This window comes from Streptomyces sp. CA-106110 (assembly GCF_050936285.1).
Taxonomy (GTDB): domain Bacteria; phylum Actinomycetota; class Actinomycetes; order Streptomycetales; family Streptomycetaceae; genus Streptomyces.
In genome coordinates this window covers 8,889,577-9,004,031 of record NZ_JBNJNB010000001.1, presented here as the reverse complement: position 1 = coordinate 9,004,031, position 114,455 = coordinate 8,889,577, and the positions used below count along the sequence as shown (strand labels likewise).

Below are 114,455 nucleotides of genomic sequence, written 5' to 3'. Positions count from 1 at the left end.
GGTCGTGCTGCTGGCGCCGTACTTCAGGCCGGGCTCCAGGAAGGCCGAGCCCTTGCCGCTGTTCGCCGCGGCCTTGCCGAGCAGGTCCGAGAGGTTGAAGTTGAACTTGAGGAGCACCAGGAAGGTCAGCAGCAGGGCGCCCACGATCAGCAGGACCGCCTTGACCATCTGCACCCAGGTGGTGCCCTTCATGCCGCCGATGGTCACGTACACGATCATCAGGACGCCGACGAGGGCGACGATGCCGATCTTGCCGCCGTCGCTGGTGATGCCGAGCAGCAGGGAGACCAGGACGCCCGCGCCCGCCATCTGCGCGAGCAGGTAGAAGATCGACACGACGATCGTGGAGGTGCCGGCCGCCGTGCGCACCGGGCGCTGACGCATGCGGTACGCCAGCACGTCGCCCATGGTGAAGCGGCCGGAGTTGCGCAGTGGCTCGGCGACCAGGAGAAGGGCCACCAGCCAGGCGACCAGGAAGCCGATGGAGTACAGGAAGCCGTCGTAGCCGGCGAGGGCGATCGCGCCCGCGATGCCGAGGAAGGACGCCGCGGACATGTAGTCGCCGGAGACGGCGAGACCGTTCTGGAAGGCGGTGAACTGGCGGCCGCCCGCGTAGAAGTCGACGGCGTTCCTGGTCTGGCGGCCCGCCCAGACGGTGATGACGAGGGTCGCGAGGACGAACACCGCGAACAGGGTGATGATCAGCGGCCGGTGCTCGCTCGCCTCACCGGCGGCCAGGACGAGTTGGGGGCTCATGCGTCGCCCTCCATCCGGGACTTGATGGCTTCGGCCTTGGGGTCGAGCTGCGCGGCCGCGTGCCGGGAGTACCACCACGCGATGAGAAACGTGGTGAGGAACTGGGCGAGGCCGAGCACCAGGGCGACGTTGACGTTGCCGAAGAGCTTGGTGCCCATGAAGCCGCCCGCGTAGTTCGACAGCAGGACGTAGACCAGGTACCAGGCGATGAACGCCACGGTCAGCGGGAAGGCGAACGACCGGTGGGAGCGGCGCAGTTCACCGAATTCGGCGCTCTCCTGGACCGTTGTGAACTCCTCGGTGGACGGCAGGCTGCGTGCTGCCCTCGAGGGGGGAGGTGCGTCGGTAGCCACGGAGTCTCCTCGCGTTGCGGGTGCGGTGACGGCGGTGGTCGGTCGGCGGCGAGTGTCGGTCGCCGATGGTCCGACAGGGGGCCTCGATGGTCCTCGTGCTCCCTGCACAAGGTCACGGCGCGGCGCGTGCACCGGTTCAACTCGCTTTAATTCTTTTTTACGTCGTCGTCCGAAGTCATTGCTGATCAGTCGGAGCGGCGGATAGCTTCGCCCTGCACCACCCGTCATGCACCTGCCGGACACCACCCGTGTTCCGGCTCGTTCAGTTTCCGGATGATGTGGAGATCCCATGGCTCATCTGCGTTCCAGACGCCGGCTCGCTCTCGCTGTGCCGGTCGTGCTGTCGCTCACCGCCTCCCTGGGCTTCCTGCCGGGTGCCGCGTCGGCGGCCCCGCGTGGTGCCACCACCGCTCAGAGCGCCGAGGGAACGGGACTCGCCTACGTCGTCAACACCCGGACGGACCGTCACACCATCTCCTCCGTGCAGCACGCGATAGCCGCGGCCGGCGGCTCGATCGTGGTGACGTACGACAAGATCGGTGTGATCGTCGTCCACTCCGCGAACCCCGACTTCGCCAAGACCCTGCGCACCGTTCGCGGGGTGCAGTCCGCGGGCGCGACCAGGACGGCGCCGCTGACGGCGGCCGGCACGACGGACGAGGGCGCCGCGCAGTACCTGACGAAGGCGCAGGCGGCGAAGCTCGGGAACGCCTCGGCCGCCGCCGGTGAGAGCGAGCCCCTCGAGGCCGACCAGTGGGACCTGCGCGTGATAAGCGCCGACAAGGCCGCGAAGATCAACCCCGGCAGCCGCAAGGTCACGGTCGCCGTCATCGACACGGGCGTCGACGACACCCACCCGGACCTCGCCCCGAACTTCTCCGCGTCGCAGTCCGCGAACTGCGTCGGCGGCAAGGCGGACACCTCGTACGGCGCCTGGCGCCCGGCGAACCCCGACCACTACCACGGCACGCACGTCGCCGGTGAGATCGCGGCCGCCCGCAACGGCATCGGCGTCGTCGGTGTCGCCCCGAACGTCAAGGTCGCCGGCATCAAGGTGGCCGACCCGGTCACCGAGCTCTTCTACCCCGAGAGCGTCGTCTGCGCGTTCGTGTTCGCCGCCGACCACGGCGTCGAGGTCACGAACAACAGCTACTACGTGGATCCGTGGCTCTACAACTGCATGGACGACCCCGACCAGCGGGCCATCGTCGACGCGGTCAACCGGGCCCAGCTGTACGCCCAGCGTAAGGGCACCCTCAATGTGGCCTCTGCGGGCAACTCCAACGACGACCTCGACTCGCACGCCCTCGTCGACGCGTCCAGCCCCGACGACTCGACCGCGGTGACCCGCACGGTCGACCCGCACGAGTGCTTCGACGTCCCGACCCAGCTCCCGGGCGTCGTCACGGTCAGCGCGACCGGGGTCACGAACGCCAAGTCGTACTACTCCAGTTACGGCGACGGCGTGATCGACGTCGCGGCCCCGGGCGGCGACAAGTTCAAGATCCCGGACACGCCGTCGAAGAACGGCCGCATCCTCTCCACGATGCCGAACAACCAGTACGGCTTCCTGCAGGGCACCTCGATGGCGTCACCGCATGTCGCGGGCGTGGCCGCCCTTCTGAAGTCCGCCCACCCGTGGGCGACCCCGGCCCAGCTCCAGGCGCTGCTCAAGGCGCAGGCGGACAACCCGGGCTGCCCGACCGACCCCTACGACGGCGACGGCAACGGCGTCGTGGACGCGACCTGCGTCGGCGGCAAGCGTGTGAACGGGTTCTACGGCTTCGGGATCGTCAACGCCCTGCGTGCCGTCAAGTAGCCCTTTACCAACACCGACCCCCCCGCACGGCTTGCGACAACCAGTACAGCGAACGAACTGGAGACTCCATGACAGCGCCGCGCAAGCGCTCCCGCCGCCTCGTCGCTCTTCCCCTCGGGATGGCGATGGCGACCGCCCTCGCCTTCCTGCCCAACGTCACCGCGTCCGCCGCGGAGACGGCCCCGAAGGCGTCGACGGCGGACGCCACCTCGCTCAGCTACGTCGTCAACGTCCGGCCGGGACACGGCACCTCGGCGCGTGTGAATCGGGCCATCGCCGACGCGGGCGGCACGGTCGTGGTCGCCTACGACGAGATCGGCGTGATCGTCGTCCACTCGTCGAACCCCGACTTCGCCAAGACCCTGCGCATGGTTCCCGGGGTGCAGTCGGCGGGCGCCACCCGCAACGCGCCCCTGCCCGCCCAGTCGACGACCGACGTGGGCACGCCCAAGGCGCTCACCGCCGAGGAGGTCGCGAGCGCGCAGGCGACCGACGGGCAGGACCCGCTGGAGCCCTTGCAGTGGGACCTGCCGGCCATCAAGGCGGACAAGGCGCACGAGAAGACGCTCGGCAGCCGCAAGGTCACGGTGGCCGTCATCGACACCGGCGTGGACGACACGCACCCTGACATCGCGCCGAACTTCGACCGTGACGCGTCCGTCAACTGCGTCACGGGCAAACCGGACACCACCGACGGGGCCTGGCGGCCGACCGCGGCGGAGAGCCCGCACGGCACGCATGTCGCGGGCGAGATCGCGGGCGCCAAGAACGGCGTCGGCATCACCGGTGTCGCGCCGGGGGTGAAGGTCGCCGGCATCAAGGTGGCGACGACGGCGGGCTACTTCTACACCGAGGCCGTCGTCTGCGGATTCGTCTGGGCGGCCGAGCACCACGTCGACGTCACCAACAACAGCTATTACACCGACCCCTGGTACTTCAACTGCGCCGACGACCCGGACCAGAAGGCGCTCATCGACGCCATCACCCGGGCCTCGCGGTACGCGGAGCACAAGGGCACGGTCAACGTCGCGGCCGCGGGCAACGAGAGCTACGACCTCGACGCGGACTCCATCACCGACCCGGTCTCCCCGAACGACGGCACGCCGAGCGACCGGGTGATCGACCCGCACAAGTGCTTCGACGTCCCGACCCAGCTGCCCGGTGTGGTGACGGTCGCCGCGACGGGCGCGAAGGGCATCAAGTCGTCCTTCTCCAACTACGGCCTCGGTGTCATAGACGTGACCGCTCCCGGCGGTGACTCCACCGCCTACCAGACCCCCGCCCCGCCAGCCACCAGCGGTCTGATCCTCGGCCCGCTGCCCGGCGGCAAATGGGGCTACATGGCGGGCACGTCCATGGCGACCCCGCATGTCGTCGGGGTGGCCGCCCTCATCAAGTCGACGCATCCGCACGCGTCCGCCGAGCTGGTGAAGGCCATGCTGTACGCCGAGGCCGACGCGACGCCGTGCACGGACCCGTACGACATCAACAAGGACGGCAAGATCGACGCGGTGTGCAAGGGCTCGAAGAACCACAACGGGTTCTACGGGTGGGGCACCGTGAACGCGCTGAAGGCCGTCACGAAGTAGCCGTGCCGGCATAGGACCGCACACGTCGGGAGGGCCCGCCAGGGCCGGGCCCTCCCGACGTGTTGATCCAATACACCCTGCATAGTGCCCTCATGACGGATATCGACGTGGCGTGGGCGGCACTGGGCGGGGATCCGGCTCTGGCGGCGAGGATCTCGACCGTCGTACGGGAGGGGGCCCTGCCCTCGCGGCTGCCCGTACGGGAGATGGCGCGGGCCTGCGTCGGGGTGTGCGCGCTGGCCGCCGCCGAGTGGGGCGCGCGGCGGGCCGGACTGTCGGCGGTACCTGGCGTCCAGGTCGACGACGCGGCCGTGGCCACGGCTTTCCACAGCGAGCGGCATCTGCGTCTGGACGGCCGGGAACCCGTCAACTTCGCCCCGCTGTCCCGTTTCTGGCGCACCGCGGACGGATGGGTGCGCACGCATGCGAACTATCCCCATCACCGGGAGCGGCTGCTGGCGACGCTCGGACTGGCGGCGGACGCGTCCGTGGAGACGGTGGCCGCGGCACTCTCCGAGCGGTCGGCCGTCGAGGTGGAGGAGAGTGTGTACGCGGCCGGCGGACTGGCGATCGCGCTGCGCACACCTCAGGAGTGGGCGGCGCACGAACAGGGGCACGCCGTCGCCGCACACCCGTTGGTGGGCCGTGAGCGGCTCGACGAGGCGCCCGTACGACCGCTCGTGCCGCTCTCCGGTGAGCCGCTGCTGCCGGCTGCGGGCCTCCGGGTGCTGGACCTCACCCGGGTCATCGCCGGACCGGTGGCCACCCGCACACTGGCGCTGCTCGGCGCGGACGTGCTGCGCATCGACAGCCCGCAGCTGCACGAACTCCCCGACCAGCACGCCGACATGGACATCGGCAAGCGGTCCGCCGTGCTCGACCTGGCGGCGCCCGCGGACCGCCGGAGCTTCGAGGAACTGCTCGCGCAGGCGGACGTGGTCGTCACGGGTTACCGGCCCGGCGCGCTCGAGCGGTTCGGGCTGGCCCCCGGGCACCTGGCCGAGCGGCGCCCGGGCCTGGTGGTGGCGCAGTTGTCGGCGTGGGGCGCGTACGGACCGTGGGGCGGGCGGCGCGGCTTCGACAGCCTGGTGCAGGTCGCCACCGGGATCGCGGTGACCGAGGTGTCCGCCGAACGTCCTGGCGCGCTGCCCGCGCAGGCCCTCGACCACGGCACGGGGTATCTGCTGGCCGCGGCGGTCCTGAGGTCCCTCACCGACCAGTCGGAGGAGGGCGGCAGCCGCGCCGTGCGGCTCGCGCTCGCACGGACGGCAGCCTGGCTGACGGACGAGACCACCGGGGACGCGGGGCACGCCGGGCACGGCGAAGCGGCGTACAAGGACGCCGGCCCCTGGCTCGCGGAGACCGGCAGCGTACTGGGCAGACTCCGGTACGCCCGCCCACCGGTCCGCTTCACGGACGGCCCCACGGACTGGACCCGCCCACCGGGCCGGTGGGGCCGGGATCCCGCACGGTGGAGTGCCTCTACCGCCTGAGTCGGGTGAGTCAGGAGGCCGTCTCCACGTCCTGCTTGCCGCCACGCTGCCGCAGGTGGGGCGGGCTGCCCCGGCGGGCGCCCTACCCGGCGGGGCGCGCCGACGCGCCACCGGGCCGCGACCGGTCTGCCCCACGTCTCGGGACACCGCGGCGCGGGCCCTGCGCGCCGGGGCGCGCCGTGCTGCGCGGGTGCCGTGGCCGCGGGCGGGCTGCCGCTGGGCTACTCCAGCGCGCGTCCTACGTGCCGGGGCGCCCCGCCGTGCGAAGTGCGGCAGCCACACGACCTGCCCGCCGCACCGCCGCCACTGGCCGCAGGCCGCTTGCCCCACGTCCCGGGCCACCGCAGCCTGGGCGCCCCGCCGTGCGAAATGCGGCAGCCGCACGACCTGCCCGCCGCACCGCCGCCACTGGCCGCAGTTCGGCCTGCCCCACGGCTCGGGACACCGCGGCACGGGCCCTGCGCGCCCGGGCGCCCCGCCCGTGCAGCGGCCGTTCTGCCTCTCACTGCGCTGGTGCCGTGCGCGCTCGCTCCGGCCGCACCGGTGCGGATTCGGCCTGCTGCCGACCCGGGGGCCTTGGTTCCGCCGCGCCGGGCCGGAGCCGCTACGGATCGTCGGCGCCGGCCCGGGGCGGCGTGATCAGGCGCCGGTGACGAGTACCTTGAGGGCGGTGCGCTCGTCCATCGCCTTGTAACCCTCCGGTACGCCCTCCAGGCCGACCGTCCGGTCGAAGACCGGCGAGGGGTCGATGGTGCCGTCGAGGACGTCGGGCAGCAGCTCGGGGATGTACGCGCGGACGGGGGCCACGCCCCCGCGCAGGGCTATGTTCCGGTCGAACATGACGCTCAGGTCCACGCCGGTGCCGCTGCCGTGCGGCACGCCCACGAAGCCGATGGCACCGCCGTCACGGGTGATGTTCACCGCGGTCCGCATGGACTGCTCGGTGCCGACGGCCTCGACGACGGCGTGCGCCCCCTGGCCGCGGGTGAGCTCGCGGACGGCCTCCACGGCCGCTTCCCCGCGCTCGGCGACGACGTCCGTGGCTCCGAAGCGGCGCGCGATGTCGGTCCGGACCTCGTGGCGGCCGAGCGCGATGATCCGCTCGGCGCCGAGGCGCTTGGCGGCCAGCACGGCGCACAGTCCGACGGCCCCGTCGCCGACCACGGCGACCGTGGTGCCCGGACGGACTCCCGCCCCGAGGGCGGCGTGGTGCCCGGTGCCCATGACGTCGGAGAGCGTCAGCAGCGCGGACAGCAGACGGTCGTCGGAGGCGGCCTCCTTGGGCAGCCGGACGAGGGTGGCGTCGGCGAAGGGCACACGCACCGCCTCGCCCTGTCCGCCGTCGGAGCCGACCGAGCCCCAGAAGCCACCGTGCTCGCAGGAGGTGGTGAGGCCCTCACGGCAGTAGTCGCAGGCGCCGTCGGACCACATGAAGGGCGCCACGACGAGGTCGCCACGCTGGATGCCGGTCACCTCGGAGCCGGTCTCCTCGACCGTGCCGAGGAACTCGTGACCGATGCGCTGCCCGGGCTTCCGGGACGCCTCACCGCGGTACGCCCACAGGTCGCTGCCGCAGATGCAGGCCCGCAGCACCCGGACGACCGCGTCGGTGGGCCGCTGCACCACGGCGTCGGGCACGTCCTCCACGCGCATGTCGTAGGGGGCGTGGATGGTGGTGGCGCGCATGTCGAGGGTCCTTCTCGTGCGATCGGTACTGTGCGGGTGCGCTCAGGGGGTGGTCGAGCGCACTTCACCGTACGTCGCCGTCGGCGCCCGTCGTCGTCGAGGGTGCCCACGGCGGTCTCACCCGGCGGGCTCCCCCGCGACCGGTACCGCCGTGCCGGCGGGCACCGCCGCCGGCTGCCAGCCCGGACCGCGGAAGACCCGCCCGGCTCGCTCGCGCCAGCTGCTCGCCGCCCTGATGTCCTGGGCGATGGCCACGTACTCGTGCGTGGCGACCTTCAGCGGGTTGTACGTGTCGATGTTCTTGGTCAGTCCGTAGACGGGCCGGTCGGTCTCCGGGACGAAGGAGTGGAACAGCCGGTCCCAGACGATGAGGATGCCGCCGAAGTTGCGGTCCAGGTAACCGCCTTGGGACGCGTGGTGGACCCGGTGGTGCGAGGGTGTGTTGAAGACGAACTCGTACCAGCGGGGCATCCTGTCGATGCGCTCGGTGTGGATCCAGAACTGGTAGACCAGGTTCACGGAGGAGCAGAACGCCAGCGCGGCCGGGTGGACGCCGGCGGCGACCAGGGGCACGTAGAAGGGCCACGCGGTGAGCGACGTCCAGGGCTGGCGCAGCGCGGTGGAGAGGTTGAACTTCCGGCTGGAGTGGTGGACGACATGGCACGCCCACAGGATCCGGATCACATGGTGCCCGCGGTGGGACCAGTAGTAGAAGAAGTCCTGCGCGAGCAGCATGAGCAGGACGGTCCACCACAGGACGGGGATGCGCAGGGGAGTCAGCTCGTAGACGGCGCTGTAGATCAGGACGATCGGGATCTTCCACAGAAGGTCGAAGAAGAGGCTGCCGAACCCCATGCCGATGCTGGTCGCGGCGTCCTTGGCGTCGTATCCCGCGGCGTCCTCGTCGGGATGGAACCGGTAGCTCACCATCTCGACCACGGTGAGCAGCACGAAGGCGGGTATCGACAACAGCACGGCATCGGGCAGATTCGGCATGGGTGCACGGTAGAGCCGCCGGTCGGCCGGGGCCAGAGGTCGTTACCGACAAGTATGGCCGGGCGTGTGCGCTCGCCCGCCGGTGAACCGGCCTACGAGCCGGCGTGACCGGACGACAGGCGGGTCGCTTCCCGGGGGAACGTCTCCGGTCCCCCGCTTCGTGGCCTCACGCCCCGACCGCCCCCAGCAACGTCCCGGCGGCATAGGTGACCCCCATCGCCAGCGCCCCGCCCGCCATGTTCCGCGCCACGGCCTGCCCCGGCCTCGCCGCTCCCAGCCGGGCGCTGGTCCAGCCGGTGACGAACAAGGCAGCCAGGACCGACACCACTGTCACCGGCACCCTCAAGGTCGCGGGCGGCAGGACGATCGCCAGCAGCGGCAGCAGCGCTCCCACCGTGAACGCCAGGAAGCTCGCCCACGCCGCGTGCCAGGGATTGGTGAGCTCGTCGGGGTCGATGCCGAGCTCCACGCGGGCGTGGGCGCGCAGCGCGTCCCGTGCCGTCAGCTGGACCGCCGCCTCGCGGGCGACCTCCCGGGACAGACCCCGGTCCTCCAGCAACTCGGTCAGCTCCTCGAGTTCGGCCTCCGGCTGTTCCCGCAGTTCCCGCCGCTCCAGTGCCAACGCGGCCTTCTCGGAGTCCCGCTGGGCCGACACCGACACGTACTCGCCCGCCGCCATGGACATCGACCCGGCCAGCAGCCCCGCCAGCCCTGCCGTCAGGAGGGTGGAGCGTGCGGTCGTCGCACCCGCCACGCCCACGACGAGGCCCGCGGTCGAGACGATTCCGTCGTTCGCACCGAGGACGGCGGCCCGCAGCCAGTTCAGCCGGGAGCCCAGCGCGCCTGCGTGGGCTTCGTCGTGCGTGGGTTCCATCACATCGGGAGGATGGCACCCCGAACGCCCCCGCCGCAGCACCGACTCGGCCGGCCGGTGCCCCACCGGCACCGAGATCGTCGCGTCCACCCGAGGTTCCGGTAGCGCGGCCCTCGCCGTCCGCTCCTCGTCGCGACGGTCCGCGAGCGCCGTCTGACGGGACGAATGTTCCTGCCTGCTCAACAGGTGCGTGGGACGACGGGCGGCTGTTCGTCACATCCGTACGGGCGTTGGTCCGGGACTCGGGCACCCCGTGCCCCACGCGAGGGGCGCCTGCGGTTTCCGACACCCCGGCAGATTCCCTTCCTGAAAGTCCCACAGGGGACAACCCGGACATCGGCGGGCGTCCCCGCCCTCGGGTGGGATGCGAACTCACGTGCAGGGCCGAGGGGTTGTGCTCCCCGCGCGCGAGCGGGGCGTGAACCGGCCGCCCGGGTGCGGGCGCGCGCGGGACTGTCGGCCGCGGCCCGTATCCTCAATGACCATGCTCGAAGACCCTACGACCGCAGCGTCTCCGGCCTCTTGGCCCGCCGCCTATCCGGAGGGGTACGCGGTCGTCGACGTGGAGACCACCGGCCTCGCCCGGGACGACCGGATCATTTCGGCGGCCGTCTACCGGCTGGACGCGCGCGGCGAGGTCGAGGACCACTGGTACACGCTGGTCAACCCGGAGCGCGATCCGGGCCCCGTATGGATCCACGGGCTGACGAGCGATCTACTCGAAGGTGCGCCGCTCTTCGGCGACATCGCCGAGGAGTTCGCGGGCCGGCTCGCGGGCCGGGTCCTCGTCGCGCACAACGCGGTCTTCGACTGGTCGATGATCGCCCGGGAGTACGCGCGCGCGGAGCGCGAGGCACCGGTCCGTCAGCGGCTGTGCACCATCGCGCTCTCCAAGGAGCTGGGCCTGCCGCTGGCCAACCACAAACTGCAGACGCTGGCGGCGCACTTCGGTGTCGTCCAGCAGCGGGCGCACCACGCGCTGGACGACGCCCGCGTACTGGCCGAGGCGTTCCGGCCCAGCCTGCACGCCGCCGCACGAGGGGGCGTGCGGCTGCCGCTGCTGGAGTGCCGCCCGCTGACCGAGTGGTCCGCCTCCACCACCATCGGCCGGCAGGCCTCCGGCGGCTACCGGCCGGTCAGCTGGCGGCCCTCCCGCAGGCGCCCCGCCTGCCCCTACCCCAACCCGGGCCGTTACGAAGAGGGCAAACCGCTCAAGCAGGGCATGCGGGTGGCGTTCTCCGGCGACACGTCCGTCGACCGCGAGCTGCTCGAGGACCGGGCCGTCGAGGCGGGGTTGCACGTGGCGACGAGTCTGTCCCGGCTCACCAGCCTGCTCGTGACCAACGACCCCGACTCGGGCACCTCCAAGACGGTCAAGGCGCTCCAGTACGGAACGCCCGTGGTGGACGAGGCAGCCTTCGGTCAGCTGCTGCGGGATGTCGAGCCCGCGGATACGCGGGCGAAGGCGGCCGCCGCCGCGTCGGAGGTCCGCTGACGGACGTACGGGTGATTGCCGTGCGACTCGCCCCGCGCCCGCTCGCCCGCGCGACGGCGAGAGCCCAACCTGTGGCGCATGGCGAGATGTGAAGTGTGCGGCAACGACTACGGAATGACCTTCGAGGTACATGCGCAGGGCGAGGTGCATGTCTTCGACTGCTTCTCCTGTGCCATCCACCGCATGGCACCGATCTGTGAACACTGTCGTGTCCAGATCATCGGTCAGGGGGTCGAAGCGGACGGCCACTGGTACTGCGGAGCCCACTGCGCCCGGGCGGAGGGGAGGGTGGGGATCGTCGACCGGGTCTGAGAGACCCCGGTGACGGCACCCCACGTTCCGAGATGTACGGTCGTGGGGTGTACCGCTTCCTGTTGTCCCGGCAATGGGTGATCCTCACCCTTGTCGCTCTCGCGCTCATCCCGACGATGATCGAGCTGGGCTTCTGGCAGCTGCACCGCCACGAGCACAAGGTGGCGCTGAACAAGGTGATCGCCGACTCGCTCGCGGCGATGCCGGTACCGGCCGAGTCGCTCACCTCTCCCGGGGCGACCGTCGCCCACAAGGACCTGTACCGCCGGGTCACGGCCAAGGGCACCTTCGACACCGCGCACGAGGTCGTCGTACGCCGTCGTACCAGCTCCTCCGGTGAGGTCGGTTACCACGTCCTGACCCCCTTCGTCCTGGACGACGGCAAGGTCCTGCTTGTCAACCGGGGCTGGATCCCGGCGGACGGGCCCCAGACCGCGTTCCCCAAGATCCCTGCGCCCGCTCCGGGTGAGGTCACCGTCACGGGCCGGCTGATGCCGGACGAGACGACCGCGGAGAGCGGGATCAAGAACGTGCGGGGTCTGCCCGACCGCCAGGTCATGCTGATCAACAACACCCAGCAGGCCCAGAGCCTCGGCAAGCAGGTCCTCGGCGGCTACATCGAAATGACCGCGCCCGCCCCCAAGGGCGGGAGCCCCGAGCTGATCCCCGCTCCCGAGCACAGTGACATCGGGCCGCACATGGCCTACGCCGTCCAGTGGTGGCTGTTCTCGGCGGGCGTGCCCTTCGGCTGGTTCGTCCTGGCCCGCCGGGAGGCCCGTGAACGCGCCGAGACGGCCGAGGAGCCGAGCGAGGAACCGGCGCCGGCCACGGTCTGACCGGCCACCTTTCGACGGCACTCGGACGCCGGGCGCACCGATCCGCCGTACGGGACGCACGGAACCGCTGCGGCGAGGAATGTGCGAGACCGGGAAAACCGGGCAGACGCAGAACGTGCGGGGCGGACGCAGGCGTCAGGGCTGGGCGGTGCGTCCGCCTCGCGGCCGAGTACACGGCGGGAACCTCCCCGGGCCTGCGGCGATCCTCGCATGGGGACCGCACTCGCCCTCGAAGAGGCGAGACGGCAGGATGGGGCCATGGATCTTGGACTGAAGGACCGTGTGTACGTCGTCACCGGCGGCACCCGCGGGCTGGGCAACGCCACCGCGCGGGAGCTCGTCTCCGACGGGGCGAAAGTGGTTCTCACGGGCCGCGACGAGAAGCGGGTCGCGGAAGCCGCGGCCGAACTGGGGGCCAACGCGGTGGGCGTGGCCGCCGACAACGCCGACTCCGGGGCGCCGGACCGCCTGATCGCCGCGGCCCGCGAGCACTTCGGCGGCTTCGACGGCATCCTGATCAGCGTCGGCGGACCGGCTGCCGGCTATGTCGCCGACAACACGGACGAGCAGTGGACGGCCGCCTTCGAGTCGGTGTTCCTGGGCGCGGTGCGACTGGCCCGTGCGGCCGCCGCGGAGCTGGCAGAGGGCGGCGTCATCGGTTTCGTGCTGTCGGGGTCCGTGTACGAGCCGATCCCGGGCCTGACCATCTCCAACGGTCTGCGTCCGGGGCTCGCGGGCTTCGCCAAGTCCATCTCCGACGAGCTGGGCCCTCACGGCATCCGCGTCGTCGGTCTGCTCCCGGCCCGCATCGACACGGACCGGGTGCGCGAACTGGACGCGCTCTCCGCCGATCCGGAGGCCACACGTGTGGCCAACGAGTCCCGCATCCCGCTGCGCCGCTACGGCACCGCGCAGGAGTTCGGCCGCACGGCCGCGTTCCTGCTGTCCCCCGCGGCGTCGTATCTGACGGGCATCATGGTTCCGGTGGACGGCGGGGCCCTGCACGGCTTCTGAACCACGGGCACACCCCGGCGGCCCCCGGCCGCCGGGGCGTCAGCTCACCCGCTGGGCCCGGCGCCTGACCCCGGACAGCCGCACCTCGGCGGGCAGCGCCGCGAGTCCGGCGGAGTCACGGGCGCGGGCCAGCGCACCGGTGGTCAGGCGGTGCAGCACATCCCCGGGGTCCGCGTGGGGCGCCAGCAGCAGTCGTACCCGCGCCTCGGGTGCGCTGCGCCGTCCGGTCAGCACCACGTGCGCCCGTTCGACGCCGTCCAACTGCCCTGCCTCACCGGCGAGTACGCTCTCCAGGGCCCGCCCGTGCAGCAGGGCGCCCTCGCCGTCGCCGGTGTCGACGAGCACCTCCATGAGCCGGTGCCGGCGCAGCACCGCCCACAGCCACACCAGGGCGAGCAGAACGGCCACGGCGAGCACGGCGATGACGGTCGGCCACCACCAGCCCTGGTCACGCCACCGGGTGCGCTCGGCGTCGCTCAGCAGGACGTCGTGCGGGCCCTGGTGGATCCACCAGGAGGGCGGCCGCACACCTAGGCCGACGGCGAGCACGGAACCACCGACGACGACCAGGACCAGGCCGACCACTCCGATCAGTACACGGTTGACCATCCGCAGCACCGCGCCTCACCCCTTCCGTCCGGCTCGCCGCACGTGCACCGACAGCGCCGGCGGTCTGCGGAGCCCGAGACTCCGGACCGTGTCGGTGAGCGTTCTGTCCAAGTCGGCGCGTACGTCGTCCAGTTCCCGGGAGCGGGCCACCGCCCGCACATCCGCCCTGTCGCGTCCCAGGCGGACGTGTACCGACTGCACTCCGGAGACCTCCATGGCCCGCTCGCGCAGCACCCGCGCGGCGGCGTGCCGGTGCAGTCCGGCCCTCACGTCGGTGTGCGCCGGGTCCATCGTCAGTACACCGCGCAGTCCGGGCGCCACGGCGAGCACCAGCAGCGCGACGCCGAGGGCCGCGACCACGCCTCCGCCGACCAGTACCCAGGTGCTGTCGAGGGGCTGCTCGGCCAGCCTGTGGGCGAGGGTCCGGCGCCAGGGCATGGCCGACCGGTGAGCCCTGACGGCCACCACGTCGTACAGGAACAGGCCCCCGCCGATCAGGAGGAGCAGCGCGACGACGCACGCGGGACCCCGGCGCACCGACCAGAAGCGGCTCCCTCCGCGGCCCGCGCCGTCCACCGGTTCGTACGCCGCAGCGGACGCGGACTGCCCGAGCCGGCTGTCCGCGGTCTTCTCCATGACCGGGAGCCTCTGGGTGCTCCCGGTGCCCTGGGACTCGCTCATTGCGTCCTCCCGTGTGCCGGGACGGGATGCGGCCGCTCCACCCGGACGGCGACCTCATGCACCTCCATCCCCCGCCAGAGCGCCTACCCGCTCGGAGCCCTGCCGACGCACCGCACGGCGCCGGCCGCCCCTGTCGTGGGCGTGGCCGAGTTCGACGCCGCCGCCGAAGCGGGCCGTGCGGGGTGGACGACGACGGTGGCGCGCGGCGGCACGGCGCCGGGCGACAGGGGCCGAGCGCCACCTGCCGCGCCCGCGCCGCCTGCGCGGCGATCTTCGCGGCGACGCGGTCCGCCGACCGGGGGCGCCGTGCTCGGCCGGAGCAACGACGCCGGGACGCCCGGGTCAACGGGCCCGCAGGCCGTCCCTAGTCGCCGATCCCGGCCAGGTCCCGCAGCCGGCGGGCCTGCGCGGCCCGCTCCGCGGCGCGCTGCTCCTCGTACGTCCGCTCGGGGGCGCCGCGCAGCAGCGTCTTGGTCTCGATCACCGCGTCCCGAGGCGCGGCGAGCAGTGCGGACGCCAGGTCCCGCACGGTGTCGTCGAGCTGCTCACGCGGCACGGCGAGGTTCGCGAGCCCGGTGTTCACGGCCTCCTCGGCCAGGACGAAGCGGCCCGTCACACAGATCTCCAGGGCGCGGGCGTAGCCGACGAGGCCCACCAGCGGACTGGTGCCGGTGAGGTCCGGTACGAGGCCGAGGCTCGTCTCGCGCATGGCGAACTGCACGTCGTCCGCGACGACGCGCAGGTCACAGGCAAGGGCGAGCTGGAATCCCGCGCCGATCGCGTGGCCCTGAACCGCGGCGATGGACACGATGTCGTTGCGCCGCCACCAGGTGAACCCTTCCTGGAACTCGGCGATGGCCGCGTCCAGCTCCGCGTCGCTGCCGCGCGCGAGATCCACGAAGGTCGGTTCGCCTTCGATCCCCTCGGGCGTGAACATCTGCCGGTCGAGCCCCGCCGAGAACGACTTGCCCTCGGCGCGCAGCACGACCACACGCACGGAACCGGGCAACGCACGCCCGGCCTCCGCCAACGCCCGCCACAGAGCGGGGCTCTGGGCATTGAGCTTGGCCGGGTTGACCAGCGTCACCGTGGCGATCGCCTCGTCGACGGCGAGCTGTACGCCGTCCTTGTCGAGTACCGGTTTGAGTGAAGCCATGGGGCGCCTCCGATGGGTACGGTCAGGAGCGGGTGCCGTCCCGCGGCATCCACAAGTGACTGCACAGTAACCACCCGGCCGATCACCTGACCGACCGGGTGGCCACCACCGAAGCCGATGGGCCGCCCGGCGTCAGGCCGACGTGGCCTTCTTGCCCCGCGTCGCCCCGCCACGCCCACGAAGCGTGACGCCCGACTCGCTGAGCATCCGGTGCACAAAGCCATACGAGCGGCCGGTCTCCTCGGCCAGCGCCCGGATGCTCGCACCGGAGTCGTACTTTTTCTTCAGGTCTGCCGCGAGCTTGTCGCGCGCGGCGCCGGTCACCCGGCTGCCCTTCTTCAGAGTCTCGGCCACCCGTGCCTCCTCATGGGAAGTGCGCTCTGGTCCCCTCATGATCACCCCTCGGGAGCGCGATGGCCACCCATTCGGCAAGGTCCGTGCGACACGGTTTTGACGACAGGAGCGCATCCCCACGAGTGGAATCCACGATTCCGCCCGGTGGTGTCCGTGCGCCCGAACGGGTTTTTCCGGGAACCGCCAGGTCAGCGGCACACACCGGTTGAACCCGTGCGGTGAAAGGGGTCGGCGGCAAAATCGGTGTAGGACACACCTCGGTACGAGGAGATCTCACACAGATGATGGATCACGGATCGGCCGAATGATCCATACGCCGTGGATCAACCATTCGATCAAGCGGCTCTGACCGCCCCGAGCACGGAAGGGTCAGGCCAGCGTGACGAGGTCCGCGTAGTCCGAGCCCCACAGGTCCTCGACGCCGTCGGGCAGCAGGATGATGCGCTCCGGCTGGAGCGCCTCGACCGCGCCCTCGTCGTGGGTAACGAGGACGACCGCGCCCTTGTAGGTGCGCAGCGCGCCGAGGATCTCCTCGCGGCTGGCCGGGTCGAGGTTGTTCGTCGGCTCGTCCAGGAGCAGCACGTTCGCCGAGGACACCACCAGGGTGGCGAGGGCGAGACGGGTCTTCTCGCCGCCGGAGAGGACACCGGCCGGCTTGTCGACGTCGTCGCCGGAGAACAGGAACGAGCCGAGCACCTTGCGGACCTCGACGAGGTCCATGTCGGGGGCGGCGGAGCGCATGTTCTCCAGGACCGTGCGGTCCGGGTCGAGGGTCTCGTGCTCCTGGGCGTAGTAGCCGAGCTTGAGGCCGTGACCGGGCACGACGGCACCGGTGTCCGGCTGCTCCACACCGCCGAGCAGACGCAGCAGGGTGGTCTTGCCGGCGCCGTTGAGGCCGAGGATGACGACCCGGGAGCCCTTGTCGATGGCCAGGTCGACGTCAGTGAAGATCTCCAGCGAGCCGTACGACTTCGACAGTCCCTCGGCCATCAGCGGGGTCTTGCCACAGGGCGCGGGCTCCGGGAAACGGAGCTTGGCGACCTTGTCGGACTGGCGGGCGGCCTCCAGTCCGGCCAGCAGCTTGTCCGCACGGCGGGCCATGTTCTGCGCGGCGACCGTCTTGGTGGCCTTGGCGCGCATCTTGTCCGCCTGCGCGTTCAGCGCGGCGGCCTTCTTCTCGGCGTTCTGCCGCTCGCGCTTGCGGCGCTTCTCGTCGGCCTCGCGCTGCTGCTGGTAGAGCTTCCAGCCCATGTTGTAGATGTCGATCGCGGCACGGTTGGCGTCCAGGTAGAACACCTTGTTGACGACCGTGTCGACCAGGTCCACGTCGTGCGAGATGACGATGAAGCCGCCGCGGTAGGTCTTGAGGTAGTCGCGCAGCCAGACGATCGAGTCGGCGTCCAGGTGGTTCGTCGGCTCGTCGAGCAGCAGCGTGTCCGCGTCGGAGAACAGGATGCGGGCCAGCTCGATACGCCGGCGCTGACCGCCGGAGAGCGTGTGCAGGGGCTGGCCCAGCACACGGTCGGGCAGGTTGAGCGCGGCGGCGATGGTGGCGGCCTCGGCCTCGGCGGCGTACCCGCCCTTGGTGAGGAACTCGGTCTCCTGGCGCTCGTACTGCTTGAGGGCCTTCTCGCGGGTCGAACCGTTGCCCGTGGCGATGCGCTGTTCGTTGTCGCGCATCTTGCGGATCAGCACGTCCAGGCCGCGCGCGGAGAGGATGCGGTCCCGGGCCAGCACGTCCAGGTCGCCCGTGCGCGGGTCCTGGGGGAGGTAGCCGACCTCGCCGGAGCGGGCGACGGTGCCCGCGGCGGGGATGCCCTCGCCCGCGAGGACCTTGGTGAGCGTGGTCTTGCCTGCTCCGTTGCGGCCGACGAGGCCGATGCGGTCGCCCTTGGCGACGCGGAAAGTGGCGTTCTCGATGAGGATGCGGGCACCGGCGCGCAGCTCGATACCGGAGGCGGAGATCACGGACAGACTCCAGAGCGGGTGAGGACGGGACGGACGGCTGAGGGCGTTCCCGCCGTCTAATGCGCGAGGAGAATGGCCATGGGCCCAGTCTAACGGGGTCGTGCAAGCGCTTTTCGGGTGTGCGGACGTTCGGGACTGTGATGCTCGTTGCCCTGTCCGCCGCGCTTCCGCGCACGCCCGGCGCGCACTGTAGGCGCGACGCCGCGCAGAAGGCTGCGACGCGCCCGGTGTGTCCCCCGTTCGTGCCATGGGCCCGGCGCAGTGCTCCTGGGAGGGTACGAGGATGGCGTCACGGGACGGCGTGCTGCGCCCGGCAGAGGGCCCGCCGGGCGTACCGGCCGGGTCCGGGGGCGTTGTCAGTGGCCGGTGCCAGACTGACCGGCAGGCCGTGGTTCCGGCCGACCGGACGAACCGAGGGAGTGATCGGGATGGCGGGTATGGACGGCAGGCGTCCGAGCATCTACCCGACGCTGCTGTATGCGGACGCCAAGGCGGCGATCAGGCAGCTGACGGAGGCCTTCGGCTTCACGGAGCTGTCGGTGTACGAGGGGGAGGACGGCTCGGTGCTGCATGCGGAGCTGGTCCAGGGCAACGGAGCGGTGATGCTCGGCTCGAAGGGCCGGGGCGGCACCTTCGACCAGGCGATGAAGGGCGCGGGCCCGGGCGGGGTCTACATCGTCGTGGACGACGTCGACGCGCACCACCAGCGGGCCGTGGAGCACGGCGCGGAGATCCTCATGCCGCCGACGGACCAGGACTACGGCTCGCGGGACTACATGGCGCGGGACGCCGAGGGCAACATCTGGAGCTTCGGCACCTACGCCCCCGAGATCCCGGCCTGACCTGCGGTCAGCTGCCTCCCGTGTGGACCTGGAACGCGGCCCGGCGCACGGCCTTGGCAAGCGCCGGGTCCGGGTGGGCGGCGGCGAGCGCGACCAGGACCTGCACGGTGCGGGGATGCCCGACGGCACGCACTTCGTCGAGCAGCGCGGGCACGGTGGGCTGCACGGCGGATTCCAAGTGACGGACGAGCAGGGGGGCTTCGCCGTGGTCGGCGACGGCCGCGGCGGTGTCGACCCAGAGCCAGGTGGACTCCTGGCGGGTGAGCACCTCGTGGGCTTCCTCGGGGTCGGCGCCCTCCTGCTCGGCGAGCCAGAGCAGGGCGTAGGGGCGCAGCGGGGTCTCGTCCGAGGCGGCGCGCACCTCGGGTTCGGCGGGCGCCCCGACCACGCGCAGCGCCTCGAAGGCCAGGCCGCGCAGCAGGGCGTCCTCGCCGCGGGCGGCGTCCAGGAGCTCGGTGACGGCGCTGCCGACCGTGCGCGCGGCGAGCCAGGCCCGGTACTCCGCGCGGGCCGCGTTCGGGCGCAGCTGTGCGCAGCCGCGGAGCATGTCCTCGGCGTTCTGCTCGATGTTCCCGGCCGGGCTCTGCGCGGCGACGCAGATCTGCTCCAGCTTCACCCAGACCGCCCAGCTGCCGAGCGGGGTGAGGGTGGCCTGCCCGTCGGCGCAGGTGAGGGCGCCGACGTAGGCGAGCGCGTCGAGGGCCCAGTCGAGCAGAGGCGCGAGCTCGGCGCCCTCCGCCGGGTCGTGGACCGGCGCCTCGACGGATGCGGACGCAGCAGACGCGGCGTGCAGCACCTGCGGATAGGGGTCGTGGGCGGCGGACGGGGCGTACGGCACCTCGCACCGTTCCGTGCGCAGTTCGGTGACCCGCTGGCGAAGCAGGTCGAGCAGCTGCTCGACGGGCACGGGGCCTGCGGACAGCTGCAGGAAGGAGAGCACCTGGGGCATGGCCGAGACGGCCTCGGCGACAGCGGCGTGCTCCCGGTCGGCGGGTTCGGGACAGGCGAGCGACCAGGCGTCGAAGAGGGCGACCCAGCCGCGCAGCACCGCGGAGTCGTCGCGGTTCCAGGCACGCAGCCGCCAGCCGGGCCGGGCGCTGTCGCCGTGCACCTCGACGAGTCCGGCCAGCCGGGCGGTGTCCCAATCTGCCCGTACCTGAGCGGCGCTCAGGCCGAGGTCGGCGGCGGCCCGTTGCGCGGTGGCGTCGGAGAGGGTGCCCGTGCCGTCGGGGGCGGCGCCGTCGCGGCCCGGGCCGAGCGCCGAGTCGGCCCAGCGGGCGACACGGGCCGAGTCGGCCAGCCGGGTACGGGCCATCCTGGCCAGTTCCGCAGGCGGGGGTGTCCCCTCGGGCGGACGGGGCGCGGGGCGCGAGCGGTGCGGGGTCACCGCTCGGGGAGCGACTGCAAGCGGCCGCGGGCGGACGAGTCGGAGCCTGGAGTCGCGCGGGGTACGGGACGTCACAGGTGCAGTCTTGCGGTTGACGGTCCGAAAACCCAAACGGAATGTCACAGCGGGCGACGAGGCAGGCCGACGCACAGGGCCCCGCGAGGGGGTGCATACGGAGAAAGCGCCTTCCAAAGGGACCAAGCGGAAGGCAGTGCGCCAGCTCGGTACGGCGGAGGGGGTTTCCGGGGTGCGCGGCAGCACGGCCCTCGGGGCGGCGTCACATGAGCGGGGTCAGAAAACGCCGCATGGCCTCCTCATAGGCTCCGGGGTCCACGTTCCACATGGCGCCGTGCGACGCGTTGCGCACGGTCTGCAGGGTGACCAGGTCGCCGCGGCGCTCGGCGAGACGGCGTGAGGGCCCCCATGGGGCGACCGTGTCGCCGGGGCCGTGGAAGATCAGAACGGGCACCTGCAGCTGGTCCGGGTCGGCGGGCTGGAGGCGGTCGCCGTGCAGACCGGTGCGGCCCTGTGCGGCACGGACGGCCAGCGGCAGCAGCGCTCCGGGGGTGCGGCGGGCGGCGGCGAGTGCGCGCAGCGTGGCCTCCCAGCTGAGCACCGGCGAGTCCAGGATGAGCCCGGATATCCGCTCGCGCAGCGGGCACTGCGCTGCGGCGCGCAGCGCCATCGTGGCCCCGGTGGACCAGCCGTGCAGAACGACGCGCTCGGCGCCGGAGCGCACGGCGTAGCGGATGGCGGCGTCCACGTCGCGCCACTCGCTCTCGCCGAGGTGGTTCAGGCCGTCCGGCGGGCGGGGTGCGCCGAGATCCCCGCGATAGGTGATGTCGAGGACGGGAAAGTGGTGACGGTTGAGGAAGCCCATGACGTTCATGGGGTGTTCCCGGGTGGCGCCGAGCCCGTGCACGGTGATCACCCAGGTCTCGCGGACACCGGGCACGAACCAGGCGGGAAGGGTCCCGAGTTCGCCGGGCACGTCCACGTCGGCGTGGTCGAGGCCGAGTGCGGTGCCCGGGTCGCCGATGTGCAGGTTCGGGGTGAGCCACGCCTTGTCGCCGGGTTCGAGCGTGCCGTGGGTGACGCGTTCCAGGCGGCGTACGACGGTGTCGGCCGAGCGGGGCGCGGTGTCGATGACCGGCCCGACGACCGCGTGCGAGCCGTTGCCGGCGAGGCCGTAGGTGCCGGGGCGCTGGGAGGCCAGATCGCGGGTGAGCGCGATCCGCCCGGCCGCCAGAGAGTGCACGGTGAGACGGGGTTCCGTGGGCAGTGGCCGGCCCGGAGGCGCCTTGAGGGCGGCGTCGCTGGCCAGGCGGCCCGCGGCGACGCCGGCCGCGCCGGCTGCTATGGCTACCGTGACGGCTGCGGCCGCCGCTTTGACAGTACGCACCCTTCCAGTCTCCCGGTGGAGGCCGCCCCCGGCCAGCGGGCGACACCACCGCGTTCGCCGAGGGCGCGCCCGATGCGGCGACCGCGCGAAGAAGGTTCCGGCCGGGTTCCTACTGCCCGCGCTGGCCGTAGCCCCGCAGCCGCTCCCCCACCTCGGCCACCTGCTCCCGGGTGAGCAGTGCCGGCGACAGACCCGGCACCGACGAGGCCGTCAGCCACACACGGCACATCCACTCCAGCTGGGCCGTGCGGTCGTGGGCCTCGGTCAGGGACGACCCGTAGGCGATCGTGCCGTGGTTCTGCAGGAGGCACGCACTGCGTTGCGCGAGGGCGCGGAGCATGTTCTCGGCCAGCTCCGGGGTGCCGTAGGTCGCGTAGGGGGCGACCCGGACCGGACCACCGAGGGCTGCGGCCATGTAGTGGATCAGCGGCAGTTCCCGTACCAGGGTGGAGACGGCCGTCGCGTGCACGGCGTGCGTGTGGACGACGGCGCGTGCGTCGGTCGTGCGGTAGACCGCCAGATGCATCGGCAGCTCGCTCGTCGGCCGCAGCGAGCCGAGCACCTGCCCGCCGTCGAGGCCGACGCCGACCACGTCATCGGGCGTCAGCCGCTCGTACGGCACTCCCGTCGGTGTGACCAGGACGACGTCGCCGACCCGCACGGAGACATTGCCGGACGTGCCGACGACCAGGTCCTCGGCCACGGTCCGGACGGCGGTCGCGACGAGTTCCTCCCAGGCCCGGGCCACCTCGTCCGCAGTGCCGGGAGCGCCCTGCCCAGGTCGTCCCGCCGCGTCCTCCCGTGCGTCCCGCGCGTCGCGTCCTTGCTCAGCCATGGCGCGATCCTGCCAGGCGGAGAACCGGGCCGCCTGTGACCTCGCGCACCGGGGCGCGCGACGGGCCGCCGTCCCGTGAACTGCACGAGAGCCCGATGTACCGCGCGCCCGAGGTGAACCGAGCAACGACACATCGGGCGATACACCCCCAAGACTCCTTCAGTTCATCTTCCATTCACCTAGGTTGCCTACGGTTCACGCGCCACTGACCTCCCACAGAAGCCTGGGTAAATGGAACACATCACGCTCCTCATTGGAATCGTGATCGTCACCGCTCTCGTGTTCGACTTCACGAACGGTTTCCACGACACAGCCAACGCGATGGCGACGACCATCTCGACCGGCGCCCTGAGGCCCAAGACGGCGGTGGCGATGTCCGCCGTGCTGAACCTCGTCGGTGCCTTCCTCTCCGTCGAGGTCGCCAAGACGATCTCCAGCGGCATCATCAACGAGCAGGGCATACGCGTCGAAGTGATCTTCGCGGCCCTGGTGGGCGCCATCCTCTGGAACCTGCTGACCTGGCTGCTGGGCCTGCCCTCCAGTTCCTCCCACGCCCTCTTCGGAGGTCTGATCGGCGCCGCCGTCTCCTCGGCCGGCTGGTCCGCCGTGAACGGCTCGACGATCGTCACCAAGGTCCTGATCCCCGCGGTCGCGGCACCGATCGTGGCGGGCCTCGCCGCCCTGCTCGCCACGCGCCTGTCGTACGTCATCGGCAGCCGCGCCGACGGCAGGGCGACCGCGAAGGGCTACCGCGCCGGATCGATCGCCTCGGCGGGCCTGGTCTCCCTGGCACACGGCACGAACGACGCCCAGAAGACGATGGGCATCATCACCCTGGCGCTCGTCACCGGCGGCGTCATCGCCCCCGGATCGAACCCTCCCACCTGGGTCATCGTCTCGGCCGGCCTGGCCATCGCGCTCGGCACCTACCTCGGCGGCTGGCGCATCATCCGCACCCTGGGCAAGGGACTGACCGACCTGGCGCCGCAGCAGGGCTTCGCCGCCCAGACCAGCGCGGCGACCGCGATCCTCGCCTCCTCGCACCTCGGCTTCTCCCTCTCCACCACCCAGGTCTGCTCCGGTGCCGTCATGGGTGCGGGCCTCGGCCGCAAGGGCGGCGTGGTCCGCTGGTCCACCGCGACCCGGATGTTCGTCGCCTGGTGTCTGACGCTCCCGGCCGCAGGACTCGTCGGCGCGGGTGCCGAGCTCCTCACCAAGCAGGGCACGTGGGGCACCGTCCTCACCGGTGTGCTGCTGGTCGCGGGCGCCGGCGTCATCTGGACCCTGTCCCGCCGCAAGCCGGTCACGATCGACAACGTCAACGACGTCGAGACGGAGCCCGCGGGCGTCGTCACCACGGCGATCGCCGCGGTGATCCCGCCGCCGGCCGGCCCGGTCGCCACGGCCGACGCAGGCACCGGCCTGACGGCCACCATCCCGGCCCAGAACTCCGACTCCGCGGCGGAGTCGACCCGCACCGCATCGGTATAAGACGGCATAAGGAAGCACCCTCATGAACATCGACTGGGCGGCTCTCGGCACCGTCTTCGGCGTCAGCCTCGTGGTCACCGTGGCCCTCGTGGGGCTGTTCACCCTCGGCGTGGTGAGCCTCACGAAGAAGGAATCGGCCCGGGGCGGCGCTGCCGCCGTGGCAGCCACCGGCGCGTACGCCTGCTTCGCCGCGTGTGTGGCCGCGGTGGGATACGGGATCTATCTGATCGTCTCCTGACTCCGCGCGACTCATCGGCCCTTCGGCCACCGGCGACGAGCCCTCGCAGTGATCGTCACTGCGAGGGCTCGAACTCGGTTGCGGACATACGCCGGTTCGCCACGTTCCGGGCCGCATCGCGACCACGCCGAAAAGACAGGCGCCGGACAGCGAGCGGTCTGGTCGCACACACCCAACTCACCTAATCTGATCGGGAGTTGGTGCCCGACTCAGGCCACCCGACCGGCCGCGGACGACATGTGGCAGAGAGCGGCACGGCAGGGGGCACGCGCCGGCCGCGGCAACACCTCGAGGCGATGTCCCGGCTTCCCGGAGCGACCCCGCGCCTACTGCCGTACACGGCCGGCGCGCACCGCGGCACGGGCCCGCGTCGCATCGGGGTGCAGAGCAGGCTGCCGCTGGGCCGGCACCGTGAGATGGCGCTTCACCCTGAGTCGCGATGACAACCGAAGCCCGGGAGGGGACGGCCCGGGCGGACAACGGGGAGGGAGACCGATGGGGGTCCTCGGGTTCCTTGAGTGGTACAGGCGGCTACGCGCGCTCCGCCTCGTGGCGGAGCCCGTCGAGGAGGCGGAGAACTCCGGGGGCGGGCAGCGGATGCGGTCGCCGGCGACCCGTCTGCTGCTGGGCACGGCCTACGGCAGCGTGCTGCTGTTCGGCATCGCCGTGTCGGCACGGGTGGCGGCCGGCCTCGGGTGGGGCACCCCGACACCCCTGGCCACGACGGTGCTGGGAACCCTCGGTGCGACGGCCGTCACCGCTCTTGCGGCAAGCGCGGGCCGTACCCTGCGCGGCCGCTCGGCAGTGCCCCGGCCCTCGGACGCCGACGGATCCGCCCCGGAGGTCAACGGGTCTGCGAGCCACGGGGACGAACCGCCGCCGCGGCCCGGTCGAGAACGCGGAGACGCTCCGTGACCGGGGTGATCCCCCACCACAGGCCTGCGCCGGCCGCCGCGACGATCGTCACCGCCACCCAGACCGGCGCCCGTGCCACGGATCCCGGCACAAGCAGTGCGGCGAGCGCGCCGGCGGCCACCGCGAACACCCCTGTGGTCATGGAGAAAAGCGCCAGCGGGACCGCCGCCGACAGGGTGGTCCGCGGAGCGCGGGGGCCTTCCGCGCGCGGCGGTTTTTCCTCGGCTCTGTCCCCCATGCGAGCCCCTCCCGTCCTCTGGACGGACCTTCAGAAACCGTCCGTTGCCGGGTCCTCGAATCCAGTCAGCAAACCACACCCCGTCATACGCCGAAAGGCGAGCACCGGGCCGGTGCGCCGTTTCGAGTCACGCGCCGGCGAGTGCGCCCCCTCGGCGGGGTCCTCCACACGGTCGTTGCTCCCGTCCGCCGCGTAGCCGCTCCCCTCTTGCGTCACAGGCGTAGGCGCCGCGCGGACAGCACCGAACCGAGCGGCTGACGGCATGTCAGCCGTGTGGGGCTCGGCACACCGCTGCTCCGCAGGTCAAGAGCCAGTTGACGGGCGTTCCGGGGCCGTGGTGGACTGCCGGGGCCAATACGGCGGCAAGAGAGGAAGCCGGTGCGAATCCGGCGCGGTCCCGCCACTGTCACCGGGGAACAACCCCCGGGAGCCAGGAACTCTCACCGCCGATCTCGTCGAACCAGGGCGTGGACACCCTGAGTGAGGACATATCGCCATGCGCGGCTGCCGTTTCAGGCTCGACAACCGGCCCCTGCCCGACCCCACGGCCGGCTGAACCGATGGGTGCCGATCGCGTCTTCGCGTACGGCGCCGCCGCCGGCCTCCTCGGTGACCACCTGATCGGCGATCCACGCCGCGGGCATCCGGTCGCCGCGTTCGGGCGGGCCGCGGGTGCCGTGGAGCGGTTGCTGTGGCGGGACCACCGCGGGTGGGGCGCCCTGCACACCGCTGTCTGCGTCGGCGGTGCGGTCTCCCTCGCCGCGCTCACCGCCTCCGCCGTCCGGCCCTCGCGCGCCGCCTCCGTCGCCCTGACCGCCGCGGCCACCTGGGCCGTCGTCGGGGGGACTTCGCTCGCCCGGGAGGCCCGGAGCGTCGGGCGTGCCCTGGAGGCGGGGGACGTGGAGGGCGCCCGCACTCGGCTGCCCCACCTGTGTGGGCGTGACCCGCAGGCGCTCGACCCCGACGGGATCGCGCGTGCCGTGGTCGAGTCCGTCGCCGAGAACACCTCGGACGCCGTGGTGGGCGCGCTGGTGTGGGGGGCCGTGGGCGGGGTGCCGGGGCTCGTGGGCTTCCGGGCCGTCAACACCCTCGACGCCATGGTCGGCCACAAATCGCCCCGTTACCGGCGCTACGGGTGGGCCTCGGCGCGCCTCGACGACCTCGTGGGGTGGCCCGGGGCACGCCTGACCGCCGCCCTCGCGGCCGCCTCGGGTCCCCGACCGCGGGCAGCCGTGCACGCCTGGCGCACGGACGCCGCCCAGCACCCGAGCCCCAACGCCGGGCCCGTTGAGGCCTCGTTCGCGGGGGCGCTCGGGGTGCGGCTGGGCGGGACCCTCTCGTACGGGGGACGCGTCGAGCACCGGCCGGTGCTGAACGGCGCGGGGCGCACGGTCCAGGTCGGCGACATCGAACGCGCCGTACGGCTCTCCCGGCGCGTGACCGTGCTCGCGCTCGGCGCCACTGTCGCCGGGCGGTTGCTCACCCGGACGATTCTCACGAAGGGACGTACGTCATGAACGGCGGTCTCCTCGTCGCCGGCACCACCTCCGACGCCGGCAAGAGCGTCGTCACCGCGGGGATCTGCCGCTGGCTGGCCCGGCAGGGCGTCAAGGTCGCGCCCTTCAAGGCACAGAACATGTCGCTCAACTCCTTCGTCACGCGCGAGGGCGCGGAGATCGGACGGGCGCAGGCGATGCAGGCGCAGGCGTGCCGCATCGAACCGAACGCGCTGATGAACCCGGTCCTGCTCAAGCCCGGGGGCGAGCAGAGCAGTCAGGTGGTGCTGCTGGGGAAGCCGGTCGGCGAGCTCAGCGCCCGCGGGTACCACGGCGGCCGGCAGCAGCGGCTCCTCGGCACCGTCCTCGACTGTCTCGCCCAGTTGCGGGGCACGTATGACGCGGTGATCTGTGAGGGAGCGGGCAGTCCGGCCGAGATCAATCTGCGGCGGACCGACATCGTGAACATGGGGATCGCGCGGGGCGCGCGGCTGCCCGTTCTGGTCGTGGGCGACATCGACCGCGGCGGTGTCTTCGCCTCCTTCTTCGGCACCGTGGCCCTGCTCTCGCGTGAGGACCAGCAACTGGTCGCCGGCTTCATGGTGAACAAGTTCCGGGGCGACGTCTCCCTGCTGGAGCCGGGCCTGGACATGCTGCACGGGCTCACCGGGCGGCGCACCTACGGCGTGCTGCCCTACCGGCACGGGCTCGGCATCGACGAGGAGGACGGCCTGCGGGTGTCGTTGCGCGGCACCGTCCGCGAGTCCACGGTCGCCCCGCCGCACGGCGAGGACGTGCTGCGGGTCGCCGTCTGCGCGATCCCGCTCATGTCCAACTTCACCGACGTGGACGCGCTGGCCGCCGAACCGGGCGTCGTCGTGCGGTTCGTGGACCGGCCGGAGGAACTGGCGGACGCGGACCTGGCGGTGGTCCCGGGCACGCGCGGGACCGTACGGGCACTGGAGTGGCTGCGCGAGCGGGGCCTCGCCGACGCGCTGGTCCGCAGGGCCGCCGAACGGCGCCCGATCCTGGGCATCTGCGGCGGCTTCCAGATCCTCGGCGAGCACATCGAGGACGACGTCGAGAGCCGCCTGGGGCAGGTGGACGGGCTCGGGGTGCTGCCCGTGCGGGTGCGGTTCGCCCGCGAGAAGACCCTGACCCGGCCGGCCGGCGAGGCGCTCGGTGAGCGCGTGGAGGGCTACGAGATCCACCACGGCGTCGCCGACGTGACGGGCGGTGAGCCCTTCCTTGACGGCTGCCGGGTCGGCCAGAACTGGGGCACTCACTGGCACGGCTCCCTGGAGTCGGACGGTTTCCGGCGGGCGTTCCTGCGCGAGGTGGCGGCCGCCGCGGGCCGCCGGTTCGTACCGGCCGCCGACACGTCGTTCGCCGCGCTGCGCGAGGAGCAGCTCGACCGGCTCGGCGACCTGATCGAACAGCACGCGGACACGGACGCGCTGTGGCGGCTCATCGAGTCGGGCGCGCCGCAAGGACTGCCTTTCATTCCACCGGGAGCGCCCGCATGAGCACAGTGTTGTTGTTGTCGACCGCCGACACCGATCTGCTGGCGGCCCGTGCCTCCGGCGCGCCCTACCGGATCGGCAACCCGGCCCGGGTGGATGTCACGGAGGAGCTTCCGGGTCTGATCGAGGGCGCGGACCTCGCCGTCGTACGGCTGCTGGGCGGCAAGCGCGGCTGGGAGGACGGGCTCGCCACGCTCAGGGCCTCGGGCATCCCGACCGTGCTGCTCGGCGGAGAGGCCGTGCCGGACGCGGAGTTGATGGCCGAGTCGTCCGTGCCCGCCGGCGTGGTCGCCGAGGCCCTGACGTACCTGGTCGAGGGCGGCCCCGCCAACCTCACGGAGCTGGCCCGCTTCCTGTCCGACACCGTGCTGCTGACCGGTGAGGGTTTCACCGAGCCGCAGAAGATGCCCGAATACGGCGTCCACGGGGAGCGCGTGTACGCCGAGGGCCGCCCCACGGTGGGCGTGCTCTTCTACCGCGCCCATGAACTCAGCGGGAACACCGCCTTCGTGGACACCCTGTGCGACGCGATCGAGGAGCGTGGCGCCAACGCCCTCCCGGTGTACTGCGGTTCGCTGCGCGGCGCCGACCCGGGGCTGTACGACCTGCTGTCGAAGGCGGACGCGCTCGTGGCCACCGTGCTCGCCGCGGGCGGTACGCACGCCTCTCAGGCGTCGGCGGGCGGCGACGAGGAGGCCTGGGACATCGGGGCACTGGCCGACCTGGACGTTCCCGTGCTGCAGGGCCTGTGCCTGACCTCCTCGCGCGCCGCGTGGGACGCGTCCGACGCCGCCCTCTCCCCCATGGACGCGGCGATGCAGGTGGCGATCCCGGAGTTCGACGGCCGCCTCGTCACGGTCCCCTTCTCCTTCAAGGAGAACGGTCCGGACGATGTGCCGGTGTATGCCGCCGACCCGGAGCGCGCCGCGCGCGTCGCCGGAATCGCCGTACGGCACGCCCGGCTGAAGCACAAGCCGAACGCCGAGAAGAAACTCGCGCTCGTCTTCACCGCCTACCCGACCAAGCACTCGCGGGTCGGCAACGCGGTCGGCCTGGACACGCCCGCGTCGGCCGTACGCGTCCTGGACGCGCTCCGGGACGCCGGATACGGCCTCACCGAGTACCCGGCGGGTGGCGACGAGCTGATCCACCGGCTCATCGAAGCCGGCGGACACGACGTGGAATGGCTGACCGAGGACCAGCTGGCCGCCGCCCCCGCTCGGGTGCCGCTCGCCGACTACCGGGCGTGGTTCGACCGGCTCGACCCCGGCTTGCGGAAGGCGATGCTCCAGGCGTGGGGCGAGCCGCCGGGTTCGCTGTACGTCGACGGCGACGACATCGTCCTCGCCTCCCTCCGGTTCGGGAACGTCACGGTGATGATCCAGCCGCCGCGCGGCTTCGGCGAGAACCCGATCGCGATCTACCACGACCCCGACATGCCGCCGTCGCACCACTACATGGCGGCGTACAGGTGGCTGGAGAACTCGTTCGGCGCCGACGCGATCATCCACATGGGCAAGCACGGCACCATGGAGTGGCTGCCGGGCAAGGGCCTGGGCCTGTCGCGCGGGTGCGCGCCGGACGCCGTCCTCGGCGAGCTGCCGCTGATCTACCCGTTCATCGTCAACGACCCCGGCGAGGGCACCCAGGCCAAGCGCCGCGGCCACGCCACGGTCGTCGACCACCTCGTACCGCCGATGGCCCGCGCCGACACCTACGGCGACCTGGCCAAGCTGGAGCAGCTGCTCGACGAGTACGCGCTCGTCTCCGACCTGGACCCGGCCAAGGCGCCCGTCGTACGCGCCCAGATCTGGACCCTGGTCAAGGCCGCTGAGCTGCACCACGACCTCCACGTGGACGAGCAGCCGGAGGACGGCGCCTTCGACGAGTTCGTCATGCACATCGACGGCTATCTCTGCGAGATCAAGGATGTGCAGATCCGCGACGGTCTGCACATCCTGGGCGGCGGCCCGGTCGGCGAGCCCCGCGTGAACCTCGTGCTCGCCGTGCTGCGCGCCTCGCAGGTGTGGGGCGGGCAGGCGAACGCCCTGCCGGGGCTGCGGGCCTCGCTCGCCGCTCATTTCGGCCTGGTGGAGAAGGAGTTGCTGGCCGAGCCCGGCGCGCCGATGAAGGTGCCGGTGGAGCTGACCGACCTGGTCGAGGGCCCCTCCCGTACCGCCGCCGACGCGATCGACCTGCTGGAGCAGCTGTGCCGGCGGATCGCGGAGGGCATGGAGGAGCGCGGCTGGGCGGCCGACGCGAGCGCGGCCCTGGTCCGGGAGGTGCTCGGCGGCGAACTCCCCGACGCCGTCGCCGTGCTGGACTTCGCCTGCACCGAGGTGGTGCCGCGGCTCGCCCGCACCACCGACGAGATCGGCCACATCCTCAGGGCGCTGAACGGCGGTTATGTGCCGGCCGGCCCGTCCGGCTCCCCCACCCGGGGGCTGGTCAACGTCCTGCCGACCGGTCGCAACTTCTACTCCGTCGATCCCAAGGCGATTCCCTCGCGACTGAGCTGGGAGGTCGGCCAGTCGCTCGCCGACTCCCTCGTCGACCGCTATCTGCAGGACACCGGCGAGTACCCGAAGTCCGTCGGGCTGACGGTCTGGGGCACATCCGCCATGCGGACCCAGGGCGACGACATCGCCGAGATCCTGGCCCTCCTCGGCTGCCGCCCGGTCTGGGACGACGCCTCGCGCCGGGTGACCGGTTTCGAGGTGGTCCCGCTCGAGGAGCTGGGCCGGCCGCGCATCGACGTCACGGTCCGTATCTCGGGCTTCTTCCGGGACGCGTTCCCGCACGTCGTCGGGCTCATCGACGACGCCGTACGGGCCGTCGCCGAACTGGACGAGCCCGCCGAGCGAAACTTCGTCCGGGCCCATGCCGACGAGGACACCGCCGTCCACGGCGACCGGCGGCGCGCGACCGCCCGTGTCTTCGGCTCCAAGCCGGGCGCGTACGGCGCCGGTCTGCTGCCGCTGATCGACGCGCGCAACTGGCGCTCGGACGCCGATCTCGCCGAGGTGTACGCGGTGTGGGGCGGCTACGCGTACGGCCGCGGGCTCGACGGGCGGGCGGCGCGCGGGGACATGGAGACGGCGTTCCGGCGGATCGCCGTCGCGGCCAAGAACGTCGACACCCGTGAGCACGACCTGGTGGACGCCGACGACTACTTCCAGTACCACGGCGGCATGGTCGCCATGGTGCGGCATCTGACGGGGCAGAGCCCCGAGGCGTACGTCGGCGACAGCGCCGTGCCGGACCAGGTCAAGACCCGCACCCTCGGCGAGGAGACACATCGGGTCTTCCGTGCCCGCGTGGTCAACCCGCGCTGGATGGCCGCCATGCGGCGGCACGGCTACAAGGGCGCCTTCGAGATGGCGGCGACCGTGGACTACCTGTTCGGCTACGACGCGACGGCCGGGGTCGTCGACGACTGGATGTACGAGAAGCTCAGCGCGGAGTACGTCTTCGACGCCGAGAACCGGGACTTCATGAAGAAGTCCAACCCCTGGGCGCTGCGGGGCATCACCGAGCGCCTGCTGGAGGCCGCCGACCGCGGCCTGTGGGCGGAGCCGGACGCGGACACGCTGGAGCGGCTGCGCGCCACCTACCTGGAGCTCGAGGGCGACCTGGAGGGCGACGAGAAGTGAGTACCCCGTTTCCGTTCACGGCCGTCGTCGGCCAGGACGATCTACGGCTCACACTGCTGCTGAACGCCGTGTCACCGGCGGTCGGCGGTGTGCTGGTACGCGGTGAGAAGGGCACCGCCAAGTCCACGGCCGTACGCGCCCTTTCGGTGCTGCTGCCGGCGGTGGACGTGGTCGCCGGGTGCCGTTTCTCCTGCGCTCCCGCGGCGCCGGACCCGGACTGCCCGGACGGTCCGCACGAGGCCGGCACCGGTACCCAGCGCCCCGCGCGCATGGTGGAGCTGCCGGTCGGCGCCTCCGAGGACCGGCTCGTGGGCGCCCTCGACATCGAGCGGGCGCTGGCCGAGGGCGTGAAGGCCTTCGAGCCGGGTCTGCTGGCCGACGCGCACCGCGGGATCCTGTACGTCGACGAGGTCAACCTCCTCCACGACCACCTGGTCGACCTGCTGCTCGACGCGGCCGCGATGGGTGCCTCGTACGTGGAGCGCGAGGGCGTCTCCGTCCGGCACGCCGCCCGCTTCCTGCTCGTCGGCACCATGAACCCGGAGGAGGGCGAGCTGCGGCCGCAGCTGCTCGACCGGTTCGGGCTGACCGTCGAGGTGGCGGCGTCGCGGGAGCCGGAACAGCGGGTGGAGGTCGTCCGGCGGCGCCTGGCGTACGACGACGACCCCGCGGGCTTCGCCGCCCGCTGGGCTCAAGAGGAGAGCGCCGTACGGGCACGGATCGTGGCGGCGCGTGAGCTGCTGCCGTCGGTGCGGCTCGGCGACGGGGCGCTCAGGCAGATCGCCGCGACGTGCGCCGCCTTCGAGGTGGACGGTATGCGGGCCGACATCGTGATGGCGCGTACCGCCACCGCGCTGGCCGCATGGGCCGGGCGGACCGACGTGCTCGCCGAGGACGTACGGCAGGCGGCTCTGCTCGCGCTGCCGCACCGGCGGCGGCGGAACCCGTTCGACGCGCCGGGGCTGGACGAGGACAAACTGGACGAGACCCTGGAGCAGTTCGGCGGCCCGGACGACGACGATCCGGATCCCGGCCCGGACGGGCAGGGCGGCGGCGGGCAGCCACCGCAGGCCGACGGCGGCCCGCAGGGCGGTGACACGGGCGCCCGGCCCGACACCGGGGACGGCGACGGCGACGCGCAGCCGCAGGCCTCCGGCGCCAGCGCCGGCGAGCAGGCTCCCGTGTCTGCCGCCGAGCCCTTCCGTACAAAGGTGCTGAGCGTGCCCGGCATCGGCGACGGTGCCGCCGGGCGGCGCTCGCGGGCGTGGACCGAACACGGGCGGACGACCGGGGCCCGTCGGCCCCGGGGAACCCTCACCAAGCTGCACCTGGCGGCGACCGTGCAGGCCGCAGCGCCCCATCAGCGGGCGCGCGGCCGGTCCGGGCCGGGCCTCGTGGTGCGCCGGGACGACCTGCGGCAGGCGACGCGCGAGGGCCGTGAGGGCAACCTCGTGCTGTTCGTGGTCGACGCCTCCGGGTCCATGGCCGCGCGGCAGCGGATGAGCGCCGTGAAGGGCGCCGTGGTGTCGCTGCTCCTGGATGCCTACCAGCGACGGGACAAGGTGGGGCTGGTGACCTTCCGGGGCAAGGACGCCGAGGTGGCGTTGCCGCCGACCTCATCGGTGGACACGGCGGCGGCGCGGCTCCAGTCGCTGCCGACGGGCGGGCGCACGCCCCTTGCGGCCGGACTGCTCAAGGCGCACGAGGTGCTGCGGGTGGAGCGGCTGCGGGATCCGGCGCGGCGGGCGCTCGTGGTGGTCGTGACCGACGGACGGGCCACCGGCGGTCCGGAGCCGGTCGCACTGGCGGGACGTGCGGCACGGCTGTTCGCGGCCGGGCAGGTGGCGTCCGTGGTCGTGGACTGCGAGTCGGGTCCGGTACGGCTCGGGCTGGCCGGGCAGCTCGCGGGTGAGCTGGGCGGTGCGGCCGTCACGCTGGACGAGCTGCGGGCCGACTCGATCGCCGGTCTGGTCAGGGACGTGCAGGGGACTTCTTCGAGGAGGGCCGCGTAATGCCGCAGGGACAGCCGAGTGTGGTACCGGACGACGGGCTGACGACCCGGCAGCGGCGCAACCGGCCGCTGGTCGTCGTCCACACGGGCATCGGCAAGGGCAAGTCGACCGCCGCGTTCGGTCTCGCGCTGCGCGCCTGGAACCAGGGGTGGCCGATCGGGGTGTTCCAGTTCGTCAAGTCGGCCAAGTGGAAGGTCGGCGAGGAGAACGCGCTGCGCGTGCTCGGCGCCTCCGGGCAGGGCGGGACCGTCGACTGGCACAAGATGGGCGAGGGCTGGTCGTGGGTCCAGCGGGATGCCCAGATGGACAACGAGGAGAAGGCCCGGGAGGGCTGGGAGCAGGTCAAGCGGGACCTGGCGGCCGAGACGTACACGCTCTACGTGCTGGACGAGTTCGCGTACCCGATGCACTGGGGGTGGGTGGACACGGACGAGGTCGTGGAGGTGCTGCGGAACCGGCCCGGAACCCAGCATGTGGTGATCACCGGGCGGAACGCGCCCGAGAATCTGGTGGACTTCGCGGATCTCGTGACCGACATGTCCAAGGTCAAGCACCCCATGGACGCGGGGCAGAAGGGCCAGAAGGGCATCGAGTGGTGAGGTCCGTCCCCCGGCTGGTCATTGCCGCGCCGGCGTCCGGCAGCGGCAAGACCACCGTCGCCACGGGGCTGATGGCCGCGTTCGCCGCGCGGGGGCTCGCCGTGTCCCCGCACAAGGTCGGGCCGGACTACATCGACCCCGGGTACCACACGCTCGCGACCGGGCAGGTGGGGCGCAATCTGGACGCGTACCTGTGCGGCCCGGAGCTGATCGCTCCGCTGTTTCTGCACGGGGCGCGCGGGTGCGATCTCGCTGTCGTCGAGGGCGTGATGGGGCTGTACGACGGGGCCGCGGGCGAGGGGGAACTGGCCTCCACGGCGCAGGTGGCCAAGCTGCTCGGCGCACCGGTCGTGCTGGTGGTCGACGCGTCGTCGCAGTCGCGGTCGGTGGCGGCCCTGGTGCACGGCTTCGCGTCCTGGGACCCGCAGGTGCGGATCGGGGGCGTGATCCTGAACAAGGTGGCCTCGGACCGACATGAGGAACTGCTGCGCGACGCCCTGGAGTCGGCCGGGGTGCCGGTGCTGGGAGTGCTGCGGCGGGTTCCCCAGGTGGACACGCCGTCGCGTCACCTGGGGCTGGTGCCGGTCGCCGAGCGCCGGGCGGAGGCGGTGGAGGCCGTCGCCGCCATGGCCGCGCAGGTGCGCGACGGGTGCGATCTTCAGGCGCTGCTGGAGCTGGCGCGGAGTGCGGCAGGGTTGCCCGGCGAGGTCTGGGAGCCCCCGGTCGCCCCGGCGGGTGCTCGCGAGGTGGTCGCCGTCGCCGGTGGCCCCGCCTTCACCTTCTCCTACGCCGAGAACGCCGAACTGCTGGCCGCCGCCGGAGCCGAAGTCGTCACCTTCGACCCCCTGCACGACGAGCAACTGCCCGACGGCACGAGCGGCTTGGTCATCGGCGGCGGATTCCCGGAGGTGTACGCGTCCGAGTTGTCGGCCAACGAACGACTCCGCAAGGCGGTCGCCGGACTCGCACTGAGCGGGGCTCCCGTCGCCGCCGAGTGTGCCGGGCTGCTGTACCTGTGCCGGGAGCTGGACGGGCAGCCGATGTGCGGGGTTCTCGACGCGAACGCCCGGATGAGCGAACGGCTCACTCTCGGCTACCGGGACGCCGTGGCGGTGAGCGACAGTGTCCTCGCCGCGGCCGGGACCCGGATACGGGGGCACGAGTTCCACCGGTCCGTGGTCGAGCCCGGCGCGGGGGCGGCTCCCGCGTGGGGGGTGCGCGCCCCTCGGCCGCGTGTCGAGGGTTTCGTACAACAAGGTGTGCACGCCAGTTATCTGCATACGCACTGGGCCGCCGAGCCCGGTGTCGCCCGTCGGTTCGTGGAGAGGTGCCGGACGTCATGAGCAGCAGGCTGATCGGAGTCGGGGTGGGCCCCGGCGACCCCGAGCTGGTGACCGTCAAGGGCGTCAACGCGCTGCGCGCCGCCGATGTCGTCGTCGTGCCCGTCATGGCCGGCCCCGACGGGAAGGACGGCGGGGAGCGGGGGCGCGCCGAGGCGACGGTGCTGCACTACGTGCCCGAGGAGAAGGTCGTGCGTGTGGTGTTCGCGCTCAACGAGCGCAGCGACCGCACCCGGCGCGAGGCGGCCTGGGACGCGGCAGGCGAACGGGTGGCCCGGCTCCTCGAGCGCTGCTCCGCCGTCGCCTTCGCCACCATCGGCGACCCCAACGTGTACTCGACGTTCACCTACCTCGCCCAGACGATCCAGGAGCTCCTGCCGGGCACCGTCGTCGAGACCGTTCCCGGCATCACCGCCATGCAGGACCTCGCGGCGCGGTCGGGGGCCGTGCTGACCGAGGGCACCGAGCCGCTCACGCTGGTGCCGGTGACCGCCGGGTCCACCGTGCTCAAGGACGCGCTCGGCGGGCCCGGCACGGTCGTCGCCTACAAGTTCGGGCGACAGGCGCACGAGGTCGCCGAGGCGCTGCGGGAGACCGGGCGGCTCGAGGGCGCGGTGTGGGGATCCGGGCTCGGGCTGCCCGAGGAGTCCATCCGGCCGGCCGCCGACCTCGACGGCGGTCCGCTGCCCTACCTGTCCACCCTCATCGCGCCGGCCCGGCGCGACGGGACCCGTGGCGGCAAGCTGTGACCGGCGACGGATCAGTGGGCGAGGCCCACCACCAGCCAGATGAACGCCGCGCCCGCGATCGTGCACAGCAGGGTCGAGCGGGCGGGGTGGACGTGGTGCGCCTCCGGGAGGATCTCGGCGGCGGCGAGGTAGAGCAGCGCTCCGCCGAAGAGACCGAGATAGCCGCCGAGGGCTCGCTCGGGAATCGTGAAGACCAGCGTGCAGGCGGCGCCGACGACGGGTGCAGCCGCGTCCGCGACGAGCATCGCGATGGCCTTGCGGCGCGCGTTCCCGTACAGGCTCGTGAGCGTGTACGTGTTGAAGCCGTCCGCGAAGTCGTGCGCGACGACCGCGACCGCGACCGCCGCTCCCATGCCGCTGCCCACCTGGAACGCGGCACCGATCGCCATGCCGTCCATGGCACTGTGCCCGACCATCGCCGCGGCCGCCGTCAGGCCCACCTCGGGCGCCCGGTCGTCGCGGCGCGGCGGGGGCGCGCCGGTGTCGAGCGGTGGGGCAGCCGGGGACCCGAAGGACTGAGCGTGGTCGGCCGCATGACACCGGCTGACGGGCTCCGGAGGCGGAGCCAGGGAAACCAGCTCGTCCGCACCGTGCGCGGCGCGGCGCGCGGCCAGCAGGCGCTCCACCAGGTGGGCCAGCAGGAAACCGGCCACGAAGAGCAGCAGGGCGGCGGGGACGCCGAACACCTCGCCGCCCGCGGCGCGCAGGGCCTCCGGCAGCAGATCCAGGCCGACCACGCCGAGCATCAGCCCGCCGGCCAGGCCGAGGACGAGATGGCGGCGGTCGGTCACACGCTGTGCCGTCCAGCCGCCTGCCAGCGTCATCAGGAACGCGCCGAGCGCGACGAAGACCGCCATATGACCTTGCTATCCGATCGATCCGGGTGCACACGGGACCGGCGGCCCTGTGCGCACCGGTGCCTCGTACTGCTCGAACTTTTCGCTGGAGGAAAGAATTCCATGGCCGATGCCATCACCGGAAAGGTGACCTTCGTCGGTGCCGGCCCCGGCGCCGCCGACCTGCTGACGTTCCGCGCCGCGCGCGCCATCGCCGAGGCCGACATCGTGATCTGGGCGGCCAGCCTGGTGCAGGCGGAGGTCCTCGAGCACGCCCGCGAAGGGGCCGAGATCCTCGACTCGGCGACCATGTCCCTGGAGGACGTCGTCGCGGTGTACGAGCGGGCCCATGCGCAGGGCCTGCGGGTCGCCCGCATCCACTCCGGCGACCCGGCCCTGTGGGGCGGCACCCAGGAACAGCTCGACCGGTGTGCGGGGATCGGGATCGAGACGGAAGTGGTGCCCGGAGTCTCGTCCTTCTCGGCCGTCGCAGCGCTCGCGCGGCGGGAGCTGACGATCCCCGAGGTCGCGCAGTCCGTCGTCCTGACCCGGCTCGGCGGCGGCAAGACGCCGATGCCGCCCGGTGAGGAGGTACGCGAGTTCGCCCGGCACGGCACCACCATGGCGATCTTCCTGTCGGCGGCGCGCAGCGGCCAGCTCGTGCGCGAGCTGCTGGAGGGCGGCTACCCGACCAGCACCCCGGTCGTGGTGGCCCACCAGGCGACCTGGCCCGAGGAGCTGGTCGTGAAGTGCACGATCGGCACGCTGGAGGAGACCGTCAAGGAGCACAAGCTCTGGAAGCACACGCTGTTCCTGGTCGGCCCGGCGCTCGACGCGCACGGCACCCGCTCGCACCTGTACCACCCCGGCCACTTCCACGGCTACCGCAAGGCGGACCCCGAGGCCCGCAGGGCCCTGCGCACGCGGGGTGCGAGCACGTGATCACCGTTGTCGGTACCGGCACGGGCGAGCCGCTTCCCGCCGGGGCGACGGCCGGCGCGGACCTCGTGGTCGGCGGACGGCGCCATCTGGAGGCCGCCCGGCTGCCGCAGGAGACCGAGCGGATCGTCCTCGGGCCGCTGGCTCCCGCGCTCAAGACGGTCGAGCGGTATCTGGACAAGGGGCGGCGGGTCGTGGTGCTCGCTTCGGGCGATCCGGGGTTCTTCGGGATCGTCAGGGTGCTCGCCGAACGGTTCGGGCCTGAGCGGCTCGACGTGCGGCCGGGCCTGTCCTCGGTGGCGGCCGCGTTCGCGCGGATCGGGTTGCCGTGGGACGACGCGGTGGTGGTGAGCGCGCACGGGCGCGAGCTGCGCACGGCGGTGAACGTGTGCCGGGCGCGTCCGAAGGTCGCCGTGCTGACCGGGCCCGGCGCCGGTCCCGCCGAACTGGGGGCCGCGCTGGCCCGTGCCCGCACCGAGCGCGTCCTCGTGGTGGCCGGCGCACTCGGTGACCCGCGGAGCGAGCAGGTGGAGCGGGTGACGCCGGAGCAGGCGGCGACGCGTGACTGGGGCACGGCGGTGAACGTGGTGCTGTGTCTTGACGCGTCGCGGGCGACGGGACCGGTGCGCACGGTCGCCGGGGCGCCGTCCGGCCCGTCCGGGTGGGCCCTGGAGGAGGACGCGTTCGCGCACCGCGACTCGATGATCACCAAGTTCGAGGTGCGCGCCCTGGCGCTGGCCCGGCTGGGGCCCCGGCTCGGCGATCTGGTCTGGGACGTCGGCGCGGGCTCCGGGTCGGTCGCCGTCGAGTGCGCCCGGCTCGGTGCGGCCGTGAGCGCCGTCGAGAAGACGCCCGACGGGGTGGAACGCATCCGCGCCAACGCCGCGGCGCACGGGGTCGACGTACACGTCGTGCACGGGGCGGCGCCGTCCGCACTGGACGCTCTCGCCGATCCCGACGCGGTGTTCGTGGGCGGCGGCGGACGAGAGCTGCCCGCCGTCGTGACCGCGTGCGCGGCCCGCGCCCGGCGGACCGTGGTGGTCGCCATGGCCGCCCTTGACCGCGTACCGGCGGCGCGCGGGGCGCTCGTCGCGGCCGGGTTCTCCTGCGACGGTGTGCTGCTGCAGTCGTCGCGGCTCGCGCCGCTGCCGGGCGAGGTGACCCGGCTCGCGGCGGCCAACCCCGTTTTTCTGCTGTGGGGCACGCGGCCTCCGGCGCGTAGCGAAGGAGTTGCTCTGTGATCGGCCTCATTTCCGCCACCGCGGCGGGCGCGGCTGCCCGGGACCGGCTGGCCACGGCGTGGCCGGACCGCACGAGGGTGTACGACGGGCCCGTCGGCGAGGCCGTGCGGGCCGCCTTCGCGGAGTGCGAGCAGCTCGTGTGCTTCCTGGCCACGGGCGCCGTCGTACGGCTTGTCGCCCCGCTGCTGGGTGACAAGAGGTCCGACCCGGGGGTGGTGTGCGTCGACGAGGGCGGGCGTTTCGCGGTGTCGCTCGTGGGCGGCCATGCCGGCGGGGCCAACGAACTGGCCGGTGAGGTCGCCTCGTTGCTGGACGCCCTGCCCGTGGTGACGACCGCTACGGACTCCGTGGGTATGCCGGGCCTGGACACGCTCGGCTTGCCTGTGGAGGGGGACGTCGCGGGGGTGTCGCGGGCGCTTCTGGACGGGGAGCCGGTCGCATTGGATGCGGAGGTGGCCTGGCCGCTGCCGCCGCTGCGCGTCGCCGCCGAGGGTCCGTACACGATCCGCGTCACGGACCGTACCGTCGAGCCGGCCGAGCGGGAGGTCGTCCTGCGGCCGCCCACCCTCGTCGTCGGCGTCGGCGCCTCCAAGGGCGCGCCCGCGGCCGAGGTCCTCGCGCTGATCGAGGGCACGCTCCTGGACGCGGGGCTCTGCGCGAAGTCGCTCGCCGAGCTCGCGACCGTCGACGCCAAAGCGGACGAGCCGGGGATCATCGAGGCCGCGGAGCGCCTCGGGGTGCCCGTGGTGACGTACTCCGCCGAGGAGTTGGCGAAGGTCGACGTGCCCAATCCCTCCGCCGCCCCGCTCGCCGCCGTCGGCACACCGTCCGTCGCGGAGGCCGCCGCGCTGGTACGGGGAGGCGAACTCCTCGTGCCCAAGCGGAAGTCGGCCGCGAGTCCGGCGATGGCGACCTGCGCCGTGGTACGCCGGCCGGCGCGCGGACGGCTCGCGGTCGTCGGGCTCGGGCCCGGCGCCCGGGACCTGCTGACGCCGCGCGCGAAGACGGAGTTGCGGCGCGCGTCGGTACTGGTCGGCCTCGACCAGTACGTCGACCAGATCCGTGATCTGCTGCCACCGGGCACCCGGATCCTGGAGTCGGGGCTCGGCGCGGAGGAGGAGCGGGCGCGCACCGCGGTCGCCGAGGCACGCAAAGGGCATGCCGTCGCGCTGATCGGCAGTGGGGACGCCGGTGTGTACGCGATGGCGTCGCCCGCGCTGGCCGAGGCGTCCGACGACATCGACGTGGTCGGGGTGCCCGGTGTGACGGCCGCCCTCGCGGCAGGCGCGATCCTCGGTGCACCGCTGGGCCACGACCATGTGTCGATCAGCCTCTCCGACCTGCACACCCCGTGGGAGGTGATCGAGCGGCGGGTGCGGGCCGCGGCCGAGGCGGACCTCGTCGTGACCTTCTACAACCCGCGCAGCCGGAGCCGGGACTGGCAGCTGCCGAAGGCGCTCGCGATCCTCTCCGGGCACCGGGCACCGACGGCACCGGTCGGTGTCGTACGGAACGCGTCGCGAAAGGACGAGTCCAGCCGTCTGACGACACTGGCCTCGCTGGACCCGGCGACCGTCGACATGATGACCGTCGTGACCGTGGGCAACACCGCGACCCGTGAGATCGCGGGGCGCATGGTGACGCCGCGCGGCTACCGCTGGCAGGACGACCGGCAGGAGGACGCCCAGTGAACCGTGTGGTCCACCCGATCGAGCAGGAGTCCTTCCGGCGGCTGCGCACCCGGCTGGACACCTCGCACTTCCCCCCGCTGACCCGGGCCGTGGTGGAACGGGTCATCCACTCCGCCGCCGACCTCGACTACGCGGACGATCTCGTCATGGCCGAAGGCGAGCTCGCGAGGGCGCACGCCGCGCTGCACGAGGGTGCGCCGGTGGTCGTGGACGTCGAGATGGTGGCCGCCGGCATCACCCGGTGCCCGACGGTCTGCCGCCTCAAGGACGCCAAGTCCGGTCCGGGCCTGACGCGTTCGGCGCACGCGATCCGCCTCGCGTACGAGGACGTCGGCGCCGGGGCGCTCTGGGTGATCGGCTGCGCCCCGACCGCCCTGGAGGAGCTGCTGAAGCTGGACGCCTCGCCCGCGCTGGTGATCGGCCTTCCCGTCGGTTTCGTCGGCGCGGCCGAGTCCAAGGCGGCGCTGCGCGAGAGCGGACTGCCCGCCGTGAGCAACGTGTCCGAGAAGGGCGGTTCGGCGGTCGCCGCCGCCGCGCTCAACGCCCTGCTGTACCACCCCACTTCGAAGGAGACCCCGTGACCACCCCGCCGCCCGCCCTGCTCATCGCCGGCCACGGCACCCGGGACGAGGCCGGAGCCGAGGCGTTCCGCGACTTCGTGCGGGAGCTGGGGCGCCGCCACCCCGGGCTGCCCGTCGCGGGCGGCTTCATCGAGCTGTCGGCGCCGCCGCTGGGCGAGGCGGTGACCGAGCTGGTGGAGCGGGGGGTCCGGCGTTTCGCCGCCGTGCCGCTGATGCTGGTGTCCGCCGGTCACGCCAAGGGGGACATCCCGGCGGCGCTGACCCGGGAGAAGGAGCGGCACCCGGGGATCTCCTACACGTACGGACGTCCGCTGGGCCCGCATCCGGCGCTGCTGTCGGTACTGGAGCGGCGCCTGGACGAAGCTCTCGGAGGCACCGGCCGCACGCCCGCCGACCGGGCCGATGTGACGGTGCTGCTGGTCGGCCGCGGCTCGACGGACCCGGACGCCAACGCCGAGGTGTACAAGGCGGCGCGGCTGCTGTGGGAGGGGCGCGGGTACGCGGGTGTCGAGACGGCGTTCGTCTCGCTGGCGGCGCCGGACGTGCCGAGCGGCCTGGACCGGTGCGCGAGGCTGGGCGCACGGCGGATCGTCGTCCTGCCCTACTTCCTGTTCACCGGCGTCCTGCCGGACCGGGTGCGGCAGCAGACCCAGGGCTGGGCCGCGGCGCACCCGGAGGTCGATGTGCGGTCGGCGGACGTCATCGGTCCGGAGCCGGAGCTGCTCGACCTGGTGATGGAGCGGTACGAGGAGGCCGTGAAGGGCGATCTGCGGATGAACTGCGACTCGTGCGTGTACCGGATCGCGCTTCCGGGCTTCGAGGACAAGGTGGGTCTGCCGCAGCAGCCCCACTTCCACCCGGACGACGACGGCCACCACGGGCATGGACATCACCACCACCACGGTGGGCACACACACTCACATGCGCACTGAACACGACGGGCGGCAGCACGACCTGCGGCACCACGGGGACGCCGAGGTGCGTGACGGCGGTGCGACGCTGACCGATCTCGCGGTGAACGTGCGCGCCGACACGCCCCCGGCATGGCTGCGCGAGGTGATCGCGGGGTCGCTGGGCGGGCTCGCGGCCTATCCCGACGGGCGGGCCGCACGGGCGGCGGTGGCGGCGCGGCACGGACTGCCGGCCGAGCACGTCCTGCTCACGGCGGGCGCGGCCGAGGCCTTCGTGCTGCTGGCACGCGCCCTGAAGGCACGTCACCCGGTCGTGGTGCACCCGCAGTTCACGGAGCCCGAGGCGGCGCTGCGGGATGCCGGGCACGCGGTGGACCGGGTCCTGCTGCGGCAACGGGACGGCTTCCGGCTGGATGCGGCGCTGGTTCCGCAGGACGCGGACCTGGTGGTGCTCGGCAACCCGACGAACCCGACGTCGGTGCTGCACCCGGCCTCCGCGATCACCGAACTCGCGCGGCCCGGGCGGACCTTGGTGGTCGACGAGGCGTTCGTGGACGCGGTGCCGGGGGAACGGGAGGCGCTGGCGGGCCGGACCGATGTGCCCGGGCTCGTGGTCCTGCGCAGCCTCACCAAGACCTGGGGACTGGCGGGCCTGCGCATCGGCTACGTCCTGGCGGCGCCGGAGACGATCGCCGAGTTGGAGCGGGCGCAACCCCTGTGGCCGGTGTCCACGCCCGCGCTCGTGGCGGCCGAGGCCTGTATGTCGCCGAGGGCAGTGGCGGAGGCCGCGCATGCGGCGCACCGGGGTGCGGCGGACCGGGCACATCTGGTGGCGGGGCTGCGGGAGTTCGCCCCGGACGGGCTGTATGTGGCCGAACCTGCCGAGGCACCTTTCGTGCTGATCCGTCTGGAGCGGGCGGCCACGGTGCGCCGGCATCTGCGCGATCTCGGTTTCGCGGTGCGCCGCGGGGACACGTTCCCGGGCCTCGACGAGGAGTGGCTGCGGCTCGCCGTACGGGACCGGGTCACGGTGAACCGCTTCCTGCAGGCACTGGACCGGGCGATGACGCTGGCCGGGCGATGAGCGTCCGCGGGCGCCGGACGGGCCGGTCGACCGGCCCGTCCGGCGCCCGCGAGCCAGGGGGCTAGCCGCGCCGCCGGCGCGCCAGTCCGATCGCTCCCGCGCCCACGACCAGCAGAACGACTGCGCCGCCCACGACATACGGCGTCGCCGCACTTCCGCCCGTCTCCGCGAGGTCGGCCTTCGCGTGCGTGCTCTGGGGCTTCACATCCTCGGCGGGCGCCGCCGTGGGCGTGGACGACGTCACCGGTGAGGGAGACGCGCTCGGGGCGGAGGCCGGGGTCTCGCAGGTGGCGCCTCCGAGTGTCACCGTGCCCTTCACCTCGGCCACGTTCAGGTGCAGGGGATTCACCGAGACCGTCAGCACCAGTGCGGCGGCCGCCGCCGTCCGGGACGTCGTCCGCGTCGGCGACACCTCGAGCCGGACCTCGCCGACACCCGGCACCTTCACCTGTGTCGGCCCGCCGGCCGTCGCCGTGACCTTCCGCCCGAGCACGGTCACCGCGCCGAGCACGTTCGCCGTGGCGACCGGCTTCTTCCCGACTTCGCACACCGCCTTCGACGTGACGCCGTCCACCTCGATCAGGGACAGCATGGGCAGCCCCGGCAGATGGATGCGCGCGTGCGCGAGGTTCGTGGAGGCCTCCGCGCCCGATGCCGAGACCGTCGCCTCGGCGGTGGCGGCGTCCGCCCGCACCACGTCGAAGGGACGGCCGCCGGCGACTCCGTCGAGCCGGGCCGACAGCGCGGTCTCGTTGGCGCTCCCCGGTGCCCGCACCTCGTCGAGCGAGACCGTCAGCGGGACGTTCAGGGTCTTGTTGAGCAGGGACACATCAAGCTCGGTGCGCAGCACGACGGCGGCGGCGCGGCCGCGGTCCTCATCGGCCTGCGCGGAGCCCGCGCAGGCCAGTGCGGCGGGCCCTGCGGCCAGGGCTGTGGCCAGCGCGACGTTGGTCAGGCGGCGTGCGGGCATGCGGAAGGTGGTGCCGTTCATGGTGGTGGGACCCCCAGATAAGACAAGCTCGGGACCCGGACAGAATTTCGTACCGGGAGTGAGCCGTCAGCGACACCGAGTCACTTCACTCCATCGTGGCTTCTCGCAAGGCCTTTCGAAAATCAGGGCACACCCGTTCCCGGATGTCACCCGCGTATCCCCCACAACGGGGAAGCGCCCGGCGCACGGGCGCGGCCCCTACCCGAACACGAGGCCGTTCAGCACCACCCGCTGCGGCGCCGCCAGCACCCGTACGTCCGCGCGCGGATCCGCCTCGTACACCACGAGGTCGGCGGGCGCCCCTTCCTCGAGCCCGGGCCGGCCGAGCCACCGGCGGGCGCTCCACGCGGTCGCCGCGAGCGCGTCGACGGCCGGGATCCCGGCGGTGACCAGTTCCGCCACCTCGCCCGCGACCAGTCCGTGGGCGAGCCCGCCGCCCGCGTCGGTGCCGACGTACACCGGTATGCCTGCGTCGTACGCGGCGCGCACGGTGTCGTACCGCCGCTTGTACAGCCGTCGCATGTGATCGGACCAGCGCGGGAACTTCGCCTGGCCACCGTCGGCGAGCTTCGGGAAGGTCGCGATGTTCACCAGCGTCGGGACGATGGCGACACCCCGCTCCGCGAACAGCGGGATCGTCTCCTCCGTCAGACCCGTGGCGTGTTCGATGCAGTCGATACCCGCCTCGACCAGATCCCGCAGCGAGTCCTCGTCGAAGCAGTGCGCGGTGACCCGCGCGCCCAGGCGGTGCGCCTCCGCGATGGCCGCCTCGACCGCCTCACGGGGCCAGCAGGCGGACAGGTCCCCGCTCTCCCGGTCGATCCAGTCGCCGACCAGCTTGACCCAGCCGTCGCCGCGCCGGGCCTCCTGGGCGACGTACGCGACCAGGTCCTCGGGCTCGATCTCCCAGGCGTAGTTGCGGATGTAGCGGCGGGTGCGCGCGATGTGCCGGCCGGCCCGGATGATCTTCGGCAGATCGTCGCGGTCGTCGATCCACCGCGTGTCGGACGGCGAGCCCGCGTCACGGATCAACAGGGTTCCCGCGTCGCGGTCGGTCAGCGCCTGCTTCTCGGAGACGTCGTCGGAGACCGGGCCGTGGGCGTCGAGGCCGACATGGCAGTGCGCGTCGACCAGGCCGGGCAGCGCCCAGCCCTCGACCGTACGGACGTCGCGGGCGCTGGCGGGGCGGTCGTACGAGATCCGGCCGCCGACCACCCACAGCTCGTCGCGGACCTCCTCCGGTCCGACGAGCACCCGACCCTTCACGTGCAGCACCGCGTGATCGCTCATGTACTGCACCTTAGTTCGCCCGCTACGCGGTCCCGGACACCCGGTCGGAGGTCTCCTCCTCCACCTCGGCCCTCGCGGGGTCGAGGAGCCGGGAGAGGAAGTGACGGGTGCGTTCATGACGAGGGTCGCCGATGACCTGGTCCGGTGTGCCGTCCTCGACGACCACCCCGCCGTCCATGAAGACGACCCGGTCGGCGACCTCGCGGGCGAAGCTCATCTCGTGGGTGACGACCATCATCGTCATGCCCTCGCTCGCGAGCATGCGCATGACGGCGAGGACATCGCCCACCAGCTCGGGGTCGAGCGCCGAGGTCGGCTCGTCGAAGAGCATCACTTCGGGGCCCATGGCCAGCGCCCGGGCGATGGCGACCCGCTGCTGCTGCCCGCCGGAGAGCGAGGACGGGTACGCCTGGGCCTTCTCGGACAGGCCCACGCGTTCCAGGTTCCCGGCCGCGATCCGTGCGGCCTCGGCCTTGTCCCGGCCGAGGACCCGGCGCTGCGGCAGGGTGAGGTTCTCGGTCACGGTGAGGTGCGGGAAGAGGTTGAACTGCTGGAAGACCATGCCGATACGGCGGCGCACCCGGTCGATGTCCACGTCCGGATCGGTCACCTCGGTGCCGCCGACGAAGACCTGCCCCCGGGTGGGCTCCTCCAGGAGGTTCACACAGCGCAGCAGGGTCGACTTGCCGGAGCCGGACGGGCCGATGACGCAGACCACCTCGCCCTGGCCGATCTCCAGGTCGATGCCGCGCAGCACCTGGTTGTCGCCGAAGGACTTGTGCAGGTCCCGGATCTGGATCTCTGCGGAACTGCTCACTTGACGGCCTCCTGGGCCCTCGCCTCCATGCGGCGCACGACGAAACCGAGCGGGATCGTCACGAGCAGGTAGCACAGCCCGGCGACGAGGATCGGCGTGGAGTTGGCGGTCGTACTGGCGAGGTCGCGGCCGAACTTCGACAGCTCGCGCTCCTCCAGGGTGACGCCGAGGACCAGCACCAGCGAGGAGTCCTTGAAGAGCTGGACGAACTCGTTGGTCAGCGGCGGGAGGATGATCCGGAAGGCCTGCGGGACGACGATGGACACCATGGCCCGGGCGGGCGAGAAGCCCAGCGAACGAGCCGCCTCCATCTGCCCCTTGGGCACCGCCTGGATGCCGGCCCGGAAGGTCTCGGCCATGTACGCGGCGCCCACCAGCCCGAGCGCGAGGGCGGCCTTGCCGTAGGTGCCGCCCACGATCTCCGTGCCCGGGAAGGCCAGCGGCACCGCCACGCCGATGAAGATGAAGATCAGCAGGGCGGGCAGCCCGCGGAAGATCTCGATGTAGACGCCGGCGACCCAGCGGTACGGGCCGACGGACGACAGCCGCATCAGGGCGAGGACGATGCCCAGCACCAGGCCGACGGCAAAGCCGGACAAGGTGTAGAGCACGGTGTTCCTCAGCGCCAGCGTGATGACGTCGGGGAACATCTGCCCGGCGATGTCCGCCTGCGCGAACTGGTTCTGCAGCCGCCCCCAGTCCGCCGTGACCGCGAACACGATCACAACGGCGACGAAGAGGACGTACTGGGCGCCGCGCGACAGTCTGCGTCGCTGACGCCGGGTCAGCCCCTTCTTCCGCGGCTGGACCCCGGCGTCGGCCGTACCGGTCGCCTTGCTCATGAGGCGGAGGGCGAGGCGGCGGTCGCGTCGTACGGGCCGATCCACTTCTCGTACAGCTTCTTGTACGTGCCGTCGGCCTTGGCGTCCTTGAGCGCCTTGTTGATCGCGGCGAGGAGCTTCGTGTTGCCCTTCTTCACCGTGAAGCCGTACTGCTCACCGGTGTTGAGGTTGCCGACCACGCTGAAGGCGTCGGCGTTGGCCTTGTCCTTGAGCCAGCCCTGGACGACCGGGTAGTCGATGACGACCGCCTGGACCTGACCGGTGCGCAGGCCGTTGACGACGGCGTCGGAGGACTCGAAGGAGATGGGGTCGAAGCCCTGCTTCTTCGCGTAGTCCTCGCCGGTGGTCTGCGCCTGGGTGCCCAGCTTCTTGCCCTTGGCCTTCACGTCGGCCAGCGAGGTGATGCCGCTCTTCTTGTCGACCAGGACGGCCTGCGTGGCGTCGAAGTACGGGTCGGAGAAGTCGACGTGCTTCTTGCGCTCGTCGGTGATGGTCATGCCGGCCGCGGCGAGGTCGCACTGGCCGGAGTTGAGGAAGGCGCCGGTCTTGAAGTTCTCGAAGGGCGTGTCGAGGATCTGCTGCTTCACCCCGAGGTCCTTGGCCACCAGGTCGACCAGCGAGACGTCGAAGCCCTGCACCTTGCCGTCGACCTCCGACTGGAAGGGCGGGTAGGGCAGATGGGTGCAGGTGGTGATCTCGCCCGCCTTGACGAGCTCGACGCCGCCGGCCGCCTTTCCTGCGCTGCCGCCGCTGCCGCTCGAGGTGCAGCCGGCCACGAGTACCACGCCGGCCATCGCGGTGGTGGCGGCCAGGACACGGGCCCGGCGCCCGAGGAGCGTGTTCACGGAGGACCTCTCTATGGGGGAAGGGTGAGCTTCGATTATAAGGACATGTTTGGGTGTCTCAAACCAATCCGATGGCCAGGAGGTTCTCTCGCCTCAGAAACCACGAGCGGCAGGGCGTGACGCACTCCGGTCACGCTCCGCCCGTCCAGGCGACCGGACGGGGCTGTCGCTCCGGACGGCCATCCGCAGCCCTCTGCACACGAGGCCGCGCGCAGCTACGCCGAAGGGGTTCCGGCAGAGTGACCGAAACCTGAATTCGACATTGCCTTCCAGGCCCTTTTCACGCAATTATGGAAATTCCTTCCAGGGCAGCTTCCCGTATTCTTCTGCCCGCTCTTTCCTGGCTCAAACGCAAAGATTCTACGAACGCCAACCGGAGTAATTCGGGCAGATCTCGTGTGGGTGGCGAGGATGTGACCGACCCCACACGGCACCCACTTTGACCCATATTTTCCGGGCATTCATACGCCAATTACCCCGCGCCCACGCGATCGCGCACACCCGCGTGATAACACATGGACTGAGGTTCCGTAACCCACGCCAGCGATGCATTTTCACATTTCCCTGGGTAAATTCGATCGACATGACCGCCGCACAAGCAGACCTGCAAGCGGAATTTCTGGAAATGCCGGAAGGACTGCGGATCGACCGTCCGGAGGTGGCGGACGGGGCCGCTCTCTGGCGCCTCGCCAGGGACTCCGGAACCCTCGATCTGAACTCCTCCTACAGCTATCTGCTGTGGTGCCGCGACTTCGCCGGCACCTCGGCGGTGGTGCGCGACGGGTCCGACGGTCGGCCCGTGGGGTTCGTCACCGCGTACCTGCGGCCCGACCGTCCGCGCACCCTCCTGGTGTGGCAGGTGGCCGTCGACTCCGCCCAGCGCGGGCGCGGGCTCGCGGCACGGCTGCTCGACGCGCTCACGGCACGGGTGGTCGAGGAGCACGGGGTGACCGGTCTCGAGACGACGATCACCCCCGGCAACACCGCCTCCGAGCGCCTGTTCACCTCGTTCGCCCGGCGGCACGGGGCGGCCCTGGAACGTGAGGTCCTCTTCGAGACTCCCCAGTTCCCCGACGGCCCGCACGATCCCGAAGTCCTGTACCGCATCGGCCCGCTGTCCGACTGAGTCCCACGCACGCACTCCCTCTCCCCCACCCCCGAGGAGCGTTTTCGCCGTGACCATCACCCAGCCCGACCTCAGCGTCTTCGAGACCCTGGAGTCCGAGGTGCGCAGCTACTGCCGCGGCTGGCCCACCGTCTTCGACCGCGCACAGGGCAGCCGCATGTACGACGAGGACGGGCACGAGTACCTCGACTTCTTCGCCGGCGCCGGATCCCTCAACTACGGCCACAACAACCCCGTACTGAAACGTGCGCTGATCGACTATCTGGAGCGGGACGGCGTCACCCACGGGCTCGACATGTCGACCACCGCGAAACGTTCCTTCCTCCAGACCTTCCAGGACCTCGTCCTGCGGCCGCGTGACCTGCCGTACAAGGTCATGTTCCCGGGGCCCACCGGCACCAACGCCGTCGAGTCGGCCCTCAAACTGGCCCGCAAGGTGAAGGGCCGCGAGGCCATCGTGTCCTTCACCAACGCCTTCCACGGCATGTCCCTGGGCTCGCTCGCCGTCACCGGCAACGCCTTCAAGCGCGCCGGCGCCGGGATCCCGCTCGTGCACGGGACGCCCATGCCCTTCGACCACTATCTGGACGGCAGGGTCCCGGACTTCCTGTGGTTCGAGCGGCTCCTGGAGGACCAGGGCTCCGGGCTCAACCAGCCCGCCGCCGTCATCGTCGAGACCGTGCAGGGCGAGGGCGGCATCAACATCGCCCGGGCCGAGTGGCTGCGCCGCCTCGCCGATCTGTGCGCGCGCCGCGACATGCTGCTGATCGTGGACGACATCCAGATGGGCTGCGGGCGTACCGGCGCCTTCTTCTCCTTCGAGGAGGCCGGGATCGTGCCGGACATCGTCACCGTGTCCAAGTCCATCAGCGGCTACGGACTGCCCATGTCGCTCTGCCTGTTCAAACCCGAGCTGGACATCTGGGAGCCGGGCGAGCACAACGGCACCTTCCGCGGCAACAACCCCGCGTTCGTGACCGCGACGGCCGCCCTGGAGAGCTACTGGAGGGACGGGTCCGCCATGGAGAAGCAGACCCGGGCCCGCGGCGAGCAGGTCGAGCAGGAGCTGATCTCGATCACCGAGGAGAACCTGACCGACGTCAAGGAGTACCGCGGACGCGGGCTGGTGTGGGGCCTGGAGTTCCACGACAAGGCCCGCGCCGGACGCGTCGCACGACGCGCCTTCGACCTGGGGCTGCTGGTCGAGACCTCGGGCCCCGAGAGCGAGGTCGTCAAACTGCTCCCCGCCCTCACCATCACCGCGGACGAACTCGACGAGGGCCTGAGCACCCTGGCCCGCGCCGTCCGCGAAACCGTCTGAACACCGCCGAGAAGGAGGCACGCACCACCGTGATCGTCCGTTCGTTCAAGGAGATCGAAGGCACCGACCGGCACATCAAGTCGGCGTCCGGCACCTGGGAGAGCAAGCGCATCGTCCTCGCGAAGGAGAAGGTCGGCTTCTCCGTCCACGAGACGATCCTGTACGCGGGCACGGAGACGTCGATGTGGTACGCGAACCACATCGAGGCCGTCGTGTGCGTGGAGGGCGAGGCGCACCTCACCGACCACGAGACCGGGAAGACCTACACGATCACGCCCGGGACCATGTACCTGCTCGACGGGCACGAGCGGCACACGCTCCGGGTCAAGGACGACTTCCGCTGCATCTGCGTGTTCAACCCACCCGTGACGGGCCGGGAGGACCACGACGAGAACGGCGTCTACCCGCTGCTGACCGAGGAGGTCTGACCGCACATGACCACCACCGTCACCGATCTGTACCCCAGTCGCGGCGCCACCGAGGTGTCCGTTCCCCGTCAGGACCCGGTCGTCTGGGGCGCGCCCGGCACACCCGGACCGATCTCCGTCGCCGACCTCCAGGGGTACGAGCGCGACGGCTTCCTCGCCGTCGACGAGCTGATCGGTCAGGACGAAGTCGCCGAGTACCAGCGGGAGTTGCAGCGAATCGTCACCGACCCGGAGATCCGCGCAGACGAGCGGTCGATCATCGAGCCGCAGTCCAAGGAGATCCGCTCCGTCTTCGAGGTCCACCGGATCAGCGAGGTGTTCGCGCGCCTCGTCCGCGACGAGCGCGTCGTCGGGAGGGCGCGGCAGATCCTCGGCTCGGACGTGTACGTCCACCAGTCGCGGATCAACGTCAAGCCCGGTTTCGGGGCCAGCGGCTTCTACTGGCACTCCGACTTCGAGACCTGGCACGCCGAGGACGGTCTGCCGAACATGCGGACGGTGTCCGTCTCGATCGCGCTGACCAAGAACTACGACACCAACGGCGGCCTGATGATCATGCCGGGGTCGCACCGGACGTTCCTCGGCTGCGCCGGGGCCACCCCGAAGGACAACTACAAGAAGTCGCTGCAGATGCAGGACGCCGGCACGCCGTCCGACGAGGCGCTGACCGCGATGGCGAGCCAGTACGGCATCCGGCTGTTCACCGGCAAGGCCGGTTCGGCGACTTGGTTCGACTGCAACTGCATGCACGGCTCGGGAGACAACATCACCCCGTTCCCGCGCAGCAACGTCTTCATCGTGTTCAACAGCGTGGAGAACGAGGCCGTCGAGCCGTTCGCGGCGCCGGTCCGGCGGCCCGAGTTCATCGGGGCGCGGGACTTCACGCCGGTGCACTGAGCGGATTCCCGCCGGCCCTTCGAGCCTGCCGCCCGTCACGGACGGGCGGCAGGCTCGTGTCCGCCGTGGTCAGCGCGACAGGACGTCCAGCAGGCGGTCGACGTCGGCGGGCGTGTTGTACAGATGGAAGGCGGCCCGCAGGTTGCCCGCCCGGTCGGAGACCTCGATCCCCGCACTGCTCAGCTCCTCCTGCCGGTGGCCGAGTCCGGGCACGGACACGATCGGCGAGCCCGGCGCGGGGACGGCCTCGTGGCCGAGGGCGTCGAGCCCCGCGCGGAAGCGGTCCGCGAGGGCGAGGTCGTGCGTGCGCACGGCGTCCACCCCGAGATGCTCCAGCAGTTCGAGGGAGCGGCGCGCGCCTGCGTACGAGAAGAGCGCGGGGCTCTCGTCGAACCGCCGTGCCGAATGGGCGAGTTCCGTGACGGGGCCGTAGCAGCTGTCCCAGGGCCGTTCCCCCGCGACCCAGCCGGCGAACAGCGGGGTGAGGCCGCCGAGGTCCTCAGGCACGGCCAGGAACGCCACGCCTCGCGGACAGAACAGCCACTTGAAGGCGACGGCGGAGACGTAGTCGTGGGCGTCCGCGTCGAGGTCCAGCCAGCCGGCGGCCTGGGACGCGTCGACGTACGTGCGTGCCCCGTGCTCGCGCGCCGCGGCCCGGATCGCGGGCAAATCGGCCACCCGTCCGTCGGCGGACTGCGCGGCGCTGACCGCGACGAGCGCAGTGCCGGGCCGCACCGACTCGGCGATGCCTTCCAGCGGCACGGCGCGCACCTTCAGGTCCTCGCGCATGTGGAAGGGGTTCACCACGGAACTGAAGTCGGCCTCGGCGGTGAGGACTTCGGCGCCCTCGGGCAGCGAGGCGGCGATCAGCCCGGTGTAGACGGCGACCGAGGCCCCGGCGGCCACCCGGCTGACGGGGATCCCGGCCAGCCGGGCGAACGAGGCGCGGGCGGCCTCCACGTCGGCGAACATGTCGGTCGGCCGGCCGGCGGCCGCCGACTCGACGGCCGTCCGCATGGCCTCCACGGTGCGCGCAGGCAGCAGCCCGCTGCTCGCCGTGTTGAGGTAGGTGCTCTTCGGGGCGAACTCAGCACGGACGAGGCTCTCGAAGGTCTCCATGGGACCACTCTGGGGCCCAGTGAAGTCGTAGTCCATTGCGAATTCTTACGTGGTTCCACTAAGGAACGCTTATATGTCCACCCCGGAGCGGGCCCTCGCTCAGTGGCCCGGCACCGCGCATCCGTCCGGACCGCACGCGTCCGCGCCACCGTCCTCGATCAGCCTCAGCTGCGGACGCTCGCCCCACGCCTGGGTCAGGGCCTGGGTGAAGACCTCCGCGGGCTGGGCGCCGGAGACACCGTACTTGCGGTCGAGGACGAAGAACGGCACGCCGTTGGCTCCGAGCTCGGCCGCCTCCCGCTCGTCGGAGCGCACCGCGTCGGCGTACGCGGTGGGGTCGGCGAGCACCCCGCGGACCTCCTCGGCGTCGAGCCCCGACTCCACGGCCAGTTCCACCAGCCGCTCGACGCCCTCGGTGAAGACGGACCGCTCCTCGGCGAAGTTCGCCCGGTAGAGGATCTGGATCAGCTCGTCCTGCCGGCCCCGCTCCTTGGCGAGGTGGAGCAGGCGGTGCATGTCGAAGGTGTTGCCGTGGTCGCGGCCCGAGGTGCGGTAGTCCAGGCCCTCGGCCGCGGCCTGCGCTGCCAGGTTGTTCTCGCCGGCCTGCGCCTGCGTCTTGCTCATCCCGTACTTCTTGGCGAGCATCGTGAGGACCGGCTGGACGTCGCCCTTGGCCCGGTGCGGGTCCAGTTCGAAGGAGCGGTGCACCACCTCGACCTCGTCCCGGTGCGGGAAGGCCCCGAGCGCCGTCTCGAAACGGGCCTTGCCCACGTAGCACCAGGGACAGGCGATGTCGCTCCAGATCTCCACGCGCATGTCTTCGGCTTCTCTCCAGTCGGTACAGGTGCGGAGCCTCCCTCCGCCAATGTGCGTGAACGTTCAAGCGGTTGCCTTCATTCCCCGGGGACCGTGTACCGGAGGAAGAGGTGGTGGTCTCCCGCCACGGGCGGGTTCTGCGGGTCGGGGACCCAGCCGAGGCGGGTGTAGAAGGCCTGGGCGCGGCGGTTGTCGACATGGACGTCGAGGACGGCGGTCCGCCTGCCGTCGGCCTGCCACTCCTCGACGCAGGCCGCGTGCAGTGCGGCCCCGATGCCCCCGCGCCAGTGCCCGGGGTCGACGTGGAACTGGAAGAGTTTCACCGTGTCGGGCGATGCACCGTCCGGCGTACGGAAGGAGGCGACGGCGACGATACGGCCGCGCTCGACGGCGCACAGCACATGGGCGTCGGGCCGCTCCAGGGCGGTCCGCCAGGCGGCGAGCCAGTCGGTGCCGTCCTGCGGCGGCCCGTCCGGGTAGTAGGTCGCCCGGGCCCGGGCGTGCAGTTCGGCGACGGTCCGCACCTCGGCGGGCAGAGCGGTACGAATCAGTCGGTTCCCGGTCATTCGGTCGTCGATCATGCAGGGAAGGACGTCGCCGCGGCCGCAGTGGTTCCGGGTGGCGCGCATGGACGCGCGCCGCCAGGTCAGCTGCCGTCTCTGAGGTCCTGCGGCCAGTGCGGGCGGTACTCGATCCCGTCGTACGTCACCACGCAGCCCTCCCCCATCGGCGACTGGGTCATGAAGCCCACCAGCGCCGCGTCCGTCTCCTTCTCACCGCCCAGGGTGAACAGACGGACGAACGTCCAGCGCTTGCCGTCGCGAGAGGCGTGGAAGGCGAAGGCCCGGCCCGTGCGGCTGACCCGAAGCCAGACCGAACTGCCCTCCACGGTGAAGGAGTTGGCGTCGTCGGAATGGCCGCGGGTGACCACCGTGCAGACGGTGGGCACATCGGGCGAGTACTCCAGGCAGAGCTTGGCCCAGGCCCGCTCGCCGACATGGACGTAGAGCACACCGGCGTCGAAGGACGCGTTGAAGCCGACGGTGACCCGGGCGATCAGCTGGAAGTCGCCCTCGGGCGCGCCGAGGAGCCGGGGCGCGTCGGAGGCCGGCTCCAGAGCCTCGCCGGTGGGCGGAACGAAACGATCCTGCCGGGCGCCCGCCCAGCCGGTGAGTACCCCGTCCTCGTACGACCAGTGGCCGCCCGGCCCGTACGTGCGCAGGGAGAACGGGAGTTCGGGAAGTTCAACGTCCATTGGGGAAGTCTCTCAGGCGCGCCCGCGACAGGCGCGGGGAACTACGCGGTCGACCACAAAAGCACCCGCGGACCGCGCCGCATCACGCTCCCACGGCGCGGCCCGCGCGGCAGTCACCTCTCCAGGCGCCCGTCGAAGCGCCGCGGCAACCCGAGCGGGTTGTCGTCGCGCAGCTCCGGCGGGAGGAGCGCCTCGGGGGCGCCCTGGTACACCACGGGCCGCAGCCAGCGTTCGATGGCCGTGCCGCCCACGGACGTGGACGTGGACGTCGTCGCCGGGTAGGGGCCGCCGTGGTGCTGGGCGGGCGCCACCGCCACACCCGTCGGCCAGCCGTTGACGAGGACGCGGCCCGCGAGCGGGGTCAGCTCCGTGAGGATCTCCGCGCCCCGGCCCTCGCCCGCCGTCTCCTCCGTGGACAGGTGCACCGTCGCCGTGAGGTTGCCGGGGAGCCGGCCGAGGACACGCTTGGCCTCGTCCTCGTCCTCGTAGCGCGCCACCACGGTGAGCGGGCCGAAGCACTCCTCCAGCAGGAGGTCGTACTCCCCGTCGCGGGTGAGCTTCTCGGCCGGGACGGTGAGGAATCCGGCGCTGACCGTGTGCTCGCTGCCCGCGCCGGCGGTGACCGGGGACTCCACTCCGGGCAGCGCGGCACGCTCGGCGACCCCCGCGACGAAGTTGTCGCGCATCCGGTGGTCGAGCAGAACGCCCGCCTCGGTGTCGCTGACGGCGTCCGTCAGGGACTTCACCAGGCGATCCCCGCCCGCACCCGTGGGAGCCAGGACCAGGCCCGGCTTCACACAGAACTGGCCGACGCCCAGGGTCATGGAGCCCGCGAGTCCGGCCCCGATGGCCTCGGCGCGCTCGGCGGCGGCGGCCTCCGTGACGAGCACCGGGTTGAGCGAGCCGAGCTCGCCGTGGAAGGGGATGGGCGTGGGACGGGCCGCCGCCGCGTCGAAGAGGGCACGGCCGCCGCGGATGGAGCCCGTGAACCCGGCGGCGGCGATCAGCGGATGCTCGATGAGTTCGATGCCCGCCTGGAAGCCGTGGACGAGCCCGATGACGCCCTTGGGGATGCCGTGCTGCTCGGCGGCCCGGCGGAGCGTCGCGGCGACCAGCTCGGAGAGCGCCGGATGGTCGGGATGGGCCTTGACGACGACGGGGCAGCCCGCGGCGAGCGTGCTCGCGGTGTCCCCGCCGGCCACCGAGAAGGCGAAGGGGAAGTTGGAGGCCGAGTAGACGGCGACGACGCCCAGCGGGACCTTGTAGCGGCGCAGGTCCGGGATCGGCGGGGTCGCGGTGTCGTCCGGGTGGTTGATCGCGACGTCGAGGAAGGCGCCCTCGTCGACGATCCCCGCGAAGGCACGCAGCTGGTAGCAGGTCCGGGCGAGTTCGCCCGTCAGCCGGACCGGGCCGAGCGCGGTCTCCGCGTCGGCCGCCTCGACGAGCTGGTCCTTCGCGGCCTCCAACCGGTCGGCGGCGGTGCGCAGAAAGGCCGAGCGGACCGCGCGGTCGGCGAGGGCTCCACGCGCGGCGTGGGCCGCGCGGACGGCGGCGTCCACCTCCTGGGCCGTGGCCTCCACCGCAACCTGTTCACGCGGCTTCCCGGTACGGGGGTCGACACTCCAGACTGGTGCTGCTGCCACCGCGGGTCCCTCCAGATGTCATGCCGCAGTTCGTCCGTCACTCACCAGAGTCGTTCGATATACTGAACGCCGTCTCTGATGATGAATGATCTGTTCGGAGACTATTTCCCGTCGAACGAAGGGGTCAAGGGCGATGTCGGCTGGCGAGACAGGCGGCGGGGCGCAGGTCAAGTCCGCGGTGCGGACCGTTGAGTTGCTCGAGTACTTCGCCGGCCGCCCCGGTATGCACTCCCTGGCCGCCGTCCAGGAGGCGGTGGGCTACCCCAAGTCGAGCCTGTACATGCTGCTGCGCACGCTCGTGGAACTGGGCTGGGTGGAGACCGACGCGACGGGCACCCGGTACGGCATCGGAGTGCGGGCGCTGCTGGTCGGCACCTCGTACATCGACGGCGACGAGGTGGTGGCCGCGGCCCGCCCCACCTTGGACCGGCTCTCGGACGACACGACGGAGACCATCCACCTGGCACGCCTGGACGGTACGAACGTCGTCTACCTGGCGACCCGCCAGTCCCAGCACTACCTGCGCCCGTTCACGCGCGTCGGCCGCCGGCTGCCCGCGCACTCCACCTCGCTGGGCAAGGCGCTGCTGAGCACGTACACCGACGAGCAGGTCCGCAAGATACTTCCCGAGACGCTGCCGGCGCTGACCGAGCACACCATCACCGACCGCGAGAGACTCATCGAGGAACTCCATCAGGTCCGCGAGCAGGGCTTCGCCGTCGACCGCGAGGAGAACACACTGGGCCTGCGCTGCTTCGGCGTGGCGATCCCCTACCGCACCCCGGCCCGCGACGCGATCAGCTGCTCGGTCCCGGTGGCCCGGCTGACCCCGGCCCACGAACAGATGATCAAGGACGCGCTGTTCGACGCGCGGGACCGTCTGACCCTGGCGACACGGAGGCTGTGACATGGAGGTCGCCCTGCGCGAGGTCCACGACAGCGACCTGGCGGTCTTCTTCCGGCAGCTGAACGACCCCGTCGCGCTCCACATGGCCGCGTTCACCCCCGAGAACCCCGCGGACCGGGCCGGCTTCGACGCCCACTGGGCCCGGCTGCGCACCTCGTCCGACGTCGACGTCCGCACCGTGCTGGTCGACGGCGACGTGGTGGGCAGCGCGGCGGTGTACGGCGAGCCGGGCGAGCGCGAGGTCACGTACTGGATCGACCGCCCGCACTGGGGCCGCGGCATTGCGACGGCCGCGCTGCGGCTCCTGCTGGAGGAGGTCCCCGAACGTCCGCTGTACGCCCGGGCCGCCGCCGACAACACGGGCTCGCGCCGGGTCCTGGAGAAGTGCGGCTTCGCGCAGACGGCCCGGGCCAGGGGCTTCGCGCACGCCCGCAGCGAGGAGATCGAGGAAGTCGTCCTCGTCCTGAAGGCCTGATCGCCCGGCCCGCCGCGCACATCGGCGGGCCGGCCCTTTCATGAGGCCTCGATGAGAAAACGAGGCGCAACGGAACGATCCGCCCGATCCCCTCGTCTTCGGGACGGGATGAACAAGACGATCAGACGCGCATCGGCCTTCGCTCTGCTCCTGGTGTTGGCTCTGCTGGTCAGGGCGACCTGGGTGCAGTTCTACGACGGCAAGGCGCTCGCGGACGACAAGGACAACCGGCGGAACGCGATCGAGACGTACTCGCGGCCGCTCGGGAACATCATCGTGGCCGGTGACTCGGTCACCGGCTCGGCGCGGACGAAGGGCGGCGACCTCGCGTACAAGCGCACCTACACGGACGGCAGGCTGTACGCCGCGGTGACGGGCTATGCCTCGCAGAGCTACGCGCCGACCCAGCTCGAGGGCATCTACCAGGACCTGCTCAACGGCACGGACACCCGCCTCAAGGGCGTGATGGACACGGTCACCGGCAAGCGGGCCGATCCGGGCGACGTGGTCACCACGATCGACCCGGGCGTGCAGAAGGCCGCGTACCAGGCACTCGGCGGCAAGAAGGGTGCGGCCGTCGCCATCGACCCGGCGACCGGCAGGATCCTGGCGGTCGTGTCGGCCCCTTCGTACGACCCGTCGTCGCTCACCGACGCGAACGCCGCGGGGACGGCCTGGAAGCAGCTGAACAGCGATCCCGACAAGCCCCTGACCAACCGCGCGCTGCGCCAGCCGCTGCCGCCCGGTTCGACGTTCAAGCTGGTGGTGGCGGCCGCCGCGCTGGAGGACGGGCTGTACCCGTCCGTGGACCAGAGGACCGACAGCCCCGACCCGTACCCGCTGCCCGGCACGACCCGGACGCTGTCGAACGAGAACCCGAACGCGCCGTGCGAGAACGCCTCGATCCGCGTCGCGCTGCGCTACTCCTGCAACAACGTCTTCGGGAAGATGGCCGTCGACCTCGGCCAGGACAAGGTCCGGGCGATGGCAGAGAAGTTCGGCTTCAACGACAGCCGGCAGGACGTGCCGGTGCGGGCGTACGCGAGTGTGTACCCGTCGGGCATGGACAAGGCGCAGACGGCGCTGTCCGGCATCGGCCAGTTCGACGTCACGGCGACCCCGCTGCAGATGGCCATGGTGTCGGCGGCCATAGCCAATGACGGCCGGCTGGTCTCGCCGCATATGGTCTCGCAGATCACCGACGGCGGCGGCGACGTGCTGAGCAACTACGACGACAGCACCAAGACCAAGCGGATCGTCAGCTCGTCCACGGCCCGGCAGTTGCAGTCCGCGATGCAGACGGTGGTCGAGCAGGGCACCGGCACCAACGCGCAGATCGCCGGAGCGACCGTGGGCGGCAAGACGGGTACGGCCCAGCACGGCGAGAACAACAGCAAGACGCCGTACGCATGGTTCACGTCGTACGCGAAGTCCGATTCCGGCGGCAAGGAGGTCGCCGTCGCGGTGATGGTCGAGCAGTCGGACGCGGCCCGCTCGGAGGTCAGCGGGAACGGGCTGGCGGCCCCGGTCGCCCGGGCGATGATGCGGGCGGCGCTCAAGGGCTAGGCGGTTCGGGGCCGTCCCGCGCGGGGACGAGCCCGCGCGGGACGGCCCCGCCGCTCACTTCACGCCCAGGATCTGCTCTACCGGGTCGATCGCGAAGTACACCAGGAACAGCGCCGACACGCCCCACAGCAGCCAGTGGACGTCCTTGGCCTTGCCGATGACCGCCTTGATGACGACGTACGCGAGGAAGCCCGCGCCGATGCCATCGGTGATCGAGTACGTGAACGGCATCGCGGCGATGGTGAGGAACGCCGGAATGGCGATCTCGTACCGGTCCCAGTCGATGTGCTTGACGTGGGTCATCATCAGGAAACCGACGGCGATCAGGGCGGGTGCCGCGGCCTGGAGCGGCACGATGGTCAGCAGCGGAGTGAGGAAGAGCGCGAGTCCGAACAGGCCGCCCGTGACCAGGTTGGCGAAGCCGGTGCGCGCGCCCTCGCCGACCCCGGCCGCGGACTCGATGTAGGCGGTGTTGGAGGAGGCGGAGCCCACACCGCCGGCGACCGCCGCGGCGCCGTCGATGAACAGGACGCGGCCGATGCCCGGCACCTGGCCCTTGTCGTCGAGCAGCCCCGCCTCGGCGCTGATGCCGACGATGGTGCCCATGGCGTCGAAGAAGTCCGACAGGACCAGGGTAAAGATCAGCAGGACAGCGGTGAGCACGCCGGCCTTGGCGAAGCCGCCGAACAGGCTGAAGTGACCGATGAGTCCGAAGTCCGGGTTCGCCACGATCTTGTCGGGCACCTTCGGGGTGGTCAGCCCCCAGCTCTTGATGTCCGCCGCGGCGTTGACGACGATCGCGACGATCGTCATGGTCACGATGCTGATCAGGATCGCGCCCTTCACCTTGCGTGCGAGCAGGGCGATGGTCAGCAGCACACCGAGGCAGAACACCAGCACGGGCCAGCCGGTCAGCCTGCCGACGGCGCCCAGTTGCACCGGCACGGTGGTGTTCGCGGCGTCCGGGATGCGGCTGACGAATCCGGCGTCGACGAAGCCGATGAACGCGATGAAGAGACCGATGCCGACGCCGATGGCCTGTTTCAGCGGCTGGGGGATGGCGTTCATGATCGCCTCCCGCAGTCCGGTGAGGACCAGGACACAGATCAGGATGCCCTCGAGGACGACGAGGCCCATCGCGTCGGGCCAGCTCATCAGCGGGGCGAGCTGGAAGGCGACGACGGCGTTGAGGCCGAGACCGGCGGCGATGGCGAGCGGCAGATTGCCGCCGACGCCCATGATGACGGTCATCACGCACGCCACCAAAGCGGTGGCGGTGACCAGTTGCCCGGTGTCGAGCTGGTGGCCGAACTTGTCCTTGGCGCTGCCCAGGATGATGGGATTCAGGACAAGGATGTAGGCCATGGTGAAGAACGTGGCGAAGCCGCCGCGTATCTCCCGGCCCAAGGTGGAGCCTCGTTCGGAGATCTTGAAGAACCTGTCGACGCCGTTCGCCGCGGGAGGTGGGGCACTTGACCGGTCGGCCACCTTCTGTGTGTCGGACATGCGGACGCTCCTCGTTGCCTGGTGAACCGGTGCGGGATGCTGGCTGGATTGTTCCCCCGGAGAGCCGGTTTCAGGTTTTCTCCGCGTTACGGAAATCGAGTTCGGCCCGGGGGCACGGGAACGCCCCCGCCGACGGGAGGCGGGGGCGTTCTCCTCCTGCTACTGGATCTCGATCGTCCCGGCGGCCGGGACTATCACGTCCACCGGGGGCGCCGACCGCATCCGGCTACGCGGCCGCCCCGGAGGCATGTCGGAGACGGAGCTCACCCCGCGTACGGGTCCGCGACCTTCCCCGGCCGGGACAGGAACTCGAAGTCGCAGCCGGTGTCCGCCTGGGTGATCTGTCCGTTGTAGAGCACGCCGTAGCCGCGCTCGCAGCGCGCCGGGGGCGGGATCCACTGTGTCCGGCGACGCTCCAGTTCGGCGTCGTCCACGTGGAGCCGGAGGCTGCGGGCCTCGACGTCGAGTGTGATGCTGTCCCCGGTCCGTACGAGCGCCAGCGGCCCGCCGATGTACGACTCCGGTGCCACGTGCAGCACGCACGCGCCGTAACTCGTGCCGCTCATCCGGGCGTCGGAGATCCGCACCATGTCCCGTACGCCCTGCTTCAGCAGGTGGTCGGGGATGGGCAGCATCCCGTACTCGGGCATGCCCGGTCCGCCCTTGGGGCCGGCGTTGCGCAGCACCAGCACACTGTCCGCCGTGATGCCGAGCGACGGGTCGTTGATGGTCCGCTGCATCGTCCTGTAGTCGTCGAACACCACCGCGGGCCCGGTGTGCCTGAGCAGGTGCGGCTCGGCGGCGATGTGCTTGATGACGGCACCGGCCGGGCACAGGTTGCCGCGCAGGACGGCGACCCCGCCCTCCGTCGCGACCGGGTTGTCGCGGGGCCGGATGACGTCGTCGTCGTGGACCCGGGCACCCGCGATCTGCTCGCGCAGGGTGTCGTACGAGACCGTCGGCCGGTCCAGGTGCAGCAGGTCCGTGATCCGGGACAGGAACCCGGGCAGGCCGCCTGCGAAGTGGAAGTCCTCCATGAGGTACCGCTCGCCGCCGGGGCGGACGTTGGCGAGCACCGGGGTCGTGCGGGCGATGCGGTCGAAGTCGTCCAGCGTGAGCCGCACCCCGGCCCGTCCGGCCATGGCGATCAGATGGATGACGGCGTTGGTGGAACCGCCGAGCCCCAGCACGGTCGTGACCGCGTCCTCGAAGGCCTCACGCGAGAGGATGTCGCTCAGTTTCCGGCCCTCGTGGACGAGTTCGACGATCCGGCGGCCGGACGCGGCGGCCATGCGCTCGTGCCCTGAGTCGACGGCCGGGATGCTCGACGCGCCTGGCACCGTGACGCCGAGGGCCTCGGCGGCCGCGGTGAGCGTGGAAGCCGTACCCATCGTCATGCAGTGCCCCGGCGAACGGGCGAGCCCGCTCTCCAGCTCCGACATCTCGCAGTCGCCGATGAGCCCGGCACGCTTGTCGTCCCAGTACCTCCACATGTCGGTGCCCGAGCCGAGGACCTCGCCGCGCCAGTGGCCCGGCAGCATGGGACCCGCGGGCACGAAGACGGTCGGCAGGTCGACGGAGGCGGCCCCCATGAGCAGCGCGGGCGTGGACTTGTCGCAGCCGCCCATCAGTACGGCCCCGTCGACCGGATAGGAGCGCAGGAGCTCCTCGGCCTCCATGGAGAGCAGATTTCGGTAGAGCATGGGGGTCGGCTTCTGGAAGGTCTCGCTGAGCGTGGAGACCGGGAACTCCAGCGGGAAGCCGCCGGCCTGCCACACGCCCCGCTTCACGGCCTGGGCGCGGTCTCTGAGGTGGACGTGGCAGGGGTTGATGTCCGACCAGGTGTTGAGGATCGCGATGACGGGCTTGCCCAGGTGCTCCTCGGGGAGATAGCCGAGCTGCCGGGTGCGCGCCCGGTGGCTGAAGGAGCGCAGCCCGTCGGTGCCGTACCACTGGTGGCTCCTGAGCTCGTCGGGCCGCTTCATATCGGCCACCTGCCGACGACGGCGGCGACCTCCGCGCGCTCCTCCTCGCCCAGCGCCCTGCTCGGCGGGCGCACATCGCGGCGGCACAGGCCCAGCGCGGCGAGGGCCTCCTTGACGACGGAGACGTTGTCCGCGGAGCCGTTCGCCGCGCGCAGTTCCTCGAAGCGGCGGATCTGTTCCCAGACCTTCATGGCGGCCGGGTAGTCCCCGGACCGAAGCGCCTCGATCATGTTCAGGGAGACGGCCGGAGCGACGTTCACAAGCCCTGAGGTGAATCCGGTGGCCCCCGCGGAGAAGTACGAGGGGGCGTACGGTTCGGCGAGCCCCGCCACCCAAACGAAGCGCTCGAGTCCCGCGTCCCGTGCGAAGGCGGCGAACCGGGCTGCGTCCGGGACGGCGTACTTCACCCCGATGACGTTCGGGCAGTGGTCGGCGAGTTCGGCGAGCCGGGCGCCCGGCAGCTGGGCGTTGCGAATGTAGGGGACCACCCCGAGTTCGGGCACGGCCTCGGCGACGGCCCGGTGGTAGTCGACCCAGCCGGCGGCCGAGACGTACGGATGCACGGGCTGGTGGACCATGACCATCCCGGCACCCTGCTCACGGGCGTGCCGGGCGGAGGCGACGGCGGTCGGCACATCGTGACCGACACCGGCGAGCACCGCGGCCCGCTCCCCCGCCTCCTCGATCGTCAGTTCCGTGACGAGGCGCCGCTCCTCGGCGGTGAGGGCATAGAACTCGCCGGTGTTGCCATTGGGCGTCAGGGTCCTGACGCCGCCGTCGAGCAGCCTGCGCAGCAGTGCCCGGTGGGCGTCCCGGTCGACGGTGCCGTCCTCGGCGAACGGCGTCACCGGGATCGCGACCACATCGGCCAGGGCGGCTCGTTGGATCTCGAACGCCGCGTCGCTCATTCCTGTCCCTCCTCCCCGTACCGGGGGAACGCTCGCCGGACGAACGAGGCGATGTGGGTGTGCAGGGCGCTCGCCGCGCCCTCGGCGTCGCCGTCCTGGGCGAGCCGCAGGATCTCCCGGTGCTCGGCGGCCTCGAGCTCCCAGGAGGGGTCGGCGGCCCAGGCGACGGCGGAGACGAGGGCGGCCTGGTCGCGGACCTCGTCGAGCATCCGGCCGAGCAGCGGGTTGCCGCAGGGCGTGTACAGGGCGCGATGGAACTCCCGATTGGCCAGGGAGCGTTCGGCGCTGTCGGCGGCCTCTTCGGCCCGGTTCAGCGCCTCGCGGGCGGCGTCCAGAGAGGCCCCGCGCCGTACCGAACGACGCAGCGCCTCGGGCTCCAGGAGCAGCCGGACGTCGTAGACCTCGCGTGCCATGTCCGCGTCCACCATCCGCACCGTGACGCCCTTGTACTGGTTCATCACGACGAGCCCGGTCCCGGCGAGGGTCTTGAGCGCCTCGCGCACGGGGGTCTTGGACACCCCGAACTGCGCGGCGAGTTCGGTCTCGATCAGGGACTGACCGGGCGTCAGCTGTCCGGTGAGGATGCGGTGCTTGATCCCCTCCAGCACGAACTGCGTGCGGGAGGGGATCGGTACCGGTACAGAGGTCATGGGCGCCTCCCGGATCTCGCGTCGCCTGATCGCATCAACTGAACGCGCGTATCAGAACTCGCGTATCGCGTCTCATATATGACGTACGAAGTACGACGCGACGAAGGTAGGAGCGCGCACGGGGTTGGTCAACGCTTCGGACAGAGGAAAGTCGAGGCTCCCGGTTCAGGGGCCGGAATGCCGGAAGCCGCGGCGACCTACGGCTTCCACGCGGGATCGCGCCCGCTGAGGCCGATCGCCCGGTCGAGCAGCGGAGTGTCGGCCGGGACGGGCACGACCGGGCCGAACAGGCCGTCGCCGCGGCGCGGGTCGTCGGCCGCGGCGGTCAGGAAGCCGTACGACGCGAGCAGTGCCGTCATGTCCGGCTCGTACTCCTGGCCGGTGGCCTGTGCCAGGTCCCAGCCGTGGATCACCAGCTCGTCGGCCGCGACAGCGCCCGCGACCGCGCCCGGCAGGGTCACTCCGCCCGCCCGGGTCGCCCCGGTCCAGGCCTCCGGATCGCGCCACACCTCGGCCAGTTCGTCGAGCACGGCGGGCAGTTCCTCGCGCCAGCCGGGCCCGATGTCCGGCAGCGAGGCGTCCGGGTTCGTGTCCGTGGTGGCTCCGAGGTCCTTGCGCCCGGCGTCCCGGAAGGCGGTGGCCAGCCCGAGGAGATGGCCCAGCAGGGTGCGCACCGCCCATCCGGGGCAGGGCGTGGTGTCCGCGAGCTGCTCCTCGCGCACCCCGGCCGCGAGCCGGGCCACGATCCGGGTCTGCGGACCCAGGTCGAACATCTTGTCGATCATCTCGTCCTCCTCATTCTTCTCCTTCGATGAGGTGGACCGGCGGCGGCCGCGAAACTCATCGGCCGCACACCTGGACCGGGACGCGTGTCAGGCTGCCGTCCGGTCCCGGACCGCGACCGGCCGCTCCCGGCGCACGAGCTGACGCAGCGAGGGCCCTCCCCGCAGGCACCACAGGGCGATCACCGGGTCGCAGATCGCGCATCCCAGGGACGAGTTGTGGGCGAAGGGCACGATGGGGTTGCCCTTGAGATGGTGCACGACGTCCCACGCGGTGTGCAGCAGCCATCCGATGCCGGTGAACGTCCATGACTCCAGACCGCGGTAGGCGACGTAGGTGGCGAGCGCGGTGAACGCGAACTCCCAGCCGCCCAGGCCGCCGCCGCTGAGGTAGGCGGCCCCCGCTCCGGCCACCATCACCGCGTTGACGCGCCGCCGGTGCGGTTCGCGCAGGAGGGACATGAGGAACACGTAGAGGACGCCGATGCCTACGGGCGCGAGGTACTGCATGGGGATGCCTTCCTGAGGTCGTACGGGCGACGCGACCGGCCGGCGCGGGAACGGCTCACCACGCTAGGACCACGTCCGCACACGCCCCAGAGGCATTACTGACACGTTCCGACGGATTTCCGTCCCGCCCTCCGCCGCGCCCGGTGACCGCCACGTCCTCGCTCAGAGCGCGGCGAGTGCCCCCCGTACGGCCGCCAGGTCCTCGTCGGAGGCCAGCCCGGCGTGATAGAGCCGCAGTTCCGTCGCGCCCGACTCCGCCGCCTCCCGCGCGTCCCGCTCCAGCGTCCCCGGGCTGCCGCCCATCGCGGAGACCACGGTGAAGTTGGCCGCGAGGACGGACCGCTCCCTGCCCTGCCCTGCGAACGGCCTCAGCAGACCTGTGCCGCCCGTGCAGGGCACCACCACGCCGTCGGCGACGGACAGGATGTGCGCGGGATCGACGCCCGCGTTCGCCCCGCAGTGGTACGACACCGGGTCGGCGTGCAGCAGCACCCGGAAGCCGTCGGGTGCGGCCGCGCGGACCGCGGCCACCGCCGCCTCCTGGAGCGTGCGGGCGGTCTCGTCGCGCCACGCGCGGGTGGCTGCCGCCTCGGTCTCGCCGAGGAGTCTCTCGACGCCCGCCCAGCCTCCGCCGGAGGGCGCGCCACGCCACACCGGCTCCAGCGCGGCCCGTACCGCGGCGGCCAGTTCCCCTGCGTCCAGGCCCTGCGCCCCGTACCCCGCCCGGCAGCTTGCGCAGAAGCACAGCGACATGAGGTACTGCCCGGCGTCCCCTAGCCCCACCCCTCCGGTCTTGTCGTGCGCGTGCAGATGGGCCAGGCCGTACCAGCCGAGCGACTCCAGTTCGGTGCCGTGCGCCCCCGGCCGCACGGCCGCCTCGGCCGCGAGGTCGACCAGGTAGGCGCGTGTGCCGGGCTGTGCGATGCACGGCGCCCACGGATAGCGGTCGCCATGGGCGTTGACCACCGAGGTCCCCGGATGCTCCTCGCCGAGGCGGGAGTTGTGCGCGAGCACGACCCAGGTGTGCACCTCGAGTCCGGCGGCGGCGAGCGCCTCGGCGGCCTCGCCGAACGCGTCGCCCGGGGCCCAGTCCCCGGCCGGGTAGGGCCGCAGGGCGCGGCCGGTCCAGCGTGCGTCCGTCGGGTAGAGCACGGCGGCATGGCGGGCCGTCACGATGCGGTGCCGCGGGTGCCGGGGCGTGAGCGCGCGCGTGGAGTGGTAGGCCGATGCGAGCGTGGCGTCGCGGACGCCCAGGGCGGCCATGCGGTCCCCCGCCCCGGGATCTCCGTTCACGTCCCAGGGGTAGAGGAAGGCCGAGGCCCTCACGCGCCCTCCCGCAGCAGCTCGTACCCGCGGTCGATCAGCGCGGCGAGCTGTTTGACGTGGTCCTCGGAGGGTTCGTGCAGCGGCGGCCGTACCTCGCCCACGTCGAGGCCGCGCAGCCTGACGCCCGCCTTGACGAGCGAGACGGCGTAACCGCGGCCCTGGGCGCGCAGTTCGACGAACGGGCGGTAGAAGCCGTCCAGGAGCCGGTGGACGGTGGCGTCGTCGCCGGCGCCCAGCGCCTTGTGGAAGGCCAGGGCGATCTCCGGAACGAAGCAGAAGACGGCGGACGAGTACAGCGTGATGCCGATGCCCCGGTAGGCGAGCTGGGTCTGCTCGGCGGTCGGCAGTCCGTTGAAGTACAGGAAGTCACCGGGGACCTCGGTCCGTACCGCGCTGACGACGCGCTGCATCAGATCGAGGTCGCCCAGCCCGTCCTTGAAACCGATGATCCCGTCCGTGCGCGCCAGTTCAACCACCGTCCCGGGGGTGAAGACGGCGTTGTCGCGCTGGTAGACGATGGTCGGCAGCGAGGTCGCCGCGGCCAGCTCCCGGTAGTGCCGCAGCAGCCCCTCCTGCCCGGCCACCACCAGGTAGGGCGGCATGGCGAGCAGTCCGTCAGCCCCGGCCTCTTCGGCGAGTCTCGCGTAGCGCACGGCGAGCGCGGTCCCGTATCCCGCACCCGCCAGGACCGGAACCTGTCCGTCCACCGCCTCGACGGCCGCGCGCACGCACGCCTCGAACTCCTCGGGCGTGAGCGCGTGGAACTCGCCCGTGCCGCAGCACGCGAAGACGGCGGCGGCGCCCGCCTCCACGCCCTTGCGCACATGCTCGCGGTAGACGTCGAGAGCGATCGAGCCGTCGGGCGCGTAGGCGGTCACGGGGAAGAACAGCGGCCCGCTGGGGATGCTGAGTCGAGCGGCAAGAGGGGCTGACGTCACGGGCTCTCCCTTGAAACAGGCGCGCACACGCGGACCAGGTGCCGCACAGTGCACGTTTCTGATCCATGTCCATATTTCTGAACGCGACCACGCTAAGCCGCCACCTCAAGGCCGGTCAAGCGCACAAACGGGCAACTCAGGCGCGGATTTCGCCCCGCGGCGTCACACTTGACGGGTCACGTGGACGCTCCGTAGCGTGTCCACGGATGTGAATGCTGTACACGAATGCAGCCGCCGACTCCACAAGGAGAGACGAGGATGCCCGCTCCCCGCACCGTTCTGCTCACCGGCGCCGCCGGCGGACTCGGCACCCTGATGCGGGGGCTGCTGCCCGGGTACGGCTACGAGCTGCGGCTCCTGGACATGAGGCCGGTCGAGGGGGCACCGGACGCGATCACCGCCGATCTCGCGGACCGGGAGGCCCTGCGCGAGGCCGTGCGCGGGGTCGACGCGATCATCCACCTCGCGGGCATCTCCCTGGAGTCCACGTTCGACAAGATCCTGAAGGCGAACATCGAAGGCACGTACAACCTGTACGAGGCGGCGCGCGAGGAGGGCGTGCGCCGGATCGTGTTCGCCTCCTCCAACCACGCGGTCGGCTTCACGCCGCGCCCCGAGGGCGACGACCCGCTGATCCCGATCGACACTCCGCGCCGGCCCGACACCTTCTACGGACTGTCCAAGTCCTTCGGCGAGGACCTCGCCCAGCTCTACTGGGACAAGCACGGCCTGGAGACGGTCTCCGTGCGCATCGGCTCCTGCTTCCCGGAGCCGACCAGCGTCCGCATGCTCTCCATCTGGATGAGCCCGCAGGACGGCGCCCGCCTCTTCCACGCCGCCCTGACCGCCGAAGGCGTCGGGCACACCGTCGTCTACGGCTCCTCCGCCAACACCCGCCTGTGGTGGGATCTGACGACCGCCAGGGCGCTCGGCTACGAGCCGCAGGACGACTCCGAGCCCTACGCCCACAAGCTCGTCGCCGAGCAGGGCGAGCCGGAGCCGGACAACCCGGCCCATGCATACCTGGGCGGTCACTTCGTCACGGACCCGCCGATCTGGCCCCACTGACGACACGCACCGAGGGCGGGCGGGCACCGAACGGGCCCGCCCGCTCCGCTTTTCGGGCACAGAGGCTGCCCGTTCCCACCGGACGCCCCGCTCCACCGCAGGTCCGAGACGGGCTTCCGCTTGGCCATACGGGCAGGATCGGGCACACTCGGGCCCGCAACAGGCCTGGTCACCGCCGCGCACCGGCTGTAGAACTTCCCCCATGGGCCCCACCGGGCCCGAACGGGCACCACCGGTTCGTGCACCCCGACGGGAACGAGCCAGAAACACGGCACGGAAGGCAGGTGACGGCGATGACGGTGAAGACCGCGGAGGAACGGCAGCGCGAGATCGTCAAGGCCGCCCGCCGCACGGGTTCGGTCGACGTCACCACGCTCGCCGCCGAACTGGGCGTGGCCAAGGAGACCGTACGACGCGATCTGCGCGCCCTGGAGGACCACGGGCTGGTGCGCAGGACGCACGGCGGCGCCTATCCCGTCGAGAGCGCGGGCTTCGAGACGACCCTCGCGTTCCGCGCCACCAGCCACGTGCCGGAGAAACGCCGGATCGCGGCCGCCGCGGCCGAGCTGCTCGGGGACGCCGAGACCGTCTTCGTGGACGAGGGGTTCACCCCGCAGCTCATAGCCGAGGCGCTGCCCCGGGACCGGCCGCTGACCGTGGTCACCGCGTCCCTGGCCACCGCGGGCGCACTGGCGGAAGCCGAGAACACGACCGTCCTGCTGCTGGGCGGCCGGGTCAGACCCGGCACCCTCGCCACCGTCGACCACTGGACGACGAAGATGCTGGCGGGATTCGTCATCGACCTGGCCTACATCGGCGCCAACGGCATCTCCCGGGAGCACGGGCTGACCACGCCCGACCCGGCCGTGAGCGAGGTCAAGGCACAGGCGCTCCGCGCCTCCCGCCGCACCGTCTTCGCGGGCGTGCACACCAAGTTCGGGGCAGTGAGCTTCTGCCGGTTCGCCGAGGTCGGCGACCTGGAGGCGATCGTCACGAGCACGCTGCTGCCGGCCTCCGAAGCCCACCGCTACTCGCTGCAGGGACCTCAGGTCATCCGGGTCTGACGGATCCGCAGCCGCCCCTCCGACAACCGCACAACCCTTCGGTATCCGTCCGTCCGCCGGTCGCCCGGCGAGCCGTACGGCGGACCACGCACATCCCCACGCCGTTCAGCAGTCGAGTTCCGCTTTCAGGATCTAGTGTCCCGCGCCGGGAATTCGATCAAGATATGCGGCGAGACGCTGCAGGATCTCGTCGGCGTCCTTTGTCCAGACGAAGGGCTTGGGGTCCTCGTTCCACCGGGCGATCCAGGCGCGGATGTCCCGTTCCAGGGCCTGGAGGTTCTTGTGGACTCCGCGCCGTATCTGTTTGTCCGTCAGGAGTGCGAACCACCGTTCGACTTGATTGAGCCAGGACGAGTAGGTGGGCGTGAAGTGCATGTGGAAACGGGGATGCGTCTCCAGCCATTTGCGGACCGTCGGCGCCTTGTGGGTGCCGTAATTGTCGCAGATCAGGTGGACATCGAGGCCGGCTGGGACCTCCTTGTCCAGCTTGGCGAGGAACTTCTTGAACTCCACGGCCCGGTGGCGGCGGTGGATGGAGCCGATCACCTCGCCGGTCGCCACGTCGAGGGCGGCGAACAAGGTGGTGATGCCGTGGCGGACGTAGTCGTGGGTGCGGCGCTCGGGCATCCCCGGCATCATCGGCAGCACCGGCGCCGAGCGGTCCAGCGCCTGGATTTGACTTTTTTCGTCGACGCACAGGACCAGGGCTTTCTCCGGCGGGTCCAGATAGAGGCCCACGACGTCGCGGACCTTGTCGATGAACTGCGGATCGTTGGACAGCTTGAAGGTGTCCACCTGGTGCGGCTTGAGACCGAAGGTCCGCCAGATCCGCCCCACGGTGGACTTCGACAGCCCGCTCTCGGCCGCCATGGACGCCCGTGACCAGTGCGTAGCGTCCTTCGGGGTGCGCTCCAAGGTAGCGACGACAACCGCCTCCACCTGCTCATCGGAGATCTTCCGGGGAGCCCCGGGCCGCGGCTCGTCGCCCAGGCCGTCCAGGCGCAACTCCAGGAAGCGGCGACGCCACTTACCCACTGTCTGCGGCCAGATCCCGAGCTCGGCAGCCACCTGCTGGTTCGACTTCCCCTCCGCGCAGCCCAGCACGATCCGGCACCGCTGGGCCAGGGCCTGCGCGGACGTCGCCCGCCTCGACCAGCGCAGCAGCGTCTCGCGCTCCTCGTCGGTCAACGTCACCTCGGCCATAGGCCGTCCCATACGTGCCACGCAGCCAACACTACACATATTCATCGAACTTCAGGCGCAGGACACTAGCGGTGGTTTGTTAGTTCGGGGGGTAGAGGTTCAGGGTCTGTCCGGTGGTGACCGCGTCGATCAGGGCTTGGAGTTCGGGTGGAGGGGGCGCGTTGGACCAGGCCCGCCACCAGCGTTGCAGCACGATCGACGGGGTCAGCCAGCCGCGGACGGCGCGAATCGCCTTCGGCCAGCACGGTGGTGGGGGCGGGGTCGGCAGTGCCGGGCCCCCTCTCTCCAGCGTCGGCTTCCGGCATCAGTGGTGACGTACTCTCAGGTCCCGCGCTGGTGCGTCCTGCTTCCCAGCAGAAGGCGAACGCGCAATTGACCAGGGTCTGGTGGCGGCGGATCGCGACATTGGAGCGCACCTGGAAGTCGGCCCACCCCAGCTCGTCCTTGACCTGCTTGTAGCCCTGCTCGATCCAGTTTCGAATCCCGTGGATCCGCACGACCTCGGCCAGGTCCGCGGGCGGATAGGGGGACTCGGCCGCGCGGGGCGAGCCGGGGCGGGGCAGGTCGGTGGCCAGGTACCAGGTGGCCTTCTCCGGCAGGGTGGACGGATCGGCGGTGGCCACCACCAGCCGCGTCAGGCCGTCCGGACCCCAAAAGCCCAAGGTGGCGTCGGCGGCCCACCAGGTGGCGGTGTGCCCGTCGCGGAAGGTGCGCACCACCGGCGTCCAGGCGCCGGGCTCCTCGGGGCCGTGCCAGGCCAGTTCGCGGGCGGCGTCCACCGGGGTGCGGGCCTGGTCGCCGTAGGCCCACACCCCGCGGCGGCGCTTGACGGCCATCACGAACGGCACCTTGGCGGCGTGCAGCTCGCACCGGAAGTCGTCCAGGTCCCCGTAGGCGCCGTCGGCCACCGCCGCCCGGAACGCGATCCCCAAGAACCTGGCCTGACAGGCAAGTTGGGCGGCAATCTTCCACTTGGTACGGAAGGCCGGGTCGCTCTTCCCCCGCGGGAAGTGGTGGGCCGGGGTGTAGGGCACGGCGTGCAGCGGGTAGTAGAGGCGCTCGTCGGCCCACAGCGTGGTCACCGTGACCACGGCGTTGTCGGTCTTGCCGTACCGGCCCAGCCACTGCCGGCCCACGTGCGCGGTGGCAGTGCCGTCCTTGCGGTCCCCGGAGTCGTCGATGACCAGCACCCCGCCGGCGTGCGGGGCGGTCGCCTCGCCCTGCAGCAGCAGCTCCAGCCGCCGGGCGTTGACCCGCTCAGGGTCCCAGGTCGACTCGGACAGGAAGAACTGCAGCCGCTGCACCGCCGGGTGCTGGGCCCCCACGACCGGCTCCGCCCCGGCCAGGCAGGTCAGCGTCTTGTTCCGGTCCCGCGGGGCCAGCAGCCCGGTCAGGTACTCCCTAAACCCGCGCCGCTGCGCCAGCGACGAGAACAGGTCGTCGAACCGGGCCGCGTAGCCCTCCAGCGGCCCCGGCGCCGGCGGGCACGGACGCCTCGCGGTCACCATCGCGACCACCTCCGAACAACATCGCCCCCGCCTACCGGCCTACCGCACGTTCCGCCCCAGGTCAACAAATCACCGCTAGCAGGGATCAGGAGCCAACCTCATGCGAACCCAGAGCCGACGAATGCCACGCACCGTGTTTGCCGTGGCCGCCGCAGGAACGCTGATCACCCCCCTCCTCGCCGGCTGCTCGGGCGCCGGCGGTGCCAGGGGCGGATCCTCCGCCCACTCCATCAACGTCCTGATGGTGAACAACCCGCAGATGGTGGAGCTGCAGAAACTCACCGCCGCCAACTTCACCAAGGACACCGGCATCAAGGTCAACTTCACCGTCCTGCCGGAGAACGACGTCAGGGACAAGATCAGCCAGGACTTCGCAAACCAGGCGGGTCAGTACGACGTCGCGACCCTGAGTAACTACGAGATACCCATCTACGCCAAGAACAACTGGCTGCACGCACTGGACTCGTACGTAGGCAAGGACAAGGGCTTCGACCGGGAGGACATCCTGGCGCCGATACGGACGTCCCTCACCGCGGCAGACGGCAAGCTCTACGGCGAGCCCTTCTACGGGGAGTCGTCGTTCCTGATGTACCGCAAGGACGTCTTCCAGAAGAAGGGGCTCACCATGCCCGCGCACCCCACCTGGCAGCAGGTGGCGGATCTCGCGGCCAAGGCGGACGGGGCCGAGCCCGGTATGAAGGGCATCTGCCTGCGCGGTCTGCCGGGGTGGGGCGAGATGCTGGCTCCGCTGACCACCGTGGTCAACACCTTCGGTGGCACCTGGTTCGACAAGGACTGGACGCCGGGCCTGGACTCGAAGGAGTTCAAGCAGGCGACGCAGTTCTACGTCGACCTGGTGCGCAAGCACGGCGAGTCGGGCGCCGCCCAGTCCGGTTTCGCGGAATGCCTCAACAACATGACGCAGGGCAAGTCCGCGATGTGGTACGACGCGACCTCCGGTGCCGGATCCCTGGAGGCGACCGGCTCTCCGGTGAAGGGCAAGATCGGCTATGTCCCGGCGCCGGTGGAGAAGACGAAGAGCTCCGGGTGGCTGTACACCTGGGCCTGGGGCATCCAGAAGGCCTCCAAGAACCCCGACGACGCTTGGAAGTTCATCTCCTGGGCGTCCAGCAAGGACTACGAGCAGCTGGTCGGCAAGACCGACGGCTGGGCCAACGTCCCGGCGGGCAAGCGCACCTCCACCTATGACATCCCGGAGTACCGGAAGGAGGCCGGAGCCTTCGCGGACGTGACCCGGGACGCGATCGCCTCGGCGCAGCCGGACAACCCGGGAGTCCAGCCGCGGCCCGCGCCCGGCATCCAGTTCGTCGGCATCCCCGAGTTCACCGATCTGGGGACCAAGGTCTCCCAGGAGATCAGCGCGGCCGTCGCCGGACGGGAGTCCGTCGACAGCGCCCTGAAGAAGTCCCAGTCGCTCGCCGAGACGGTCGCGAAGAAGTACCGGTGATGATGACCGCCACCACCACCGCCCGGGTCGCCGCGGCTCAGCCGCGGACGGCCCGGCCGTCGAACCGACTGCGGGCCTGGGCCACACGCGCCCCGCTGCTGCCCGCACTGATCTTCATGATCCTCGTGACCCAGCTGCCGTTCGTGGCGACCCTGGTGATCTCGTTCTTCGACTGGAACGCCCTGTATCCGAAGGACCGTCACTTCGCCGGGCTGGGCAACTACTCCGATGTCCTCACCACTCCGGAGCTGCGCAAATCGGTGTGGACGACCGTGCTGCTCACCGTCACCGTGGTGCTGATCAGCCTGGTGATCGGCCTGCTGCTCGCCCTGCTGCTCGACCGCAGGTTCCCGGGCCGGGGAGCGGTGCGCACCATGCTGATCGCGCCGTTCCTGGTGGTCCCCATCGCGGCCGCCCTGCTGTGGAAGCACGTCCTCTACAACCCCGAGTACGGCCTGTTCAACGGCCTGCTGCACTGGATCGGCGGCGACAGCGCGCCACAGCCGGACTGGATCTCGGACATGCCGCTGTCGGCGGTCGAGGCGTCGCTGATCTGGCAGTGGACGCCGTTCATGATGCTGATCCTGCTCGCCGGGCTGCAGAGCCGTGACCCCGAACTGGTGGAGGCGGCACGGATGGACGGCGCGAGCGACTGGCAGGTGTTCGTCCACATCACCCTGCCGCACCTGCGCCGCTATCTGGAGCTGGGCGTGCTGCTCGGCTCGATCTACATCGTGCAGAACTTCGACGCGGTGTACACGATCACCGCCGGCGGCCTCGGTACGGCGAACCTGCCGTACACCGTCTACCAGACCTTCTACCAGGCGCACGAGAACGGCCTGGCCTCGGCGGCCGGTGTGCTCGTGGTCATCGGCTCGATCATCATCGCGACCTTCGCGCTGCGCGTCGTGTCGTCGCTCTTCCGGGAGGAGGTGTCCCGCGCATGACCACCGCAGTGACCGGCGCCCCGGCGCAGCCGCGCACCCGGCGCAGGCGTTCCACCAAGGGGGCCGCGCTGGGCCTGGTCGCCTGGCTGGCGGGTGTCCTGTTCGCCCTGCCCATCCTCTGGATGGCCCTGACCTCCTTCCACTCCGAGGCGGACGCGGCCACCAATCCGCCCTCGGTGGCCGCGTCCCTCACCTTCCAGAGCTACCGGGAGTTCTTCGGCCTGGACGGGGGCGCGAGCCCCTGGCCCTCGCTGATCAACTCGACCACCGCCTCGGTGGCCTCCACCGTGTGCGTACTGCTGCTGGCGCTCCCGGCGGCCTACGCCCTGTCGATCCGTCCGGTGAAGAAGTGGACCGACGTCCTGTTCTTCTTCCTGTCCACCAAGATGCTGCCGGCCGTGGCCGGTCTGCTGCCCGTGTACCTGTTCGCCAAGAACGCCGGCCTGCTCGACAACGTCTGGGCACTGGTGATCATCTACACCGCGATGAATCTGCCGATCGCCGTGTGGATGATGCAGTCCTTCCTCTCCGAGGTGCCGGTCGCGATCATCGAGGCGGCGCAGATCGACGGCGCCCGGCTGCCGACCATCCTCCGGCGCGTGGTGGCCCCCATCGCCCTGCCCGGCATCGCTGCAACGGCCCTGATCTGCTTCATCTTCAGCTGGAACGAGCTGCTTTTCGCCCGGGTGCTCACGGGTGTGGTCGCCGAGACCGCCCCCGTCTTCCTGACCGGCTTCATCACCAGCCAGGGCCTGTTCCTGGCGAAGGTGTGCGCCGCGTCGCTCGTCATCTCCCTGCCGGTGCTCGCCGCGGGGTTCGCCGCCCAGGACAAGTTGGTCCAGGGCCTGTCGTTGGGAGCCGTGAAATGAAGGCCGCCGTCATCGAGTCCGTGGGCCGCGCCGTCGTCTCCGAGGTCCCGGACCCGACGCCAGGGCCCCGCGAGGTCGTCGTCGAGGTCGCGGCCTGCGGCCTGTGCGGTACGGATCTGCACATCCTCCAGGGCGAGTTCGCCCCCAAGCTACCGATCGTGCCCGGTCACGAGTTCGCGGGCGAGGTGGTCGGGGTGGGCACCCAGGTCACCGAGGTGTCGGTCGGCGACCGGGTGGCCGTGGACCCGTCCCTGTACTGCTTCGAGTGCCGGTACTGCCGTACGGGCCACAACAATCTCTGTGAGCGGTGGGCGGCCATCGGGGTGACGAAGGCCGGCGGGGCGGCGCAGTACGCGGTGGCGCCCGTCGCCAACTGCGTGAAGCTCCCCGAGCATGTGCGCACCGAGGACGCGGCGCTGATCGAGCCGCTGTCATGCGCGGTGCGCGGCTACGACGTCCTGCAGTCCCGCCTCGGCGCCCACGTCCTGATCTACGGCTCCGGCACGATGGGCCTGATGATGCTGGAGCTGGCCAAGCGGACGGGCGCGGCGAGCGTGGACGTGGTGGACGTGAACCCGACCCGTCTGGAGACCGCACGAGGGCTCGGCGTGACGGGGTCCGCGGCGAGCCCGGACGAACTGGACCGTCCGCAGGGCTGGGACCTGGTCGTGGACGCCACGGGCAACGCGGCGGCGATCCAGGACGGCCTGGGGCGGGTGGCGAAGGCCGGCACCTTCCTGCAGTTCGGGGTGGCGGACTACGCCACGCGGGTCGAGATCGACCCGTACCGGATCTACAACCAGGAGATCACGATCACCGGTTCCATGGCGGTGCTGCACAGCTTCGAGCGGGCGGCGGAGCTGTTCGCGGGCGGTGTGCTCGATCCGGAGGTGCTCATCAGCGACCGGATTCCGCTGGAGCGCTACCCGCAGGCGCTGGAGCAGTTCGCGGCGGGCGTGGGGCGCAAGATCGTCGTGGTGCCTTAGCGGTCCGGGCCGGGGGCCTGGTCGTCACCCATTTGGCCCCATGGGTAAGGGAACGGTAAAGCGGTCTCGTTCGTTCACCCGTCATGACAGCTATGACCCCCGGCTCGAACATCCCGCTCGGAGCCACCCGTGTGACGGTCGACGTCGCCGCCCCGGTGCGGCTCGACGTGTCGGCCCTGCTGCTCACCGCCGACGGCAAGGTGCGCTCCGACGACGACTTCATCTTCTACAACCAGCCTTCGGGCCCGGGCGTCATGTACCGCTCCGGCGGCGGCACCAGCCCCGACTCGATCACGGTCGACACCGCCTCGGTGCCCCCGGGCATCGAGAAGATCGTCGTCACGGCGAGCCCCGACGCCGCGGGTCAGACCTTCCAGGGCATCGAGCCGACGGCCACCATCCGCAACGCGGACGACAACTCCGTGCTGGGCACGTTCACCCCGCCGCAGCTCGGCGCGGAGACGGCCCTGGTCGTCGTGGAGGTCTATCTCCGGGGCGGCGCCTGGAAGGCTCGCGCCGTCGGCCAGGGGTACGCCGACGGTCTGGCGGGCATCGCCACCGACTTCGGCGTCACGGTGGAGGAGCCGGCCGCGCCTGCCCAGCCCGCCGCCCCGCCCATGCCCGCGATGCAGCCGCCCGCCGCCCCGCCGGCGCCGACCCTGGCCGCTCCCCCGGCGCCCGCCGCTCCCCTGGCCCCGCCCGCGCCGGCCCCCGGCGCAGGGAAGATCAACCTCGACAAGGGCCGCGTCAGCCTCCAGAAGAACCAGACCGTCTCCCTCGTCAAGGGCGGCCGCCCGCTGCTCTCCCAGGTCAAGATGGGCCTGGGCTGGGAGCCCGCCTTCCGGGGCAAGGACATCGACCTGGACGCGTCGGTCATCGCGTACGGCCCGCAGCGCAACCACATCGACAGCTGCTACTTCGGCAAGCTGACCATTCTCAACGGAGCGATCAAGCACTCCGGCGACAACCTCACCGGTGAGGGCGGAGGCGACGACGAGGTCATCGTGGTCGACCTCGGCCGCATTCCCCAGGAGGTCACCGGCCTGGTCTTCACCGTGAACTCCTTCTCCGGGCAGAAGTTCTCGGAGGTCGCCAAGGCCTACTGCCGCCTGGTGGACGCCGCGACCGACCAGGAGCTGGTCCGCTTCGACCTCACGAACGCCGAGCCGCAGACGGGCGTCATGATGGCCAAGCTCATCCGGCAGTTCTCCGGTGAGTGGGAGATGACGGCCATGGGCGAGTTCGTCAAGGCCCGCACCGTGCGGAACATGGTGAAGCCGGCGGCCCAGTCGCTGTAGGCAGCCGTACGACACCTGCGGGGCCCCTCGGCCGGGGCCCCGCAGACACGGCGATGGCCTATGCGGACCGACTCGCCCGTACGCGTGATCCTCGGTTCTAGCGCCGCTGACGCTTCCAGGGCCCGGTGATGGCGAGCATGATGCCGGGATCCTGGATGTTGGCGAACAGGGTCTTCCCGTCGGGCGAGAAGGTGACGCCGGTGAACTCGCTGTACTCCGGCTCCGCTTCGGTGCCGATGTTCAGTTCGTTGCGCGCGATCGGGTACGTCCGGCCGCTGTCGGTGGCGCCGAAGAGGTGCTGGACGCCCTCGCCGTCCTCGGCGATGACCAGGCCGCCGTACGGCGAGACGGTGATGTTGTCGGGGCCGTCGAAGTTGCCGTCCTTCGACGGGTCGGGGTTCACGCCGAGCAGGACCTTCAGCGTCAGCGTCTGGCGCTTCGGGTCGTAGAACCAGACCTGGCCGTCGTGCTGGACCGGGCTTTCCTCGCGGGCGTAGGAGGAGACGATGTAGGTGCCACCGTCGCCCCACCACATGCCCTCCAGCTTGCGGGCGCGGGTGACCTGGCCGGCGGCGAACTGCTTGCGCACCGACACCGACTTCGCGTCGCGGTCCGGGACGTCCACCCAGTCGACGCCGTACACCGTGCCGATCTTCGTGGCGCGGGAGAGGTCGTCCACGTACCGGCCGCCGGAGTCGAAGCACTTGAAGGCCTGGAGACGGCCCGCGTCGTCCGCCAGGGTGCGCAGCTTGCCCCGGCCGTGGCAGAAGCCCTCCGGCGGGGTCCAGCGGTACAGCAGGCCGTTGGGGCCGGAGGCGTCCTCGGTCAGGTAGAGGTGACCGCGCTTGGGGTCGACGACGACGGCCTCGTGGGCGTAGCGGCCCAGCGCCTTGACGGGCTTGGGGTCCCGGTTGGCCCGGCGGTCCTCGGGGTCGACCTCGAAGACATAGCCGTGGTCCTTGGTCATGCCGCTCTGGCCGGCCTTGTCCTCGGTCTCCTCGCAGGTGAGCCAGGTCCCCCAGGGAGTGTTGCCGCCCGCGCAGTTGGTCGACGTGCCGGCGATGCCGACCCATTCGGCGACCTTGTCGTGGCGCACCTCGACGACGGTGCAGCCGCCGGACGCGGCCGGGTCGTAGACGAGGCCCTCGGTGAGCGGCACCGGGTACTGCCAGTCGGCCCGGGGACCCTTGAGCTCGTGGTTGTTGACGAGCAGGGTGGCGCCGCGCGGGCCGTCGAAGGTGGAGGTGCCGTCGTGGTTGGAGGGGGTGAACTCGCCCGACTCCAGCTTGGTCTTCCCGCTGTAGGTGATGACGCGGTACGAGAACCCGGCGGGCAGCGCGAGCAGGCCCTTGGGGTCGGGGATCAGCGGTCCGTAACCGACGCCGACGTGCCGGTCCGCGTCATGGCCGTCCGCGGTCTCGGTGTCGGTGGACGCGAGGGCGCCCGGGGCGGTGGCGAGAGCGCCGACGGTGCCGGCCAGGGCGACGCCGGCACCGGTGAGCGCGGATCGTCTGGCGAAGTCCCTGCGGGTGAGCGACATGCTGTCTCCTGAAGAGAAAACGGCGTTCAGCAGGTCCTCGACCCGGTCATGGTGTGGCTGGGGCGGGTTCGGCCTGGACGTGGTAGCCGAGGGCTTCGAGTTGGCCGATGAGGCGGCGGGCCTGTCGGGCGGGGTCGTTGCGGCGCAGGAAGTAGTCGCCGCCGAGGTCGTGGTAGGCCTGGTCGCGGGTGAGCATGTGGAAGATCGAGACGAGGATGCTGTGTTCGATCGCCACCAGGGCCTTGGCGTGTCCGAGCCGTGGCCGTAAGCGGGAGTACTGGGCGGCGAGGTAGGTGTTCTTGGTGCGGATGGCGCCCATCGCGGCGTCATGCAGGTAGATCGCGAGCCACTTGGGGCCCTTGCGGGATCTTCCCGAGCGCTTGCGTCCGGCGGACTCGTGGTTGTCAGGGCAGACCGCGGCCCAGGATGCGAAGCGCGACGCGGTACCGAAGACGCTCATGTCCGCACCGAACTCCGCCAGCAGGCCCTGGGCCGTCCGCAGGTCGATGCCCGGGACGGTGTCCAGGAGCTCAACCTGTCGGGCGAAAGGGGCCACCGCCTCTTCGATCTCGGCGCTGAGACGGCCGATGAGTTCGTCGAGGAAGTCCAGCTTGGACAGGACGGCCGCGACGAGCAGCGCGTGGTGTCCGGAGAACCGCGAGGTGAGTGCTTCCCGCAGGGCGGGGAGCTTGGCCCGCAGCCGGCCGATCGCCAGGTCCGCCAGGACCTCGGGGTCGGTGGTGCCGTCGACCAGGGCCTGGAGCATCGCCCGACCGGACTTGCCCAGCACGTCGGAGGCCACACTCGACAGCTTCACGCCGGCGTCCTGCAGGATCTTGTCCAGGCGCTGGGTCTCCCGGGTGCGTTCCTCGATCTGCGCCTTGCGGTAGCGGGTGAGGTTCCTCAGCTCACGGACCGGCTTCGGCGGCACGAACGAGGGACGGACCAGCCCGAACTCGATCAGCTGGCAGATCCACGAGGCATCGGCGACGTCGGTCTTGCGGCCCGGGATGTTGCGCATGTGCCGGGCGTTGAGCAGCCAGACCTCCATGTCGTCCTCGAGCATGTAGTACACGCACTTCCAGTACACCCCGGTCGATTCGATCCCGACGCGGGTGACACCGTGACCGACCAGCCAGTCCCGCAGTACCAGCAGGCCGGGGGTGGTCGTGGCGAAGCTTCCCTGTTCGACGGCCCCTCCGGGGAGGTGCACCTCGGCGACGACCACGTCCTTGTGCACGTCCAAGCCCGCGGGCCGCTTTACGATCCGTTCCACCAAGCCTCCCCTCGCAGTGACCACCAAGACCGTCCGGGAGGGGCTCACATCACGGAGTCTGAAGATCGCGCTCGAAGCGGCAGTTCACGGCGCCCGAGACCCTCACGTCTCGCTTTGAGGCAGGCTCACCCGCGCTAAGGAGAACCGACGTCGGCCGGACAGCACACCCAGTTTTCCCAAGATCATGCCGTCCCGGAAGGGCCCCAGACGCTTTGAGGGGAGTGAGTCGGTCGGGGAGTGGCTGCTGGCGGACCTCGTTGCGCGCACACGCTCCCGTCCGCGCCTGAACATCGGTTGAACGGGAGCCGACGCCGGAGAGCGCTCTTCCATGAATCCGCCAAGCCCTTCTCCCGGAGGGGCCTTGCGCAGACCAAGAAACGGCAGGGACACAGCGGTCCCTGCCGTTACGGCGGCCCGTCCGGGCCGCGGGATGCGTCACCCCCGGTGCGGAGGGTCCTGCGCGGCGCCATCGCCCGCGGCGGCGGGGCCTCCCCCTCACCGCGGCGGACGGGTGCCGCTCAACCCCCTTGCTGCGACCGCGCCTTGAACGCGGCCTTCCGGGCTTCCTTCGCCACCTTCTTGTCCGGGTGCAGGCGTCCCATCGCCTCCAGCACCTCCGGGGTGGCGGGGTGGTCGACCCGCCAGGCCGTGGCGAAGAAACCGCTGTGCTGCGCCGCCAGGCCCTCCACCAGCGACTGCAGTTCCGCCGAGTTGCCCTCGGCCGCCAACTGCGCGGCGACGGTGTCGACGGTCAGCCAGAAGACCAGCGACTCCGTCGGTGCGGGCACGTCCGCCGCGCCGTGCTCGGTGAGCCAGACCCGCGCCAGGCCGCCCAGTTCCGCGTCGTCCAGCACCTCGCGCAGCGCCGGTTCCGCCTCCGGACCGACCAGGGACAGCGCCTGCTGACAGCGCAGCCGGCGCAGTGGCGCACCGGCGTCCGAACCGCGTGCCGCGGCCAGCAACTCCCTTGCGGCCGCGAGCGATTCACGGCGCGCCAGCCACTGCTCCGTCTCGGCCTGAGCGGCCGCCGGCGGAAACGCGGACGTGCTGTCGAGCAGGGCGTCGGCGCCCTTGTCCGCCAGCTCCCCCACCGCCGGCGCGGTCAGCCCGGCCTCCAGCAGCCGGGCGCGCATCCCGTAGAGGCCGAGCGGGGTCAGCCGCACCATCCCGTACCGGCTGACGTCGGTCTCGTCGACGGGCGCCGCGGGCTCCTCGTCGGGGTCGGCCATCAGCGCCTCGTCGACCGGCTGGAACTCGACGAGTCCGATGGGCTGGAGGATCCGGAACTGGTCGTCGAGCCGCATCATGGCGTCCGACACCTGTTCCAGCACGTCGTTGGTGGGTTCGCCCATGTCGTCGGGCACGATCATCGACGCGGCGAGCGCGGGCAGCGGCACCGGGCTGTCGCCGGGTCCGCCCTCGCTGACCGTGAGCAGATATAGGTTGGCCAGCACCCCGTCGAGGAACTCGGCCTCCGCTTCCGGGTCCCAGTCGAGGGACGAGAAGTCGATCCGGCCGTCCTCGTCCACGGCATCCACGAAGTCGTCGAGGTCGGGCACGCTCGCGTCGGCGAGCACGGCCTCCAGTGCGCCGAGCCAGACGCCGAGCACGTCGCCGGGGCTTCCGGCGGTGAGCAGTGCGAGGTCGGCGCCCGTGGCGACCGTTCCCTCCTCCTCGTCGACGATCTCGACGAGTCCGGTGTCGACCGCGACCCGCCAGGCCTCGCTCGCGTCGGCGGCGGCGTCCTCGCCGGCGAGCCCCAGTGCCTCGGCAGCGGCGGGCAGCTGCTCCTCCACGAGTTCGCCCCCGGCGCCGACACGGGTGTCGGGACCGGCCCAGCGGGCCAGGCGGGCGGCCCGGGAGAGCAGCGGAGTGGCGAGCGCGTCCCGCGCGAGCTCCGCTTCGGAGGCCAGCCGGACCGGCGGCAAGAGGGAGCTGTCTGACATCGGCTGGATCTCCTTGAACCGTACGTGGTGACCGAGAGGGCACCCCGAAACACACGCTCAGCCTAGACGGGTTTCGCCCCATGCCGCCCGGTTCACGTCCCTGCGGGAGCCGCACCTGGCCGAAACCTTGACAACTGTCCTGAGAACAAAGGAGATTGACGCGCGTAGAAGTCGGCGGACAGTTGTTCACCGAGGTTCGCCGGCGTCCTTCGCGGTTCATCCGGGGCCACCGCCTTCTACGCGCGTCGCACCGTCCCGCCGGCCGCGGCCCCGCGGTAAACCGCTCCACCTTCGTCCCGGCACCCCCATATCTCCCCGGAGGGATCCCGTTGCCGAGCAAGTCATCCAGGCGCCTCGCCGCGCTCACCGTCGCCGCCGTCTGCTCGACCGTCTCCGGTGTGGTCCTCACCACACCGGCACATGCGGACACTGTGCGCATTCACGACATCCAGGGCACCACCCGGATATCGCCGCTCGCGGGCCGGCAGGTCGCGGACGTGGCCGGAATCGTCACGGGCGTGCGCACGTACGGCTCCTCCAGGGGATTCTGGATCCAGGACCCGAACCCGGACGACAACCCGGCGACAAGTGAGGGCGTGTTCGTCTTCACCAGCTCCACCCCGAAGGTCGCCGTCGGCGACTCGGTCACGGTGACGGGCACCGTCTCCGAGTACGTCCCGGGCGGCGCCGCCACCGGCAATCAGTCGCTGACCGAGATCACCAAGCCGACGGTGGCGGTGCTCTCCAGCGGCAACGCAGTCCCGGCGCCGGTCGTCGTCGACGCGAGGTCCGTGCCAGACGAGTACACCCCGGCGGGCGACACGGCCGCGAGCGGTTCGGTCAACGGGCTCGCTCTGCAGCCGGCGACGTACGCCCTGGACTACTACGAGTCCCTGGAAGGCATGAACGTCCAGGTCGCCGACGCCCGTGTGGTCACCGCCACCGACCCGTACAGCGAGCTGTGGGTCACGGTGAAGCCCCATGAGCACGCCAACCGCCGCGGCGGCGCGGTCTACGGCTCCTACGACTCCCAGAACACCGGCCGGCTGCAGATCCAGTCGCTGGGCTCGACCGCCGACTTCCCCGCCGCCGACGTCGGCGACACGCTCACCGGTGCGACCAGCGGTCCGCTGGACTACAACCAGTTCGGCGGCTACACCCTCGTGGCGGGCCGGACGGGCACGCTGAAGAGCGGCGGTCTGCAGCGGGAGACCACACGCAGGCAGGGCCGGGGCGAGCTGGCCGTCGCCACGTACAACGTGGAGAACCTGGACCCGTCGGACAGCAGCTTCGAGGCCCACGCCTCCGCGATCGTGCACAACCTGCAGTCGCCGGACATCGTGTCCCTGGAGGAGATCCAGGACAACAACGGCGCCACGGACGACGGCACGGTCGACGCGAGCCGGACGGTCGGCAAGCTGATCGACGCGATCGTCGCGGCGGGCGGCCCGCACTACGACTGGCGCTCGATCGACCCGGTCGACGACCAGGACGGCGGCGAGCCCGGCGGAAACATCCGCCAGGTCTTCCTCTTCAACCCGAAGCGGGTCTCCTTCACCGACCGCGCCGGCGGCAACTCCACGACCGCCGTGGGCGTCACCAAGGTGCACGGCACGGCGCAGCTGACGGTCTCTCCCGGCCGGATCGACCCGGCGAGCGACGCCTGGAAGACCAGCCGCAAGCCGCTGGTGGGCGAGTTCGTCTTCCGCGGGAAGACGGTCTTCGTGATCGCCAACCACCTCAACTCAAAGGGCGGCGACCAGGGGCTGACCGCGCAGTACCAGCCTCCGGCGCGCAGCTCGGAGGTCCAGCGCCACCTGCAGGCGACCGAGGTGAACACCTTCGTCAAGGACGTCCTCGACACGCAGAAGAACGCGGACGTCATCGCGCTCGGCGACATGAACGACTTCCAGTTCTCCGACACCACCAAGAACCTCGAGGGTGGCGGCGCGCTGTGGTCGGCGATCAAGTCGCTGCCGAGGAGCGAGCGGTACACGTACGACTACCAGGGCAACAGCCAGGTTCTCGACCAGATCCTGGTCAGCCCGGCGATCCGGCGCGGCTGCGACCTGGACTACGACAGCGTGCACATCAACTCGGAGTTCCACGACCAGATCAGCGACCACGACCCGCAGGTGCTGCGGTTCCGGCCGTAGTTCCGGTACGCGGATCCCGGCTCACGTACGGACGAGCCCGGCCCCCGTCGCAGGGGGCCGGGCTCGTGCCGCTTGTCAGGGACCTCAGGCGTACACCGCGTTCAGCCACTCCTGCCAGGCGGCCTCGTTCACCTTGGCGTCGGCGCCGGGCGCGAAGTCGTGGACGCTGATGCCGACCGGCGCGCCCCAGTGGTTGCGGCCGAAGAAGCGGATGAGCGCGTCGTCGGTGCGCAGTCCGAGGAAGTACGGGTTGCGGTAGTCGACCACCGCGTGGAAGAGCCGGCGCTCGGGCCCCTGTACCTCGACGGTGGTTCCCTCGGCGGTGTTCTCCGCGAGCCCGAGCGCCCGGACCACGGCGGTCAGGGCGTCGGCCGCCGTGGACGCCTCGGGGCCGTTCAGCGTCGCGAAGGAGACGGGGCGGGGCGCGAAGTAGGTCAGGTACTCGCGCAGGGTGTGCAGGTAGAAGTCGGTGTGCCTGTTGGCGCCGTCGTACTGGTTGTCCCAGTCCTCGACGAAGATGCCGCTGTGCACATACCGCACCCAGGAGCGCCGGCCGCCTTCGCGCGGCTCGATGGTGTAGTCGAGCTGGTTCAGGGTCTGCTGCGCGATGCCCTCGACGTCCGCGACCCGGTTGGTGTACCGGCGCGGCGGGTCCCAGACGGTGACCGTGGATCCGAAGGGTCCCTTGCCGCCCTCCCGCGGCTCGGGGGCGTCCATCGGCCACAGCCAGCCGCCGGTGCCGGTGGTGAAGGACTCCCACACCTGCTCGGGCGTGGCGTCGACCTCGAACTCGCGGGCGATCTCGAATTCCTTGGACATGGTGGGCTCCTGCGCGTCAAGTAGGCGGGTCAGTCGGTGAGTTCGACGGTCGGGGACTCGGGTTCCTCGGGGCCGGGTTCGACGGCCCGCGGGGGTTCGGGCTGCGGTGCGGGGGCTGCGGTGCCACCGTGGGATGAACGGCCAGGACGATCCGGTGGTCACGGCCCGCCTCGGCATCCGGTGCGTCGTACTTGCGGATCAGGGCGCTGACGCCCGCCGTCAGCTCCTGGATGAACGCGGCACGGTCGGCGGCCGAGGCGAACCGCACCTCGCCGTCGAGCGCGTACGTCGCGAGCCGTTTGCGGGCCTTCGCCGCTCCGGTGATCAGCGAGCCCACGTCCCGCACCAGGCGGGCCCCCAGGGCGAGCAGCCACCGGGCGGAGAGCTGGTCGCGGAAGCGGTCCGGATCGGGCTGGACGGAGGCCAGCGCGAGCGGGCTGATGACGTACGACGCGGCGGTGGCCCGCATGAGGCGCTCGGTGACGTTGCCCTTGCGGCGCTCGCCCGCGAGCTCGACCAGCCCGTGCCGTTCCAGGGCCTTGAGGTGGTAGTTCACCTTCTGCCGGGGCAACCCGACCTTGCCGGCCAGCATGGCGGCCGACGCCGGCCCGGCCGCCAGCTCCGCCAGCAGGCGGGCCCTCGTCGGATCCAGCGAGACGGCCGCGGCCTCGGCATCCTCGATCACGGTGACGTCCAACATGACTGCAGCCTCTCACCGAAAACTTTTTTTGTCCAGACGGTCAGAGTTTTCGGTGAGCGGGGTTGCGGGATGGTCGGGGACGTTCGGGCGCTCAGCCGGGCGGCGGCGGTCCGAGCGAGTGGTCGTAGCGGCTCTTGGGAGGGTCTGGCCCGTGCTGAAGGTCTGGCCCGTGCTGAGGGTCTGGCCCGTGGCGAGGGTCTTCGATCTCGGTCGTGGCGTGTGCCTCCGGGCGGCCGTGTGCGCGCTCCTGGAGGGCATGGCGCGGTGGACCGGGGTGCGCGGTCCGTGCCGAAGTGGACGGGAAGGGGAACATGGCGGTGATGCGGCCTGGGCGCGGGTCCGGCTCACTGGGCCTCGGTGTCTGCGTCGGCCCAGGCCCGCCGCCGATTCGCACCCGGCCCCTGGAACTCGAGGTCGACGACCACGACGCCGCCGGGCCACGCGGCCCGGGACGCGGCCGCCCGGCCGCGGCCGACGCTGCGGTGGTGCCGCTAACCCTTCGACCCCTCCAGCCGGGCCAACTGGGTCTGGAACCAGTCGAGTCGGGCCTGCAGCAAGGCCGCCTCCGCGACGAGGTCGCGGACGCCGAGGCCGGCGGACACGGCTGCGGCGCCCTGGCCGGCCCGCACCCGCAGCCCCTCCCCCGCCAACTGCTCGAACACCGCGAGCGCCAGCGACGTACGGCCGCCCGGACACCCCGCGCACGTCGCCCGAAGCGCGCGCCAGCCCGGCCTGCCCCAGCCGGCGTCGGCCAGCGCCACGGCCGTCGCCCCGCACGCGCACGGTCCGACCGTCATGCTTCGCACCCGCTGGCGCGCGTACCGGAACCCGCGCTCGAAGCGGATGTAGGCGCCGAGGACGGAAACCTCGAGCAGCACCGCTTCCCGGTGCTCGGCGGTGCACAGCAGCCCCTCGGCCTCCGCGCGTTCGTGCACGCAGTGGAAGCCGCAGTCGCAGCGACGGTACGGCGCCCGGTGCCGCAGCCCATAGGCGCACCGTGCCTCGTCGCGGACCCCGTAGGTCAGGGCGCCGCCCAGCGACACACCGGTGAACCCGGCCCGGGTGCCGTCCTGGGACAGGACCGGGTGGGCGATCTTGTATCCGGTCGGCGGCTCCGTCGGGCGTTCCTCGGGGAGCCGCAGTCTCATCGGGCTACCGGTACCTCTTCGGCAACGGACGTCTCCAAATCCTCCAGCGCCTCGACCGCTTCGAGCCCGGCCTCTTCCTCGTACGGCTCCGGGTGCTCCTCCGCGACCCCGGTGGCGAGTGCCCTGCCCAGCTTCATGGCGCCTCCCGCTGTTGGTTACCGTCCCGGCCATGGTGACCCATGAATCCCGGTTTGGCACCAGTGCCCGACCCTTCACGCCCCCTCACAGCGCCCCGAGCGCCTCCGCCCTCGCGTTCCGGACCCCCGAAGTCCGCGAGGTGAGATGACAGAGCCGTCTACGCGACAGCGGACGCGCGACCGGGCAGGCCGAGCCAGACATCACAGCATCGCTAATCGATACCGTGTAGAAGAATTCAGTAGAGCTTCACGATCGTCGCGCCGAGACTGTTTCCATGACGACTCCTCCCCTCGCCCGCCCGCCCTTCGGCCGCGCTCTGTGCGCGATGGTCACGCCCTTCACCGCGGCCGGCGCCCTCGACCTCGACGGGGCGCAGCGGCTCGCCGACCGGCTCGTGACCGAGGGCTGCGACGGCCTGGTGCTGTCCGGCACCACGGGCGAGTCGCCGACCACGACGGATGCCGAGAAGGCCGCGCTGGTACGGGCGGTGCGAGAAGCCGTAGGTGAACGGGCGTCGATCGTGGCGGGCGTCGGCACCTCGGACACACGGCACACCGTGGAGCTGGCGCTGGCGGCCGAAAAGGCCGGTGCGGACGGGCTGTTGGTGGTCACGCCGTACTACAGCCGGCCCCCGCAGGACGCGGTCGAGGCGCACTTCCGGGAGATCGCCGACGCATCCGGACTGCCGCTCGTGCTGTACGACATCCCCGGCCGCACCGGCACCCGTATCGAGCCCCGGACGATGATCCGGCTCGCGGAGCATCCGCGGATCGTGGCGGTCAAGGACTGCGCGTACGACCTCCTCGGCACCCAGAAGGTGCTGGCGCGCACGGAACTCGCGTACTACGCGGGCTGTGACGAGCAGGTGCTCGCGCTGTACGCGGTCGGCGGCGCCGGATACGTGAGTACGGTCGCGAATGTGGCGCCACGTCAGTTCCGCGCGATTCTCGACGCGTTCGACTCCGGTGCCACGGCGGATGCGGCCCGCCTTCAGCAACGGGCCATTCCTCTGGTCGAGTTGATGATGGCATCGGGTCTGCCCGGTACGGTCACGGCGAAGGGGCTGCTCGGCCGCCTCGGACTGCCGTCCGGCCCGGTGCGTCCCCCGCTGCGTCCCGCGGACGAGGCGGCGCTGGACGACCTGATGACGGCCTACCGCGAGCTGACCGGCATCAAGTGATCATGAGGGGTGCCGGCCCGGGCACAATACCGTCGCCCCTCCGCCCTCCCTGCCGTACGTTGACCAGGTGAGCCGACCGCTGCTGTATCTCGACGTCGACGGCCCCCTCAACCCGTGGGCCGCGCAGCCGGAGCGCCGCCCCGAGGGCTACACGACGATCCGGGTGGCCCTCCAGGGGCGCGCCCTGCGGGTCTGGCTCCACCCCGGCCACGGCGAGGCGCTGCTCGGTCTCGGCTATGAGCTGTGCTGGGCGAGCACGTGGATGGATGCCGCGAACCGCTGGATCGGACCGGTCATCGGCCTCCCCGAGCTCCCGTACGTCGACTTCGGCGCCGGCCTGTTCGCGCTGCGGCCCGACGGGGTGCACTGGAAGACCGAGGCGATCGTCGCCCACGCCGCCGGCCGCCCGTTCGCCTGGGTGGACGACGAACAGAGCCTGGCGGACGAGGCGTACGTCACGGGTCATCACCCGGGCCAGGCCCTGCTTTACCACGTCGATCCGCGCATCGGGCTCAGGGAGAGCGACTTCGCGGTGCTGGCGCAGTTCGCGGCGACGCTTTCGGAGTAGACGCCTGGCCCGGGACGGAGGCGGTCCGGCGGGCCACCGCGTCGGTTCGCCGACCTGGGCGGGGATGCCACCGGACAGGGGCGTGGTCGGGCTCCGCCCCGCGCCGATCCGGCCCCCTCGGGGGGAGACGCGAGCACTCCGCCGGGCCCGCGCTCCAGCAGATCTGCCGCCGCTCCTCTCGCCGGGCCCAGTCGCTCGCGAGCGCCCTGCCGGGCCGTCCTGAGCCATGGGCGGGCGCGCTCTACGTCGGCCGAGGTCGGCTACCGCCGGCAGCTCGGCAGCGGGTCGGAGTCCTGATCGACGGGGCGGCCTCGGTTCACGGCCACCCCTGATCAGGTGTGGCTGTTCGGAACGAGATGCAGGTCGGACGCTCGACCCGTCCCGGCGGCCTGTCGAGGCATTCGTCGACGCCGTCCGGCTCCCGGAAGACCCGATCGGCGCCGGCCCGGGTACGCACCCTCACTGTTCGGCATCGGCTACGAGTACGCACCCCGGGGATGCTCGGAGCGTCCTGGTGGACGGCGCCGGATACGCCGCCGGAACGGGTTAGCGGCGAGCTAGGCGGCAGTGCGGCGCCGAAGGAAGAGCACCGTCGGGACGGTCATGGCGAGCGGCACGATTCCGGCGACGAGCCACCCCAGGTGGAGGGCGTCGGTGAAGGCCTGCGGGATGGCGACGGAGACCGTATGCGCCAGCGAGGCCGGGAGGTGACTCGTGCCGCCGTGGGTGATGCCCGCCACGACATCGTCGACCCGGCCGGCCGGAACCCCGGCCGAGGCCAGCCGGCCGTGCAGGAGGTGCGGGAAACGGGTGGTGACCAGCGTGCCGAGGACGCTGGGACCGAGGACGCTGCCGAGCTGGCGGAACATGTTGACCGACGCGGCCGCCATGCCGGCCTGCAGCGGCGGCACGCTGTTGACGGCCGCGGCCGTCGACGGCGCCACCAGCAGGGCCGAGCCCACCCCGGCGACGAACAGGCCCGGCCACATCGCGCCGTACCCGCTGAAGGGCCCGGCCGCCAGGAGCGCGAAGGCTCCCCCGCCCATGAGGACGAGGCCCGCGGTGAGCGTGGCACCGATGCCGAGCCATCGCACCACGCGGGCGGCGAACGCGCTGATGACGATGTAGGCGGCGAACATCGGGAGCAGCTTCACCCCGGTCATCAGGGCGTTCTCGTGGGCGACCCGCTCCAGATAGAGAACGGTGAGCAGCGAGATGCCGACGAAGGACAGCATGGTGACGGCGCCGATGCTCATCACGGTCGTGAACGAGGCGCTCCTGAACAGCCGCAGCTCCAGCATGGGGTCGCGGTGGCGAAGCTCGACCCGTACGAAGGCCGCCAGCGAGACGGCGAAGACCACGTACGCGGCGATGATCACGGGCTTCCCGTAGCCGGTGGCGCCGCCCTCGATGATCGAGTACGTCGCCGACGCGACCGCCAGGGTGCCGAGCACCACGCCCGCCGAGTCGAACCGGCGCGTCGGATGCTTGCTCTCGCTCACCAGCAGCGGGGTGAGGACGAGGGTGATCAGGCCGATGACGACGTCGGTGAGGAACACCGCGTGCCACGACACCTGATCCAGCAGCACGCCCGCCACCAGCGGTCCGACGGCCAGCCCGAGGCCGGCGCAACTGGCCCAGACGCTGATGGCGCCGGTGCGCTCATGGGGATCGGTGAACGTGTGGCTCACGATCGACAGGCTCGAGGGCAGTACGGCCGCAGCGCCGACGCCCATCAGGGCCTGGGCCGCGATGAGCAGGCCGGCGTTCCCCGCCAGGAAGGCGATGAAGCTTCCCAGTGTGAACAGCGAAACGCCCGCCCAGAACACCCGTCGCCGCCCGACGAGATCGCTCAGTGTGCCGGCGGACAGCACCAGGCTGACCACGGCGAGGCTGAAGGCGCTGCTCACCCAGACCACGGTGCTGGGCGATATGTGGAGGTCGTCCTGGAGCGGTGTCAGCGCGGAGATCGTCGAGGACACGTTGACGAAGGTCATCATCACGCCGAGGCAGAGGACCAGGAGGGCCCACCACCTCCGTCCGTTCGAGGCGGTGGGCGGCGCAGAGCGCTGTGCTGCAAGGACATTATCCTGGCTAGTGGAGACCATAGTCAGAACGTAGCATGCTGGCTATATAAATGCGCAGTCAGAGGAGCGTGATCGACATGAAGGAATCCACGGGAGATCCGGAGCCCGGCGTCGAGGCCGTGATCACGCGATCCGGCCGGTTCGCCGACCGTGGCGCCTGGAGCGCCGAGGGCTGGTGCCATATGGAGAGCGCACTGGAACTGGTCGGCACCCGTTCCGCGATGATCCTGATGCGCGAGATCTACTACGGCGGCCGACGCTTCGACGAACTCGTCCGGCACACCGGACTGACCGAAGCCGTCACCTCCCAGCGCCTCAAGCGCCTCGTCGACGCCGGCCTGCTGCAACGGCACCCCTACCGGGAGCCCGGCCAACGCACCAGGTACGAGTACGTCCTCACCGATCTGGGCCGGTCACTGTTCCCGGTGTTCGTCGCGCTGATGGATTGGGGCGCGCGCGTGGGCAGGGAAGGCGGCGTCGAACTCGTCCACGCCGACTGCGGAAGCCCGCTCAACGCCGTGGTGCAGTGCACGAAGGGCCATCACGTGGGACTACCGGACACAGTCGCCCGAATCGCATCGGACGGGAACCGCCAGAGCCTCTCGCAACCTGACTCGTCGTCCGAGCCTGCGTCCTGACCGACACGTGGTGGGTCCCGACTGGAGCACCCATGGCGCGGTGGAGCTTCCCCCGCATCGTCAAGGCCCGTGCACGGAGCGGGCACGCGCCGCGTCTGCGGCGCGGCCTGTCTTCTGTCTTCGCCCCGGCTGGGCCGCGCCCGGCGGCACGCTGTGTGCAGTGGACGGAGCAGGTCACAGGCGCCGCCGAGCAGTTGTGGCTGGTCAGGCGCAAATGCGCCCCGACGGGGAGATCCCTGGTGCCGGCAGCGGCATGGGACGCTGCCACCTCAACGTGGAGATCGAGGCCCTCCGCGTCAACCCGCTCTTCCCTGACTGTCAGGCGCAACCCCTCGAGCCGGACGACGCGGCGTCGAACGCGGCACGGTCCTGCAGACCCACCTCCCGCACACCGCGCCGCAGCCGGAGGCGGCCGCACCCGCCGGGACCGTCCTCGGCGTGGACCCGCCCCGCGATGACGAAGCCTTCGAACCGCACGGCGTCGACGGCGTCGGGCTCCACCGTCGACCGGTAGCCGGCTGTCGGACTCTCGACGTCAGGACCGGAGAGCATCGACCGGCTCCATACGGGAGGCTCGCAGTGACGGGTAGAGGCCGGCCAGGAGTCCGACGAGGGCTCCGGCGACCGGGGCTCCGAAGGCGAGACGGACGTCCAGGACCGGAGTCCAGTCCCTGATGGCGGAGACGGCCACCACGACGACCATGCCCAGGACGGCGCCGACGACGCCGCCGAGGAGTCCGATGGTCGTCGACTCCACCAGGAACTGGCCGGCGACCTGCCGTCGCGAGGCGCCGAGGGCGCGGCGCAAACCGATCTCCCCGATCCGCTCCATGACGGTCACCAGCGTCACATTGGCGATACCGATGGCGCCGACCATCAGTGAGACCAGTCCCAGTACGAGGAACAGGCCGTTGACGTCGCCCTGTACTCCCTTGCGTGCCTTGGTCGGGTCGGGCGGTGCCGTGACGGCGAGGGCGTCCTCGGCTCCGGGAGCCAGCGCGATCGGTGCCTGGTGGGCGACCTGCTTCGCCGCGCCGAGCGCGGTGTTGATCAGCACCCGGGTCACCGCTGCCAGGCCCAGCTGGTCCTCGGCTGTGGTGGGCGGCAGGATCACCGCGGTGGACAGCTGCTGTTCCCGCTCGGCTCCGCCGAGGATCCCGATCACGGTGTAGGCCTGGCCCTTCAGGAACACCGCCGGGGAGTCCTGTACCGAATTGATGCCGAGGAGCCGCGCGGCCTGGTCGCCGAGCACCGCCACCCGGTCGTGCCGTGTGATGTCCCCGTCGTCGAAGAAGCGCCCGGCGGTCATCCTGCCGCGCACCGCCGCGGGCAGCGTCGGGGACGCGGCGACGACCGCCATGGTCTGGCCGGTGACCTCCCCGGGGGACACCACGTCGTTCGCACGCACCTGGACGCTCGCGGTTGCCTGGGAGTCGGCGATCGCCGCCACGGATTCGACCCCGGCCACCCGCCGGACCGCGTCGACACCCGACCAGTCCACGAGCGGGACGGGGTCGGCCGACGGAGGCGGCGGGGGCACCGTGACCGTGACCGAGGTGGCGGTGAGGGCGTCGAAGCGCCCGACGATCTGATTGCCCGCCGTGGCCGAGACCCCGATGGTGATGACCAGGGTCGTGATGCCCAGCACGGTCCCCAGCGTGGTCAGGGCGGAGCGGACAGGACGGGCGAGCACCCCCGCCAGCGCCTCGGTCCACAGATCCCGGAAGTCCATCCAGGGACGCTCGATGCCCCCGGCCTTGCCGCGGCGCCCGCCGGTCCACCGGCGAGCGGTGTGCCTTCCACCGGTGTGCCGTCCGCCGGTGGACCGGACGGCGATCGGCGGGTCCTCCGGGTGTGCCGGGTCCACCGGGGCGGCCTGCTCCAGGACTCGTGCCCGGGCCCTCATCGGTTCTCCTCGGTGAGCCGTCCGTCGTTGATCATTACCCGCCGGTCGGCCCGCATGCTGACCGCCTCCTCATGGGTGATCACGAGCAGGGTCATGCCCTGCTCGCTCAGGTGGTCGAAGAGGTCCAGCACCGACTCGGTGTTCTCACTGTCGAGGTTGCCGGTGGGCTCGTCGCAGAGCAGCAGCGCGGGCTCGCTCATCAGCGCCCGGGCGATCGCCACGCGCTGCCTCTCACCGCCGGAGAGCCTGTCCGGCCGGAAGCCGATCCGGTGCGCCAGGCCGACCCGTTGCAGCGCCTCCTTGGACCTGACACTGCGGCCGGCGCGGCCGCGCCCGGGCCGCGGCCGGCGGTAGGTCTCGGCCAGCATGACGTTCTCGTCCACCGTCCGGTAGGGCAGCAGATGGAAGGACTGGAAGACGAATCCGATCCGGCTGCCGCGCAGTGAGGTGCGCTCCAGGTCGCCGAGGGTGTTGGTCTCCACCCCGTCGAGCCAGTAGGAACCCGAGGTGGGGCGGTCCAGCAGTCCCAGGGTGTTGAGCAGCGTCGACTTGCCGGAACCGGACGGGCCGACGATCGACAGATGCTCGCCGCGCCGCACTGCCAGGTTCACATCGCGCAGGGCGTGCACCGGCGGTTCGGAGTCGAAGGTCCGGTCGACGGAGGCCAGTTGGATGACGGTGTCCGCGCCGGGCACGACGGGGGCCGGCAGGCCGGTCATTGCCCGACCACCACGTGATCGCCCACCTTCAGGTCGTCACCGGACGGCCTGACCTCCACCTGCCCGTCCGCGGAGAGACCCGCCTTGACGGAGACGTCCACGACTTTGCCGCCACGCGCGACCTGCACCCTGGCCCGCCCGTCGGCAGACGTGTGGAGCGCGGCGATGGGCACCGTCAACACGTCACCGTCCGACGAACCCACCTCGATGGTCACCTTCGCGGACCCGTTGGCGTTCTTGGTCAGCTTCCCCGCCGGGACGGAGACCTGCACCGGTACGGGGGCCGTCGCGTCGCCGCTCCCCCCGGCCGACGTCCCCGGCGCGTCCTTGCCGTCCTCGGATTCGTCCTTCGGCACATCGTCGCCGAGTGCCACCAGTTGCCCCTCCACCTTTGTGCCGTCGGGGGTCTCCACCTGGGCCGTCATGCCCTTGTGGAGCAACTTGGCGTCGCTGCCCGGCACCACGGCCTGCACCACGACCTTGGAGCTGGTCACCGTCCCGATCGGTCCGGACGGGGTGTCGCCGATCTTCACGGACACCTTGTCCAGCCGGGCCGGCAGATCCGGCAGGAAGACCACCTCACCTGCGGGGATCTTGGTTCCGTAGCCGGCCTGGAAGGCGGCGAGCGCGGCGTTGGCGGCGTCCAACTGCTGCTGCGCCGCCCTGAGTTGTAGCCGGCCCTCTTCACCACCGGTGCCGGTACCGCCGCCGGAGCCCTTGGAGTCGGTGCCCTGGGAGCCGCTGCCCTGATTCTGCGCCTCGAGGAGGGCCTGCTGCGCGGTGGTCACAGCCGCCTCGAGCGTTCCCAGCTGCTGCCTGTCCGCGAAACCGGGCTCCTCCGCGTGAAAGCCCTTGCTCCTGTACCAGCGGCTCACCGCCGCGGCGTCCGGCTGCCCGTACGTCCCGGTGGTTCCACCGGGGTCGAACCCGAGCCGGGTCAGGGCCTGCTCGAGCTGCTTGACATCGTCCCCGGACGCACCCGGACCCAGCGTGCGGTACATCGGAACGGATCCCCGCAGCACCAGCACCGGTCGGCCGCTCACCTGCATCAGCACATCGCCCTCCTTCACCTCCGATCCGGCGACCGGTGCCTTGGTGACCCGTTGGACGACGACGTCGCCGGCCCCGGAATCCCCGGAGCCGGAATCCGAGGACCCGACCGGTCCGGCCAGGGCCAGGCTCTGCGGCGAGGCGAACTCCACCGAGCCCTGGGCCACCACGCTCGCGGTCAGCGACCGCCGTACGACCGCGACGGTGACCGGTCCGGCCTTCGGCGGCCGGTGTGCGGCAGCCGCATCCGCCGGCGACTGCATCTGCGATCCGGCGAACCAACCACCCACGCCCACCAGCCCCACCGCGACCACGATGATCCCCAACTGCTTGGGACGGCTGCTCACCTGGTTGCGACGCTGCCTCACCCGGCACCCCCACCGCTGGTGGGGTTCTTCAGGAACTTCGGGAAGTAGGCGGCCCGGAATTCCTTGCCGTAGTCCAGGTCCTGCATCGCCAGGCCGATGTCCTTGGTGAGCAGGGGCAGGGCCTCGTCCTTGCTCATGGTGTCCAGCGGGCTCCCGCCGGAGTTCACCGCGCCCATGTGCGCCCCGTCGGGAGCGGACGTGGTCGCCTGGAGCTTCACCATGTCCCCGATGCCGGTCGGCTGCGTGGTCGTGACGGCGATGCCATGTGCCTTCAGGCACGAGGCGTAGGACTGCGCCAGAGCGATCAGCTTCGGGTCACCGTTGAGCGCCTGCGCGTTCGCCTGGTTCTGCTCCGCGGTCGCGGCGCTTCGCTCCTGGGGTGACGCGGAGCCGTAGACCTGCGTGTTGGCCGCTCCCTGGCAACCCGTCCAGCCCTTGTCGCCGCCGCCGGCCTTCGGGTCCGGGGGGCCACCCAGTGCCTTGTCGTAGGCGGCCTTCTGCTCGGAGGTGAGCCTGGCGACGTAGTCGGCGTTGGGCGTGTCGGTCGAGTTCTCCTGGGACGCCTTGCTGCCCGGTGCCTGGGGATCGTTGGGGTAGACCAGGCCTGCGTAGATGCCGAATCCGTACTTCTGGCGGTACTTCTTGGTCAGCTTGTAGTCCGCCCCGTCGGTGGCCCAGGAGGCCGCGGGGTCCTCGGGGGCCACGGGGGTGTAGGTGAACCCCTGCTTCTTCATGCAGGCCGCGATCGCGTTCTCCATGAGGTACTGCTTCTTGAGGTCGGCGCCGGCGTCCGAGGGAACATCGAGTTGCCCCGACGACCCGGCCGAGGGCTTCCCCCCGTCCACCGAGTGGGATGCCGTCTCAGCGCCGCAAGCCGCCAGCAGCGGCAAGAGACTCACCGCTACGGCCAGTTTCCGAACACTGCGGTATCCAGACATGCTCTTCCATCCGATCGAGAGAGGGGGGTTGTTGCCTACGAGCCACTGAGGACCACGGGATCGTGGGGGCTCCGCCCACGCCGACAGCACCGGCGCACCGCGAACACGGCGCCGTGAGCGCCCGGTGGCCTTGACGACCACGGGGTTGTCGCCGAGTTCAGAGTGGCGGCCGCAGTTCATGGGCCCTGGCTCAACTCATGACCAAGCTGTAACGGCCGGTCTCCTGAGTGGCGCGCCGCCGGGAACGGCCGCCGTCTCACGCCACGTGCGGCCCGGAGACGAAGTGACCGTTCCTGTCGTAGGGCCAGGCGTTGGCGACGCATCCATGGAGGCCCTTGATCTGCTGCATCATCACGGGGGCCAGTTGGCCGGGGCCCGCGCAGGTCATGTGCGTGTAGCCCAGGAAGTGCCCCATCTCGTGGTTGATGATCAGTGCCCGGTAGTCATGGATCGGACCGTCGAACGTGGGCGAGCCCTTGACCCAGCGCTTGAGGTTCACCACCACCCCGCCGGAAACCTCGCAGTTGTATTCGCCTTGGGTGTTCTGGTGGATGCCCGTCCAGCACAGGGCGTCCGCCGTCCCCGGTGTCGCGATCTTCACCGTGAGGTCGTGGGGCTGCCCCGCGGCCACCAACTGGAACGCGTAGGCCGGGTCGTGGGTCCAGCCCCGGGGGGCGGCGAGTATCTCGGCGATCTCGTTCGCCGCCTGGGTCGGCGAGATGTCAAGCCCGGTCTCGACCTTCACCACGTAGCGGAGCGGACGCGGACCCCGACCGACCTTCTCGCCACTGGCATCCGCGGTGACGAATGTGCCGGAGCCCGTCGCAGGGACTTCGATCTCGGTGGGGGTCGGCGTGGGCGGCGGGGTGGGCTTGGGGGTCGGCGTCGGGGTCGGCGTGGGCGTAGGGGTGTGGCGCACCGTGCTCCGCGGGTGCGGCGCACCGCTCGACGCGTCGCTTCGTCCGCCGTCCAGGAAGAAGACCCCGGAACCGAGCAGACCGGCGGCCACCAGCACGCCGATCAGAAGGCCCCGGCCCCGACGGCGCGGACGGCCCCTGCGGTGGGAAGAGCGGTGCCGACGGCCACCGCGGTGGGAGGACCGGCTCTCACGGCCATCGCGGCGGGAGGCCCCGGCGCTGCCGGTGGGCGGTGCGGATTCCAGCTCTCGTGCCGAATACATGGCAGCTCAAACTGGTCATTTCAGATGATCACCGTGAGCTCGGAAAATCACGAAAGGGTAACGAGTGGTTTCCGGCGACTCTCGCCGCTTCGGACCGGACCACCGGCAGACCGGTCCCCTTCGGCCGACCCTCGCCATTTCGAGCCGGACCACCGGCAGACCGCCCCCGACTGCCGGTCGGCCGGTTCGACGGGGTCGTCCGCCCGACGGCACGCCGGCCGGAAACCGCCCACACATCCCATCCGTTGTGACCCTTCTGTAACAGCTCCCGAGGGGGGCTCTTTCCGGGACGGCCACCGAACGCGGTCTGCTTACACTGTCGACGTGCCACGAGTCCTGATTGTCGAAGACGACCCAGATGTCCGTAAGGCCGTCCAGCTGGCGCTCCGGCATCAGGGGCACGAGGTTTCCGCCGCCGGAACGGGTGAAGAGGGATTGGAACAGCCCCATCCCTTCCGCCCGGACGTCGTCGTGCTCGACCTCATGCTGCCCGGCATATCCGGCCTCGACGTATGCCGGCGGATAAGGGATCGCGACCAGGTCCCGATCATCATGGTGACCGCCAAGGGCGATGACATCGATGTCGTCGTGGGCCTGGAGGCCGGCGCGGACGACTACGTGGTCAAGCCCGTACAGGCCCGGGTGCTCGACGCGCGCATACGGGCCGTACTGCGCAGGCAGGACGCGTCGGTCTCGGACGGCGTCCGACCCAGGGCGGAGTCGCACGGCGAGTTGGTCATCGACCGGGCCGGGCTCGTGGTGACACACCGTGGCGAACGCGTCGCGCTCGCCCCCTCCGAGCTCCGGCTGCTGCTGACCCTGTCGGCCTCGCCGGGACAGGTGTTCAGCCGCCAGCAGTTGCTGGAAGCGGTCTGGGAGCACAGCTACCACGGCGACATACGACTGGTGGACGCCTGTGTGAAGCGGCTGCGCAGCAAGCTCGGTGAGGGCAGGGATCCCCGGTACGTGCAGACCGTACGCGGCTTCGGTTACCGCTTCGGTATCTCGTGAACGGCTGGAGAGCCGTGCGGGCACGAAAGGCCGTACGCGAACGCGAGGCTGTCGGAGCCGGGCAGGGCGCCGGGTCGGCGCCGTTCCTCAGGGCGATCCTGGCACGAGTCCCGCTTCCGCTGCGTGGCCTGCGGCCCCGCCTGGTGGCGGCCTTCGTCCTGGTGGCCATGGCCAGTGCCCTGAGCACCGGAGCCCTCGCATTCCGGGAGGCGCGCACGGGGGTGCTGCAGCAGAGCCAGGACTCCGTCATCCGGCAGTTCCGGACCAGCGTCGACGCCGTGGCCGTCTACACTCCCCCCGCACCGAACCAGCCGGAGCTGCAGTCGGCGGTGAACCAGGTGCTCCACGGCAACCCGTCACAGGGGTGGCGGGTCATGGCCACGTACGGCAGCCTCCGCGCCTGGGCGCCGAGTGCCGACTTCGACAGGCTGAGCCCCGAACTGCGCCGGTCCGTGCACACCAAACGCGCCGCGGTGTTCCAGCGGGTGAACGTCGACGGGCAGCCCAATCTCGTCGTCGGAATGCCGGTCACGTACACCACGGGCGAGGGCGCGGAACCCAGGCTCTCGGGGATGGTGATGTACCTGGTGGTGCCGCAGAACACCGAAGCGGCCTACGTCAGCGCGATGATCAGCGGCATCGAGCGCGCCACCCTGGTGGCACTGTGCCTCGCCGTCGTCCTGGCGCTGCTGGCCGCGAGCGGTGTGCTGCGTCCCGTGCGGGCGTTGCGCCGGGCGACGCGCCGGATGGCCGAGGGGCATCTCGACGTCCGGCTGGCGGTCAACGGTTCCGACGAACTGGCCGATCTCTCACGATCGTTCAACGACACGGCCGCCGCGCTGGAGCGGTCGGTCGCGGAGTTGCGCCGCCTGGAGGCCCAGGCGCGCCGCTTCGTCGCGGACGTCTCCCATGAACTGCGGACCCCGCTGGCGGCGATGTCAGCGGTCACCGACGTGCTGGACGAGAACGCGCGGCACTTGGACCAGGAGACCGGCGACGCGTTGCGGCTCATCAGCGAGGGAACCAGCCGGCTGAGCGGGCTGGTGAACGACCTGATGGAGATCTCCCGCTTCGACGCGGGCGCGGTCGAACTCAACCTGGACGAGATCGACTTGGCCGAGTCCGTACAGCGCACTCTTGCCTCTCGGGGGTGGCAGGGCCAGGTGGAGACGTATGTGCCCCGGCCGGGCGTGCTCAGGACGCGCGTGGATCCGCGCCGACTCGACGTGGTGATGGCCAATCTGATCGGCAACGCGCTGCGGCACGGGGCGCCGCCGGTGCGGCTGACCATGGGTGTGAGGGAGGAGCGAGCGGACGTGGCGTGGGCCGTCATCGAGGTGAGCGACAGCGGACCGGGGATTGCCGAGGAAGCCATGCCGCACATATTCGAGCGCTTCTACAAGGCGAGCACATCGCGGACCAGAAGCGAGAGCAGCGGACTGGGCCTGGCCATCACGGTGGAGAACGTGCATCTGCACGGAGGACGCATCAGTGCGGCGAACCTGCCCGGGGGCGGTGCGGCGTTCACGGTCGAACTCCCCCTGCACCGCGACTCCGCAGCCGCCGCCGACGCCACCGCGGGTGCCTGGTGAAGGGCTCGCGCGTGTCGGCGCTGCTGGTCGGGCTCACGGCCGTGCTCACGCTGGCAGGGTGCGGAGTCCCCCCGTCCGACGTCATCGAGGCGGGCGCACCGGCGAGCGGCATGTTCTCCGCGGGTCCGAAGCACGCGGTACCGACCGCCGTCCCCGTCTATTTCCTGCACAACGGTGATCTGAAGCCCTATCTCCGCAAGATCAGCGACCCTGGGGACCTCGGGACCCTGGTGCGCCTGCTGTTCGACGGACCGTCCGCGAGCGAGGCCGCGACGGCTGTCACGAAGCTGCCCCACCTGACGGATGCACCAACGGTGGCGATCGGCAGCGACAACATCCTCTCCGTCCACCTCCCCAAAGACGTCCCTCCCCTCAGCCACCTGGCCATGCTGCAGTTGGCGTGCACGGTGGCTCACGAGACCGCGCTGTCCGCCGCACTGTCCTCGGACGCGCCTCAGGACGGCGCTTCTACGGCTCCTCCCGTCGGTGGGCAACCCTCCTCGCCCGCATACCCGAGCGTCCGTGTGCTCGGGGACGGATGGACGATGACGCAGTCGGACAGCGAGTGTCCCGACCCTGTACAGCCGTAGGAGGAGCCCAGGCACCACCCGGTACTGGCAGGGACACCTCCTGTGGCCTGCGGATACGCGCGTCAGTGCCGGCTTTCAAGGGGAACCGCTCTTGCCGATTTCACGCCAGGGGGCGCGGCGGGGCCAGCAATGGTGCTGCCGATCCGGCATCGGCTCTCGACTCTCGACTCCAGCGCGCCTGGACGGCGGAGGGCATCGCCACCGTGCCGGTCGTTGCCCGGGGCGGTGCGGGATGCCGGATGCCCGACGCCTCGCACCGAGGCCATCACGGGGCCATGATGGCGACGGTAGCGCGTGCCCGCTGCGTGCCCGATCGACCGGGGAACAGCAGGGACTCAGGGGGAACGGCGGCACCGGTGGTACCTAGGCCCAGATCAGACGCTTCGCGGGTCAACCCGCACCCGTATCACTCGTCTTCCAAGCTGGGGACCCGTCTACCGGAGCGTCACCACGTCTGTGCATGCTGTCTGGCATGACTGAGCCTGGCCCTGAGCACGTGAAGGTGCACTTTCGCCTTGAGATCGAGAACGACTGGCCCCCGGCCGGGGTGGAGAGTCTCTGGGCCATCGACCGGGGTAACGGGGAAGTCGAGTTGGCGAACACACCCTTCTTTGTCCGGGGTGTCGCCATCGGTGACATCGTTGAGACGTCCATGGACGACGAGGGAGTCAGGTGGGCAGGCAGGATGGTCCGGCCCTCGGACAACTGCACCATCCGCTTGATCGTGCTCCGCGACAGCGGCTCGGCGGCGGCCCGACAGAGCGTGCTCAACGCCTTCAACAAGTTGGGCGCCGGCGGTGAGGGCATCGAGCAGTTCCGCATGGTGTCCCTCGACATCCCGCCGGAAGCGGATCTCGGCAAGATCAAGCGTCTCCTTCAACACGGCGTTGATAAGGAGTGGTGGCACATGGAGGAGGGCTGCATCACGGATGCTTGGCGGACTACCGAGGCTGACTAACACATCAAGGTCGCCGTGCCCCTTGCGTGCCCGATCAGACGGCCGGCGGCAGCGGATAACGGCAACAGAGGTGTACGCACAAGGCCCTTGGCGGTAAGAGGGGCCGGCCTTGCGCCCTTGCAACCACCGACCGCGCTTGTTGTCCAGCCCGGTGTGGCTACCGGCTCAGTGTCCCGGTGTTCCCAAGATGCCGGTGCCCGCGAGGAGGCAGGCCGTCACATAGCTGACCAGGGCGGGTATGCCGAACGACGCCATCATCATCCAGAATGCCCAAAACCTGTGCACTCCTTCGGGGAGGCGGGAGCGCGGCTCCAGACCAAGACCGGTGCGGGCGTGACGGGTTACCGCGATCGCGCAACCAGGACGTGATTCCGCACGCCGGACGGCCTGGCGAACCTGCGTACTGACCGGATGTTTGTTGTCGACGGTAAGACGGACCTGCTTCCCGTCCCGCATGTGCAGTTCGTCGATGTAACCGACGCGAGCAATCGAGGTGTAGCGGCGCACGCTGGCCAAGTCGTCCAAACAAAGCGTGCGTACCCCGGTCATGGTCCTGGCGGAGACGAAGTACCGACCGCCTTGGACGACTATGGATGGTCGACCCGCGAATCCGTACCAGATCGCGATCAGGATAGGGCCGGCAATGACACCAGCCAAGGTAGAGATTCCCGTGTATGTGCCCTTGAGCACGTGGGATCGAATCAGCCCTGCGTCGACAAACACGATCGCCACCCAAAGGGACAACACGACACACAACCCTCGTAGCATCCGTCGACGGGCATACGATGCCTTTACGGGACCCGGGGCTCCTCGGGAACCCAGCCGCCGCTGAGTGCGCCGTGCCCTTCGAGCCGGCCGACGCAGCTCACGCGTCAGGTCTGCCATCGGATCCGCACCGTCACCATCCCGCGCCGCCACCGGCCGATCCTATGCCCGGACGATCCCGTGTTCGCGGCCTATCCGCTGTCACGTCATGACCGTGCCCGGCTGAGCCAGGCGTGCAGACCCAAGCAGTCGTGGTGTTGACGGTTCGGGACGAAGAGGCCGCGTGCCTACTGCTCTCCTCATGCGGGTGTGAGGCTCCCATGGACTGCCCGTGATGCACCCTGATCGACCGGGCATCGTCAGGTACCTGACTAAGTGTGATCCCTGAGACTCAGAGGCCCGGTGTGCGCGAAGACGCATGATGGTCTGTATGACCCACGATGCAGGCAGCGCCCCAATGGAGAACACCCGAATCACGGCCGTGACCGATGGTGTCACGCAGGTCTACACGTGGGAGGAGGACGCACGGATCGAGGTACGAAACCTCGGTGGTGAGGTCGTCATCGAGGCGAATGCCGCAGGTCTCAGGACGCTCGCCGGCCATCTGCTCGTGCTCGCCAAGAACGGCGTTCCCGACGGAAGCCACCTGCACCTTGAGGACAGCAACGGCCTGGAGGACGGGTCCGTCGGCTTGGTTCTGGAACGCAGCGACGCCGAATGACGCACACCGTGCAGCTAGCAGCGCGTGCCCCCTGGCCTTGTCGAATGCCACTCAGCCCGGATCCACCGGCTTGATGCCTGTGGACGGTTTCTCGGGGAACGAAGAAGTGCCTTGTGACCTGCGATGATGGGGTTTCTCTAGGACCACATCAGGCACGATCAGCAAGGCACTTCCGAGATGCAATCTTCCCATGCCGCGGCGGCGGTCTCATCCGCGTTCGACGACCCGAACCTGATCGCGTACGGCGGCCTGGAGCCGGTGGTGCGGTTGGCCGAGCGGTGCGGTCTGCCCGCACTGGTCGGGGAGTACATCCGTCTGCCGGCCTCGAAGGACGGCACCGGTGCCTTCCCCGCGGCGAAAGTGATGTCGCTGGTGGGTGGCATGGTCGCGGGCGCCGACAGCATCGACGACATGCACCGGGTGCGGCACGGCGCGATGGGCCGCCTGTTCTCCGGTGCGCGGGCCCCGTCCACGCTGGGGTCGTTCCTGCGCTCCTTCACCCACGGGCATGTGAAGCAACTGCACGCTGTGGCCCGCCGGTTCCTTCCCGAACTGGCCCGTCACGCCCCGCTGCTGCCCGGCGCGGACCAGGTCGCCTACGTGGACATCGATGACACCATCCGCCGCACCTACGGCTACGCCAAGCAGGGCGCCGGTTACGGATACAGCAAGGTCAAGGGCCTGAACGCGCTGCTCGGCATCGTCTCCACACCCCTGGCCGCCCCGGTCATCGCCGCCACCAGGCTACGCAAGGGACCCTCGAACTCCGCGCGCGGAGCGGCGGCGTTCGTCGCCGAGACCATCCGCACCGCTCGCGCCTGCGGCGCCAGCGGCCTGCTGGTGATGCGCGCGGACTCGGCGTTCTACGGCGCCGATGTCGTCAACTCCTGCCGGGCGCTGGGCGCGCGGTTCTCCATCACCGTGCGGATGAACGCTTCCGTCAAGACCGCCATCGCCCGCATCGATGAGGACGCCTGGACGCCGATCAAGTACCCCAAGGCGGTCTGGGACGAGGAGGGCCAGTGCTGGATCTCCGACGCCGAGATAGCCGAGACCACCTACACCGCCTTCACTTCCAAGCCGAAGAAGCAGCAGGTCACCGCCCGTCTGATCGTGCGCCGCGTCAAACGCCTGAGCGCGCAAGCCGTCCCCGCCGGACAGGGCACGCTGTTTGACACCTGGCGCTACCACGCCGCGTTCACCGACTCCCCGCTCTCCTTGAACGATGCCGAGCGTGACCATCGACGGCACGCCGTCGTCGAGCAGGTGATCGCCGATGTCAAGAACAGCGCCTTCGCCCACGCGCCCTCCGGGCATTTCCAGGCCAATGCCGCCTGACTCGCCCTGGCAGCCCTGGCACACAACCTGACCCGCGCCGCCGGCGCACTGGCCGGCACGTTCCATGCCAGAGCGACCACCGCCACCATCCGTGACCACCTGATCAACGTGCCCGCCCGCCTGGCCCGCTCGGCCCGCCGCCTCACCCTGCACCTGCCCGAACGCTGGCCCTGGAGCACCAACTTCACCCAGCTCTTCAACATCGTCCACGCGCCACCAGCCCCCTGACACTCCCTGACCGACCTGCCCGAAAGAGCCCGAGACCTGCGGAAAAGTGGAAGAGCTGGACAGACCAGCGGCCACCCCACGCCCGAATCCGCAACTCAACCCCGACACGGCCTGCACGACCCCGAAACGATCACACCGAAATCAAGCCGGTGGATCCGGGCTCAGGCAGACCCCCAGATCGCGATCCGCCCCATCAAGGCTTTGGACGGCACCGCCTGAGAGCCACGGCGGGCGGCAGTTCATCCCATCCAGAACTGACCATCAGCAGCCGCGCGGTAGAACTTTCCCTAGATCATCAAGGGCCCACGCAAGCGCGGGCCGACCCATGGGGCCGCAAGCGAGATACGGCCCTGAGTAGGGGCCTAGGGCCGAAGACATTCTCCCTGCGGGTCGTAGCAGACGAGCCCGAACTCCCGCGCTAGCGAAGCAGCGTAGTCAGACACCTCCTCGGCCTTCCTATAGGGCATGAGCATGCACAAGATCGGCCCCGACGCCTCCTCGATCACCGGCGGGGACGCCCACACAATGGGACCGTCGATGTGGTCCGGGTATCGCTGGAGGAGCGCCTCGACGTAGGCCACGATGCGCGGCGCCGGAGGCACGAAGACATCATCCGACTCGAGGTAGCGCGCATACAGGTCGTCGTAGACCACGCCTGCTTCGTAGTTGTCGAGAGGACGTTCACCCTCCCATACAGCAAGGTCATAGCTCACAGTCAGATCGTCGCAGTTGACAGTTCGACCGACCCCGCGGCCCCCTAAGACCCGTTGATCCGTAAGAGAGCCCCTAAATGCAATGCCGTTGCGTTACGGGTCTGCGGGTTGGGGTCTTGTGATGAGGATGGCTTGAGTGCCGGTGCGGGCGGGTTGGGGTCCGGCATGGTGTTCAGCCCGTTTGAGCCGGTAGTTGGACATCTTGCGTTTCACGACTCGGGGCTGGCTGCGCAGGCGTCTGGCGGGCAGGAGTCGTTCCAGGAGGTCCTGCTGGAGCATTGCCAAGGCTCTGACGAGGAGGTCAGGGGAAAAGCTGCCCGGCGTGACAGTCACACTGCGGCGGGCAGAGCGCAGGGTTTCGGTGAAGGAGAACCCGGTCGGGGTCCAGGCCACGGGTGGCGGCCGTTCTCAGCATGAGTTCGCGCAGGGCATGGTGGACCAGTAGGTGCGCCCAGATCTGCTGACGGACACCATCGGGGGTTTTGCTGCTGAGCACGACACGGGCGCCGCGCTGATGGGTCTTGATCTCGGCGAAGACGGACTCGACCTCCCAGCGTTCGCGGTAGAGCGCGGCCAGCTGTCGGGCCGGATAGCGTCGGGCGTCCAGCAGGGTGGTGACCAGCCGGTAGCGGTCAGCTGCACCCTCACTGCCCCGGCCCTTGAGCTGGTAGGCCAGGACCCGGACGGTGACCGGCTCCTGCCGGGCAGGGCCGCTGCTTGCCCGGATCCGTGAGAGCCATGACCCATCCCGGAACTGCTTGATGACCGGCAGGACGCGGTTGACGGGCACCCGCCACAGCAGATCGGCGCCCGTGGCGGTGAAGGCCTGCCACAACGGGACACCGAGGAACTCGCGGTCGGCCAGGACGAGCTGGCCCGGGCCGAGTGACCGTGGCAGGCGACCGACCAGGGTGACTTCCCCGGTGCGGCAGCCGGCGAGTTCCGCGTCCAGCACCGCATGGCTGCCCACCTCCACCAAAGCAGCCATCCGCACCTGCGGGAACGCGCTCTTGCCCGGCCCGCGGCCGTTGCCCGGACGTCCGAACGCGGTCTCGTTGGCTTCGCTGTCCGCGACGTCCCAGCACGTCCCGTCCACCGCTAGCAGCCGCAGTCCCCGCCAGAACGCGCCGGGTGTCGCCTCGGTGGCCATCGACTTGGCGGTCATGGCGAACAGCACCCGCAGGGGCTCACAGCCCAGCCGCTGCCGGGCTCGGAACAGCGAGGACTTCGTCGGCACGTGCCAGTCGCCCAGCAGTCCCTGGCCCCGCAGACCCTCCACCAGGTGCCGCATTAGTTCCAGATACGGAACCGGAGAGAACAGCGCCAGCCCCAGCACGAAGTACACCACCAACCGCGCGGGAAGCAGCCGTTTGCGTTGCTCCGCACAACCGCAAGCCGCGACCACCCGATCCACCAACCCCGGTGGATACACCCAGGTCAACAGCCCCAGACCCGATAACTCAGACACGCGCGCAGACACCCGAACCACCCCCTGGGACCACTACCCAGGAACCTACGCCCGAGGCCTAAATCAACGGCATTGCCCCTAGATGGACGAGCCACGGTCAGAACTGCCCCGATGGACTCCAGCGGACGGCGAGCAGTTCCGTTCTGATCCACAGCCGCGCGCGCGAACCGTCAACGGGACCAGCCATGCTGCCGAGCGCCGGGGAGGCATAGGCGTCGCTCGGACCGCGGTGCAGCGTCGCCCGCTTGAGAGCCTCAAGGCACCTGTCGGGCGTTGAAGCGCCACGTCGGCCATTTGTCATGCATGCGGTCGAGTCTGGGATGCAAGGGGTGCGCGGCTGTGGTCTGCGCATCCCGGGAGGTCGGGCCGCCGCTCTGTCGGATCTGCGGTGCCCGCATGTTCTACCCCCTCCTGCGGACCTGCGGCGGCCGGGGGCCGCGTTGGCATCAGCCGCGGCTGCAGTCCTGTCACAGATCGGAGCTCCGTCCGGTCAAATACCCAAAAGGTGCAAATCTGGTCGGATTGATCTCGGCGGGACCCGGCCGAGGTCGTCCACGTCCTGCCGGGACCCATGCTGCTCCAGCCGTCCACCCCGCCGTGGTCCTGGTCGCCGCAGCCGACCCGCGTGAGAGCGACAGCCACCTGGGTGAGGAGGACAGCTCGATGACCAGCGCGGACAGGGTGACCTTTGGTGAGCGTTTGAATATGCGCGAGATGCCCGAGTCAGCGGTCGCGATGCTCGACGAGCGTGGAACGGTGGTCGCATGGACGCAGGCCGCCGAGCGGCTTCTCGGGTACTCCGCCGGGGACGTGGTGGGCCGGTCCGCCGCACTCGTGCTGCCGTCTTCCGGGGAAACGCCGACGATATCGGCCTTGATCGAGCAGTGCCGTGCCCAAAATGACTGGTCGGGCATGATGACGGTGCGCCATCGCGATGGCCGCATGCTGGACCTCAATCATCGGATCTCGACGTTGAGGGGGCAGGACGGAACCTTCCGGTGGCTTGTGTCCGCCACCGACATCGGCACGCTCTCCCGGGACGCGGGAAACGGATCGGTGCGGGAGTCGCTTCTCACCCACGCGCCGATCGGCATCGTCGTTCGTGACCCGCAGCTGCGTTGCGTCTGGGTGAACGACACAATAGAGAGCCACGACGGCATCTCCCGCGACCGGCGGCTCGGCCGTCGAATCACCGAGTCCCTGCCCGGCTTCGAGGCCGAAGCCCTGGAAGCGGTGATGCAGCAGGCGCTGCGGAACGGCACCACCGCGGTCCACGAGTACCGTGTGTGGCCGACGGAAGATCCGCGCCGGGAGCATGCGTTCTCGGTCTCGTACTTCTGCCTCCAGGACGCGGACGGCACGACACTGGGGGTGTGCTGCATCAGCGTGGATGTCACCGGCAATCAGCGGACGCGCGAGCGCTTTGCCATCCTCAGCCAGGCCCGCACGCGTATCGGCAGCACCCTGGACATCATGCAGACCGGGCAGGAACTGGCCGATCTTGCCGTGCCCCTGCTGGCCGACTACGCCTACGTCGACCTGGGGGAGTCCGTCCCGTTCGGCGAAGAGCCCCCGACCCGAATCGACACGATGAGCGGTCGCCCTCCCGTTTTCCTCCGTGCCGGTCAGGCCTCGATCCACCCAGGAGTCCCGGAGTCGTCCTTTGCGCCAGGGGAGACGGTTTTCGTCCCCGCAACCTTGCCGCACGCCGGCGTTCTGCGCACAGGGAGGTCCTACCTGGAACCGGTGCTGGACACCTCTCCTGGGGCATGGATCGACCACGACCCGACGCGGGCGCAAAAGATCCGTGAGCACGGGACACATTCCCTGATGATCGTGCCCATCATTGCGCGGCGCGCCGTCCTGGGTATCGCGCTGTTCCTCCGCACCGAGGACCCCGTCCCCTTTCACGAGGATGACCTGCTCCTGGCCGAGGAGCTCGTCACCCGGGCCGCGCTGTCATTGGACAACGCCCGCCAATACACGCGCGAACACACCGCGGCCCTCGCGCTCCAACGCAACCTGCTGCCCCACCGTTTGATGGGCGGCGCGGCGGTCGAGGCGGCCTGGCGCTACCTGCCGGCCGACACGGAAGCCGGCGTCGGAGGCGACTGGTTCGACGTGATCCCGCTGTCCGGCGCCCGGGTGGCCCTCGTCGTCGGCGATGTCGTCGGACACGGCATCAACGCCGCCGCGACCATGGGCAGGCTCCGCACCGCCGTACGCACGCTCGCCGACCTGGAGATGCCCCCCGACGAACTGCTGGCCCGTCTCGATGGCACGTTCCAGCGACTGGCCGAGGCGGACGTCGACGCCGCGGACCAGGCCCCCACGGTTGTAGGCGCCACCTGCCTGTACGCCGTCTACGACCCGATCACCCGAAGGTGCACCATGGCACGGGCCGGGCACCCTCCGCCCGCGATCATCGACCCGCAGGGCCGGGTCACCTTCCCCGACCTGCCCACCGGAAGCCCACTCGGCATCGGGCTGGGGGTTCCCTTCGAGGCCGTGGAGCTGGAACTGCCCGAGGGCACTCTCCTCGCCCTGTACACCGACGGCCTGATCGAAACCCGCGACCACGACATCGACGTGGGAATGCGCCGCCTGGCCGCCGCCCTGGCCCAACCGGATCGCGCCCTGGAAGACCTGTGCACCCGAGCGACGCAGCCCCGCCCGCGTCAGGCACCGTCCGACGACGTCACCCTGCTTCTGGTGCGGACCCGCTCTCTCAATCCCGCCCAGGTCGCCTCCTGGACGCTGCCGAACGACCGGACCGCTGTCCGCAGCGCCCGGCACATGGCAGCCCGTCAGCTGACCGAATGGGGCCTGGAAGGTCTCCAGGACCCCACGCAACTGATCGTCAGTGAACTGGTCACCAACGCCATCCGCCACAGCACCGGCCCGATCGGACTGCGTCTGATCCAGCATCAAGTCCTGACCTGCGAAGTATTCGACACCGACGCCAACTCCCCACGCTTGCGTCACGCACGCGCCATCGACGAAAACGGCCGCGGCCTCTTCCTGGTCACCCAGCTGTCCCGCAGATGGGGCACCCGCCCGGAATCCGGCGGCAAAGTCATCTGGGCCGACCTGGACTCCGCACCCTCACACGCACGGGCCTCCGGCACACCACCCCCGCGCAAGGAGTAACCGAGCCTTCCCCCTCCGCCGCGAGCATCCGGCATGCATGCTCCCGCCTACGGGCCGCTCCGCGCCGGCTGCGCCGACGCGCGCCCACACGTGGACAGTGCCGGTGGGGATGAGTCGATCACCGCGTAGAGCGGCCCGATCAAGAGCATGCCTCCGGGGGGATCGGCCGGCACCGGGACGGAGAGGGCGCCGTTCCCGGGTGCGGGTCCATAGTGGCGTGCGCGGGGAGCTCCCGTCCCGTCCACCGTCGCATTGAGCTTCACCCCCGCACCCTGCCTACGGCTGGAAGTACTCCGACATCAGGCGGCTGACCCATTCCGGCTGCTTGATGTTCACGGGGCGGAACTCCGCCATCGTCGGCTTCAGGTCGATGACCGGGGTGCCCGAGACCGCGTCGAGGCCCACCACCGTCAATTCGCGGCCGTGGACGGATTCGATGGTGCAGGACGTCACCCCGATGCGGTTCGGTCTGCGGGGGCCGCGGCCGGCGAATACGCCGACGGGCGGGAGGTCGGAGCGGCCGCGGTAGGGGCGGGGTTCGCGGTAATCGTCTTGTTCCGGGAACTGGTCGAGGACGAAGAGGACCTCCACGTGGGAGAAGCCCTCCAGACCCTGGAGGCACGCCTCGCCGAAGCGCTCGTCGATGGTGATCGTGCTGCGGACGGCACCCCAGTTGTCCGTGTGCTGGACATCCGTCCGGTTGTTCCGGATCGTACCTATCGGTGTGATCTCGAAGCTCGGCATGGCCAGAGGCTATCCGCGCCGCACCGCGCCCATACAAGCGCCGAGGCCACCGGCACTGAGGCTGGGTGACGCGCAGGAGGAGATCCGTGAGGGCCAACGACGCGTACCCGTACGCAGCGCGCCACCGCTTCGCGAGAGGCTTGCCAGTTCCATTGGACGGCAAAAAGCAAAGGCAAGGAGAGCCTTCTCCTTGCCACTCTCAACGTATAGCGCCCTGGGGGGCTTGCCGCAAGACCCGGGTCACGGCGCACAATCGTCGGCCGTGCCCGCAACCTGCGGAAACGGGGGCACGAAGTGCGTGTGTTGTCGTCGGCGTATGGGGGTTGCGGGCGCTCGGCGCGGAGGTACGGGGTGCGCGCCGCCCGAGAGAGCTGAGCGGACGGCCGACTCATCGATGGGAAGGCAACCAGAGATGAGGACGCGCCCGACAAGAGGTTCGACAGAGTTGGAGGCGCCGGTGATTCGATCGGCCACCGCAGTGCAACGGGGCATGGCTGCCTCGGAGGTATCGCAATGATCAAGCAGTACGTGTTGGGTCTTCAAGAGGTTGACGAGACGCAGGTCGCCGTCGTCGGTGGCAAGGCCGCGCACCTGGGCGAGCTGTCGCGGATCGAAGGCATCCGCGTGCCGGGGGGCTTTTGCGTGACCACGGACGCCTTCCGGCGGATCATGGCGGAAGCGCCGTCGATCGACGGTCGGCTCGATCAGCTGTCGCGTTTGGACCCGGACGACCGGGAGGCGATCCGCACGCTCAGCGCGCAGATTCGCCGAACCATCGAAGGGATTGCCATCCCGGGCGATCTCGCGGCGGCGATCACCCGCGTGCTCGCCGGGCTCGGCGAGCAAGCCGCCTACGCCGTCCGATCCAGCGCGACGGCAGAGGACCTGCCGACGGCCTCCTTCGCCGGCCAGCAGGACACGTACCTGAACGTCGTGGGGCCGGCAGCAATCCTCCAGCACGTCAGTCGGTGCTGGGCATCGCTGTTCACCGAGCGGGCCGTGACCTACCGCCGGCGGAACGGCATCGACCACCGTACGGTCCACATGGCCGTGGTCGTGCAGCAGATGGTCTTCCCGCATGCGGCCGGCATCCTGTTCACGGCCGACCCCGTCACGGACAACCGGAAGGTCGCCACCGTGGACGCCGGCTTCGGCCTCGGCGAGGCCCTGGTCTCCGGCCTGGTGAACCCGGACGTCTTCAAGGTGCGAAACGGCGAAGTCGTCGCCAAGGCGATCGCCGCCAAACAGCGTGCCATTCACGCCCTGCCGGCCGGCGGTACGCAGGTAGTGGCGATCGACTCGCAGCAGCAGGAGCAGCCGGCGCTGACGGATGCGCAGGTCGTGCAGCTCGTGCAGCTCGGGCGGCGGATCGAAGCGCACTTCGGCCGCCCGCAGGACATCGAGTGGTGCCTGGTCGATGATGGCTTCCGGTTCGTCCAGAGCCGGCCGATCACGACGTTGTTCCCCATTCC

101 protein-coding genes, 1 pseudogene and 1 riboswitch (2 of these 103 only partly in view) are annotated in these 114,455 nt (G+C 71.0%); of the genes and pseudogenes, 50 read left to right on the top strand and 52 right to left on the bottom strand.

What is annotated here, in order from left to right:
• Together ACQEXA_RS41485 and ACQEXA_RS41480 are read right to left on the bottom strand one after the other, a co-directional pair.
• Positions 1–756: the beginning of a solute symporter family protein gene (locus ACQEXA_RS41485; protein ID WP_432926198.1), read on the bottom strand. It extends 864 nt beyond the left edge of the window; 756 of the gene's 1,620 nt are visible here — the first part of the coding sequence; its start codon is at positions 754–756; its stop codon lies off the left edge, out of view.
• Positions 753–1,109 carry a DUF485 domain-containing protein gene (locus ACQEXA_RS41480; RefSeq protein WP_359398875.1) on the bottom strand — a complete coding sequence of 119 codons (357 nt, stop codon included), beginning with the start codon at positions 1,107–1,109 and terminating at the stop codon, positions 753–755. The genes ACQEXA_RS41485 and ACQEXA_RS41480 overlap by 4 nt, the downstream gene beginning before the upstream one ends.
• A 289-nt stretch (positions 1,110–1,398) precedes the next feature.
• Here ACQEXA_RS41480 and ACQEXA_RS41475 point away from each other — a divergent pair, with 289 nt between their 5' ends.
• From ACQEXA_RS41475 to ACQEXA_RS41465, 3 genes are all read left to right on the top strand, one after another.
• A complete protein-coding gene (locus ACQEXA_RS41475; RefSeq protein ID WP_433132651.1) occupies positions 1,399–2,928 on the top strand; it encodes a S8 family peptidase in 1,530 nt (509 codons plus the stop codon).
• Positions 2,929–2,996: 68 nt separating this feature from the next.
• A complete protein-coding gene (locus ACQEXA_RS41470; RefSeq protein WP_433132649.1) occupies positions 2,997–4,517 on the top strand; it encodes a S8 family peptidase in 1,521 nt (506 codons plus the stop codon).
• A gap of 92 nt (positions 4,518–4,609) precedes the next feature.
• Positions 4,610–6,010 carry a CoA transferase gene (locus ACQEXA_RS41465; protein WP_432926204.1) on the top strand — a complete coding sequence of 467 codons (1,401 nt, stop codon included), beginning with the start codon at positions 4,610–4,612 and terminating at the stop codon, positions 6,008–6,010.
• Positions 6,011–6,649: 639 nt separating this feature from the next.
• Here ACQEXA_RS41465 and ACQEXA_RS41460 read toward each other — a convergent pair.
• The 3 genes from ACQEXA_RS41460 to ACQEXA_RS41450 all read right to left on the bottom strand — a co-directional run bounded on the left by ACQEXA_RS41460 (position 6,650) and on the right by ACQEXA_RS41450 (position 9,569).
• Positions 6,650–7,696 carry a zinc-dependent alcohol dehydrogenase family protein gene (locus tag ACQEXA_RS41460; protein WP_432926206.1) on the bottom strand — a complete coding sequence of 349 codons (1,047 nt, stop codon included), beginning with the start codon at positions 7,694–7,696 and terminating at the stop codon, positions 6,650–6,652.
• A 117-nt stretch (positions 7,697–7,813) separates the two neighbouring features.
• Complete coding sequence (locus ACQEXA_RS41455; protein WP_433132647.1) at positions 7,814–8,692, bottom strand: sterol desaturase family protein; 879 nt, start codon at positions 8,690–8,692, stop codon at positions 7,814–7,816.
• Between the two features lie 166 nt (positions 8,693–8,858).
• Entirely contained in the window at positions 8,859–9,569 is a 711-nt protein-coding gene (locus tag ACQEXA_RS41450; RefSeq protein ID WP_432926210.1) for a VIT1/CCC1 transporter family protein, read from the bottom strand.
• A gap of 481 nt (positions 9,570–10,050) precedes the next feature.
• On the opposite strand from ACQEXA_RS41450, the gene ACQEXA_RS41445 reads away from it, so the two are divergent.
• The 4 genes from ACQEXA_RS41445 to ACQEXA_RS41430 all read left to right on the top strand — a co-directional run bounded on the left by ACQEXA_RS41445 (position 10,051) and on the right by ACQEXA_RS41430 (position 13,223).
• Positions 10,051–11,061, top strand: coding sequence for a DEDDh family exonuclease (locus ACQEXA_RS41445; protein WP_433132645.1), 1,011 nt, complete (start codon positions 10,051–10,053; stop codon positions 11,059–11,061).
• Positions 11,062–11,139: 78 nt separating this feature from the next.
• Positions 11,140–11,373: a hypothetical protein gene (locus ACQEXA_RS41440; RefSeq protein ID WP_359398859.1), complete on the top strand. Its 234-nt coding sequence runs from the start codon at positions 11,140–11,142 to the stop codon at positions 11,371–11,373.
• 47 nt (positions 11,374–11,420) lie between these two features.
• On the top strand, positions 11,421–12,209 hold the full coding sequence (locus ACQEXA_RS41435) for an SURF1 family cytochrome oxidase biogenesis protein (RefSeq protein ID WP_432926214.1): 789 nt from the start codon (positions 11,421–11,423) through the stop codon (positions 12,207–12,209).
• Between the two features lie 258 nt (positions 12,210–12,467).
• Complete coding sequence (locus tag ACQEXA_RS41430) at positions 12,468–13,223, top strand: SDR family oxidoreductase (RefSeq protein ID WP_432926216.1); 756 nt, start codon at positions 12,468–12,470, stop codon at positions 13,221–13,223.
• A gap of 39 nt (positions 13,224–13,262) precedes the next feature.
• Here ACQEXA_RS41430 and amaP read toward each other — a convergent pair whose 3' ends face one another.
• From amaP to ACQEXA_RS41405, 5 genes are all read right to left on the bottom strand, one after another.
• Positions 13,263–13,832: an alkaline shock response membrane anchor protein AmaP gene (gene amaP, locus ACQEXA_RS41425; protein WP_433132643.1), complete on the bottom strand. Its 570-nt coding sequence runs from the start codon at positions 13,830–13,832 to the stop codon at positions 13,263–13,265.
• A gap of 15 nt (positions 13,833–13,847) precedes the next feature.
• Positions 13,848–14,513, bottom strand: a complete 666-nt coding sequence (locus ACQEXA_RS41420; RefSeq protein ID WP_433132641.1) for a DUF6286 domain-containing protein — start codon at positions 14,511–14,513, stop codon at positions 13,848–13,850.
• Between the two features lie 364 nt (positions 14,514–14,877).
• On the bottom strand, positions 14,878–15,669 hold the full coding sequence (locus ACQEXA_RS41415; protein WP_432926221.1) for an enoyl-CoA hydratase/isomerase family protein: 792 nt from the start codon (positions 15,667–15,669) through the stop codon (positions 14,878–14,880).
• Between the two features lie 132 nt (positions 15,670–15,801).
• Positions 15,802–16,023, bottom strand: coding sequence for a helix-turn-helix domain-containing protein (locus tag ACQEXA_RS41410; protein WP_009337982.1), 222 nt, complete (start codon positions 16,021–16,023; stop codon positions 15,802–15,804).
• Positions 16,024–16,392: 369 nt separating this feature from the next.
• The gene (locus ACQEXA_RS41405; RefSeq protein WP_433132639.1) at positions 16,393–17,991 is read right to left on the bottom strand and encodes an ABC-F family ATP-binding cassette domain-containing protein; all 1,599 of its coding nucleotides are present in this window, start codon (positions 17,989–17,991) and stop codon (positions 16,393–16,395) included.
• Between the two features lie 428 nt (positions 17,992–18,419).
• On the opposite strand from ACQEXA_RS41405, the gene ACQEXA_RS41400 reads away from it, so the two are divergent.
• Positions 18,420–18,833, top strand: coding sequence for a VOC family protein (locus tag ACQEXA_RS41400; protein WP_432926226.1), 414 nt, complete (start codon positions 18,420–18,422; stop codon positions 18,831–18,833).
• 7 nt (positions 18,834–18,840) lie between these two features.
• Here ACQEXA_RS41400 and ACQEXA_RS41395 read toward each other — a convergent pair whose 3' ends face one another.
• The 3 genes from ACQEXA_RS41395 to ACQEXA_RS41385 all read right to left on the bottom strand — a co-directional run bounded on the left by ACQEXA_RS41395 (position 18,841) and on the right by ACQEXA_RS41385 (position 22,457).
• Positions 18,841–20,148 (bottom strand): hypothetical protein, encoded by a 1,308-nt coding sequence (locus ACQEXA_RS41395; protein WP_432926228.1) that lies wholly within the window; start codon positions 20,146–20,148, stop codon positions 18,841–18,843.
• 349 nt (positions 20,149–20,497) lie between these two features.
• A complete protein-coding gene (locus ACQEXA_RS41390) occupies positions 20,498–21,622 on the bottom strand; it encodes an alpha/beta hydrolase family protein (protein ID WP_361826794.1) in 1,125 nt (374 codons plus the stop codon).
• A gap of 109 nt (positions 21,623–21,731) precedes the next feature.
• Positions 21,732–22,457 (bottom strand): class II aldolase/adducin family protein, encoded by a 726-nt coding sequence (locus ACQEXA_RS41385; RefSeq protein ID WP_433132637.1) that lies wholly within the window; start codon positions 22,455–22,457, stop codon positions 21,732–21,734.
• A gap of 231 nt (positions 22,458–22,688) precedes the next feature.
• Between ACQEXA_RS41385 and ACQEXA_RS41380 the strand changes: the two genes are divergently transcribed.
• The 10 genes from ACQEXA_RS41380 to cobI all read left to right on the top strand — a co-directional run bounded on the left by ACQEXA_RS41380 (position 22,689) and on the right by cobI (position 36,711).
• Positions 22,689–23,948 carry an anion permease gene (locus tag ACQEXA_RS41380; RefSeq protein WP_432926232.1) on the top strand — a complete coding sequence of 420 codons (1,260 nt, stop codon included), beginning with the start codon at positions 22,689–22,691 and terminating at the stop codon, positions 23,946–23,948.
• Between the two features lie 22 nt (positions 23,949–23,970).
• Positions 23,971–24,186, top strand: a complete 216-nt coding sequence (locus ACQEXA_RS41375) for a hypothetical protein (protein WP_432926234.1) — start codon at positions 23,971–23,973, stop codon at positions 24,184–24,186.
• Between the two features lie 549 nt (positions 24,187–24,735).
• Positions 24,736–25,101: a hypothetical protein gene (locus ACQEXA_RS41370; RefSeq protein WP_432926236.1), complete on the top strand. Its 366-nt coding sequence runs from the start codon at positions 24,736–24,738 to the stop codon at positions 25,099–25,101.
• A gap of 559 nt (positions 25,102–25,660) precedes the next feature.
• A riboswitch (cobalamin riboswitch) is annotated at positions 25,661–25,798 on the top strand.
• A gap of 101 nt (positions 25,799–25,899) precedes the next feature.
• Positions 25,900–26,856 carry a cobalamin biosynthesis protein gene (locus tag ACQEXA_RS41365; RefSeq protein ID WP_432926237.1) on the top strand — a complete coding sequence of 319 codons (957 nt, stop codon included), beginning with the start codon at positions 25,900–25,902 and terminating at the stop codon, positions 26,854–26,856.
• Positions 26,853–28,361 (top strand): cobyric acid synthase, encoded by a 1,509-nt coding sequence (locus tag ACQEXA_RS41360; protein ID WP_432926239.1) that lies wholly within the window; start codon positions 26,853–26,855, stop codon positions 28,359–28,361. The genes ACQEXA_RS41365 and ACQEXA_RS41360 overlap by 4 nt, the downstream gene beginning before the upstream one ends.
• Positions 28,358–32,011: a cobaltochelatase subunit CobN gene (gene cobN, locus ACQEXA_RS41355; protein WP_433132635.1), complete on the top strand. Its 3,654-nt coding sequence runs from the start codon at positions 28,358–28,360 to the stop codon at positions 32,009–32,011. Before ACQEXA_RS41360 ends, cobN begins: the two co-directional genes overlap by 4 nt.
• Complete coding sequence (locus ACQEXA_RS41350) at positions 32,008–34,023, top strand: putative cobaltochelatase (protein WP_432926243.1); 2,016 nt, start codon at positions 32,008–32,010, stop codon at positions 34,021–34,023. Before cobN ends, ACQEXA_RS41350 begins: the two co-directional genes overlap by 4 nt.
• Positions 34,023–34,622 (top strand): cob(I)yrinic acid a,c-diamide adenosyltransferase, encoded by a 600-nt coding sequence (gene cobO, locus ACQEXA_RS41345; RefSeq protein WP_432926244.1) that lies wholly within the window; start codon positions 34,023–34,025, stop codon positions 34,620–34,622. Before ACQEXA_RS41350 ends, cobO begins: the two co-directional genes overlap by 1 nt.
• Positions 34,616–35,965 (top strand): cobyrinate a,c-diamide synthase, encoded by a 1,350-nt coding sequence (locus ACQEXA_RS41340; protein ID WP_432926246.1) that lies wholly within the window; start codon positions 34,616–34,618, stop codon positions 35,963–35,965. Before cobO ends, ACQEXA_RS41340 begins: the two co-directional genes overlap by 7 nt.
• Complete coding sequence (gene cobI, locus ACQEXA_RS41335; RefSeq protein WP_432926248.1) at positions 35,962–36,711, top strand: precorrin-2 C(20)-methyltransferase; 750 nt, start codon at positions 35,962–35,964, stop codon at positions 36,709–36,711. Before ACQEXA_RS41340 ends, cobI begins: the two co-directional genes overlap by 4 nt.
• Positions 36,712–36,722: 11 nt before the next feature.
• Here the strand turns inward: cobI and ACQEXA_RS41330 are convergent, their stop codons facing one another.
• The gene (locus ACQEXA_RS41330; RefSeq protein WP_432926250.1) at positions 36,723–37,568 is read right to left on the bottom strand and encodes a ZIP family metal transporter; all 846 of its coding nucleotides are present in this window, start codon (positions 37,566–37,568) and stop codon (positions 36,723–36,725) included.
• A 102-nt stretch (positions 37,569–37,670) separates the two neighbouring features.
• Between ACQEXA_RS41330 and cobM the strand changes: the two genes are divergently transcribed.
• From cobM to cobC, 6 genes are read left to right on the top strand one after another with little or no spacing between them, the layout of a single operon-like run.
• Entirely contained in the window at positions 37,671–38,489 is an 819-nt protein-coding gene (gene cobM, locus ACQEXA_RS41325; protein ID WP_433132633.1) for a precorrin-4 C(11)-methyltransferase, read from the top strand.
• Positions 38,486–39,727, top strand: a complete 1,242-nt coding sequence (gene cbiE / locus ACQEXA_RS41320; RefSeq protein WP_433132631.1) for a precorrin-6y C5,15-methyltransferase (decarboxylating) subunit CbiE — start codon at positions 38,486–38,488, stop codon at positions 39,725–39,727. Before cobM ends, cbiE begins: the two co-directional genes overlap by 4 nt.
• Entirely contained in the window at positions 39,724–41,418 is a 1,695-nt protein-coding gene (gene cobJ / locus ACQEXA_RS41315) for a precorrin-3B C(17)-methyltransferase (RefSeq protein ID WP_432926255.1), read from the top strand. Before cbiE ends, cobJ begins: the two co-directional genes overlap by 4 nt.
• A complete protein-coding gene (locus ACQEXA_RS41310; protein ID WP_432926257.1) occupies positions 41,415–41,999 on the top strand; it encodes a precorrin-8X methylmutase in 585 nt (194 codons plus the stop codon). The genes cobJ and ACQEXA_RS41310 overlap by 4 nt, the downstream gene beginning before the upstream one ends.
• Positions 41,996–42,931 (top strand): sirohydrochlorin chelatase, encoded by a 936-nt coding sequence (locus ACQEXA_RS41305; protein ID WP_432926259.1) that lies wholly within the window; start codon positions 41,996–41,998, stop codon positions 42,929–42,931. The genes ACQEXA_RS41310 and ACQEXA_RS41305 overlap by 4 nt, the downstream gene beginning before the upstream one ends.
• The gene (cobC, locus tag ACQEXA_RS41300; protein WP_432926261.1) at positions 42,921–43,994 is read left to right on the top strand and encodes an Rv2231c family pyridoxal phosphate-dependent protein CobC; all 1,074 of its coding nucleotides are present in this window, start codon (positions 42,921–42,923) and stop codon (positions 43,992–43,994) included. Before ACQEXA_RS41305 ends, cobC begins: the two co-directional genes overlap by 11 nt.
• A gap of 61 nt (positions 43,995–44,055) precedes the next feature.
• On the opposite strand, the gene ACQEXA_RS41295 is transcribed toward cobC, so the two are convergent.
• The 5 genes from ACQEXA_RS41295 to ACQEXA_RS41275 form a co-directional block, all read right to left on the bottom strand.
• On the bottom strand, positions 44,056–44,985 hold the full coding sequence (locus tag ACQEXA_RS41295; RefSeq protein WP_433132629.1) for an SCO1860 family LAETG-anchored protein: 930 nt from the start codon (positions 44,983–44,985) through the stop codon (positions 44,056–44,058).
• A gap of 198 nt (positions 44,986–45,183) precedes the next feature.
• A complete protein-coding gene (locus ACQEXA_RS41290; protein ID WP_432926265.1) occupies positions 45,184–46,275 on the bottom strand; it encodes an amidohydrolase family protein in 1,092 nt (363 codons plus the stop codon).
• 22 nt (positions 46,276–46,297) lie between these two features.
• Positions 46,298–47,092, bottom strand: a complete 795-nt coding sequence (locus ACQEXA_RS41285; protein ID WP_359392558.1) for an amino acid ABC transporter ATP-binding protein — start codon at positions 47,090–47,092, stop codon at positions 46,298–46,300.
• Positions 47,089–47,934 carry an amino acid ABC transporter permease gene (locus ACQEXA_RS41280; protein ID WP_432926268.1) on the bottom strand — a complete coding sequence of 282 codons (846 nt, stop codon included), beginning with the start codon at positions 47,932–47,934 and terminating at the stop codon, positions 47,089–47,091. The genes ACQEXA_RS41285 and ACQEXA_RS41280 overlap by 4 nt, the downstream gene beginning before the upstream one ends.
• A complete protein-coding gene (locus ACQEXA_RS41275; protein WP_433132626.1) occupies positions 47,931–48,779 on the bottom strand; it encodes a transporter substrate-binding domain-containing protein in 849 nt (282 codons plus the stop codon). The genes ACQEXA_RS41280 and ACQEXA_RS41275 overlap by 4 nt, the downstream gene beginning before the upstream one ends.
• 583 nt (positions 48,780–49,362) lie before the next feature.
• Between ACQEXA_RS41275 and ectA the strand changes: the two genes are divergently transcribed.
• Genes ectA through thpD form a run of 4 tightly spaced genes read left to right on the top strand, consistent with a single transcriptional unit; the run spans position 49,363 to position 52,551 of the window.
• A complete protein-coding gene (gene ectA, locus ACQEXA_RS41270; RefSeq protein ID WP_359392552.1) occupies positions 49,363–49,905 on the top strand; it encodes a diaminobutyrate acetyltransferase in 543 nt (180 codons plus the stop codon).
• A 49-nt stretch (positions 49,906–49,954) separates the two neighbouring features.
• A complete protein-coding gene (ectB, locus tag ACQEXA_RS41265; protein WP_359392550.1) occupies positions 49,955–51,226 on the top strand; it encodes a diaminobutyrate--2-oxoglutarate transaminase in 1,272 nt (423 codons plus the stop codon).
• 29 nt (positions 51,227–51,255) lie between these two features.
• Positions 51,256–51,654 carry an ectoine synthase gene (locus ACQEXA_RS41260; protein ID WP_432926273.1) on the top strand — a complete coding sequence of 133 codons (399 nt, stop codon included), beginning with the start codon at positions 51,256–51,258 and terminating at the stop codon, positions 51,652–51,654.
• Positions 51,655–51,660: 6 nt separating this feature from the next.
• Complete coding sequence (thpD, locus tag ACQEXA_RS41255) at positions 51,661–52,551, top strand: ectoine hydroxylase (protein ID WP_432926275.1); 891 nt, start codon at positions 51,661–51,663, stop codon at positions 52,549–52,551.
• A gap of 69 nt (positions 52,552–52,620) precedes the next feature.
• Here thpD and ACQEXA_RS41250 read toward each other — a convergent pair whose 3' ends face one another.
• The 5 genes from ACQEXA_RS41250 to ACQEXA_RS41230 form a co-directional block, all read right to left on the bottom strand.
• On the bottom strand, positions 52,621–53,670 hold the full coding sequence (locus tag ACQEXA_RS41250; protein ID WP_432926277.1) for an aminotransferase class V-fold PLP-dependent enzyme: 1,050 nt from the start codon (positions 53,668–53,670) through the stop codon (positions 52,621–52,623).
• A 99-nt stretch (positions 53,671–53,769) separates the two neighbouring features.
• A complete protein-coding gene (locus tag ACQEXA_RS41245; RefSeq protein WP_432926278.1) occupies positions 53,770–54,486 on the bottom strand; it encodes a DsbA family oxidoreductase in 717 nt (238 codons plus the stop codon).
• Between the two features lie 77 nt (positions 54,487–54,563).
• Complete coding sequence (locus ACQEXA_RS41240; protein ID WP_433132624.1) at positions 54,564–55,067, bottom strand: N-acetyltransferase family protein; 504 nt, start codon at positions 55,065–55,067, stop codon at positions 54,564–54,566.
• Positions 55,068–55,132: 65 nt separating this feature from the next.
• Entirely contained in the window at positions 55,133–55,741 is a 609-nt protein-coding gene (locus tag ACQEXA_RS41235; RefSeq protein ID WP_432926282.1) for a DUF1349 domain-containing protein, read from the bottom strand.
• A gap of 113 nt (positions 55,742–55,854) precedes the next feature.
• Positions 55,855–57,384, bottom strand: a complete 1,530-nt coding sequence (locus ACQEXA_RS41230) for an aldehyde dehydrogenase (NADP(+)) (RefSeq protein WP_432926284.1) — start codon at positions 57,382–57,384, stop codon at positions 55,855–55,857.
• Positions 57,385–57,517: 133 nt separating this feature from the next.
• Here ACQEXA_RS41230 and ACQEXA_RS41225 point away from each other — a divergent pair, with 133 nt between their 5' ends.
• The 3 genes from ACQEXA_RS41225 to ACQEXA_RS41215 all read left to right on the top strand — a co-directional run bounded on the left by ACQEXA_RS41225 (position 57,518) and on the right by ACQEXA_RS41215 (position 60,332).
• A complete protein-coding gene (locus ACQEXA_RS41225) occupies positions 57,518–58,291 on the top strand; it encodes an IclR family transcriptional regulator (RefSeq protein WP_432926286.1) in 774 nt (257 codons plus the stop codon).
• A 1-nt stretch (position 58,292) separates the two neighbouring features.
• On the top strand, positions 58,293–58,766 hold the full coding sequence (locus ACQEXA_RS41220; protein ID WP_432926288.1) for a GNAT family N-acetyltransferase: 474 nt from the start codon (positions 58,293–58,295) through the stop codon (positions 58,764–58,766).
• Positions 58,767–58,874: 108 nt separating this feature from the next.
• Positions 58,875–60,332 carry a peptidoglycan D,D-transpeptidase FtsI family protein gene (locus ACQEXA_RS41215; RefSeq protein ID WP_433132622.1) on the top strand — a complete coding sequence of 486 codons (1,458 nt, stop codon included), beginning with the start codon at positions 58,875–58,877 and terminating at the stop codon, positions 60,330–60,332.
• A 54-nt stretch (positions 60,333–60,386) separates the two neighbouring features.
• Here the strand turns inward: ACQEXA_RS41215 and ACQEXA_RS41210 are convergent, their stop codons facing one another.
• The 8 genes from ACQEXA_RS41210 to ACQEXA_RS41175 all read right to left on the bottom strand — a co-directional run bounded on the left by ACQEXA_RS41210 (position 60,387) and on the right by ACQEXA_RS41175 (position 68,937).
• Positions 60,387–61,838: an NCS2 family permease gene (locus ACQEXA_RS41210; RefSeq protein WP_432926292.1), complete on the bottom strand. Its 1,452-nt coding sequence runs from the start codon at positions 61,836–61,838 to the stop codon at positions 60,387–60,389.
• Positions 61,839–62,101: 263 nt separating this feature from the next.
• The gene (gene araD / locus ACQEXA_RS41205) at positions 62,102–63,823 is read right to left on the bottom strand and encodes an L-arabinonate dehydratase (RefSeq protein ID WP_432926293.1); all 1,722 of its coding nucleotides are present in this window, start codon (positions 63,821–63,823) and stop codon (positions 62,102–62,104) included.
• Positions 63,820–64,731: a dihydrodipicolinate synthase family protein gene (locus ACQEXA_RS41200; protein ID WP_432926295.1), complete on the bottom strand. Its 912-nt coding sequence runs from the start codon at positions 64,729–64,731 to the stop codon at positions 63,820–63,822. The genes araD and ACQEXA_RS41200 overlap by 4 nt, the downstream gene beginning before the upstream one ends.
• Positions 64,728–65,381, bottom strand: coding sequence for a GntR family transcriptional regulator (locus ACQEXA_RS41195; protein ID WP_432926297.1), 654 nt, complete (start codon positions 65,379–65,381; stop codon positions 64,728–64,730). The genes ACQEXA_RS41200 and ACQEXA_RS41195 overlap by 4 nt, the downstream gene beginning before the upstream one ends.
• A gap of 197 nt (positions 65,382–65,578) precedes the next feature.
• Positions 65,579–66,166 carry a TIGR03086 family metal-binding protein gene (locus tag ACQEXA_RS41190; RefSeq protein ID WP_432926298.1) on the bottom strand — a complete coding sequence of 196 codons (588 nt, stop codon included), beginning with the start codon at positions 66,164–66,166 and terminating at the stop codon, positions 65,579–65,581.
• Positions 66,167–66,253: 87 nt separating this feature from the next.
• Positions 66,254–66,673, bottom strand: coding sequence for a DUF6010 family protein (locus tag ACQEXA_RS41185; protein WP_432926300.1), 420 nt, complete (start codon positions 66,671–66,673; stop codon positions 66,254–66,256).
• A gap of 162 nt (positions 66,674–66,835) precedes the next feature.
• Positions 66,836–67,999: a hypothetical protein gene (locus ACQEXA_RS41180; protein ID WP_433132620.1), complete on the bottom strand. Its 1,164-nt coding sequence runs from the start codon at positions 67,997–67,999 to the stop codon at positions 66,836–66,838.
• Positions 67,996–68,937, bottom strand: a complete 942-nt coding sequence (locus tag ACQEXA_RS41175) for a 5-dehydro-4-deoxyglucarate dehydratase (protein ID WP_432926304.1) — start codon at positions 68,935–68,937, stop codon at positions 67,996–67,998. The genes ACQEXA_RS41180 and ACQEXA_RS41175 overlap by 4 nt, the downstream gene beginning before the upstream one ends.
• 258 nt (positions 68,938–69,195) lie before the next feature.
• On the opposite strand from ACQEXA_RS41175, the gene ACQEXA_RS41170 reads away from it, so the two are divergent.
• Together ACQEXA_RS41170 and ACQEXA_RS41165 are read left to right on the top strand one after the other, a co-directional pair.
• Positions 69,196–70,005 carry an NAD-dependent epimerase/dehydratase family protein gene (locus tag ACQEXA_RS41170; protein WP_432926306.1) on the top strand — a complete coding sequence of 270 codons (810 nt, stop codon included), beginning with the start codon at positions 69,196–69,198 and terminating at the stop codon, positions 70,003–70,005.
• A gap of 293 nt (positions 70,006–70,298) precedes the next feature.
• Entirely contained in the window at positions 70,299–71,069 is a 771-nt protein-coding gene (locus ACQEXA_RS41165) for a DeoR/GlpR family DNA-binding transcription regulator (protein WP_359392511.1), read from the top strand.
• Between the two features lie 132 nt (positions 71,070–71,201).
• On the opposite strand, the gene ACQEXA_RS41160 is transcribed toward ACQEXA_RS41165, so the two are convergent.
• A complete protein-coding gene (locus tag ACQEXA_RS41160) occupies positions 71,202–72,284 on the bottom strand; it encodes an IS630 family transposase (RefSeq protein WP_433134739.1) in 1,083 nt (360 codons plus the stop codon).
• Positions 72,285–72,337: 53 nt separating this feature from the next.
• Complete coding sequence (locus ACQEXA_RS41155) at positions 72,338–73,777, bottom strand: IS701 family transposase (RefSeq protein WP_433134737.1); 1,440 nt, start codon at positions 73,775–73,777, stop codon at positions 72,338–72,340.
• A gap of 103 nt (positions 73,778–73,880) precedes the next feature.
• Between ACQEXA_RS41155 and ACQEXA_RS41150 the strand changes: the two genes are divergently transcribed.
• The 5 genes from ACQEXA_RS41150 (at position 73,881) to ACQEXA_RS41130 (ending at position 79,348) form a co-directional block, all read left to right on the top strand.
• Positions 73,881–75,248 (top strand): ABC transporter substrate-binding protein, encoded by a 1,368-nt coding sequence (locus tag ACQEXA_RS41150; protein WP_433132618.1) that lies wholly within the window; start codon positions 73,881–73,883, stop codon positions 75,246–75,248.
• A 2-nt stretch (positions 75,249–75,250) separates the two neighbouring features.
• A complete protein-coding gene (locus ACQEXA_RS41145; protein ID WP_432939053.1) occupies positions 75,251–76,195 on the top strand; it encodes a carbohydrate ABC transporter permease in 945 nt (314 codons plus the stop codon).
• On the top strand, positions 76,192–77,064 hold the full coding sequence (locus ACQEXA_RS41140) for a carbohydrate ABC transporter permease (protein WP_432926310.1): 873 nt from the start codon (positions 76,192–76,194) through the stop codon (positions 77,062–77,064). Before ACQEXA_RS41145 ends, ACQEXA_RS41140 begins: the two co-directional genes overlap by 4 nt.
• Positions 77,061–78,050 (top strand): zinc-dependent alcohol dehydrogenase family protein, encoded by a 990-nt coding sequence (locus ACQEXA_RS41135; RefSeq protein ID WP_432926312.1) that lies wholly within the window; start codon positions 77,061–77,063, stop codon positions 78,048–78,050. The genes ACQEXA_RS41140 and ACQEXA_RS41135 overlap by 4 nt, the downstream gene beginning before the upstream one ends.
• A gap of 92 nt (positions 78,051–78,142) precedes the next feature.
• A complete protein-coding gene (locus ACQEXA_RS41130; RefSeq protein WP_432939056.1) occupies positions 78,143–79,348 on the top strand; it encodes a TerD family protein in 1,206 nt (401 codons plus the stop codon).
• A gap of 97 nt (positions 79,349–79,445) precedes the next feature.
• On the opposite strand, the gene ACQEXA_RS41125 is transcribed toward ACQEXA_RS41130, so the two are convergent.
• From ACQEXA_RS41125 to ACQEXA_RS41115, 3 genes are all read right to left on the bottom strand, one after another.
• Positions 79,446–80,888 (bottom strand): alkaline phosphatase PhoX, encoded by a 1,443-nt coding sequence (locus ACQEXA_RS41125; RefSeq protein WP_433132616.1) that lies wholly within the window; start codon positions 80,886–80,888, stop codon positions 79,446–79,448.
• A 46-nt stretch (positions 80,889–80,934) separates the two neighbouring features.
• Entirely contained in the window at positions 80,935–82,164 is a 1,230-nt protein-coding gene (locus ACQEXA_RS41120) for an IS110 family transposase (protein ID WP_433132614.1), read from the bottom strand.
• A 518-nt stretch (positions 82,165–82,682) separates the two neighbouring features.
• Positions 82,683–84,110, bottom strand: coding sequence for a hypothetical protein (locus ACQEXA_RS41115; protein WP_433132612.1), 1,428 nt, complete (start codon positions 84,108–84,110; stop codon positions 82,683–82,685).
• Between the two features lie 329 nt (positions 84,111–84,439).
• On the opposite strand from ACQEXA_RS41115, the gene ACQEXA_RS41110 reads away from it, so the two are divergent.
• Complete coding sequence (locus tag ACQEXA_RS41110) at positions 84,440–86,266, top strand: endonuclease/exonuclease/phosphatase family protein (RefSeq protein WP_433132610.1); 1,827 nt, start codon at positions 84,440–84,442, stop codon at positions 86,264–86,266.
• 84 nt (positions 86,267–86,350) lie between these two features.
• Here ACQEXA_RS41110 and ACQEXA_RS41105 read toward each other — a convergent pair whose 3' ends face one another.
• From ACQEXA_RS41105 to ACQEXA_RS41090, 4 genes are all read right to left on the bottom strand, one after another.
• Complete coding sequence (locus tag ACQEXA_RS41105) at positions 86,351–87,085, bottom strand: SRPBCC family protein (protein ID WP_432926322.1); 735 nt, start codon at positions 87,083–87,085, stop codon at positions 86,351–86,353.
• A gap of 16 nt (positions 87,086–87,101) precedes the next feature.
• Positions 87,102–87,785 carry an ArsR/SmtB family transcription factor gene (locus ACQEXA_RS41100; protein WP_432926324.1) on the bottom strand — a complete coding sequence of 228 codons (684 nt, stop codon included), beginning with the start codon at positions 87,783–87,785 and terminating at the stop codon, positions 87,102–87,104.
• A gap of 491 nt (positions 87,786–88,276) precedes the next feature.
• The gene (locus ACQEXA_RS41095) at positions 88,277–88,933 is read right to left on the bottom strand and encodes a hypothetical protein (RefSeq protein ID WP_432926325.1); all 657 of its coding nucleotides are present in this window, start codon (positions 88,931–88,933) and stop codon (positions 88,277–88,279) included.
• Positions 88,930–89,070 carry a hypothetical protein gene (locus ACQEXA_RS41090; RefSeq protein WP_433132608.1) on the bottom strand — a complete coding sequence of 47 codons (141 nt, stop codon included), beginning with the start codon at positions 89,068–89,070 and terminating at the stop codon, positions 88,930–88,932. Before ACQEXA_RS41090 ends, ACQEXA_RS41095 begins: the two co-directional genes overlap by 4 nt.
• Before the next feature lie 275 nt (positions 89,071–89,345).
• Between ACQEXA_RS41090 and dapA the strand changes: the two genes are divergently transcribed.
• Entirely contained in the window at positions 89,346–90,251 is a 906-nt protein-coding gene (gene dapA, locus ACQEXA_RS41085; RefSeq protein ID WP_433132606.1) for a 4-hydroxy-tetrahydrodipicolinate synthase, read from the top strand.
• Positions 90,252–90,318: 67 nt separating this feature from the next.
• Complete coding sequence (locus ACQEXA_RS41080; RefSeq protein WP_432926330.1) at positions 90,319–90,819, top strand: hypothetical protein; 501 nt, start codon at positions 90,319–90,321, stop codon at positions 90,817–90,819.
• 557 nt (positions 90,820–91,376) lie between these two features.
• Here ACQEXA_RS41080 and ACQEXA_RS41075 read toward each other — a convergent pair.
• Entirely contained in the window at positions 91,377–92,927 is a 1,551-nt protein-coding gene (locus tag ACQEXA_RS41075) for an MFS transporter (RefSeq protein WP_433132604.1), read from the bottom strand.
• Between the two features lie 56 nt (positions 92,928–92,983).
• Between ACQEXA_RS41075 and ACQEXA_RS41070 the strand changes: the two genes are divergently transcribed.
• A complete protein-coding gene (locus ACQEXA_RS41070) occupies positions 92,984–93,544 on the top strand; it encodes a winged helix-turn-helix transcriptional regulator (protein WP_432926334.1) in 561 nt (186 codons plus the stop codon).
• Positions 93,545–93,862: 318 nt separating this feature from the next.
• Here the strand turns inward: ACQEXA_RS41070 and ACQEXA_RS41065 are convergent, their stop codons facing one another.
• The 6 genes from ACQEXA_RS41065 to ACQEXA_RS41040 form a co-directional block, all read right to left on the bottom strand.
• Positions 93,863–94,096: a hypothetical protein gene (locus ACQEXA_RS41065; RefSeq protein ID WP_432926336.1), complete on the bottom strand. Its 234-nt coding sequence runs from the start codon at positions 94,094–94,096 to the stop codon at positions 93,863–93,865.
• Positions 94,080–95,450 (bottom strand): ABC transporter permease, encoded by a 1,371-nt coding sequence (locus tag ACQEXA_RS41060; RefSeq protein ID WP_433132602.1) that lies wholly within the window; start codon positions 95,448–95,450, stop codon positions 94,080–94,082. The genes ACQEXA_RS41065 and ACQEXA_RS41060 overlap by 17 nt, the downstream gene beginning before the upstream one ends.
• On the bottom strand, positions 95,447–96,169 hold the full coding sequence (locus ACQEXA_RS41055; RefSeq protein WP_433132600.1) for an ABC transporter ATP-binding protein: 723 nt from the start codon (positions 96,167–96,169) through the stop codon (positions 95,447–95,449). The genes ACQEXA_RS41060 and ACQEXA_RS41055 overlap by 4 nt, the downstream gene beginning before the upstream one ends.
• Positions 96,166–97,566, bottom strand: a complete 1,401-nt coding sequence (locus ACQEXA_RS41050; protein ID WP_433132598.1) for a peptidoglycan-binding protein — start codon at positions 97,564–97,566, stop codon at positions 96,166–96,168. Before ACQEXA_RS41050 ends, ACQEXA_RS41055 begins: the two co-directional genes overlap by 4 nt.
• Positions 97,567–97,583: 17 nt before the next feature.
• A complete protein-coding gene (locus ACQEXA_RS41045; protein WP_433132596.1) occupies positions 97,584–98,486 on the bottom strand; it encodes a hypothetical protein in 903 nt (300 codons plus the stop codon).
• A gap of 295 nt (positions 98,487–98,781) precedes the next feature.
• Positions 98,782–99,534, bottom strand: a complete 753-nt coding sequence (locus ACQEXA_RS41040) for a DUF3152 domain-containing protein (RefSeq protein ID WP_433134735.1) — start codon at positions 99,532–99,534, stop codon at positions 98,782–98,784.
• 495 nt (positions 99,535–100,029) lie between these two features.
• On the opposite strand from ACQEXA_RS41040, the gene ACQEXA_RS41035 reads away from it, so the two are divergent.
• From ACQEXA_RS41035 to ACQEXA_RS41020, 4 genes are all read left to right on the top strand, one after another.
• The gene (locus ACQEXA_RS41035; RefSeq protein WP_433132594.1) at positions 100,030–100,716 is read left to right on the top strand and encodes a response regulator; all 687 of its coding nucleotides are present in this window, start codon (positions 100,030–100,032) and stop codon (positions 100,714–100,716) included.
• Between the two features lie 167 nt (positions 100,717–100,883).
• Positions 100,884–102,308, top strand: coding sequence for a sensor histidine kinase (locus ACQEXA_RS41030; RefSeq protein ID WP_432939061.1), 1,425 nt, complete (start codon positions 100,884–100,886; stop codon positions 102,306–102,308).
• 11 nt (positions 102,309–102,319) lie between these two features.
• Positions 102,320–102,898, top strand: a complete 579-nt coding sequence (locus ACQEXA_RS41025; RefSeq protein ID WP_433132592.1) for a hypothetical protein — start codon at positions 102,320–102,322, stop codon at positions 102,896–102,898.
• 472 nt (positions 102,899–103,370) lie between these two features.
• Complete coding sequence (locus tag ACQEXA_RS41020; protein ID WP_433132590.1) at positions 103,371–103,856, top strand: DUF4265 domain-containing protein; 486 nt, start codon at positions 103,371–103,373, stop codon at positions 103,854–103,856.
• A gap of 165 nt (positions 103,857–104,021) precedes the next feature.
• Here ACQEXA_RS41020 and ACQEXA_RS41015 read toward each other — a convergent pair whose 3' ends face one another.
• Complete coding sequence (locus ACQEXA_RS41015) at positions 104,022–104,579, bottom strand: hypothetical protein (RefSeq protein ID WP_433132587.1); 558 nt, start codon at positions 104,577–104,579, stop codon at positions 104,022–104,024.
• A gap of 472 nt (positions 104,580–105,051) precedes the next feature.
• On the opposite strand from ACQEXA_RS41015, the gene ACQEXA_RS41010 reads away from it, so the two are divergent.
• The gene (locus ACQEXA_RS41010; RefSeq protein ID WP_432926354.1) at positions 105,052–105,342 is read left to right on the top strand and encodes an Imm32 family immunity protein; all 291 of its coding nucleotides are present in this window, start codon (positions 105,052–105,054) and stop codon (positions 105,340–105,342) included.
• Positions 105,343–105,519: 177 nt separating this feature from the next.
• Positions 105,520–106,908, top strand: a pseudogene (locus ACQEXA_RS41005) (IS1380 family transposase).
• 362 nt (positions 106,909–107,270) lie between these two features.
• Here the strand turns inward: ACQEXA_RS41005 and ACQEXA_RS41000 are convergent.
• Both ACQEXA_RS41000 and ACQEXA_RS40995 read right to left on the bottom strand, forming a co-directional pair.
• A complete protein-coding gene (locus ACQEXA_RS41000; RefSeq protein WP_432926357.1) occupies positions 107,271–107,621 on the bottom strand; it encodes a hypothetical protein in 351 nt (116 codons plus the stop codon).
• Between the two features lie 301 nt (positions 107,622–107,922).
• Positions 107,923–109,089 carry an IS4 family transposase gene (locus ACQEXA_RS40995; protein WP_432926359.1) on the bottom strand — a complete coding sequence of 389 codons (1,167 nt, stop codon included), beginning with the start codon at positions 109,087–109,089 and terminating at the stop codon, positions 107,923–107,925.
• A 714-nt stretch (positions 109,090–109,803) separates the two neighbouring features.
• Between ACQEXA_RS40995 and ACQEXA_RS40990 the strand changes: the two genes are divergently transcribed.
• Positions 109,804–112,239 carry a SpoIIE family protein phosphatase gene (locus tag ACQEXA_RS40990; protein ID WP_433132585.1) on the top strand — a complete coding sequence of 812 codons (2,436 nt, stop codon included), beginning with the start codon at positions 109,804–109,806 and terminating at the stop codon, positions 112,237–112,239.
• 276 nt (positions 112,240–112,515) lie between these two features.
• On the opposite strand, the gene ACQEXA_RS40985 is transcribed toward ACQEXA_RS40990, so the two are convergent.
• Positions 112,516–112,983: an SAM-dependent methyltransferase gene (locus ACQEXA_RS40985; RefSeq protein WP_432926363.1), complete on the bottom strand. Its 468-nt coding sequence runs from the start codon at positions 112,981–112,983 to the stop codon at positions 112,516–112,518.
• Between the two features lie 513 nt (positions 112,984–113,496).
• Between ACQEXA_RS40985 and rph the strand changes: the two genes are divergently transcribed.
• Positions 113,497–114,455: the 5' end (the start) of a rifamycin-inactivating phosphotransferase gene (gene rph / locus ACQEXA_RS40980; protein WP_432926365.1), read on the top strand. The gene runs 1,639 nt beyond the window's last position; the window shows 959 of its 2,598 coding nt (coding positions 1–959); it begins with the start codon at positions 113,497–113,499; its stop codon lies beyond the right edge, outside the window.

Excerpts from the sequence above, each read along its gene's own strand:
- ACQEXA_RS41475 (WP_433132651.1), top strand. The coding sequence starts at position 1,399 with ATGGCTCATCTGCGTTCCAGACGCCGGCTCGCTCTCGCTGTGCCGGTC.
- ACQEXA_RS41470 (WP_433132649.1), top strand. The coding sequence starts at position 2,997 with ATGACAGCGCCGCGCAAGCGCTCCCGCCGCCTCGTCGCTCTTCCCCTC.
- ACQEXA_RS41465 (WP_432926204.1), top strand. The coding sequence starts at position 4,610 with ATGACGGATATCGACGTGGCGTGGGCGGCACTGGGCGGGGATCCGGCT.
- ACQEXA_RS41460 (WP_432926206.1), bottom strand. The coding sequence starts at position 7,696 with ATGCGCGCCACCACCATCCACGCCCCCTACGACATGCGCGTGGAGGAC.
- ACQEXA_RS41455 (WP_433132647.1), bottom strand. The coding sequence starts at position 8,692 with ATGCCGAATCTGCCCGATGCCGTGCTGTTGTCGATACCCGCCTTCGTG.
- ACQEXA_RS41445 (WP_433132645.1), top strand. The coding sequence starts at position 10,051 with ATGCTCGAAGACCCTACGACCGCAGCGTCTCCGGCCTCTTGGCCCGCC.
- ACQEXA_RS41440 (WP_359398859.1), top strand. The coding sequence starts at position 11,140 with ATGGCGAGATGTGAAGTGTGCGGCAACGACTACGGAATGACCTTCGAG.
- ACQEXA_RS41430 (WP_432926216.1), top strand. The coding sequence starts at position 12,468 with ATGGATCTTGGACTGAAGGACCGTGTGTACGTCGTCACCGGCGGCACC.
- amaP (WP_433132643.1), bottom strand. The coding sequence starts at position 13,832 with ATGGTCAACCGTGTACTGATCGGAGTGGTCGGCCTGGTCCTGGTCGTC.
- ACQEXA_RS41420 (WP_433132641.1), bottom strand. The coding sequence starts at position 14,513 with ATGAGCGAGTCCCAGGGCACCGGGAGCACCCAGAGGCTCCCGGTCATG.
- ACQEXA_RS41415 (WP_432926221.1), bottom strand. The coding sequence starts at position 15,669 with ATGGCTTCACTCAAACCGGTACTCGACAAGGACGGCGTACAGCTCGCC.
- ACQEXA_RS41400 (WP_432926226.1), top strand. The coding sequence starts at position 18,420 with ATGGCGGGTATGGACGGCAGGCGTCCGAGCATCTACCCGACGCTGCTG.
- ACQEXA_RS41395 (WP_432926228.1), bottom strand. The coding sequence starts at position 20,148 with ATGGCCCGTACCCGGCTGGCCGACTCGGCCCGTGTCGCCCGCTGGGCC.
- ACQEXA_RS41385 (WP_433132637.1), bottom strand. The coding sequence starts at position 22,457 with ATGGCTGAGCAAGGACGCGACGCGCGGGACGCACGGGAGGACGCGGCG.
- ACQEXA_RS41380 (WP_432926232.1), top strand. The coding sequence starts at position 22,689 with ATGGAACACATCACGCTCCTCATTGGAATCGTGATCGTCACCGCTCTC.
- ACQEXA_RS41375 (WP_432926234.1), top strand. The coding sequence starts at position 23,971 with ATGAACATCGACTGGGCGGCTCTCGGCACCGTCTTCGGCGTCAGCCTC.
- ACQEXA_RS41365 (WP_432926237.1), top strand. The coding sequence starts at position 25,900 with ATGGGTGCCGATCGCGTCTTCGCGTACGGCGCCGCCGCCGGCCTCCTC.
- ACQEXA_RS41360 (WP_432926239.1), top strand. The coding sequence starts at position 26,853 with ATGAACGGCGGTCTCCTCGTCGCCGGCACCACCTCCGACGCCGGCAAG.
- cobN (WP_433132635.1), top strand. The coding sequence starts at position 28,358 with ATGAGCACAGTGTTGTTGTTGTCGACCGCCGACACCGATCTGCTGGCG.
- cobO (WP_432926244.1), top strand. The coding sequence starts at position 34,023 with ATGCCGCAGGGACAGCCGAGTGTGGTACCGGACGACGGGCTGACGACC.
- cobI (WP_432926248.1), top strand. The coding sequence starts at position 35,962 with ATGAGCAGCAGGCTGATCGGAGTCGGGGTGGGCCCCGGCGACCCCGAG.
- ACQEXA_RS41330 (WP_432926250.1), bottom strand. The coding sequence starts at position 37,568 with ATGGCGGTCTTCGTCGCGCTCGGCGCGTTCCTGATGACGCTGGCAGGC.
- cobM (WP_433132633.1), top strand. The coding sequence starts at position 37,671 with ATGGCCGATGCCATCACCGGAAAGGTGACCTTCGTCGGTGCCGGCCCC.
- cobC (WP_432926261.1), top strand. The coding sequence starts at position 42,921 with ATGCGCACTGAACACGACGGGCGGCAGCACGACCTGCGGCACCACGGG.
- ACQEXA_RS41295 (WP_433132629.1), bottom strand. The coding sequence starts at position 44,985 with ATGAACGGCACCACCTTCCGCATGCCCGCACGCCGCCTGACCAACGTC.
- ACQEXA_RS41290 (WP_432926265.1), bottom strand. The coding sequence starts at position 46,275 with ATGAGCGATCACGCGGTGCTGCACGTGAAGGGTCGGGTGCTCGTCGGA.
- ACQEXA_RS41280 (WP_432926268.1), bottom strand. The coding sequence starts at position 47,934 with ATGAGCAAGGCGACCGGTACGGCCGACGCCGGGGTCCAGCCGCGGAAG.
- ectA (WP_359392552.1), top strand. The coding sequence starts at position 49,363 with ATGACCGCCGCACAAGCAGACCTGCAAGCGGAATTTCTGGAAATGCCG.
- thpD (WP_432926275.1), top strand. The coding sequence starts at position 51,661 with ATGACCACCACCGTCACCGATCTGTACCCCAGTCGCGGCGCCACCGAG.
- ACQEXA_RS41250 (WP_432926277.1), bottom strand. The coding sequence starts at position 53,670 with ATGGAGACCTTCGAGAGCCTCGTCCGTGCTGAGTTCGCCCCGAAGAGC.
- ACQEXA_RS41245 (WP_432926278.1), bottom strand. The coding sequence starts at position 54,486 with ATGCGCGTGGAGATCTGGAGCGACATCGCCTGTCCCTGGTGCTACGTG.
- ACQEXA_RS41240 (WP_433132624.1), bottom strand. The coding sequence starts at position 55,067 with ATGATCGACGACCGAATGACCGGGAACCGACTGATTCGTACCGCTCTG.
- ACQEXA_RS41235 (WP_432926282.1), bottom strand. The coding sequence starts at position 55,741 with ATGGACGTTGAACTTCCCGAACTCCCGTTCTCCCTGCGCACGTACGGG.
- ACQEXA_RS41225 (WP_432926286.1), top strand. The coding sequence starts at position 57,518 with ATGTCGGCTGGCGAGACAGGCGGCGGGGCGCAGGTCAAGTCCGCGGTG.
- ACQEXA_RS41220 (WP_432926288.1), top strand. The coding sequence starts at position 58,293 with ATGGAGGTCGCCCTGCGCGAGGTCCACGACAGCGACCTGGCGGTCTTC.
- ACQEXA_RS41215 (WP_433132622.1), top strand. The coding sequence starts at position 58,875 with ATGAACAAGACGATCAGACGCGCATCGGCCTTCGCTCTGCTCCTGGTG.
- ACQEXA_RS41210 (WP_432926292.1), bottom strand. The coding sequence starts at position 61,838 with ATGTCCGACACACAGAAGGTGGCCGACCGGTCAAGTGCCCCACCTCCC.
- araD (WP_432926293.1), bottom strand. The coding sequence starts at position 63,823 with ATGAAGCGGCCCGACGAGCTCAGGAGCCACCAGTGGTACGGCACCGAC.
- ACQEXA_RS41200 (WP_432926295.1), bottom strand. The coding sequence starts at position 64,731 with ATGAGCGACGCGGCGTTCGAGATCCAACGAGCCGCCCTGGCCGATGTG.
- ACQEXA_RS41195 (WP_432926297.1), bottom strand. The coding sequence starts at position 65,381 with ATGACCTCTGTACCGGTACCGATCCCCTCCCGCACGCAGTTCGTGCTG.
- ACQEXA_RS41190 (WP_432926298.1), bottom strand. The coding sequence starts at position 66,166 with ATGATCGACAAGATGTTCGACCTGGGTCCGCAGACCCGGATCGTGGCC.
- ACQEXA_RS41185 (WP_432926300.1), bottom strand. The coding sequence starts at position 66,673 with ATGCAGTACCTCGCGCCCGTAGGCATCGGCGTCCTCTACGTGTTCCTC.
- ACQEXA_RS41170 (WP_432926306.1), top strand. The coding sequence starts at position 69,196 with ATGCCCGCTCCCCGCACCGTTCTGCTCACCGGCGCCGCCGGCGGACTC.
- ACQEXA_RS41165 (WP_359392511.1), top strand. The coding sequence starts at position 70,299 with ATGACGGTGAAGACCGCGGAGGAACGGCAGCGCGAGATCGTCAAGGCC.
- ACQEXA_RS41160 (WP_433134739.1), bottom strand. The coding sequence starts at position 72,284 with ATGGGACGGCCTATGGCCGAGGTGACGTTGACCGACGAGGAGCGCGAG.
- ACQEXA_RS41150 (WP_433132618.1), top strand. The coding sequence starts at position 73,881 with ATGCGAACCCAGAGCCGACGAATGCCACGCACCGTGTTTGCCGTGGCC.
- ACQEXA_RS41145 (WP_432939053.1), top strand. The coding sequence starts at position 75,251 with ATGACCGCCACCACCACCGCCCGGGTCGCCGCGGCTCAGCCGCGGACG.
- ACQEXA_RS41140 (WP_432926310.1), top strand. The coding sequence starts at position 76,192 with ATGACCACCGCAGTGACCGGCGCCCCGGCGCAGCCGCGCACCCGGCGC.
- ACQEXA_RS41135 (WP_432926312.1), top strand. The coding sequence starts at position 77,061 with ATGAAGGCCGCCGTCATCGAGTCCGTGGGCCGCGCCGTCGTCTCCGAG.
- ACQEXA_RS41130 (WP_432939056.1), top strand. The coding sequence starts at position 78,143 with ATGACCCCCGGCTCGAACATCCCGCTCGGAGCCACCCGTGTGACGGTC.
- ACQEXA_RS41125 (WP_433132616.1), bottom strand. The coding sequence starts at position 80,888 with ATGTCGCTCACCCGCAGGGACTTCGCCAGACGATCCGCGCTCACCGGT.
- ACQEXA_RS41115 (WP_433132612.1), bottom strand. The coding sequence starts at position 84,110 with ATGTCAGACAGCTCCCTCTTGCCGCCGGTCCGGCTGGCCTCCGAAGCG.
- ACQEXA_RS41105 (WP_432926322.1), bottom strand. The coding sequence starts at position 87,085 with ATGTCCAAGGAATTCGAGATCGCCCGCGAGTTCGAGGTCGACGCCACG.
- ACQEXA_RS41100 (WP_432926324.1), bottom strand. The coding sequence starts at position 87,785 with ATGTTGGACGTCACCGTGATCGAGGATGCCGAGGCCGCGGCCGTCTCG.
- ACQEXA_RS41095 (WP_432926325.1), bottom strand. The coding sequence starts at position 88,933 with ATGAGACTGCGGCTCCCCGAGGAACGCCCGACGGAGCCGCCGACCGGA.
- ACQEXA_RS41090 (WP_433132608.1), bottom strand. The coding sequence starts at position 89,070 with ATGAAGCTGGGCAGGGCACTCGCCACCGGGGTCGCGGAGGAGCACCCG.
- dapA (WP_433132606.1), top strand. The coding sequence starts at position 89,346 with ATGACGACTCCTCCCCTCGCCCGCCCGCCCTTCGGCCGCGCTCTGTGC.
- ACQEXA_RS41075 (WP_433132604.1), bottom strand. The coding sequence starts at position 92,927 with ATGGTCTCCACTAGCCAGGATAATGTCCTTGCAGCACAGCGCTCTGCG.
- ACQEXA_RS41070 (WP_432926334.1), top strand. The coding sequence starts at position 92,984 with ATGAAGGAATCCACGGGAGATCCGGAGCCCGGCGTCGAGGCCGTGATC.
- ACQEXA_RS41065 (WP_432926336.1), bottom strand. The coding sequence starts at position 94,096 with ATGCTCTCCGGTCCTGACGTCGAGAGTCCGACAGCCGGCTACCGGTCG.
- ACQEXA_RS41060 (WP_433132602.1), bottom strand. The coding sequence starts at position 95,450 with ATGAGGGCCCGGGCACGAGTCCTGGAGCAGGCCGCCCCGGTGGACCCG.
- ACQEXA_RS41055 (WP_433132600.1), bottom strand. The coding sequence starts at position 96,169 with ATGACCGGCCTGCCGGCCCCCGTCGTGCCCGGCGCGGACACCGTCATC.
- ACQEXA_RS41030 (WP_432939061.1), top strand. The coding sequence starts at position 100,884 with ATGGCCAGTGCCCTGAGCACCGGAGCCCTCGCATTCCGGGAGGCGCGC.
- ACQEXA_RS41020 (WP_433132590.1), top strand. The coding sequence starts at position 103,371 with ATGACTGAGCCTGGCCCTGAGCACGTGAAGGTGCACTTTCGCCTTGAG.
- ACQEXA_RS41010 (WP_432926354.1), top strand. The coding sequence starts at position 105,052 with ATGACCCACGATGCAGGCAGCGCCCCAATGGAGAACACCCGAATCACG.
- ACQEXA_RS40990 (WP_433132585.1), top strand. The coding sequence starts at position 109,804 with ATGCCCGAGTCAGCGGTCGCGATGCTCGACGAGCGTGGAACGGTGGTC.
- ACQEXA_RS40985 (WP_432926363.1), bottom strand. The coding sequence starts at position 112,983 with ATGCCGAGCTTCGAGATCACACCGATAGGTACGATCCGGAACAACCGG.